This window comes from Flavobacterium amniphilum (assembly GCF_023634845.1).
Taxonomy (GTDB): Bacteria; Bacteroidota; Bacteroidia; order Flavobacteriales; family Flavobacteriaceae; genus Flavobacterium; species Flavobacterium amniphilum.
The window spans coordinates 115,344-230,686 of record NZ_JAMLJL010000005.1; the positions used below are offsets into that span (position 1 = coordinate 115,344).

Here is a 115,343-nt window from a genome sequence, read left to right on the forward strand (position 1 = left end):
GAAGCCAAGTCTTATTTAGTTGACAATGGTTACAATGCAACGTATGGAGCCCGTCCGCTTAAAGGAATCATACGGTCAGAATTAAGAAGACCATTGGCTAAAAAAATTGTTTCGAATGAAATAAAAGAAGGAAGCAAGGTAACGGTCGATTATAAAAATGACAGTCTCACTTGGGACATTCAATAAAAAAAGGAGCTTTTAAGAAGCTCCTTTTTTATATCTATACTTACTAACTGACCAATAAACGGTATGGGTAAATGTTTGATGAAACCTGATCCAGTTTGTGAAGCAGATTGTCACATAAATAGTTCCATTCGTTATCAGAAAAAGGAATATCGCTTTCTTCGTTTTTATCAACCTTGATATCAATGGTACGCACGAAACCTGCTTTAAGCGAAGGATCTGCTTTTGTTCCCTTATTCACTTCAATATGACTGATAGTATGACCGAAATGTTTCAGACAGAAGGTCTTGATATCAGCAAAAGTCACCACACGGCCATGCGACAAAAGCGCCTGTCTGTAAGATAAAATCTTCTCATTTGAAGTCAGCCTCGTTTTACCACCCACACTTGGCTGTACTAAATAAATAGTATTGGCAAAGAAATCGGTACCAAAAGGCAAATCCAGTTTTGTTCCCGGTTTGATATCATTAGCATCTTCTCCACACGTAGACCAGAAATTAATAAAGAACGAATCGTTTTCATTGCGTTCATCCACTAAATTAGACTTAATCACCACGTAAGGAAAATTCGATTTCAGGAATGAATTTTCTTTGGTTTGCTGTTCCAAAGTAGCAATTAACTGGTTCATTTCGGCGATGACATTGCGCACAAAATCCCCACCCAAAACTGAGAAAGAAGCACTTTCATCTTTTAATAATTCCAATAAATACTGGATAATCTCCGAAGCATTTCTTTCATCAAAACGCTCGACACCATTATTTCTCAAAGCTGCTTCCCCACCTTCAAGGTTCTGTGAAAACTGTTTCAGATGGTAGCTGAAACCTCTCGAATCAGTAATTGTATCCAAATCCAGGAAATGATCATCATTGACCAATGGAATATAATTGATATACGGATCGATACGTTGTGCAAGGTTGATCAGTCTTTTGTTGATTACCGGGAAACTGTTAAGGGAAAAACTTAAACTTTCAAAAATACTATTATTGATAACTTCAGGGAATTCGACACGAAGCCAAAGCACATCGTTCAATGAATTCAGTTTGTCATTTTCAAACACTGAGGCGATTTCGGCAGGAACTTTCAATAAAGAAGGATCCAGGACAATATCATCAGTCAGGTGGATGAATTTATCAAAATAGAATTTATTCACTTCGGAATAAATCTGGTTAATTCTGTTGTAATTCTTAGTGATGACAGCATCGATATCCAAATCTTTGGTAGCCACATTATAACCTTCTTTAAACCCAAGTTGTTTATCCCCGAGAAAGATTTTGGACTGTTTCAGATAATGGTAAAAAACTTCCCTTTGATGCGTGTTTTTAACATCAACATAAAACATCAGTTTCTTCAGGATTTCATTTGGCTCCAAACAACGAAGGCCAATCCAGATTGTGGAAGACTTTAATGATTTGGCCGACTTTAGATAAAACTCCTTGTGAACATTCCGGGTGAAATTATACATCGAATTCCCGAAAGCCATGAACTCGACATCTGCAGTTGACAGGTCGAAACTACCTGTAGGTCCGAAAAAAACCTCTTTAACCGTGGGTTTAACCGGATCATAGATGTTAGGGATATTCTTTTTGCAGTAAAACTGATGTTCGAGAGACACCCTGAAATTATTCTCCGAAGGTTTTGCATGAATGATTGATCTTGAAGGCATGGCACCGGCGTTAGATGCAGGCGACATCACTTCAATAAGACGTTCAACGATGCGGGCATGTGAATTGTTCAATTCAACTGATAACTTTTCAAGTTCTGCGGCACAGGCTTCGAGCAATAAAGCAACTATTGGATCGAATGATGTTTCCAATTCGCTGTCACTATACCCCCAAACCCTTGCGGCTCTTTTTAGAATCCTGTCTTTTACTCTTTCCTGTATTTCCATAGATTTTAGATATATGAAAGTGGTCCTACGAAGAAGTATCCGTAGAAATTAAATGCTCTGTTTGTTTTTTTTACATTTCCGTTCACCACGACATTGACTTTCTTTTTCATTCGCAGGCCGTTGTTGTAAGAAGCTGCTTTTGCTTCGGTTATACTGACTTCGATATCAGACAGTTCGAGGCGGTACTCATACTTTTTGATGGTCGCTTTAAGTGCATCACGGATACGGTCTTTGATGGTGTTCTGATCTGAAAGCAAATCAAAATCCATTTCCCAGATTTTACATCCGAAGCCTTCATCAAACTTACATTCTCCGAAAGAAGTCGTTGCGGCAAGATTAATAAACTGGGCGATTGAATGCTCGAGATTGGTCTTCTCAATTTCTTTCTTCTCCATCAGATCCTTGAAATCGATGGGTGTTTTATAATAAATTCCGTACATCTTACAGGTATACTATTTTGTTTACTTTTCCTTTTTTGTCAAACTCGATTTCCTTAACGGATTTATCCCTTTTAATTACCTGGATTTCAACATTGGGTGTCATTTTCAGGAATTTTTCCCTGTATTTGATATCACCGATGAAGCGTTGACCGTTGCTGTTATCGATCACACAAAAGAAATTTTCGGTTTTAGAAGCGTTGAAAAGGTTTTCGGGGATTTCACCGGCAACCAGATTAGCCACCACTTCCCCTTTTTTAAGGGTATAGGCCAGATAATTTTCACGTAAAGTCCGGTAGCGGGACACCTCAAAGTATTCGACCAAGGTCTTAAGCGGCTCATAAGAAATGGAAGTCAGTTTCAGCACTTCCCTTTTGAACCATTCAATGCCGAGAAAAGAAAATCGGCTGATACTTTTGGTTTTTAATTCCTTTAGCAATAAAGTGTCACGGGTTACTTCGTAAAAAGTGGTTTCATTGGTCATGTCATCGGTCATGCTCATTTTATAAGTAACCAATTCAACCTCAGTAGTTTTATTGTTCCTTGTGAAGTTAACATTCACCTTTCCGGCTTCTTCATCTGTAATGACAATGGTAATGGTATGTTTCTTCATTGCAGAATCAAAAGTGGTCATATGCTCTCTCTGGCCGACTCCGGCATACAAAGGCGAACCATCATTATCGGTAATGGACATGGAAAGTCCCAATTGGGGTATTGGCATGGAAAATTAATTTTTGCTAAATGTAAGAAAAATATGTCAGTAAAAAGTGTTAATTTTTAGTAATTAGTGATTAGTGAAGAGTAACTAGACCTTAGTACTTAGTTTATAGTGCTTAGTGAAGAGTAATTAGAGGCTCAACAATAAAACATATTGGCTACACAATAAAGCATATTGACTCCACAATAAAACATATTGACTCAACAATAAAACATATTGGCTCAACAATAAAATATATTGACTCCACAATAAAATATATTGACTCCACAATAAAATATATTGGCTCCACAATAAAATATATTGGCTCCACAATAAAACATATTGGCTCCACAATAAAACATATTGGCTATGCAAGAATTCATATTCACATTTCAAAATAAAGAATCATGTTTAGAATTATTGATACCAAATACTTAAAACTGATTAAAACTGTACCTATAAGAAGTCGGAATATTCATTAAAAACTGAATTAAATTTGATATTTTTGCGTTCAAAATCAATATCTGACAGCAATGTTCAAAAAATTACTTTACCTACTACTTTCTTTTAGTTTTTTTTATTCGTATTCTCAATGTCCTACCGGAACAATTTACATTCGGAGTCAGGCTGATGTGGATTATTTTCTGACCCGTTATCCTAACTGCACAGAAATTCCCGGTTCAATTGTAGTTGAAACCAATGCCAATAGTGGAGCAATTAATAATTTCAATGGATTTAGAAATATCAGACGTATAAATGGCGGAATATCTTTTAGTGAAAATTCCCCTTTACTGAGAACTTTAAATGGTTTCGAAAATCTTACTCACGTAGGCGGGAGCATAACCCTTCATGACAGTTGGATGACCGATATTTCAGGATTAAGAAACCTTGCATTTATAGGAGGAAATTTAGTGCTGACATCTAATCATATTAATGATTTTTCCGCTTTAAACAATCTTACATTTATTGGTGGAAACCTAACTTTATCGAATGACAGCGATTATTGCTATGAATCGAATATCCATTTAAGATTAACCAATGTCCCGGGAAATTTGTCAATTAGAACTTTAGGTTCACACAATTTTGATTTGACCGGTTTTGAAAGCATCAGAACTGTAGGTGGTGATTTATCCATTTCAAACTGGGAGTTAACCAGTTTACAGGGACTATCAGGGCTTCAATCTGTTGTTGGATCATTTTCTGTAAACAGTTGTTTATCATTGCAAAACTTAAATGGACTTACGTCATTAACCAGTTTAGGCAGTTTATCGTTATCCGGCAACAGATTGATGACAGACATTTCATCTTTAAGCCGAATAACATCTTTAAGAAACAACTTAAACATTATTTATTCATTAGTTATTGAGGGCTCCCAAAATTTAAACACACTTCACGGATTACATAATTTAACTTCGATAAAAGGAGGTTTATATATAAGTGGAAACAATGTACTAACATCGATAAATGAACTTTCAGGCGTTGATTTAAGCGAAGTCACCGAATTAACAATCCAGAATAATCAAGTACTATCGTTATGTCAGGAACTAAATGTTTGCAATTATATACTGGCAGCAAAACCAAATACCATAAGAGGAAATGCGACTGGATGCAATGATTTAACCCAATTGACCGAATCATGCAACAACAGATGGAAAAACAGAATAAAAGGAACGGTAAAAATAGATTATGAAAACAATGGCTGTAATATCGGAAACGACCGTGCCATGGATAAAATAATGGTAAAAGCCACTAGTGGTTCAACGCTTTATTCGACTTTTACCAATGAAAGAGGTGAATATTCTATGTATGTTCCCCAAGGAGATTATAACGTAACTACCACAGCCTCTTTAAACAATTTCAATGTATCGCCACCAACTGCCAATATCACTTTCACAGGTGTAGGGAACCAACAAACAGCAGATTTCTGTAATGTGCCCAGTCAGACTATCAATGACGTAAGAATAACTTTTTCACCTATAGCAGTTGCAAGACCGGGTTTTGACGCTTATTACATAATTTATTATGAAAACAGAGGGACAACAGTTAGAAGTGGTTCAATTGTTTTTAATTTTAATGACGGTAAAATGGATTTTATCAATGCCAATGTACCGGTTCAGTCCCAAACTGAAAATGTGTTAACCTGGAACTATGCTAATTTATATCCGTATGAAACAAAATCAATTATAGTAAGATTCAGGATCAGCCAGCCTCCAACAGTAAATCTTAATGATTTCTTAGCGTTTACAGCGACCATTAACCCAATAGCAACCGATAATACACCTGCTAACAATACCTTTTCAATAAATCAAAGAGTAGTTAACTCTTTTGATCCAAATGATAAAACTGTATTAGAAGGCGATACAATATTAGTTAACAATATTGGGAATTATTTAAATTATGTAGTACGTTTTCAAAACACAGGAACTGCATCAGCAGTAAATATTAAAATTACTGATGAACTGGATGCTAAATTAGACTACTCGACTTTTGAATTAGTAGGACTAAGTCACCCCGGCCGTGTACAACTTAAAAACAACATTGCCGAATTTGTCTTCGATAACATTAATTTACCTGATATGGTATCGAATGAACCCGGTAGTCATGGTTACATCACTTATAGAATAAAGCCAAAAAACACAACGGTAAAAGGCAATACTATCAGGAATTATGCATCAATTTATTTTGACTATAATGCACCTATCATTACCAATACCGTTTCAACTTATGTAGATGCCGACACAGACAATGATGGCGTGTATGATAGTAAAGACAATTGTATGAATGTTGCAAACACCAATCAATCTGACACTGATAATGATGGTATTGGTGATGTTTGTGATGACAATATAGAAGTAAGTCCACCTTATTATATGGGATTTGACACCGCAACACTCGATTCTTTCTGGAAAACTTACAAACAAAGCAGTTCAGTTACAAATACAAACGTAAGTGTAAGTAATTTATATGATGCTGACAACAACGGTAATACGATAAGACTATATTCATCTTACTCAGGTTATAAAAGCATGCTTATCAGTCCGCGATTAAATGGCTTAACAAATAACAGTAAAATATCATTTTGGATTTTACGAGAGTATTCAAGCTATAATCCTATTGAAATAGGATTTATGACAGACCCTTCCAATCCCAGTACTTTCACTCGATTAAGCTATGCAGGAGGAAGCTCTACAATGTCACTGTATACCTTAAACATGACAAACTATCAACCTTCATATGGAAAAAACTTAGCTATAATGGTTTATGGCAATACTGTTCATATCGATGATTTTAAATATGATCCTGAGAATTTATCAACAGATGAAAATGAATTCAAGAAATTCAGGTTATATCCGAATCCTACCACCGAGTTTTTAAATATTGCGAGCGAATCAGGTATTGATTCAGTTTCAATTTATGATTTAAACGGAAGAAAATTAAAATCTGAAAAAACATCAAATCAGAAGCATATCACTTTAAATATTAATAATTTATCCAAAGGTATTTATATGATTGAGATCCATTCAGACGGTGCCAGACAAATTGAAAGATTCATTAAAGAATAAATGTAAAGCAGGTTGGATTAATCCAACCTGCTTTTTTTAAAACCTATAATAACAAAAGCGTTATAATAAAACATATTGGTTCCACAACAGACAATTGAGGCTCCACAAGCGGTAACCGAGGCTCCACAAGCAGCAATATTGGCTCTACAAGCGGCAACAGAGGCTCCACAAGCAGCAATATTGACTCCACAAGCAGCAATATTGGCTCAACAAGCAGCAATATTGGCTCAACAATAGACAACAGAGGCTACACAAGCAGCAGTATTGACTCCACAAGCGGCAATATTCACATTTCACAATAAAAAAATCCGCTATGAAAGATCATAACGGATTACATTATACAGTGAGTTGATTTAAAAAACCACTTTTACTTTCATTTCTTTGCCACTGCGGATTAAAGTCACTTCCTTCTCGTCGCCAGTGTTCAGTTTTGCAAGGCATTCCATGTAGCTGTAAACTTCTTTCACCGGGCAATCACCAATTTTAGTAATGATATCCCCTTCCTTGATTCCGGCGATATTCGCGGGACGGCCTTCGGTAACACCGTCGACATGGAGTCCGTCACCATGATCTGTATAATCGGGCATGATGCCCAAAGTCACTTTGTACTTAGCCGCCTTTTTTTCGGAAGTAATTTTGGTTTTCGTAAATTCCAATTTTTCTACATCAGCAATGGCATTAGCTGTGCGGAAAACATAATTCACGATATTTTCGACACCATAATAATTGATTTTATCCTCGTCATCACTTGGTTTGTGGTAATCGGTATGCGTTCCTGTAAAGAAAAACAGCACCGGAATATCCTTCAGGTAAAAAGACGTATGGTCAGACGGTCCTACCCCACTCATTTCCTGCGTGATGCCAAAACCCGCCGGTTTATTTTTTTCGATAATTTCAGCAAAAGAAGGACTCGTTCCGATACCGCCCACTATCATTGTTTTTTTATCATCCAGACGGCCAATCATGTCCATATTGATCATCGCCGTTATATCAGGATAAAACATTTTAATGGTTGACGCCATTTCTTTGGAACCGATTAATCCGTCTTCTTCACCTGAGAATAAGGCAAAGATATAATTCGCTTTCTCTTTGGTTTTATTCTGCGACAGCATTCGGGCCAATTCCAAGACACCGGCCACGCCCGATGCATTGTCATCGGCACCGTTGTGGATTTCACCTTCCGAATTCATTTTAGTCGAATGCAAATGTTCGTTCAAGCCCAGATGGTCATAATGCGCACCGATCACAATCGTTTTTGCAGCGCCGTTATCCAGATAACCGATCACATTATTCCCCGAATTAGCCTTCCCTTTCGAAATCGTGTCATGCGGATTCAGGCGTACGGTATATTTAAAAGGATGCAGGAATTGCATTTTATACGGTTTCAGTTTCAGTTTTTTGAATTCAGAAATGATATAATCAGCCGCCAGTTTTTCCTCTTTCGATCCCGTCAATCTTCCCTTCATGGCATCAGAAGACAGGAAAGAGATGTGTTTTTTCAAGTTTGTAGGATTCGCGTATTCGGCTTCATCAATATCCGCCCAATCGGCAATAAACACATTCGTTTCACGCGGTTTACTTTGTTCGCGGTTGCTGGAGAAAACCAGTTTCTTTCCGTCAGGCGAAAACATCGGGAATGCATTGAATTCACTTTGGAACGTAATCTGTTTCAGTCCCGTGCCATCCGTATTGATCATATACAACTGGAAATCATAGCCTTTGGTAGCGTGATGGTTAGACGAAAAAATAATCTTCTTATCCGAAGGGTGGAAAAAAGGCGCCCAGTTTGCTTTTCCGAGATGTGTAATCTGCTTTAAATCGGATCCATCCACGTTACAGGTGTAAATCTCCATACTTGTGGGCATTACCAGATTTTCGGCCAATAAATCCTTATATTCCTTTATTTCACTTTCCGTTTTCGGGCGTGAAGAACGGAACACCAGTTTCTTACTGTCATGCGAAAAAAAACAACCACCATCGTAGCCCAATCCGCTCGTCACCTGCTTCACATTTGAACCATCAATATTCATGGTATAAATTTCAAGATCACCTGAGCGTATACTCGTGAATGCAATCTTTTTGCCATCCGGAGACACCACAGCTTCGGCATCATAACCCGGAGAATTTGTTAACTGCTTCACTATATTCCCTTTCAGGTCGGCCATATAAATCTCGAATTCGGGGTAAATCGCCCAGAGGTACTTACCATCCTTCGGTTTAGGCGGAGCCGGGCAAGCCTCGTTACTTTTGTGCGTTGAAGCGTATAAAACATGCTTCCCGTCAGGCATAAAATACGAGCAGGTCGTGCGGCCTTTCCCGGTAGAAACCAGTTTAAGACTTTTCGAATCGATGGCAGGATTTGACAAATCGAGTGTAAAAATCTGGTCACACTGTGCACCGATTTCAGGGTTTGTTACCTGGAGCGTCAGGCTTTTACCGTCGGGGCTGAAATAAGCCTCTGCGTTATCGCCTCCGAAAGTCAGTTTTTTGATGTTTTTGAGATGCTTTTCCTGAGCAGAAACCGTTGCCACGGAAAGCATAAATAAGGCAGTTACAATTTTAGTTACAGTCATTCTTGTAATGTTTATCTCTCAAATGTACTAAAAAGGAAACGATTGTCGGTTAACCTTTTAGCATAAAAAAACCGTCCTGTTTTGCAACAGGACGGTTTAATGGATTTAACCCGGGGACTATTTTCCCTTCGGAAGATTTTTAGGTGTTTCCTTGTTGGAATCCATCATTTCCATGAGTTTCATTCCCAGTAAACCACTGATACCTCCATCGGCACCATTGTTACCCGAAATCAGGACATCAGGAATCACTTTGATATTCCCTTTACCGATTTCCTCCGTGATTTTATATTTCGTAAAGTTATCTCCACCCATAGCCGAAACCTGTAATTGGTAAGCTTCAGCCGTAGATTTACCGATAGCCATGATTTTTTCAGCCTCAGCCAAACCGGTTTTAGAGATCTTTTCCGCTTCAGCACTTGCATTCAAACGGGTAGCTTCCGCCTGTGCACCTGCTCTTGCTTTAGTTGCTTCCGCTTCCGCCTGCGCTCTCATTTTAGTTGCTTCAGCTTCAGCATTTACGTTTAATTTCAAACTGGTAGCATCCCCTTCCGCTTTTTTAACCGTTGCATCGGCAGTACGTTGTGCGATTTCCACACTTTGAGAAGCCCGTACGATTTCCTTCTGCATGTCAGCGATAGCCGTTTCCTTCTCCATACCCTGACGTTGTTCCTGCGCCATCTTTTGCGTTTGATATGTCTTTTGTTCCTCTTCTGCGATCTTTCTGTCGGTTAACGTTTTCATCAACGAATCCGGTGGCACGATATCACCGATCAACGTATCTACAGCATTCACATTATATTCATCCAATACCACTTTGATGTGATTTTTAGCCGATTCCTGGCGTTCTTTACGCGTACTTAAGAACGAAATCACATCACTTTCCTGCGCCGAGTTACGGAAATAGTTACCAATGGTAGGCTCCAAAACCTGGGAAACCAAATTCGTCATGCTACCGAAACGTGCGATTACCTTTGGCGCTTCATTAGCCGGAACGTGGATAATTTGCGACACGTCAAGGTTAAAAGGGAAACCGTCTTTAGAACGAACCGTAATGGTAGATAAATTATGGTCTAAGTTATGCGATTCACTTCTTGCATCAGCCCAGTTTAATACCAAGTTAGTTGTAGGCACCAATTCCAGTTTAGTCGTATACTTATTCAACGCATATTTACCAGGTCCAAGCGGTTCCATCCAAACACCGCGCTGTCCTTTAGACACAATATTACCATGTTTGAAATGTTCGCCTGTTACATCCTGACCGTCTTCACCAATATACGAGATTACAACCCCAACATAACCGATAGGCACATCCGTCATGGGCGTTTGCTCGATTTGGACAGCCCACGAGTTGATGTAATACGAACCCGCCAACATTACCTGCGGCTGTAGACCACGGTTACCACCTTCTTCAAGGAATTTATCGAAATCCTGGAAATTATTATGTGATTCGGCATATTTACCCGCGATTTGGCCGATTGGAATAGGCTCACCATCAAGAGCGGTAACCACACCCACCATGTTTTCAAAGATCTTGATTTGGTCAGCCATAACGACATCGAACAAAAAGGTGTTGATACGGTACGATCCGGTGGTGATAAAAGCCGTTTGACGACCTTTTTGTCCGCCGTTATTCAGGAAAGCCGTGGCATCCTGGAAATTATCGCACATTACTTTGCGGGCAAGGATTCTACCCGTTGGGATTTCCTTACCGTCTTTACTTAACACCAAACCGATTTTTCCTTCCGGGATGATGGTAAAAGGCGTCATATCGACAGAATACTGCCAGATCCACATACCCCAGTATAAACCCGGAGCAAGGGTTTGCGCCTGGAAACCGGCTTCACCTTTAGTCGCGATGATACGTCCGTCAGGCAAAGCTTTATCGGCACCGAAGAGAACGAATTTTTTCGTCACCAGACCGATTTTATCTTCCGGGACAATCACCATTCCGAAGAACACCCTTAAGACAAATTTGTAAAAAATGAAGCTGGCAACGATCATTATCAGCCACCAAAAATTAGTAATTGTTTCCATTAAAATTGATTTTTAAATGATTTCATGTTTTGATTCCAGAAATGTTTAATATGAAAAATGAAAGTATAATCGTGAGTCAGATTAAAAGTCAACCATCAGGTTTGCGCAGATGCCTGAGTTGCTATTTTTGAAGATACAACACCTTTGTGTCATTTTAGGATATTAATTTCTTAGTAAAATCAGTTATTATACGTTTAGAGAAATCAATAGTTACATAAAAAAGCAAATTTATTTTAGCTATATTTCAAAACAACTGATTATCAACAAAATAAAAAAACCACTCCATCCTAAAGATGAAGTGGTTCTTACGTATTAACCGAACAATTATTTTCCCATAACGACATCAGAATTAAAACAATCGCGGTGAAGTTTCCATACTCCGTCCTCCATTTTATATACTTCGATTGCTTTTCCCTGATCAATTATTTTACCGCTTTTATCTTTAAACGTCCAGTTTTCTTCGGCTGCCAGCACTTCTTCATTTCCCCATACTTCAACCGTTTCGATTGAAAATCCGGCCGGCATTCCTGCTTTCATCCATTGGCCAACCAATTTTTGGATACTGGCTTTTCCTGAAACCGATTTTTCGTTAGGCGGCATAAACTTACCATCTTTTGTGTAACAATTTGCGACACCGACCGAATCCTTATTATTTACGGCATCTGCATAAATTTTACTACGCTCTTCAATTGCTTTTTTAGCTGCAGTCAAATCAAATGCAGATTTAGCAGATTCATTTTTACAACTTGTCATCCAGCAAGAACCGGTTATCAGGACGATTAGCACTACAATTACTTTTTTCATAGTTTTTATATGTTTATGTTACTAAAATTATGTTCATTTAGCGCAAATGGATATTAAATTTACAAAAAAAATCCGTTCAGTATTTACAAAACGGATTTGCTATTTCTTTAGCAGTCCGACAATCATAAAACTTTTTCATCAATTAGAAGAAAAAATATTGTCAGGCATTCTAAATTACTCATTTTTTCATTTTTTTCCCATGCTTGATTTCGGTTACAATGAGTTTAATAGTGGTTGTACCCACATTTTTAGCCATATGGGTAACTGCCGGAATAAACATTACATCCCCGGCTTTGATTTCCATGGTTCCGGGATCTTTACCTTTATCGGTAATTTCAATTTTACCGTCAGTCAGTGCATAGATAACATGATCCGGATGGTGGTGCCAAGGTACAACATCACCTGGAGCAATCTCAACTTCCATAACCCTTACCTTATCATTGTCAAGGGAAATTTTTTTGTAAATATGAGGAGCTACGGTTGGAGGATCCTGCGCATAGAGATTCATATACACAGATGGAGTTAATGCAAACAGCACTAACATGAAAATTAATTTAATACCTTTCATTTTTTGCTTTTTAAATTAGAAACGTGGTATTTTTTAAATTACATCTCTTGTCTGGAACAAGTTACCTTCAACAACTTAGAAATTAGTTGGTACTGATTGTAGCGGGAAGATTTTTACATTTTTAAAAATCTGACTACAAAGATACGAATGAAACGTAAGCAATTGGCTATTAATTGAATAAATAAAAAAACCGTCTCGAAGTCAACGAGACGGTTTCAATATAATTTAATAGATTTAAATCTGTAGATTATAAATGGATTACCTCACCATAAGCATCGGCAACAGCTTCCATCACAGCTTCACTCATTGTTGGGTGTGGGTGAACTGCTTTTAAGATTTCATGACCGGTTGTTTCCAGTTTACGGGCAACGACAGCTTCTGCAATCATATCGGTAACACCTGCACCAATCATATGACAACCTAACCATTCACCATATTTAGCATCGAAAATAACTTTTACAAAACCATCAGGAGTTCCGGCTGCTTTTGCTTTACCTGAAGCTGAGAACGGGAACTTACCGATTTTCAATTCGTATCCTTTTTCCTTAGCTGCTTTTTCTGTTAAACCAACAGAAGCGATTTCAGGAGTAGCATAGGTACAACCCGGGATATTTCCATAATCTAAAGGTTCAACATGTAAGCCTGCAATTTTTTCAACACATAAAATACCTTCAGCAGAAGCCACGTGAGCCAAAGCCTGTCCAGGAGTTACATCTCCGATAGCGTAATAACCCGGGACATTTGTCTGGTAGTATGCATTTACTAAGATTTTATCTTTATCCGTTGCGATACCGGTTTCTTCCAAACCGATGTTTTCGATGTTTGTTTTGATACCAACAGCAGAAAGTACAATATCAGCTTCAAGAATTTCTTCCCCTTTAGCCGTTTTAACAGTAGCTTTTACACCTGCTCCGCTTGTATCAACTTTTTCAACAGACGCATTCGTCATTACATTGATACCGGCTTTCTTTAAAGAACGCTCGAATTGTTTAGAGATATCTTCGTCTTCTACCGGAACCACATTGGGCATGAACTCAACAATAGTAACTTCAGTTCCCATTGAATTATAGAAATGTGCAAATTCAACACCGATAGCACCTGAACCTACAACAATCATTTTCTTTGGTTGCTCCGGCAACACCATAGCCTGACGGTATCCGATTACTTTTTTACCATCCTGTGGTAAGTTAGGCAATTCTCTTGAGCGTGCTCCGGTAGCGATGATAATGTGATCAGCAGAATATTCGGTTACTTTTCCGTCAGCAGCGGTAACATCAACTTTTTTACCCGGTTTCACTTTTCCGAAACCATCGATAACGTCTATTTTATTTTTCTTCATTAAGAACTGAACACCTTTGCTCATTCCTTCTGCAACACCTCTTGAACGTGCAATTACAGCTCCAAAATCTTTATCAACATTATCAACTTTTAAACCATAATCTGAAGCATGTTTTAGGTAATCAAAAACCTGTGCTGATTTCAATAATGCTTTAGTTGGGATACATCCCCAGTTCAAACAGATTCCACCCAAATTTTCTTTTTCGATAACGGCAACTTTAAAGCCTAATTGTGACGCTCTGATGGCAGTTACATAACCACCCGGCCCACTTCCTAAAACAATAATATCGTATTTCATAACGTAAAATTTTCTAAATTTCAGAGCACGAAAATACACAATAAATATAGAGTACTCAAATATTCTTCTAATTATTTGGACGTTACCAATATTGCAAGGCGATAAAGCTAAAGCCAGTTTTAATTGTGATACTTTCGTCTGTAGCAATACTTGCCAGTATTTAACTTTTTCTGAAGCGAGATCCCTAACACAGTAAAAGACTCAAAATCAAAAATATCAGAAAAACTTTTAACTTATACCTTCTAACTTAGAACTTTATACTATCTTTGCACGCTCAAAATTAACATCATGCGATTACATAGAAACCTGGTTTACACTACAATAGATTCATTAAATGCCATCTTTAACGAAGGAGAATATGCTGACAAAGTAGTAGCACGCGCTCTTAAAAAAGACAAACGTTGGGGAAGCGCCGACCGTAAATTTGTGGCAGAAACCATCTATGAAATTGTACGTTGGAAACGTTTATATGCAGAAATTGCAGAAGTAAGAGAACCTTTTGACCGTGATAATTTATGGAGAATGTTTGCTTCATGGGCTGTTTTGAGAGGCTACCCAATTCCGGATTGGACGCAGTTACAGGGAACACCTATACGAAAGATTAAAGGCCGTTTTGATGAATTATCAAAAAACAGAGCCATTAAAGAATCTATTCCTGACTGGATGGATGAATTGTGCGCAAAAGAATTAGGAGAAGCAGTTTGGAACAAAGAAATCAAAGCCCAAAACGAGCAGGCCAAAGTTATTTTACGCGTTAATACCTTAAAAATTTCCCCGGATAAGTTGCGTGCCCGCTTAATGGACGCAAATATCGAAACAGAATATATTAAAAATCAACCTCAGGCATTAGTATTAAAAGAACGTGCCAATGTATTCCTTACCCAGGAATTTAAAGACGGTTTGTTTGAAGTTCAGGATGCTTCTTCACAATTAGTTGCGCCTTTATTGGATGTTAAACCCGGAATGCGCGTTGTAGATACTTGTGCAGGTGCAGGAGGAAAAACACTGCATCTAGCTTCCATCATGGAAAACAAAGGGCAATTGATTGCTTTGGATTTATATGAAAGCAAGTTAAACCAATTAAAACTACGTGCACGCCGTAATGGAGTTCACAACATCGAAACCCGTGTGATTGAAAATTCAAAAACAATCAAAAAGCTACATGAAAAAGCTGACAGGGTTTTAATTGATGCACCATGTAGCGGATTAGGCGTTTTAAAACGTAATCCGGACAGTAAATGGAAATTACAACCTGAATTTATTGAAAACATCAAAAAAATACAAGCGGAAGTTTTAGAGAACTATTCTAAGATTGTAAAGCCGGGCGGAAAACTGGTTTATGCAACCTGCTCTGTGCTACCATCTGAAAATCAGGAACAAATAGAACGATTTTTAACAACAGAAAGCGGAAAAAACTTTACCTTTGTAGAAGACCACAAAATTCTGGCTCATGAGTCAGGTTACGACGGATTTTACATGGCTTTATTAGAAAGAAAGCAGTAAACCGGCTAAAAAATTCCGAAACCTATTTTTACCATAGTAATTTCTTACAATTTTAAACCATTGTAATCGGGCTTTTATGCCTAATTTTTAAAATTTTAAATCCCAAATTAATACAAATAATATGAGAAACACTTACTTTTTAATTTGCCTACTGTTTTCATTAATGGTATCCTCGCAAAATGGAGCTCCTGCGGCACCATACTATAATAGTTTCAACTGGTCATTAACCGGTCAAAACCTTAAAAATGCATTAGCTGCTAAAATCACTTCCACACATACTAACCTTCTCACTTATACTCCGGGTATTTGGGAAGCAAGTAAGATAACAGATTTAGATCCGGCTGACGCAACTAACACCAATGTATTATTAATATACGGTTTCAGCAACAATATGTGTCCTGCATCTACTTCAGATGATAATGACCACCGAAGAAGAAATAAAGATTCAAATGGTGGTAGTGCTACTTGCCAATGGAATAGAGAGCATGTATATGCAAAATCATTGGGAACACCTGCTTTAGATGATGATGCAACTACTTCTTCAGGCGTTTCTGATGCAGGAGAAGATGCACACCATTTAAGAGCTGCCGATGTACAAAGAAATGCAAACAGAGGAAACAGAAAATTTGCAGCCGGCACTGGTAATTCAGGTAATATGGGAGCAGATTGGTATCCGGGAGACGAGTGGAAAGGTGATGTTGCCCGTATGATGATGTATATGTATTTAAGATATCCAACGCAATGTTTACCAATAAACGTTGGTACAGGAGCTACCGTTGTTGGAGATACAAATATGATCCAATTATTTTTACAATGGAATGCAGAAGATCCTGTTTCTCAATATGAAGACAACAGAAATACATATCATGATTCTAACGGAACATATGCACAAGGTAACAGAAACCCATTCATTGATAACCCTTATTTAGCAACCATGATTTGGGGAGGAACACCGGCACAAAACCGTTGGCCATTTCTTTCCAATGATCAATTTGAAGCATTGGATAGAGCAACTGTATATCCAAATCCATCAAATAACAATACGATTACTGTATCATCAGAAGTCAACATGGATGAGATCCAAGTTATCAATTTAAACGGACAATTGATTCAATTAATCAAAAATCCTGAATCAAATCAGAAAAGTACTACAATTGCAAATTTACCTCAAGGCTTCTATTTACTGAAGTTGACGTCTGGTAATGCAGTAACAACTAAAAAAGTAATCATAAATTAATTGCCGTATTAACTTTTTTATATAGATTTGTCGCCCCAATCTAAAAAAATTAAAACCTAATTCTTTATGAGACAGAAAATTACTTTTCTATTATTGTTGATTTCGTGCGTTTCATTTGCACAGATTCCTGCAGGTTACTACAGTACAGCAACCGGAACAGGAGCAACTTTAAAAACTCAATTATACAACATTATCAAAGACCACACAGACAGAGGATATGATGGTTTATACACCACATACCAAACATCTGACGTAGACAGTTTCTATGAAAATGACGGAACGGTAATGGATATGTATTCTGAAAGACCAACGGCGGCAGATCCTTATAATTACACTACAGGTTCAGGACAAAGATGTGGTACTTATTCATCTGAAGGTGATTGTTATAACAGAGAGCACATTATCCCGCAGTCAACATTCAACTCGAATGCACCAATGGTATCAGATGCTCACTTTATTACCCCAACTGACGGAAAAGTAAACGGGCAACGTGGAAATCTTCCACACGGTACAGTTGGCACTCCTAACTGGACATCTTTAAACGGAAGCAAAAGAGGATCGAGTTCTGTTGCTGGTTATACTGGAACTGTATTTGAACCGATTGATGAATTTAAAGGAGATATTGCCAGAATGTATTTCTATTTTGTAACAAGATATGAAAACACTGTTTCAGGATATCCTTTTGCGATGTTCAGTGGTAACAGCTACCCGGCAATTGATACTGCCTTTTTGAATTTACTTATTACTTGGCATACTAACGACCCGGTAAGTGCATTTGAAACAACAAGAAACAATGCCATTTACGCAAGACAAGGAAACAGAAATCCTTATATTGATCATCCTGAATATGTTGGTCTTATTTGGGGAGCCGGAAGTTGTCCTGCAGATACACAGGCACCAACAGCACCAACAGCATTAACGGTTGGTACAATTACATCATCATCAATTGCATTGTCATGGACCGCTAGTACAGATAACACAGGTGTAACAAACTACGATATTTATGTTGATGGAGTAAAATATGCTTCAAGTGGTGGTGCAACTTCAATTGTTTTGAGCGGATTAAACCCATCAACAGCTTATTCAATTTATGTAGTAGCTAAAGATTGTCAAGGTAATACATCAACTGCAAGTAATGTTGTTAATCCTTCAACTGCTGCAGGACCGGCAGGAGGAACAACATGTGGTAACGAAACATTTGAAACAATTCCGGCAAGTTCATCATCTTATGCCGCTTACAATTGGACTAATGGTGGAGTAACTTGGTCTACAACTGATTCAAGAACGGATCAGACAATTAATGGTAGGGCAATTTTAATCCGAAACGGTTCTTTAACATCATCATCTGTTCCTAACGGAATTGGAGAATTAACAATAACTACCCAATTAAAGTTTTCAGGAACATCAGGTACATTCAATTTAAAAGTTAACGGTGTAACAAAAGCAACTGTTCCTTATAGTGCAACTGCCGCAACGGTTACAATCAGTGACATCAATGTTGCAGGAAATGTTATCATCAGTTTAGACGGAAACAGTGTAGCAGCTAGCCGTGTAGCCATTGACGATTTAACATGGACATGTTATTCCGGATTAGCTAATGATGATTTTAATGATACAGCATTTAAGATCTATCCGAATCCGTCGAATGGAACTTTCAGAATTCAGTATGATTCGACAATTGGAGATATAAATGTTGAACTTTATTCGATTGTTGGTCAGAAAGTTTTTGAAAAGCAAAATGTAAATGACAATACAATCACGACAAGCGGACTTCAATCTGGTGTTTATCTTGTTAAGATTACTAAAGATTCAAAATCGATTGTCAAGAAAATAGTTATCGACTAATAATATATAAGCGGCCCTTTCGGCCGCTTTTTTTATGCCTATAATTTTAAAGAAAGAAATATAAATGAATCAAAAACAAACAAAATTTTAAAAAACCAAGAATTATCAAATTGATTGAAAAATCTGTAAGAAAATAAAAATTTAACAAGTAATTCACTGTAAATCAACGAATTGTTAATAAAATCTTAAAGAAAACAGTTAATTTATTGTTTTATAATTTATATATTTCACAAAACAATTCATTTTCAAACAGTTAACAATCAATTAATAATTAAGTAATATCCGTTTTAAGTTAAACAAATACTTTCGCCTGTTTTTGCAAAGAGAGTCAGGAGTTACTTGAAATAAATAAAAGAGGTTGTACAATAGAAGACATTGCTTCTGCAATAGATAACAGAGGCTATGCAATAGATGATATTGACTCTGCAATAGACAACAGAGGCTATGCAATAGATGATATTGGCCCTGCAATAGACAACAGACGCTATGCAATAGATGATATTGGCCCTGCAATAGACAACAGAGGCAATGCAATAGATGATATTGGCCCTGCAATAGACAACAGAGGCTATGCAATAGATGATATTGACTCTGCAATAGACAACAGAGGCTATGCAATAGATGATATTGGCCCTGCAATAGACAACAGAGGCTATGCAACAGATGCTATTCACTCGGCAATAGATGACAGAGGCTTTACAATAGACAATAATAGAAGTTGAACATTAAATTAAGGAAGGAGCAGAAAAACAGAAAAGAAGTAAAAACAACAAATCCAAAAACAAAAAACAAAAACCCAAAGCAAATGAAACAACAATTACAATTACTGGTATTCTTAGTATCAGCAGGATGCTTCGCGCAGGCACCGGCAGGATATTACAACTCGGCAACCGGAACAGGTTACACACTTAAAACCCAATTGTACAACATCATTAAAGGACATACCGACAGAGGGTATGCCGGTCTCTGGACTACCTATCAGACTTCAGACAGGGATAACCAGAATGAAAATGACAACACCATTTTCGATTTATACTCCGAAAATCAATCAGGAGCTGATCCGTACAACTATGCTTATAGTACAGGACAATGTGGTACTTATTCAACAGAAGGCGATTGTTACAACCGTGAACACATGGTTCCGCAATCTGTTTTTAATGAAAATGCACCCATGGTATCTGATGCGCACTTCATCCCTCCTACTGACGGTAAAGTAAACGGAATGCGTTCTGATTATCCGCACGGTAATGTTGCTTCGGCATCTTGGACTTCGCAAAACGGAAGCAAACTGGGAACCAGTGCGGTTTCTGGTTATACAGGAACTGTTTTCGAACCAAATGCTGCTTTTAAAGGAGACATTGCCCGTATGTATTTCTATTTTGCAACCCGTTATGAAAATACGGTAGCCGGTTATTCATATGAAATGTTCAACGGAACCAGCAATCAGGTTTTTACTACTGCGTTCCGTGATATGCTTTTAGCGTGGCATGCTGCCGATCCGGTTAGTGCACGTGAAATTGCAAGAAACAACGCGATTTATGCAAGACAGGGAAACAGAAACCCATATATTGACAATCCAAGCTATGTGAACCAGATCTGGGGCGGTGGAACTCCTGACACAACAGCACCTTCTGTTCCTACTTCTTTATCTTCAGCAAGTATCACAAATACGACATTTACATTAAGTTGGACCGCTTCAACAGACAATGTTGGTGTAACAGGTTATGATGTATATCAGGACGGTGTTTTAAAAACTTCAGTGAGCGGAACTTCAGCTTCCATCACAGGTTTGACAGCTTCAACAACTTATGCATTTACAGTTAAAGCCAAAGATGCTGCCAATAATATTTCTTCTGCAAGCTCGGCACTGAATGTAACAACTTTAGCCCCTACTTACTGTACTTCAAAAGGAGGAAGTGTGGCCGATGAATACATCGGAAGAGTTCAATTAGGAACTATCAACAATTCTTCAACAGGAAATAACGGTTATACTGATTTCACTTCTATCTCAACTGATTTAACCAAAGGTTCATCGACAACCATCACTATTACACCAACCTGGACCAGTTCAGCGTATCCAGAAGGAATGGCCGTTTGGATTGATTACAATAATGATAAAGACTTTGATGATTCAGGTGAATTAGTTTACAGCAGAGCCGCTTCAACAGCAACACCTGCCAGCGGAAACTTTACACCGCCAACCTCTGCCATCACCGGAACAACAAGAATGAGAGTTTCAATGAAATATAATGGAACTCCAACTACATGTGAACAATTCCAATATGGAGAAGTGGAAGATTATACCGTGAACTTAACTACACAAGCTGCAGATACAACAGCTCCGACGGCTCCGACAAATTTAGCTGCTTCAGGAACAACTGCAACAACTACTAACTTATCATGGACAGCTTCAACCGATAACGTTGCAGTAACCGGATATGATGTATACCAAGGAACAACATTATTGAATACTGTAACCGGAACTTCTTATAATGTAACAGGATTAACTGCTTCAACTGCTTATTCATTTTCGGTTAAAGCCAAAGATGCAGCAAATAATGTTTCTTCCGCAAGTAACACCGTTAATGTAACGACTTCTTCTTCTGGAGGATCAATTACAGAATTATACTTCTCAGAATATTTAGAAGGTTCATCTAATAATAAAGCGTTGGAAATCACTAATGCAACCGGAGCTTCAGTAAGTCTTTCTGTTTACACTGTTAAAAAACAAACCAATGGTGCCGGAGCCTGGAGTACAGGATTGGCATTAAGCGGAACATTAGCCAACAACGGTAAATTTGTAATCGTAAACAGTGCTATTGCTTCAGGATGTTATTCAACTGCATCTGCCAATATTTCTACAGCAGCAGGAGAAATGACTTTCAACGGAAACGATGCCATAGGTTTATTCAAAAACGGAGTTTTGGTAGATGTTATCGGAACATTTGACGGAGGAAGTGCTAATTTCTCTGCCGATGAAACATTAAGAAGAAAAACTGCTGCAACTGTTCCGGCAACAACATTCAACAAAACAGCCGACTGGGATGTATTATCAATGGATACCTGCAACGGATTAGGAAACCGCACGGCAAATACAAACCTTACAGCAACTGAGTTTGAAGTATATCCTAACCCTTCAAACGGAGAATTCAATGTATACTTTAATAATATGGAGAAAGGATATTCATTAGAAATCTATTCTGTTGTAGGGAAGAAAGTATATGAAAAATCGAACATTACAACTTCAAACAATACCATTTCACAACTGCAGGCCGGAATTTATTTAGTTAAGATTACTAAAGATTCCGAATCAGTTACCAAGAAAGTTATTGTAAACTAAAAAATAAAGCGCCGATTGGCGCTTTATTTTTTTTCTATTCAAAATTGAAATGCTAAATTTGCATCACAAACAACAACACATACATTTACAATGATTCATTTTTTTGGTAACCCAACCAATACTGTTTTTGCCGTACAAACGCAAAACGGATTATCGACAGAAGATATCGCAAAATTAAACTGGCTTTTTGGCAACGCACATAAAATAGAAAAATCCGTCCTGACGGATTTTTTTGTTGGACCACGTGCCGCCATGATTACCCCATGGAGTACAAATGCCGTTGAAATAACCCAAAACATGGGAATTTCAGGGATTATCAGAATCGAAGAATTTGAAAAAGTTGGAGCTGACTTCAATGATTTCGATCCGATGTTATCGCAAAAATACACGGAATTAAATCAGGAAATTTACACCATAAACATTCAACCTGAACCTATCCTTGAAATTGAAGACATTGCAGCTTACAACAAACAGGAAGGTTTAGCCTTAAGTGATGAAGAAGTAGATTATTTGAATGGCCTGTCAACCAAATTAGGCAGAAAATTAACTGATTCGGAAGTTTTTGCTTTCTCTCAGGCTAATTCTGAACATTGCCGCCATAAAATCTTCAACGGAACTTTTGTGGTAGACGGTGAAGAAAAACCTACTTCCCTATTCAAATTAATCAAGAAAACATCTGAGACAAATCCTAATGATATTGTTTCAGCCTATAAAGATAACGTAGCTTTTATCAAAGGTCCGAAAGTAACCCAATTTGCACCGAAAAGTGCTGACAAACCGGACTTCTATACCGAAAAAGAGTTTGAATCGGTACTTTCCTTAAAAGCAGAAACCCATAACTTCCCAACAACCGTTGAGCCATTTAACGGAGCTGCAACCGGATCGGGAGGAGAAATCCGTGACCGTCTGGCAGGAGGACAAGGCTCTTTACCACTAGCCGGAACAGCAGTTTACATGACCTCTTACTCAAGATTAGAAGAAAACAGAGCTTGGGAAAAAGCCATGAATGAAAGACCTTGGTTATACCAAACGCCGATGGACATCTTAATCAAAGCATCAAACGGAGCTTCAGATTTCGGAAATAAATTTGGTCAGCCGCTAATTACAGGTTCGATTTTAACTTTCGAACATCAGCACTTCGACAAGCTCAGTGGCCGCAATAAAAAATTAGGTTATGATAAAGTAATCATGCAAGCCGGAGGAATCGGTTACGGAAAATTAGACCAAGCCATCAAAAAGAAACCACAGGAAGGTGATAAAATCGTTATCCTTGGTGGTGAAAATTACAGAATCGGAATGGGCGGTGCAGCTGTTTCTTCTGCAGATACAGGTGCTTTTGGTTCAGGAATCGAATTGAACGCAATACAACGTTCCAACCCTGAAATGCAAAAACGTGCTGCCAATGCCATCCGTGGTCTAGTAGAAAGCGACAACAACCCAATTGTTTCTATTCACGATCACGGTGCGGGAGGACATTTGAACTGTCTTTCTGAATTAGTGGAAGAAACCGGAGGATTAATCGATTTAGATAAACTTCCTGTAGGTGATCCTACCCTATCTGCTAAAGAAATCATTGGTAACGAGTCACAGGAAAGAATGGGATTGGTAATTGGTGAAGAAAACATTGACATTCTACAGAAGATTGCCGACAGGGAACGTTCCCCAATGTATCATGTGGGTGATGTAACTTCAGACCACCGATTTACATTTGAATCTAAAACAACCGGTGTAAAACCAATGGATTATGCTTTGGAAGATTTCTTCGGAAGTTCACCAAAAACCATCATGACAGACAAAACAGTTGTTGCTGATTATGCCATTATTGAATACACCACTGAAAACATACCAACATACTTAAACCAAGTTTTGCAATTAGAAGCTGTGGCTTGTAAAGACTGGTTAACCAACAAAGTTGACCGTTGTGTGGGCGGACGCGTTGCCAAGCAACAATGTGCCGGTCCATTACAATTACCGTTAAACAATGTAGGTGTTATGGCGTTGGATTTCAAAGGAAAAGAAGGAATTGCCACAACGATTGGCCACTCACCTATTTCTGCATTAGTTGATCCGGTTGCAGGTTCCAGAACTGCTATTGCAGAAGCGTTGTCAAACATTGTTTGGGCACCGTTAAAAGACGGATTGAAATCGGTTTCCCTTTCTGCCAACTGGATGTGGGCTTGTAAAAATGAAGGTGAAGATGCAAGATTATACGAAGCTGTGAAAGGCTGTTCTGATTTTGCCATCGAATTGGGAATCAACATCCCAACCGGAAAAGATTCACTTTCAATGAAACAAAAATACCCGAATGATGAAGTGATTGCACCGGGAACGGTAATCATTTCTGCAGCCGGAAACTGTTCAAACATTACTAAAGTTGTCGAACCTGTTTTAAAAAGAAACGCAGGAAATATTTATTACTTAAATTTATCACAGGATAACTTTAAATTAGGCGGAAGTTCATTTGCACAGATTTTAAATAAAATCGGTTCAGAAGTACCAACCATTACCAATGCCGATTATTTCAAAAGAGCATTCAATGTTTTGCAGGATTTGATCAAAGAGCGCAAAATTAAAGCCGGACACGATATTGGAAGTGGTGGTTTGATTACAACTTTATTGGAAATGTGTTTTGCCGATGTGAATTTAGGTGCTTCGTTTGATTTGACTTCTTTAGGTGAAAACGATACCGTTAAAACATTATTCAACGAAAATATTGCTGTTGTTTTCCAGGCAGACGCATCAGTTGAAGCTATATTTACACAAAACAATATCGAGATCTTCAATATCGGAACGGTTGTGGAAGGAAATTCGGTAACTGTTAAAAACAATTCTGATTCGTTTACTTTCAATGTTTCCGAATTAAGAGACACGTGGTACAAAACTTCATTCCTTTTAGATTCGAAACAATCGAAAAACGGAACGGCATTGGCCCGTTACAACAATTATAAAAACCAAGCTTTAACCTACACTTTCCCATCCCATTTTGACGGAAAAGCACCGGTTATCGACAATAGCAAACCAAGACCGAAAGCAGCTATCATCCGTGAAAAAGGAAGCAACTCTGAAAGAGAAATGGCCAATTCCATGTTCTTAGCCGGATTTGATGTAAAAGACGTTCACATGACCGATTTGATTTCAGGACGTGAATCATTGGAAGACATCCAATTCATCGGAGCTGTTGGTGGATTCTCGAATTCGGATGTATTAGGTTCTGCCAAAGGTTGGGCCGGAGCATTCTTATACAATGAAAAAGCCAATACAGCCTTGAAAAACTTCTTCAAGAGAGAAGATACTTTATCGGTTGGTATCTGTAACGGATGTCAGTTATTCATGGAATTGGAATTAATCAATCCGGAGCATGAAGTACACGGAAAAATGTTGCATAACGAAAGCCACAAACACGAGAGTATCTTTACATCTGTTACAGTTGAGAAGAATAATTCAGTGATGCTATCCTCATTGGAAGGTGCTACATTAGGCGTTTGGGTTTCACACGGAGAAGGAAAATTCAACCTTCCGTATACTGAAGATCAATACAACATTGTAGGTAAATACGGGTATGAAGGTTATCCGGCTAATCCGAACGGATCTGCATTCAACACCGCCATGATGTGCGACAAAACTGGACGTCACTTAGTAACCATGCCGCATATTGAGCGTTCAACATTCCCATGGAACTGGGCGCACTATCAGGATAACGGACACAAAGACGAAGTAACGCCATGGCACGAAGCCTTTGTGAACGCCAGAAAATGGATTGAAGAGAAAAATAAATAAAACTTAAAAAAGCCTCAAATGAGGCTTTTTTTATTCGTTTACCATAACCGTTATGGTTTCGTACAATTCTTCCACATCTACAGGTTTACTGAGTACTTTCCTGATTCTTGAAGATGAAAACAGCTCTCTGTTGACTTCTTCCGAAATGGCCGTTAAAGCGACAATCGGAATATATGGTTTAAGTTTTGAGATATGATCAGAAGCCTCGAAACCATCCATAATGGGCATCATAATATCCATCAAAACCAAATCATAATCCTTCGCTTCAACCATTTTACAGGCTTCCAGACCGTCATTGGCGACTTCACATACATAGCCTTTTTTAACGATAATCGTTTTGGTGATCAATTGGTTTGTTTTGTTGTCTTCCACTAATAAAATACGGACAGTTGACGGATCTTTGATTTCTTTGCTTATTTCTTCCGTTTCCGCTGTTCCGTTAAACACTTCAAAGTCTAATGAAAAGGAGATTGTGGTTCCTATTTCCGGTTGTGAATCAATGATAATGGTCTTACCAAATAACCCTAATGTTTTTTTAACCAATGTGAGTCCCAAACCGGAACCGCCATATTCGTAATTGATCTTATCGGAACCTTGAAAGAACAAATCGTAAATCTTTTCTTTGATTTCGGCATCAATCCCTATTCCGGTATCTTTTATGATAAACTGGACTTCAATCTTATCCTGAATCTCATTTGTCTTTTTAGCTTCAATTGAAACCTTTCCGTTTTTGGAGAATTTGAATGCATTATCAATTAAACTATACAAAACCTGATACAATTTGGCTTCATCAAACACCAATTTTGAAGGGATTGCACTGTCAATGAGCAACGATTCGGTGATGTTGTTATCCCTGTTCTTTCTGACGATTGCCAAAATCTTAGTCATTAATTCATCTAAAGAAACAACATCTTTCTTAGGAATATAATCCTTTTCCAAACTGTCGATTACATTGATTTCAATTATATTACCTGATAAACTATAGAGATTTTGTACCGAAGCCTGTAACTGTTCAATGTTTTGGTCATAATTACTCTTATCTCCTTCCATCAGGTGAAGTAACCCGTTAAGGGTATATATAGGTGTCCTTAGTTCATGGGAAATGGTATCTAACAGTTTCCTTTTAACATTTAATGCCGTTTCGAGTTCAGAATTTGCTTTGTGGAGTAACGCATTTTTCTCGTTCAGCAAATCATTGGTCGAACTTTTGAATTTAGCATTGCGGTATTGGAAATACAATAAGACAATTAAGATGATTATGGCAAACAAACAAAGCAGCAGCAGGTAGTTTTTGTACTTCTCATTTTCGCTGCGGAGTTTATTTTCCTTTATAATCGATTGAAATTCAATGTTCTTTACTTCAAGCTCTCTTTTCTGATTCAGAAAATGGTTCATTTTTACCACCCGGTAAACCAAACGTTTCTTAAAATAATCATTGGCTATTTTAAGGTTATCGGCTGCTTCGGTATACTTATGTTCTTTTTCATAAAGCCTGCCCAGCACCGAGTAATAACGCGACTTCAATAAAAAGTCTTCATCATACTTCTGAAATATCACAGATTTTTGGGCCATCTGAAGATACTCACGGGCTTTATCCAGCTGGTTAAGGTTGTAATAACTTTCGGCAGTGAGCAAACTTACTTCGGGTTGATCAGGATCGCCTCCGAGTTCTTTATTCAGTGAAAGGAATTTAAGCGAATTATCAAGGGTTTTAGGCCAGTCTTCTTTCTTCAAATACAAAAGCGTAAGGTTGTAATACATATCAACCTGCTTTTCCCTCGGAGCGTATTGCTTCAGGTATTTTTCTGAAAGAAGTGTATATTTTTCATCAAGACCTTCATTTCCCTGTGAATTATAAAAGACAGCCAAATGCTCATAATATTCACCGCGGATAACATTATTATTATGTTTATCCAACACTTTACCGGCTCTGTCGAGCACTTTCTTACTGCTGGTATAATCAAATTTGGTCACATGGTAATAGGAGATTTCCAGATATAAATAAAGTAACTGGTCGTAGTTCTCAGCATCAATCAGTTTTTTTTCCAGTTGGTTGACCATCTTTGAACCTTCCTTATAGTGGTCGTAGTCGTTTATTTCCAGTATTTTTTTAGCATCTTCAAACTCTTTAAGAACTTTCGGATCAATGGAAATTGGCTTTTGAAAGGCAAACGCAGAAGTATCGGTAAAGAAAACAAGTACAACAAAACAGCATGACAATACCCTTGCAATCATGGACAAATCAAATCCGGCATTTGCTTTTGTAGTAAATTTCACGCTATAACTGATTAATTTTTATGAATTTACAATAATATTCATTTCGCTCCAAATTTTATATTTCAACTGTGAAACTTTTAAGGCGTAAAGTGCATAACGGCCCTACTAATTTTAAATTGTCCATTCTACATTCATTCTTATATTTGGATAAAATTAAATTCAACTATGCACTTCATCCTGATCAGCATTATCTGCAGCGTGTTTGTAGGGGTTCTTTTAAAAATCGCCCGAAATAAAGATTTGAGTATTTACCAGATCATTTCCTGGAATTACCTGTTTGCCTTACTTGCCTTATTGGTCACATACAAACCGGTAATCAATACTAATTTCGGAATGGAAACCGGAATCGTAACCGGGAGTCTTATTTTTCTCCTACCCGTGATTTTTGTATTTCAGGCGAAAGCCATCAAACATTCAGGAATCGTAAAAACCGATATTGCCCAGCGTTTATCACTCTTCATTTCCATTTGTTTTTCATTATTTATAGCCAAAGAAATATTCAATTCCTATAAAGTCATCGGTTTGATCATTGCTTTCATTGCCATATTTTTTACTTTTTACAAAAAGCAGCAAACCGGAACAGATGATTCAAAAGCTTATTTTCTGGTATTGGTTTTAGGCGGATTTGGCATCATCGATATCTTATTCAAAAAGGTGGCCACTATTGGCGAACTGAAATTTACCGAATTACTTTTACTGGTTTTCATAGGCGCTTTAGCCGTAGCCTGGACAATATCCGGTTATTATATCACGATCAAAAAAGAATACTTTTCCATCCGGAATATGTATTGGGGAATTTTGGTGGGTTTACTGAATTTCAGTAATATTTCCTTTTATATCAAAGCACACCAGAATTTATCTTCCAATCCGTCGACGGTTTTCATCGGTATGAACATGGGGGTTATCCTATTGGGAAGTATGATTGGCGTATTTTATTTCAAAGAGAAACTGACAAAACTGAATTACTTCGGAGTAGTGCTTTCCTTACTGTCAATTGTTTTGATTGCCTATTCCCAAATGCAATAAAAAATCCCGGATAAACCGGGATCTCTTTATTTTTTCTCTTTTTCTTTCCTTGATTCGTAGTTGTGAAGGAAATCTCCTTTGGGTTTACCCAAATCAAACGAACTCCACTTAGTTAAGAAACGTGTGCTGGTTCTCGCTTCGTCACGGTCAATGTTTTCATATTCGATACGGTAAATAGCCGAATACATTTCAGCTCTTCCCACTCCGTGATAACAATGAATCAATACCGGATAATTATCCTTATTGTCCATAATCTCGAAGAATTTATCCAGATTATGCTGTTTCGGAACCTGATCTGAACCATTATTGAAGTAATTAACCCCCGAAATCTTTTCAACAGCATTCTTTTCTGCCGTTAATTCCTCCGGAATCTCAGGATTATTCACATCATCCCCGGTTCCAGGGAAACGCAAATCGACAATACTCTTGATGTTGTATTTCTTTACGTAATCTTCGATTTCATCCGGCGGAATAACACCGCTCTTGTACACTTTCCCTTCGGTAATGGTTTCAAAATTGTGATTGATGTGCATGTCGTACACATACTTACCCACTCCGATAAGTACCACAAAGACAACTAAAAGTCCTAATTTCTTTTTCATGTTATTTATAGTATAGTTTTTGATCGATGATGCGGTCAAAATAATCTTTCAGGAAGGCTTTACACGCCTCGCCTGTCTCCAGCATTTCGGCATTAGGCTTACCAATCAGGTTCTTTTCCAGACCTTTATCGTTGATATCATAATAACCGGTAATCTTCTTACCGTCAAAGATACAGATATAATTCCCTCTTTGGAACTGGTATTGGTTTCCGCTGAAATTTACCGCAAAAGGCTTGATTTTAGCATCACCTACCAAGCTTCTTCCCCAACTTCTGAACGGTTTGTTATACCCTACCATGTCTAAAACCGTAGGATAAATATCAATTTGCTGTGCCAGTTCCTTACGGTCGCCTTTTAAGCTTCCGTCGGGTTTATAAATTAAGATAGGTACCGCCTGACGGTTCACTACCTTCTCATATTCCGGATAGCCGGTTAAATTACCATGATCGGCCGTGATAATGAAAATGGTATTCTTGAACCAAGGTTGTTTCTTAGCCGCTTCAAAGAACTTCTTATACGCATAATCGGTATAGCCCACACACTGGTGCATCTTGTTTGTCCCTTTCGGGAACTTGCCTTCATACTGCTTCGGAACGATATACGGTTCGTGTGATGAAACGGTAAAAATCGTACTGAAGAAAGGCTTTTTCTTGGTATCCAACTGCTGTTTCATGAACTGCATGAACGGTTCGTCCCAAATACCCCACACACCGTCATGTTCGGCGTCGTTATTGAATTCGGTTTTCCCGTAATAATGATCAAAGCCCAAAATATTCCCAAAGCCCAAGAAGCCCATTGAACCGTTTGGCGCCCCATGAAAGAATGAAGTGTCATACCCCATTTCTTCGAGACAAGAAACCAATGACTGGATCTTCTGTTTTGGATACGGTGAAGAGGTGAAAGCATCCCTGAACGAAGGAATCCCAGATATCACCGAAGACATTCCGTGGATGGATTTACTACCGTTTGCAAAGGCATTCGAATAAATCATGCTTTCCTGTGCCAATGAATCCAAAAACGGTGTATAACTCACATAGTTCTTAATCTTCCGGTCTTTGTTAAAAGCACCCCAGTATTCACGTCCGTAACTTTCGGTGATAAACAAGACTATGTTAGGAGTCGATTTCGCATTGTTTGTGTACTGCTTAATCGGCTGGATGTCCCGTTCCAAAACACCTTCCTTCACCGGATAGCTTACTTTCTTGAAGCTGGTCTTACCTATAGTCCTGATTAAAGTAAACGGAGTATTCAACACGATATCCGCATGTTGTGGCTTATCCACATAACGATTCGCATCAATCATGTTCAACGGACGCGTACTCTTCTTGAAGTCGCCCCTGATTCCGCCCACACACATCGTCGCGATGAACAGAAACCCGATAACCGAAGAACCAAAGTACTTCAGGTTATGTGGTACTTCTTTTTCTTCTACCTTAACCAACTTATACAGACGGATCCACAAATAAGCCAGTACAAAGAAGATCACATACACATGCCAGTAACTTACAATAAAACGGAAGAACATATTCCCTTTATTCGACTCGTGCTTCACGATATCCATGATGGCAATGGTCGTTCTGGAATACGTATATTTATAGTAGATGAAATCGATAAAATTAGCCGTGTAAGCAATTAAATTAAAAATAAAATAAACAAAGAATAAAATCTTCTGGTACACGGGTTTGGTATTCACCCATAAAGGCAAAATGGAAAGCAAAATAAACAATCCGTTTACATACAAAATTGAAGTCGTATCAAACACCAATCCGTGGTAAGCCAGTCTCAGATATTCTGAAACCGAATCGACTTTCAGATAAGAGAAATTGTAAAAGAAAAACAGCAATCTTGCGATGGAGTAAAACAAGTACGCTAATAAAATGCGGTAAAAAAGAACCTTATATTCCTGTGTTCTAAAAAATTTTGTCATTGAAAATTATTTTTCCAACAACAAAAGTATGGGATTAATCCATATGTAACCATTTTTTTAAAAAATTATAACTTTTTTGTTACTAAATAGCCACTATCTTTGTAAACTAAATCGTTGTAGTTTATGGAAGAATGTATTTCGGTATTTGATATGTTAAAGATTGGTGTTGGTCCTTCAAGCTCCCATACACTTGGGCCTTGGCGTGCCGCCGAACGATTTTTAAAAGAACTCAAAGAAGAAAACATCCTGAATGCAACCACCCGGGTGAAAGTGGATTTATACGGTTCATTATCGTTGACCGGTGTGGGCCACGCTACCGATTTAGCCGTGATGCTCGGACTGAGCGGACAGGATCCTGAATACATTCCGGTACAGGATATCGACGGGATTATCAAGAGCATCCGGACAAATCACCAACTGAATCTGAACAGCGAACTGGTGATTGACTTTGAAATTGAAAAAGATATAGTTTTCAATAAGAACTTCCTTCCTTTCCATGCCAACGGATTAACGTTTACAGCCTTTCATGACAAGGGTTCATACGAATCGACTTTTTATTCGATTGGTGGCGGATTTGTAGTAAAGGAAGAAACTTCTTCTGTTAAATCAGAAATCAAATGTGATTTCCCTTACCCGATTAATTTAGCGGCTGAATTGTTGGAATACTGCCAGCAACAGAACCGCAAAATATCGGAAGTAGTGTATGACAACGAAAAATCAATGCGCACGGAAGAAGAAATCCACCATGAATTAATGAGAGTGTGGAATACCATGCTCGAATGTATGTATATAGGCTGTCACAGCGAAGGTATTTTACCGGGCGGATTGAATGTGCGCCGCCGTGCTTTTGACATGCACCAGAACTTAATCGGTCTGGCTAATTATAACTCCCCACAGGAGTGGTTGGAAACCATTCGCAAGACAGAAGTGAAATTCCGTCAGATTTTGAAATGGGTTTCCTGCTTCGCATTAGCCGTTAATGAAGTGAATGCTTCGTTAGGCCGCGTGGTAACAGCTCCTACAAACGGTAGTGCCGGAGTAATCCCTGCGGTTTTGATGTATTATATGGTGATTGAAAACCATGAGGCAGATGAAAACCAGATCAAACAGTTTTTAATGGTAGCAGGCGAAGTGGGCAGTATCTTCAAAAAAGGTGCCACCATTTCAGCGGCCATGGGAGGCTGTCAGGCAGAGATTGGCGTATCTTCGGCAATGGCTGCAGCGGCACTTTGTGAAGTAATGGGCGGAACTCCCGAGCAGGTTTTAATGGCTGCCGAAATTGCGATGGAACACCACTTGGGATTAACCTGTGACCCGATAGGCGGTTTAGTACAGATACCTTGTATCGAACGTAATACAATGGGTGCCATCAAGGCCATCAACGCTGCCGAATTGGCTTTGGAGACTGATCCTAAAAATGCAAAAGTTCCTTTAGATAAAGTGGTCAATACCATGTGGCAAACCGCCAAAGACATGAACAATAAATACAAAGAAACTTCGGAAGGCGGACTTGCAATTGCGGTTAACATGGCCGATTGTTAATGTCCAAAACCCGGATTACATATCTCATTGTCATCTTTTCTGTTATTCTGACCGGAATACTTTCACGAAAACTGGATTTCATTCCGTTGTTTGTGGGTGATGTATTGTATGCTGTCATGGTCTATTTTATGGTACGTTTTGTTTTTCTGAACGGTAAATCTTCTGTAATTTTCATAACCGCACTCCTACTCTGCTTTGTTGTTGAATTTCAGCAAACGCTTGAATTCAGTTGGTTGGTTGCCATCCGAAAAACCTCAATTGGCCATTATGCATTGGGTGAAGGTTTCCTTTGGAGCGACCTTTTGTATTATACTTTGGGTGCGGGTTTAGGGGGTTTAGTTGATGTTTTTCTCAGGAAGAGTTATAAATTATGAGTTATGAATTATGAGTTAAGAGTAAAGCTTGACAAGCAAATAACTCTTAAAAAACATGCGCCAATTCTTAGTCTAACTTAAATAAGGTTTAGTCTAATTCATTTCACTTAAAGGTTACATTACACAACAACAAACACTCATAACTTATAATTCATAATTCATAACTCATAAATTAGTTCACCAAACTTAATAACTAGTTCTCCTTACTTAATAACTAGTTCACGTTACTTAATAACTAGTTCACGTTACTTAGTAACTAGTTCACGTTACTTAATAACTAGTTCACGTTACTTAATAACTAGTTCACGTTACTTAGTAACTAGTTCACGTTACTTAATAACTAGTTCACGTTACTTAGTAACTAGTTCACGTTACTTAGTAACTAGTTCACCTAATTAAGTAACTAGTTCACCAAACTTAATTAGTAGTTCACCTAACTTAGTAACTAGTTCACATTTTGAAGTAATTAGTAAAGAGTGATTAGTGATTAGTAAAACTCAGACTATATATCATACTATAGCATTTGCTTTGAATAATCAGGTATGATCAATAGTATCAAATCTGCCGGTAAAGAATACCACAAGCTAATCACTAATTACTAATCACTCTTCACTAAATACAAAATCAAAGCCTGAAATTAACCGCTACCGTAAAACGGTTTTCATTCTTTCTTAAATCGGCTGCCCATGGAAGACCGGTGGGACCGTTCACATAACCACTTGGTGAAGTCGTTCCGCCAGAGCCTGCAAAATAAGGAACAGACGAATTACGGTAACCGTATTCAAAACGCAAAGTCATATAATCATTAGGCATCACATCAAAAGTAGTCGTGAACTGAAACAAACGCAGCTTCTCACCATTTGCGATGGCATTTTCATATCCGTTAGGCACATCACCGGGAGCAGCGGGTGTAAAAGCCAAATAAGGCGACACATTCACTCCGTTAACAACCGATTGATTAGTCAGATAATCGCCACGTAAGGTTAAAGCCAGTTTGTTATGGTTAAACCAAATGCGGTTCGCAAATGAAGTACCAATCATGAAATTTTCGGAGGCTTTCAGCTTATCACCTGCGTCATCATTCGTTTGAAAACCGTAATGCGAATTAACACTGAAAGCCGCCTGCGAAATCCCTTTTGAAGTTGGATTCTTAAAATAACGTGCCACAATACTGTTATCATGGTGAAAACGCTTCCGGTTGGACTGATTGCCCAAAGCATCCGGGTTTTGCGTATCACGGCCGTAGTAGAAATTAGCAACTAATTGAATGTTCTCATTCGGTCTGTAGTAATTCGAATTCCCCACACCTAATCCCCTGCTCGAACTGTTATACGACTGCCAACCGTTAAGCAGCCACAATTCGGTTTTAAACTTGGACGACGGAAACAATTGTGCCCTCGCACCCGAGAAGTAAAACGGCGTAAAGTCACAAACCATACTCCGCTGATAGCTCCAGTTTTCCTGTGTTACATAACTCTCCAGTCCGATGTAACTCATAAAAATCCCCATTTCAAGATTCAAGCCGTGCAATACATCAAAGTGATACCCTGCAGCCGCTTCCCGGATGTATTTTAAATTATTGATACTGGTATTTCTTCCGTGGTTGACCGAACCGTCCATATCCTGAATAATAGATCCCATCTGTCCGTACTGCAGCCATAAACGTCCGATGATATTCTTATAATTGGTTTCGATTCCGATGCTGGCCAGGTTCAACGTAAACTCATTATGCCTCCCGATGGTTGACGAAATCGTCTGGGTATTATCCAGCGGATTCGCCATGTTGTAATTGTAATAAGCATCCAGATAAGCCACACCCGTTAAAATAGTTTCATCACCCGATTTAAGTGTGAGCGGAAAGTTCTTCTGGCGGTTTTGCCCGTTAATCCAGGTGAGGTCCATCCCTTCAAAAGGCGTTTTAACGGATAAGGTATCGGTTTGTGCCAATGCATCGAAAGAAAAGGCAGACAAAGCCAGTAAAAGATATTGTTTCATTTTTGTATCTGAAAATTAATTAATTTGATTTTTGTTCTAATGTTACTTTTCCAACCGGAACATAAACCATTGGTATATTCTCAACCGTGACATCACTTTTATCAAGACCGAAAGCTTTTTCATCTGAAATGGCCAGACGTTTTAGCCAGAAGTACGAAGTGAGCAGCCAACTGTCTTTAAACTCAAAGTCATTTTCAACCGACAGGAACTTTTCGATGATGACAAATTTGTAATCCGGTTCAGCATTGTATTTAGTGGAGCCATCCGGGCGGATGTGCAGGTTCAGTTCTTTTTTGGCTACCAAATCCTGAACGATCTTCTTGAAGTACAGTTCGACTTTCGGTTGTACCCTGAAGCCAACGTTCAAAATAATTTTAATGACTTTATCATCCAGAATTTCAACCACTTCATAGTTCAGCGTGAAAGGTTCATTGGTACGGTTGATGTGCAGGAACCAATACACATCGGCTCGTTTCGGTTTTTTTGCGAAGATTGAATTCATGATTTTTTCTTCGATTTCATAGGTTTTGTCAGCCTTCGACAAATAAATAAGATGTGTGGAATATTTCGGGATCGAATCATCTTCACTCAACTCCTTCAGCATCGGGGTTTGCTCAATCAAATTTGTAAATTTTAAGAAACGGTTATTGATTTTGCGGGAGTAATACCAAACATACATCACCATGAAAATGAAGAGTTCAAAAAACAGGAACATCCATCGTTCTTTGATTTTCACCACATTGGCTACAAAAAAAGAAACCTCGATCATGGCAAAAACAAACAGCATGATAGCCACCCAACCCATTTTTACCTTCTTGATAAACACCAGATAGTAAGACAACAGCAACGTAGTCATCAGCATGGCGATGGTAATCGAAAAACCGTAGGCTGCTTCCATATGAGCCGAGTTTTTAAAGTACAGAATCATCAGTACACACCCTGCCCAAAGAATTGTATTCACCGAAGGAATGTAAATTTGTCCTTTTAAGTTGGTTGGATTCTTCAATGCCACCCTTGGCCAGAAGTTTAACGAGATAGCTTCATTGATAAGCGTGAATGAACCACTGATTAAAGCCTGCGAAGCGATAATGGCAGCCAGTGTTGCAATGACAATTCCGATAATCAGGAACCATTGCGGCATGATTTGGTAAAAAGGATTCTGACCGTTCAGAAAATCGTTTCCTTGATGCATTAACCAGGCACCCTGTCCCAAATAATTCGTCAGTAATGCTATTTTTACAAAAATCCAGGTAATGCGGATATTTTCCTTTCCACAGTGACCAAGATCAGAGTACAAAGCTTCGGCGCCGGTAGTACATAAAAAGACGGCACCCAGAAGCCAAAATCCATGCGGATATTCAACCAAAAGTTGGTAAGCATACATTGGATTCAATGCTTTCAGAATATCAGGATGGTGTATGATTTGTGATACTCCCAGTACCGTTAGCATACTGAACCAGACCACCATTGCCGGCCCGAAGAAGTAGCCTACTTTTTGTGTTCCGAAGCGTTGAAACAAAAACAGTCCCGACAGAATGGCAATTACGATGGGAACCGTGGGTAAATCCGGAACAATTGCCTCCAGTCCTTCGACAGCTGAAGCTACTGAAATGGGAGGTGTTATGATACCATCCGCCAATAAGGTTGTTGCTCCTAATATTGTGGGGATTATCAGTTTTCCTTTCCCGAAGCGTCTTACGAGCGCATAAAGGGAAAACACACCGCCTTCTCCGTTATTATCAGCAGAAAGCGTGAGCAAAACATATTTGAATGTAGTCTGGAAAGTCAGTGTCCAGAACACACAGGAGATCCCGCCATACACCAGTAATTCGGTTATCCGGCGGTCTGCTATGATTGATTTCATGACATATAGCGGACTTGTACCGATGTCTCCGTATATGATACCGAGAGCCACGAGAAGAGAAGCCGCTGAGACTTTTTGAATTGTTTTTGCATTCATTTTTTAAAAGATTAATTTATTTATTGTGCAATCTGTAAGGTGATTTTAAGGCATGACAAAGCCTGATCACGATGAAGTTTATTCGTAACAATAGTAATTTTACAGTAAGTAAAAGATTGGTTAGCCTGAGTTAAAACGGTAACCTACACCCGATTCGGTGATGATGTATTTAGGGCGGTTAGGATCCTTTTCAATCTTCTTCCTGAGTTGTGCCACAAAAACCCTGAGGTACTGTGTCTGGTCAGAATAACTCTGTCCCCAGATTTCTTTTAGGATGTATTGATGCGTTAAAACCCTACCGTCGTTTTTAATCAGAAGTGTGAGTAAATTGTATTCGGTAGCCGTAAACTTAACTGCAGAATCTTCAACCATAACCTGTCTTGAAACATAATCCACGGTCAAATCCCCCACTTTCACCACCGACTGGTTATTTGTGGTTTGTTTACCCCGCAAGGCAGTCCGTATTCTGGCCAGTAATTCCTGTGTACGGAAAGGCTTAGTGAGGTAATCATTTGCTCCGTTATCAAGCGCTTTTACAATTTCCTCCTCGGCACTTTTAACCGACAGAATGATAATTGGATTTTCAAACCAGCTTCTTAACTGCACCAGGACATTCTGCCCATCTTCATCCGGAAGTCCAAGATCCAGCAAAATCAAATCCGGTTGCTGACTTGCAGCGAGGACGATTCCTTCCTTACCGTTTTCAGCAAAATGAACTTTATAATCATTTGCTTCCAGGGAAATCTCCAATAGTTTCCTGATCTGGATTTCATCATCGATTACTAATATTGAAAAGCCGTTATTCATTTTCAAGAGTATTTAGTGCTAAAGCATCAACGTTAAATACCAATGTAAAAACAGCACCGCCGTCTTCGGTATTATGAAGGCTGATGGTTCCGTTTTGCGCTTCCGTAAATCCGCGCACAATGGAAAGTCCCAGTCCGGTACCGCCCGTTTTTGAATCGGTGAAACGGTAAAACTTATCAAAAGCCCGGTCAATTTCCGCAGCCGGAAAACCATGACCATCATCTGTAATCGTAATGACACACTTTTTGATCATTTCGATGTGCACATCATAATCAACATCAACATCATAACTCACTTTAAAGCTTATTGTGGCACCTTTGGGAGTATGCTGCGAAAAATTATACACTAAATTATGGAAAATCTGTTCCATTAACCCGTAATCCAATTTAAATAAAGGCAGATTATCATCAGAAGGATAAACCACTTTGTGGTATTTTAATTCATCGGAAAGGCGTTCACAAACATTATATATGATTTCGGTCACATCGCACCAGTCCATCTTCGGATGAATATACCCTGATTCCAGACGGGACATATTCAATAAATTCTCCACCTGGTAATTGAGTTTCGTAGAAGCCTTTTCAATTTCATTGTGTAGTTTCTCCTGTGTTTCTTCAGACAGATTTACATCCTTTTGTTGTAGCGTATCGATCGAACCTATGATCGCTGCGATGGGAGTGCGGAGTTCATGCGAGAGCGAATCCAGTAAGGTATTGTAGAGTTTCAGGGTACTCGCCCTGGTCTCTTTTATTTGGATAGCCCTTTGCATCCGTCTGAATTTATTGGTCAGCACCGCATTGATGAGCGCAATGATAAAAAACATAAGCAGCAGGAAAGCATCTTCCGCTTTGTCGATATGCAAATTATAATACGGTCTGATAAACAGAAAATCCAGAGCCAAGGCACTTAAAACGGCACCCAGTACAACAGGTTTGATTTCAAGGAAGATGGCCTGCAGTGAGACTAATACTAAAAGAAGATAGCCGATTATTTTATAGTCTACCATACTTCTGAAAGAAAGACATAGCAACGAAACCGTTACCACCGAAATAACACTTATGGTGTATTGGTTCAGTCCTGTCTTTTGAAATAACTTGTCCATTTCTGTTAATTTTTGACAAAGTTACATCGGAAGTTGTAAGTAAAATATAATATAACCGGCTTTAGGTATAAAGATTTTATAAAGATTTACAGATTACTCCGTTTTATGCTTTATTTTCTTTCTGTATCTTGTATTCAAATGAATGTTAGAACTCGAAACTCATGGTTGTGGTAACCGAGAAATTATCTTTTTTTGTACCCAAGTCAAAAATAGATTCGGTTGCACGGTACCATTTACCTTCAGTTCTGATTTTCACTTTGGAATTTGGTAAAAAGTCGAAGTTGATAGAGTTACCCATTGCTTTAAAAGGAGCTCCAATGGCAAAAACTACGTTATCCTTATCCTGGAAGTATTCGATACGGTGTGCCATTTGCCATTTTTCAGACAATGTAAACTGATTGATCAACGTCGGTGTCCACCATGTTTTAGCTTCACCGCCATAAGAACCCGTATCCTGAAGTCCGTAATCGAAACCGATAAATGTTCTCCAGTAATCATTCCAACCGTTATCCAAATATAAATTACTGAAATAACGCATGGTGAATTGGTCGCCGTACATTTCCTTTCCAACGAAAGTACTCCAGTTCAATGTTGAATTATCATTGAATTTATAAACCAATTGTGTCCCTACAGCCGGTGCCAGATCTTTTTTAGGTTTATTGATCCGTTGCCATCCATTGGTAACAAAAAATGAACCTGTGAATTTATCAGTAAACTGATGGCTTAACTTCACACCCGTCATAAAATAAGGAGAAGCTTCTGCCGAAATCGAACGTGTAGCCGTTAGATTATAATGTGACGTAGCCGATTCAAAACCGATGTAACTTGGTAATATACCGGCTTCCAATGCTGTTTTTTGTGATTTATCCAAATATACACCAATGTAAGCCTCGTTGAATATTTTCAAATCCTCGGCAGCATAATTTTCATCCACATAGGTTCCGGTATGCACCGAAAGTTTGGCATATACATTCTCATAGCTGATTGATGCTCTCAATAAAGCCATATTGATATTGAATTCATTCTGACGGTTGTAGCTGTACGAGAATGGTAGTTTCACATCTGTTTCCGGTTCACTGAAATCATACGAATAATAGGCATCAATATAACCTGAAATTTCAATTTTAGGTTTAGAAACTGAAGTTGTGTCCTGAGCAGAAACACTTTCGGTTAAAGACAAAAAAGCCAAACCGATTAAGGCGGGGATAAATTTAATTTTCATGCGGCAAAAGTACTTTTATTTATTCTTTGAAACAATATGGAATTATGATGCTTTTGTAAGTCGGTTAAAAAACAAAAACGAAGCATTAAACATGCTCCGTTTTTATATACTTTAATATTAAATCCACTTCTTATTTTCTTCTGGTATCAATAATATGAATGATTTTCCAGGTATTGTTATCCTTGAATAAGGTGAAAGCATTTACCCCTTTGTGGCTTAATTTCCCGTTGATGTAAAACTCATAAGGCGTCCAGGCATGCGCCATGGCACCGTCCACCTGAACCGAATAACTAAGTATTTTTTCTTCAAATTTCAGATCCTTCGGAAAAGTGGCAAACGATTTATAAAATTCGGACGCTTTTTCATCTACGAGTTTAATTCCGTTTTTACCTTCCATAATCGACTGTAAGGCCAGTTTCTCATGGCAGGTTGCTTTAATCTTAACCGTGTCTTTGGCGTGAAAACCAATAAAGAAATCTTTGATTGTATTTTCTACATCATTTTGCTGTGCTTGGGCCATTACTGAAAAGCCAAAAGCCATTAATAAAAGGAATTGTCTCATAGCAGTTGTTTTTTTCTGTATAAGTAGCAATTGTTACGAATTTGTTACGGAGTTCTATATTTTGTACTAATTTTACATTTCAAACAAAACACGAAAAATTATGTCTACAGCAAAAAAAGATTATAAAAGAATCACCACAAAATCACTGATTGATATGAAAGCCAATGGTGAGAAGATATCAATGTTAACCGCTTATGATTATACCATGGCCAAAATTGTTGATTCTGCGGGAGTAGATGTAATCTTAGTGGGCGATTCTGCCAGTAATGTAATGGCGGGACATGAAACAACACTTCCCATCACTTTGGACCAGATGATTTACCATGCTTCATCGGTTGTACGTGCAGCAGAAAGAGCTTTGATCGTAGTTGATTTACCATTCGGTTCATATCAATCGGATTCAAAAGAAGCTTTACGTTCGGCCATCCGTGTGATGAAAGAAAGCGGCGGACATGCAGTGAAACTGGAAGGCGGAAAAGAAATTAAAGATTCCATTAAAAAAATACTACAGGCCGGAATTCCGGTAATGGGACATTTAGGATTGACACCACAATCGATTTATAAATTCGGAACCTATACCGTTCGTGCCAAAGAAGAAGCTGAAGCAGAGAAACTGATTGAAGATGCACAGATGCTGGAGAAAATAGGTTGTTTTTCCCTTGTTTTGGAAAAAATACCGGCTTCATTGGCACAAAAAGTAGCCGAAAGCATTTCGATTCCGGTAATCGGTATTGGAGCCGGAGGCGGCGTTGACGGTCAGGTATTGGTATTACATGACATGATCGGGATGACCCATGAATTCAGTCCGCGTTTCTTAAGACGCTACATGAATTTATACGAAGACATGACCACATCGATTGGCCAGTTTGTTACGGATGTAAAGTCGAAGGATTTCCCGAATGCTAACGAGCAATATTAGTTTAGATTATTAGACTTCTTAGACTACTTAGATTTTTAGACCTTTTAGACCTTTTAGACCACTTAGTCCTATATACTTTTTAGATCTTTAGAATTCTAAACTATCATATTTTAAAAATTCCATATTTCAATTATCAGCCACAAAAAAAATTATACATGCATCAATTTAAAGAACTAGCTATTTGGAAAAAAAGCAGGTTATTTTGTTCAGAAATATATACCGTAACTTCAAATTTCCCAAGTGATGAAAAGTTTGGAATTACCAATCAACTAAGAAGAGCTTCTGTCTCAATTCCTTCTAATATAGCTGAAGGCTCGTCCAGAAATTCAAATAAAGATTTTTCAAGGTTCCTTGAAATTGCTATTGGTTCCTGTTACGAAATTGAAACACAATTATTAATTGCTTCAGATTTAAATTTCATTGAACAAAATAAACTACAATTATTAACTAACCATTTAGATGAGATAACCAAAATGATATCAAAATTCCGTTCAACAATAAAACTCTAATATTCTAAGAAATCCAAAAATCTAAAAGGTCTAAGAAGTCTAAAAATCTAAGTAGTCTAAATGAAAGAATTATCAACAAAAAACAACCTACAGGTATTGCACGAGGACAACCACATCATTGTGGTGAATAAGCGTGTGGGTGATATTGTCCAGGGTGATAAAACCGGGGACAAACCTTTGTCTGAAGTTGTTAAAGAATATATTAAAGAGAAGTATGACAAACCCGGAGAGGTTTTTCTGGGAGTAGTCCACCGTTTGGACCGGCCAACAACCGGTATTGTGGTTTTTGCCCGTACCAGTAAAGCATTGACACGGTTAAATGAACTTTTCAGTAACCGGGAAACCAAGAAAACCTATTGGGCCGTTGTTAAAAACCAGCCGCCTAAAAATGAAGACAATCTGGTGCATTACTTAAAAAGAAATCCGAAAAACAATACGTCAAAAGCCCATCTCAAAGAAGTTCCCGAGAGCAAAAAAGCAAGTCTGGATTATAAAATTATTGCAAAGCTGAATAATTACTTTGCGCTTGAAATTAATTTACATACGGGAAGACACCATCAGATCCGTTCCCAGTTATCGGCAATAGGCTGTCCGATAAAAGGAGATTTGAAGTATGGTTTTGACAGAAGCAATCCTGACGGCGGTATTCACTTACATGCCCGGAAGCTGACATTTATCCATCCTGTTTCCAAAGAAAACATAGAAATCATTGCGCCGGTTCCCGATGATGTGATCTGGAAATCGATTTAATTTTTATCTTTAGAAAAAATATTTTTTTATGAGACATATTCCTTCTGTTTCAGAACGAAAAGAAGTATTGAAAAAACTTCTTAAAAACATCATCATCCATGAAGAAGAAATACTGGATGCTTTGCATAAGGATTTCAGGAAACCAAGGTTTGAAAGTGTCATTTCGGAAACGGCTTATATCATTTCCGATTTAAAAAACACCATTAAGAATCTGGATTCATGGGCAAAACCAAAACGTGTTTTACCTTCCATATTGAATTTTCCTTCATCCGATTATATATACAGTGAACCTTACGGAAAAGTATTAATCATCGGTCCGTGGAACTATCCTTTCCAGTTAGCTATTGCACCATTGATTGCTGCAATTGCAGCCGGAAACAGTGTTACTTTGAAACCTTCCGAATTAACACCTTATACTTCTGCCCTTGTATCCAAAATTGTTCGCGAAACATTTGATGTAAGACAGGCACTGGTGGTTACCGGAGATTATACGATTTCACAGGATTTATTACAAAAACGTTGGGATTATATTTTCTTTACCGGAAGTGTACCGGTTGGAAAAATAGTAGCCAAAGCAGCCGCTGAACATTTGACACCGGTTACATTGGAACTTGGCGGAAAAAACCCTTGTATTATAGACGAAACCGCTAATTTACCTTTAGCAGCGAAACGGATTGTTTGGGGTAAATTCTTTAATGGAGGACAAACCTGTATTGCACCCGATTACCTTTTGGTACATTACAGAATCAAGCAACGTTTGATTCATCATATTATCAAAGAAATTGAAGCTGCTTTGGGAGAAAATCCGCAGGAATCAGAAGATTTGGCAAGAATCATCAATTTAAAGAACTGGAGAAGACAAATCAGTTTAATTGAAAACCAGAACATTATTTACGGTGGCCAGCATGATGAAGAAACCTTATATCTTGCTCCTACCCTTGTGGATGAACCATTTCTGGAAAGTGCGTTAATGCAGGAAGAAATTTTCGGACCCATATTACCGATACGTTCTTATGAGCGTAAAGAAGATATCGGTAAAACCGTTAATCAATATGAAAAACCGTTGTCACTATATGTTTTTTCAGAAGACAAATCCTTTATCAAAGAAGTCCTGGACAAGTATACCTTTGGGGGAGGCTGTGTGAACGATACATTGATTCATTTTGCCAATAAGCGATTGCCTTTCGGGGGAGTTGGCCATTCCGGAATAGGTGCTTACCATGGAAAATTGGGATTTGATACATTTTCGCATAAAAAATCGGTTATCAAAAAACCGAACTGGATAGACATACCATTGCGGTATGCGCCTTATCAGGGAAAATTAAAACTAATTAAACGAATTTTAAACTGGATATAATAGAATACAATGACAGATTTCGAAGAATTTGAACAAAAACAAAGAAAACCATTTGACATTGGCAACGCTTTCAACGATGCCTTTGAAATTTATAAAAAGATAGCATTACCCGCGGGTTCAGCTTTATTGATTATTTCGACAATACTTGTTATAATTGCAATGGTTGCAAGCCGGTTCCTCGTAAATAACCCGGAAAGTCTGCTGGATGAAATAAAAAACCTGAAACCTGAAAATTTACCGCTGCATGGTAAGTTGATTTACATGGGCGTTATTACTATAATTAATGTATTAACAGCACCATTTATAGCCGGACTATTAAAAATGGCCTTTGATGCAGATCATAACGAAGAGGTAAAATTTTCTACAATTGGTTATTACGTTAATTCATCAAGATTTATACACATCGTACTTAATGTTGCATTACTTACCCTATTTAACATAGGATTGGATATTTCTTTGAATTCACTCCTTCCAGGCATAGGGAAGTTTATTGGTATGCTTATCACTATTCCGCTTAGTATTTTAACTTTTATTTCATTACCATTAATTATTTTCAGGAATTTGAATGCTATAGAAGCGTTATCAAAAAGTATTCAATTAATTTCACAAAAATTCTTTTTGGTTCTGGTATTATTTATTTTGGTCAATATATTGGCACTGACCGGTTTTTTAGCACTCTGTATAGGAATCATATTTACTTTACCGATTATATATGCCATGCAGTATGTTATCTACAAAAGTTTAGCAGAATAAAAAATCCCTCTCATGTTCTGAGAGGGATTTTTTTCTAACCCATATAAAATTATGCTCAAATTCACTATCGTAAAGCAAATGTCATTTTAGATGCTAATTCATTTTTATCGAATACATTCACAAAATAAATTCCTTTTTCAGCTTTATCCAAAGGCAATTCGGTTGAAATTTCCAGTGTTTCGTTTTTAAACTTCACAGGATGTTCATAACTGTAATCTAAAATTTGTTCCCCAAATTTTTTGGTTTTTCTTTGTCCAACGATATTGTTTTTACTGTCAATGATCTGAACATAATACTCTTTATCACAAGGTTTAACCATTTTATTACCAACTACCATAAATCCAATTTGTAACATATTGACTTTACTCGCTTTGTCAGTAGGTTTCACGTCTCCATTAGTGGATTGCTTACAAGGGATTGTTTTTAAATTGATAACCAAAACTTTAGGGGCCTTTTTAGCTTTGTTCGCTAAATTCTCATTCATGTCAGTTAAAGTCTCTCTGTACTTTTTAGCATTCGTAAGTACTAAAATAGTACTGTCCCTCTGAATTTTAAGCAAGTCATAATTCATCTTAAGTTGTGCCTTATCCCTGGAAAGAGACGTCACAAGATCCTTTAAACGGCTCACTTCAGTCTTATATTTTATCAATGACGCCGCATCAATATTAGTCCGACCGATTTCTTCAAGCAAATTTGCAACTTTTTGTCTTTCGACGATTAGCTCCGTCTTTAATCCTGAATTGTTAGAAATTGCAACCTCAAGTGAATCTTTAGATTTTTTCAGTTCCTTGATAATTGAATTTTTTTCATCATTCAATGTTTTTTCCGTTTTGGAAAAGTCATTGTAAAGATCATAAGAAAAACCCACACAACAAAATAAAGCGATTCCCATTACCACAGAAATAGCTTTAAAAAACGATACCACATTAATTACTCTCATAGCTATTTGTTTTTGTGTTACTTATTTAGACTATCAAAGATATATAGTTAATAACTTTTTGATAAATAAAATCGTTTAACTGTATAACAAAACTGTTTATGTACCATTTCCTACAAAATTTTAACATTTTTTACGTGAAAACCATATTTAAAATTCATTAAAATTAATTATGGTAATTCGCAATAAAAAATCCCTCTCAAGATTTGAGAGGGATTTTTTTAACCCATATTGATATTTACATTACTATGTTTTAGTATTTGATTAATTATATTAATACTCTGCAAATACAACGCAAAAATAACAATTATTTTTGTATTTGTTAAATAATATCATTCTGTAATTCAGTGGGATTTATCTATAATATTATACACATTAACTTGAAACACATAATTTAATTACAAAAAAAAGAGTTTCCGGTTAACCGGAAACTCTTTACATATCATCAATTAATTATTACTTCAATATAAAACTTGACTTAGATACTAATTCCGTTTTATCAAATATATAAACGAAATAATTGCCTTCAGTTATATCACTTACCGGAATATCCTTTTCAACCTTAACCGTTTTATTCTCGTATTTAACAGTAGAAACAAAACTATAAGTTAATGCTTTATCTCCAAATGTTTCTGTTTTCTTATCTCCTAAAACATTGTTTTTTGAATCGATAATCTGAACATAATATGTTTTATCTCCAGATTTAGCAATTTGGTTTTCAGCAATCATAAAACTAACTTTCAAAACATCAGCCTTGCTTGCTTTATCTGTTGCGATTTGTTTGCCTGAACTTTTTTGTTTAACAGCTGTAGTCTGTAAATTCAGAACTGATAGCTTAGCTCCTTTTTCTACTGTTTTAGTCAAATAATCATTGCGTGAAACCAACGTGTCATTTGCTCTTCTTGAATCTGTCAACACAACATTTGTACTGTCAATTTTTGTCGTAAGCTTAGAATTTTCTTTCTTAAGCACATCAACATCTCTCATCAATGCAGCGATTCTGTTGTTTAATCTTGCAGCTTCCGCTTTATATTTTGCAAGAGCTCCGGCATCACCTTTTGATTTTTCAACTTCAGCCATTAACTGTTGTACTTTATCTCTTTCAACAATTAATTCTTCTGATAATGTAGTATTTGAAGCAATTGCTTCATCCAGTGATTGTTTTGAAGTTTGAAGATTTTTTAAAACTTCGGTTTTTTCGCTTTCTAAAAGGGCAACGGTATTGGTATTATCTGTACTTAATTTATACATGTAAGCCAAGCTTCCTAATAAGAGTAACGCTAAAATAGCTATAATAGCCTTTAATCCCGAGTTGCTTGCTGCCTTTGGGTTTGGGTTTTCCATGATTAAAGTTTTGGTTTTTGGTTCGTTAGAATGCGCTAATTTAATTTTTTTATTTAAGATTTCAAATAATAACGCAAGTTTGTATAAAAATAGTATTTTTGGGTCACAAGATTTTTACATCAATGGAGAATTTAATTCGGTTTAAGCAATCTGATTTAGCAAAAATTACCAATTTCAGAAACGGCGAGGTCAAGTTTGGAGAGAAAATGTTAATTGTCCCAAAAGATGAGAATGTGGCCGATTATATCAGCTCATGCGACGCTAAATATGTCTTAATAGGTATACCCGAAGATGTTGGCGTACGTGCCAATTTAGGCCGTGGTGGTGCCCACACTGCATGGAAAAGCGCCATTGCCAGCATTGCAAATATCCAACATAATAAATTCTGCAAAGGAAATTCAATACTTGTATTGGGACATGTTGATACTTCACAGGAAATGGAAGCTGCCGCTAATCTTGATGAAAATGTTCCGGAAGACCGGAAAAAATTATTCAAAATTGTCGAGCAAATCGACAAAGAAGTTTCCCATATCATCTTTAATATTGTTAAAGCAGGTAAAATTCCCATCATCATTGGTGGAGGGCACAATAATGCCTACGGAAATATAAAAGGTACCGCACTTGCCAAAGGAAAACCTATCAATGCCGTTAATTTTGATCCCCATTCTGATTTCAGGATTCTGGAAGGAAGACACAGCGGAAACGGTTTCTCTTATGCATACGACGAAGGATTCCTTAAAAATTATTTTATCTTCGGATTACACGAGAGCTATTCATCGAAAAGTGTTATTGAAAACCTGAAAACCCTTAAAGACCGAATCCGTTATAATACGTATGACGAAATCAAGATAAGAGGTCAGAAAACATTCACACAGGAATTGTACCAGGCATTGGATTTTATCAAACAGGAAACTTTTGGAATCGAGGTTGACTTGGATGCCTTACCCGGAATAGCATCAAGCGCCATGACTTTGAGCGGATTTTCCATTGAAGAATTACGTCAGTTCATCCATTACTTCGGCAGTCATAGAAATGCTTCTTACTTACATATTTGTGAAGGTGCACCAAGTTTGGGAGAAGATAAAAACAGTCACTTGATAGGAAAACTCATTGGTTATTTAGTTACCGATTTCATAAAGGCACACTCCACAAATTAATTTAAGCTATCTTTGCATAAATTATTTTTTATGCAGTTCAAAGATTTAAAGATTTCCAAAAGTGTATTATTAGCCGTAACAGAAGAAGGTTATGAAACCCCAACCCCTATTCAGGAAAAAGCCATTCCTGTCATTATGGAAGGTGTCGATCTTGTAGGTTGTGCACAAACTGGAACAGGAAAAACTGCAGCATTTGCCATACCAATTTTAAGTCAGCTACACCCAATTGTAAGCAAAGCAACAAAAGGAAAAAAAATTAAAACCCTAGTGGTAACTCCAACCCGTGAGCTTGCAATTCAAATAGGTGAAGCTTTCGATACATATGGTAAATTCATCAATACCAGACAATTGACTATTTTCGGGGGCGTTTCACAGGTTCCTCAGGTAGACCAATTAAAAAAAGGAGTTGATATATTAATTACAACTCCCGGACGCTTACTGGATTTACATAAACAAGGATTCATCGATTTGAATAATTTACTGCATTTGGTTTTGGATGAAGCTGACCAAATGTTTGATATGGGCTTTATCAATGATGTCAAAAAGATTATCAAATTAACCCCAAGCGACCGCCAGACGTTGTTATTTTCAGCAACAATGCCTTTGGCAATTAGAGAACTTGCCGATCAGTTTTTAAACAATCCGGCAACAGTTCAGGTAACCCCGATTTCCTCCACAACAGAAATGGTAAGACAGCAAATCTATTTTGTGGATAAACCTGAAAAGAAACAATTATTACTGCATTTACTGCAAACTGAAGGTTTAAAAAATGTTTTGGTATTTTCCCGTACCAAGCATGGCGCCGACAATATTGCAAAATCATTGCATAAAAATAATTTCAAAGCAGAAGCCATTCACGGCGACAAATCCCAAAGTGCAAGACAAAGAGTTTTAAATGCATTTAAAGACAAGGAAATAGATATTTTAGTTGCTACAGATGTTGCCGCACGCGGTATCGATATCGAATTGTTACCTTATGTAATTAATTTTGACTTACCGAATATTCCTGAAACCTATGTGCACCGTATTGGTAGAACCGGTCGTGCCGGCAATAGCGGGCTTTCGATTTCTTTTTGTTCTAAAGATGAAGAACCTTACTGGAAAGACATCTTAAAACTTACCAGAAGTAATGTAAAAACAATCGAGGATCATCCATTCCCATGGAAAGGAACTCCTAAGAAAACTGCAGATACTACTGAAGAAAAAAGCCAAACAAACAACAATAAGAGAAGCGGTAAATCAAAACCGAAGAGCAACCGTAAATCTGATAATGCCAAAAAGAATAAAAAGCGTTGGTACTAAAATAGAAAAAGTGCCATAGTTTGGGGAACCTTTGGCACTTTAACAATCAAATAAACAAACTAAAAAACTAACTATTTTAATCACAGAATAAATCTGTGAGTCGTTTTAAAAATACTCTCATTCGAGTATCTTTGGTATCAAACTTGTTTTTGGAACATTTTGATGAGACAATATTATAGCATTTTCGATTAAGTGCAAAATAAAATCGACGAAATACATCTTTTTTAACAAATTTTAACTTTTTTCCTACAATTTAAGAGGATAATCTTTCTATTTTCCATGAAAAATCATCCTGGAGTTTATATCTGATTCTGTCATGAAGACGGTTTGGACGTCCCTGCCAAAATTCAATTTCTTGCGGCTCAACCAGATAACCTCCCCAATATTTTGGTCTTGGAATCTCTTTTCCTGCGTATTCCAATTCAAGTTCTTTTAATTTTTCATCCAAAAAATCCCTGGAAGGAATCACTTCACTCTGATGGGAAACCACTGCTCCTAACTTACTTCCTTCAGGACGCGAATCAAAATAGCCGTCAGATATATTTTCAGAAACTTTTTTGGTCTTACCTTTTATAATAACCTGACGTTCCATTGAATGCCAAAAAAATGAAAGACACACATTCGGATTTGCTTCAATCGCTTTTCCTTTTTCGGAATCATAGTTGGTATAAAAAATAAAACCTTCGTATGTATATTGTTTCAACAGTACAACTCTTGATTTCGGGTAACCGTCTAATCCAATAGTTGCCACCGTCATGGCATTTACTTCTTCTACTCCACCAAAATCTTCAACCTCATGAAACCAGCGGTTGAATAAATTTATTGGATCTTCCGGAATTGCAGATTCCAGTAGTTCACTTTTCTCGTATGATTTTCTGTAATTGCTTAAATCTTCCATAGTTACCAATTTAATTCTACTTGATTATCGGCTGCCCAAAATGTACCTGAAGGCAATCTTTTTTGATAGAGTTCAAAAATTCCGTTGGCTGAAAATTCCGGAGTTACATCAGCATCTTCTCCTCCCATATCTGTCTTTACCCAACCCGGATGAATCGAAAGCACATTAATATTTCGATCGTGTAATCTTGCCGAAAGTGTTTTTGTGTACATATTCAAAGCTGATTTTGACATTCTGTATGCCGTGGCATTAGGAACAATTTTTTCTCTGTTTAACATTCCCATCACTGAAGAAACATTAAATATTGTTCCGCCATCATTAATCAAGTCCAAAAAAGATTCGGTAAAATTCAACAATCCGAAGACATTCGTTTCAAATGTAGCCCTTACCACATCTATTTCCGGATGGTATTCATCAAAATCCAAGCCTACTCCAGCATTATTTATCAAAAAATCAATACTGCCAAAATCCTTTTTAATTGTTGAAACAGCATTACTGATTGATGCAGATGAAGTGATTTCCAATTTCACCACAGTAAGATCCGGATGATTTACCTTTTCGATTTCTCCGTTCCTCGAAGTAGCTATGACTTGAAAACCTTCCGCTAAAAATTTACAAACCAAAGCCAGACCAACTCCTCTGTTTCCTCCGGTAATTAAGACTTTCTTTTGCATGGCAATCGTTTTAAAATTCGAAATATGCTCCGTCATCAGCTAAAACTGTTTCTTTAAAAACAGTCTGCGCTTCTTCTTTAAAAAGTTCTATCGAGTCGTAACGCGTAGAATAATGTCCCAATACCAATTGCCCAACATTAGCTTTCAAAGCAATACGTGCAGCTTCTTTTGCGGTCGAATGCATTGTTTTTTCGGCAAGATGTTCTTCAGAATCCAAAAAAGTCGATTCATGATACAATACATCTACACCTTGTATGACAGGAATAATGGATTCGTGGTACATTGTGTCTGAACAAAAGGCATAACTCTTAGGTAATGGCGGATCGAATGTTAACACCGAATTTGGAATAACACGGCCATCATCCAAGGTAATATCCCTTCCGTTTTTTATATTTTGATAGTAGCAGGTTTCAATTTCATATTCCTGCACTTTATCAATATTTAATTTTCTTTCTTTAACTTTCTCCCTAAACAGAAATCCGTTAGTATAAACCCTGTGTCTAAGTGGAATTGTACTTACAATCACTTTGTCATCTTCAAAAATTACTTCAGATTCGACAGAAGATAATTCCACAAAATTCAATTCGTATTGCGGCCAGGAATTAGAAAGCTTCAATTGCAATTTAATAATCTCCTTGACACCCACCGGGCCAAAAATAGTCAGTGGATTATTCCGGTTCAACAAATTAAATGTCGAAACCAAGCCAATCAGGCCATAGAGATGATCTCCATGCAGATGGGAAATAAAAATTTGGTTAATTGCAGAGAATTTAACCTTATTCTTGCGCAACTGTACTTGAGTACCTTCCCCACAGTCTATCAAAAATAAACGGTTATTTATTTCCAAAACCTGTGACGTTGGATTTGTCAACGTTCTTGGTGTTGCGGCATAACAACCTAAAATGGTTAAGTTCATTATTTTTTACCCTTTCTTCTGTCTCTTTCGTTTTTAATTAAAGTCAATTCACGGCTTGTTTGTCCTGCAACTGAAGTATTTTCTTCTGCACGGCGGATTAAGTAAGGCATAACATCTTTCACAGGCCCGAACGGTAAATATTTTGCCACATTATAACCTTCGGCCGCTAAGTTAAAACTGATATTATCACTCATTCCGTACAACTGGCCAAACCACACTCTGAAATCATTTTTTGCAATTCCTTTGTGTGCCATCATTTCCATTAATTTATAAGAACTGTCCTCATTGTGTGTTCCGGCAAAAACGGCCATAGTGTCAATATGTTCCATCATATAAGCAACAGCATCGTCAAAATTATAATCAGTAGCCTGTTTTGAAGGACAAATTGGTGACTTGTAATTTTTTTCTTCAGCACGTTTGTTTTCTTTTTCCATATAGGCACCACGTACCAGTTTCATTCCGATGTGGAAACTTTCTTCCTGTGCCTGGGCATGTAATTTTTTAAGATAATCCAAACGGTCCCAACGGTACATTTGAAGTGTATTGTAAACAATAGCTTTGTTTTTATTGTATTTACGCATCATATCAGCCACTAAATCATCGGCCGCATCCTGCATCCAACTTTCTTCTCCGTCAATCAATAAAGCTATATCGTTTTCATGAGCCGCTTTACACACTCTATCAAAGCGCTCTACAACTCTGTCCCACTCTTGTTGTTCTGCTTCATTCAACGCAATTCCCTCGCCTAATTTCTCATATAATTCGAAACGACCGAAACCGGTTGGTTTGAAAACCGCAAACGGAATTGCTTTCTTTTCCTTGGCAAAATTGATGATTTTCAATGTTTTATTCATGGCATCATCAAAAGCCGATTCATCTTCTTTTCCTTCAACAGAATAATCCAATACTGAAGAGACACCCCCTATAGTATACATTTTATCCACAACCGGAATACAGTCATCCTCTGAAACTCCTCCGCAAAAATGATCAAAAACCGTTGCACGGATTAGACCTTCAACCGGCAAATGCGCTTTCAAAGCAAAGTTCGTAACTGCAGTTCCAATTTTTACCAATGGTTCTGAATCTATTAATTTGAAAAGAAAATATGCTCTTTCTAATTCGGTATCACTTTTAAGCGAAAATGCGTTTTGTGTGTTGTCAAAAATTTTATCCATGATTTATTCCTAAATGTTATGCAAATATAAAACACCACGCTATTTTATTATAGTATTTTTACTTTATTTTGCACAACATTTTAATACGCATTTGTGAAATGGAATCAATAAAAGCCAACGGCTACGCAATTCACTTTAATCAAGAAAGTTACACACATTTAAACATCTATCTGAAGGAAAATAATTTTTCGAAAATTTTCTTCATTGTTGACGAAAACAGTAATGAATATTGCCTTCCAAAGCTGTTACCTTTAATTGAAACCGAATCTCCGTTTGAAATCATAGAACTGGAACCCGGGGAAGAAAACAAAACCATCGAAACCTGCACTCAGGTATGGAATGTACTAATCGAACTTGGTGCCGACCGCAAAAGCTTAGTAATCAATATCGGTGGCGGTGTGATTACCGACATGGGCGGATTCATTGCTTCTACTTATAAAAGAGGAATTCCTTTTATCAACATTCCAACTACTTTATTATCTATGGTAGATGCCTCTGTTGGTGGTAAAAACGGAGTTGATTTAGGCGGATTAAAAAATCAGATCGGCACCATTACAAATCCTGCTATGGTACTAATTGATTCTTCATTCCTGGATACTTTACCGCAAAGGGAAATGATTTCCGGACTGGCAGAAATGTTGAAACACGGACTGATAGCTAAAGCTTCCCATTGGGAAAAATTTAAAAACCACGGAGAAATCAATTTTGACGAATTCAATGATTTGATCAGGGAATCAGTTGAAATCAAAAATGATATCGTAACAAAGGATCCTACGGAAAACGGTATCCGTAAAGCATTAAACTTTGGACATACCTTAGGTCATGCCATTGAAACTTACTTTTTGGAACATCCTGAAAAAGAATCCCTACTTCATGGTGAAGCCATTGCTGCAGGTATGATTTTAGAAGGCTATATCTCACTTGAAAAAGGTCTGATTTCAGAAGAAGAATACTCGGAAATCAAAAACCGTATCAATAAAATTTACAATCAGATTATCATTGAAGAAAATGACGAAAATCACATCATTGATTTACTGATTCACGACAAAAAAAATGAATACGGAAAAGTTCAATTTGCACTTTTAAACGGAATCGGAAATATAAAAACAGACCAAATAACTGATAACGAAACAATTAAAAAAGCTTTTAACAACTACAAAATATAACGTTTTTTTACTTTTTTGTTTTCAAATACGAAATTTAATTTTTTAAATTTGCCGCATGTACAAACACAATAAATGGAGCTCAAATTTTTCTTTTCAGGAATCTATTCTGGAGAGAAAATCTATTGTTTTGAAAATTGTGACGGTTATTAAATGGGAAGCAAACAGACTTTTTGCTACAAATCAGAAAATTTACAGCGAGTTGGAAATCGAATTCGCAAATATTAGAGTTTGAAAAAAAATTGTATTGGATTTTTTATTATTTTTAATTACAATTTACTGATAGCTAAATGAATACAAAATATTTCGATTTAATTAATCAAACTTTCTATTTTCCTCAGGAAGAATTCACTTTAAATAAAGACCATTTACAGTTTCATGGCATAGATTTAATGAAATTGGTTGAAGAGTATGGTACTCCATTAAAATTCACCTACTTGCCAAAAATTTCCGAAAACATCAATAAAGCAAAGATGTGGTTTCGTAATGCCATGGAAAAACAAGGTTATGAAGCTAAATACTTTTATTGCTACTGTACCAAAAGCTCGCATTTTGAGTTTATCTTAAACGAAGCGCTTAAGAACAATATCCACATTGAAACCTCTTCTGCATTTGACATCAACATTGTTGAAAACCTAATGGAGGAAGGAAAGATAAACAAAAACACATTTATTGTTTGTAACGGGTTTAAAAGAGGCTTATACATAACAAACATTGCACGTTTAATCAACAACGGACACAAAAACACGATACCTGTTATTGATAATTTTGAAGAATTAGACTTACTTCAGGAGGAAATTAACGGGAAATTCAAAATCGGTATCCGTATTGCAGCGGAGGAAGATCCTAAATTTGAGTTTTATACTTCCCGTTTAGGAATTGGTTACAAGGATATCGTTCCGTTCTATAGAAAAAATATTCAGGACAATAAAAAGGTAGAACTTAAAATGCTTCACTTTTTTATTAATGCCGGAATCCGTGATACAGCTTATTACTGGAATGAGTTATTAAAATGTATGAAGGTATACATCAACCTTAAAAAGGAATGTCCTTCATTAGACAGTTTGAATATTGGTGGAGGTTTCCCTATCAAAAACTCATTGGCTTTTGATTATGATTACCAATATATGGTTGAGGAAATTTTGAATCAAATCAAAATTGCCTGTGACGAAGCTGAAGTTCCGGTACCGCATATTTTCACTGAATTCGGTTCTTTCACTGTTGGTGAAGCAGGAGGAGCAGTTTATCAGGTATTGTACCAAAAGAAACAAAACGACCGTGAAAATTGGAATATGATCGATTCTTCTTTCATTACAACACTTCCGGATACATGGGCAATCAATAAGCGTTTTGTAATGCTGGCGATAAATCGCTGGAATGACACATATGAGCGGGTACTTTTAGGAGGATTGACTTGTGACGGTGATGATTATTACAACTCGGAGCAGCACATGAATGCCATTTACCTTCCTAAATACAATAAAGAAAAACCTTTATATATAGGATTCTTTAATACGGGTGCTTATCAGGAAACAATTGGAGGTCACGGCGGACTACACCACTGTATTTTACCACAACCGAAACACATCCTGATTGATAAGGATAAAAACGGAATTTTTGCACATGAAGTTTTCTCTGAAGAACAAAGTGCAGATCAAATTTTAGAAATTTTAGGTTACAACAAAAAATAATAACTTGCTGCTTTTAGCAAAAAACAAACAAAATGAGCAAAGGACCAATTAGTCAATTTATTGAAAAACACTACCTTCATTTCAATGCTGCTGCTTTAGTAGATGCAGCTAAAGGTTATGAAGAACATTTATTGGATAACGGTAAGATGATGATTACATTAGCAGGTGCAATGAGTACTGCTGAATTAGGAAAATCATTAGCCGAAATGATCCGTCAGGATAAAGTACACATCATTTCTTGTACAGGAGCAAACCTTGAAGAGGATATCATGAATCTTGTTGCTCATAATTCATACAAAAGAGTACCAAATTACCGTGATTTGTCTCCACAGGAAGAATGGGATTTATTGGAAAACCATTACAACCGTGTAACAGATACCTGTATCCCTGAAGAAGAAGCTTTCCGTCGTTTACAACAACATTTATTCAATATCTGGAATAATGCGGATTCAAAAGGTGAGAGATATTTCCCGCACGAATTCATGTACCAGATGATTAACTCAGGTGTATTGGAGCAATATTATGAAATCGATCCTAAAGATTCATGGATGGTAGCAGCTGCTGAGAAAAACTTACCAATCGTAGTTCCGGGATGGGAAGACAGTACAATGGGTAATATTTTTGCTTCTTACTGCATTAAAGGTCAGTTCAAGGCAACTACAATGAAAAGTGGTGTAGAATACATGATGTGGTTAGCAGATTGGTACAAAGACAATTGTTCAGGTAAAGGAATCGGGTTTTTCCAAATTGGTGGAGGTATCGCAGGTGATTTCCCGATTTGTGTTGTTCCAATGTTGTATCAGGATATGGAAATGCATGATGTTCCTTTCTGGGCATACTTCTGTCAGATCTCTGATTCTACAACCAGTTACGGATCATATTCAGGTGCAGTTCCAAATGAAAAAATCACTTGGGGAAAATTAGACATCACAACCCCAAAATTTATTGTGGAATCTGATGCTACTATCGTTGCACCTCTTATATTTGCATACGTACTAGGTCAATAATTTAACCCCGAATTTATGTGGAATGAATCTGACCAAAGACATTTCATATGACAAATAAAAAACAATAATACCAAACTGATGAAAAGAGTTATCGTTGATTATTCAAAATTAACAAGTGAAATTTTAAACCTATTAGTAGAAAAGTTTCCTGACGGTTATGATGATTCAGACATCATTCGATTCAAAAATGCAAAGAACGAATCGATTGAAGCTGTTGAAGTGCGTACCGAGGACACCATCTATCTGGTAAAAGTAAGTACTAAACTTGCGGACAGAATTGAAAACTACGACGAAGATGAAGAATTAGAAGGATCTGATGATTCATTGGATGCATTGAAAGAATTAGAAATTGAAGATGGTGCCGATGACGACGATGATGACAAAGACGTTGCTGAAGGAGATGATGAAGATGACGAAGATTCTGAAGATTCTGAAACTGAAGACTCCGAAGATGAAGACGAAGAATAAACAGATATAAAAAAAGGAACTCAATTGAGTTCCTTTTTTATTTTATAGTATCTGAAATTTAGATTAAAAACCTAAATCACGTTCAATTTCTTCCATTTCGATTAAATCATGTGCTTCCAACAAAGTTGGCACGACATGCAATGTATGAGGTACATCATTAAAATCGATTCCTTCGGCTACGATTACAAATGATTTTTTTTGTTTTTTAAACTTCTTGGCCAAATCAACGAAATTTTTGATTGATTTAATATCCACCGATTTATCATGTGAGATATCCAAAACCACATTATTTTCTTTATAGGTATTGAACTGATCGGTAACTTTTTGCAGAAAAACTTCAGCGTTACCCTCGGTATCTTTAATAATGGTAGTATGTCCTTTGTGGTCGACTTTCATTTTATAATATTTGATTCATGTAGTTGCTAAATTAATCAGAATTTAAGTCTTAACAAACTGTTTGTTTATTTATCTAACATCCAACTCATCAAATTATTTTGATCGACAATAGACCAAGAATGAGGATGTTTTTCTCCATTTGCTCTATATCCCTTGTTCTTGGTTATAATTACATTTACATCCGAAAATTGCTTCTTCTTCATTTCTTCCGCCATTTTTTCAATGGAAAAAGCATTCAGATCTTCATAATCATTCCCATTTTGTTTTTTCCACCACAGTAAATCAGGTTCAGTATACAATCTTATTTTAGTATCTTTTAAATAGTCAAGATTACTGATGTTGGCCGTTTTAGAAGTAAAGGGAGAATTCAATTCATACTTCTTTATCCCTTTCTTCGGATTACCAAAATCTGCATTGAAATTTTCAACAATCCATTTGGCTTCTTCTACTGATTCAGCATCCACATTATTGCGGATATTTTTTTCTGAAACCTCATAAATTTTCAATAAATCAATAGGAGAATCAACAATAAAAACTCCCTTCGGTATAATATTACTTTTAGTTTTTATCAAATAATCACTCAATAACAAACTCACATTACCCCCGGCTGAAAAACCACCGATATAAATATTTTCATGCTTAAGCTTATATTGATTAAATATCGACTCCAAATCTTTTTTTAAAGATTCTTTTTCTTCTTCTTTTAAAAAAACATGATGATCAAAATCCATTAACAAGACCGAAATATTATTCTTGGCAGCTATTTCCAGAATTTTAAACTCGCTTTTGGTATTCTCTGCTCCGCCACCGCCAAATCCCGGGAAAAGAACAAGAGTACCTTTTTGCTCTTTTGCTTTGAATAATTCAAAAGACTCTTCTTTTATTCCTTGTTCTTCAACTCTTTCTGCTTTATTAGAATTACAAGAAGCCAGAAATAAAAAAACAACCGCTATTAAATACTTAATCATTGGAAACTTATTGTTTGATTTTCGAAGCTAATAAGTAAATAACTGCCATTCTTACGGCTACTCCGTTTTCAACCTGGTCTAAAATTACAGATTGTTTTGAATCGGCGACATCGCTGGTGATTTCAACTCCGCGGTTAATAGGTCCGGGATGCATGACCACAATTTCTTTATTCAGGGAGTCAAGCAATTGTTTGTCCAATCCGTATTGCATGGCATATTCACGCGTTGTCGGGAAATAACTGATGTCGAGACGTTCGTTTTGCACGCGTAACATATTTGCCACATCACACCATTCGAGTGCTTTTCTTAAATTCGGTTCGACCTGAACGCCGAGCTCTGTAATATATCTTGGAATTAAAGTTTTCGGGCCGCAGACTTTTACTTCTGCTCCCAACTTCTGTAAGGAATAAATATTCGAAAGCGCTACACGTGAGTGTAAAATATCACCAACGATTACCACTTTTTTCCCGGCCACATCCCCCAGCCTTTCTCTTATTGTATAAGCATCCAATAAAGCCTGCGTTGGGTGTTCGTGTGCTCCGTCACCGGCATTAACAATACTTGCATTTACATTTTTCGACAGGAAAACGGCAGCTCCGGGAGATGAATGACGCATGACCACCATATCAACTTTCATGGAAAGAATGTTATTTACGGTATCGATCAGTGTTTCCCCTTTTGTTACAGACGAACTAGAAGCGGCGAAGTTCACCACATCAGCGGAGAGTCGTTTTTGGGCTAATTCGAATGATAATTTAGTCCGGGTACTGTTTTCAAAAAATATATTGGCAATGGTTATGTCGCGGAGAGAAGGAACTTTTTTGATGGGGCGGTTGATGACTTCCTTAAAATGATCGGCGGTATTAAAAATCAATTGAATATCTTCTTCTGTGATGTATTTGATTCCTAATAAATGATTTACGCTTAATTCCTGCATCTTATTTTGTAATTAATTCTACTGAGTCTTCTCCGGAAGTTTCCTTCCACTTTACCACTACCTTTTCGTTGTTGATGGCGTCTACCTGGCGTCCGCGGTAATCGGGCTGGATAGGCAGATGACGGCTGAAGCGTCTGTCGACAAGGACAAGCAGTTCTACTTCGCTTGGTCTTCCGAAGGATTGTATCGCAGACAATGCCGCATTGATACTTCTTCCGGTGTACAATACATCGTCGATAAAAATTACTTTTCTGTTTTCAACCAGGAAATCGATTTGGGTTTTATTCGCTTCCAAAGTCTCCCCTCTTCTGAAATCGTCCCTAAAGAAAGTAATATCAAGGAAACCCAAGGCGATATTATTCACTTGGTATTCGGTTTCAAGAATGCTTTTTAAACGGGTTGCCAGTTGTGAACCTCTTGGCTGAATGCCTATTAAAACAGTGTTTTTAAAATCGAGATGATTTTCTAATAATTGACAGGCCAAACGGTGAAGTATGATATCAACTTCTGTAGCGGTGAGCAAAGTTTTTTGACTCATTGTAGTTAGTTGTGTTTGGAGTGTAAAATTAGGTAAAAAAGTCGAAAGTGGAAAGTCGAAAGCCGAAAGTCTTTGAGACAAAGTGAAAATTCCAAAATTAAAAGTGATTAGTACTTAGTAATTAGTGCTTGAGTCTTTGGGACAAGTGGGAAATTCCAAAGTCATTGAAGACTTTTTTTGCTCCACTGCGTTACGCTATGAGGTCGGAGTTGGATTGCGGGTAGTCGTTATGAGAAAAATGAAATTTCAAAAACGGAAAGAAAAACTCTAATAATGGATTTATTCTTCTTCTAATAATTATCCTTATTTTTTCCTGCATCCTCCTTCGTCGGATACGGCTAACTTCTTTTCTTTTGTCTTGATGTCTCGTCTAAGGCCGAGACAAGCAGAAATCTCGTTATGGCTAACGAGACACGGCAAAAGATCAAGACTTGGACTCTCGGCGTTCCAATTTCATTTCAAATCCTAAAAGAAAAGAACTCGCCCTTCGGGACTCAAACAGCTTTTCTTTTTACGGATTTTTCAATGATTGGAACCTCGCCTGCGAATCCTAAGTCGGAGTTGGATTTGCGGGTAATCGCCAATAAAAAGATAAAATTTCAAAAAATAAAGTTTGTTATCTTTCAGCTATAAGCAAATTTCTTTTTGCAGTTGACTTCTTTCTGTTTGGGGTACTAAAAAACCTTACTGAACTTGGAAAAAAATCCAAACACAGTAAGGTAAAATTTAAATGGACAGCTATTACATCTTCACTTTTTCAAATTCAATTCCTTTAACTTCGGAGAATTCAGGGCTTGATGAGCCGTAAACTGATTTTACGTAGTTTTTAACTTCGGCGGCGATGTCAACCAATCCGTGGTTATCGCTGTAGAGCATCTGGTTTCTTTCATTTCTGGCACTGTTGATGAAGGAATGTGCGACTAACACCGCATGATTTTTAGCAATGAGGTCGTTTTGCCTGGCGATGAGCGTGTCAATCTTAAGTTCGCCCTCATTAGGCTTATAGCCGGGCTCGGATTTCAATAATGCGATGAGTCCCATAAAGTGATGGATTTGCATATCGTATGACAACAGGCTTGTGTTGATGGTACTGGGTGCCGGTTGGTCAGTATTGGTCTCTTGGGCGATTGCACCGTCTATTTTTTCCTGGATTTTCCGGTTGAAATCTTTGGCCTCTCCGATTCTTTCTTCAGGAGTTTCGGATATTATTAGTTCGTTGATGATTCTGGTGGAGAGTTTCTTCAGGTTTTCAAAGGCGCTATGCCTGTTGGTCACCGCGTTGCTGTAATCGGTATGTTTATCGATGACATAAGACAGATTGGACTGTGCATTTGTCGCAATGGTATTGAGATGCGGGATTTTGAGGGTGTCTTTTGACGGGTTGTACGTGGTTCCGTATCGGTTAACAAATGTAATCAGGTTTTGAAAGTTGGCTACATTTTTAGCGTGGCCGGTTTCAGTAGTTGCATTCATGGTTTTTTAATTGTGTTAGTTAATACTTTGGACTATAACCATCTAGGGTTTTGCAAAGATGGTTATTTTGCCGGAAATAACTTACAATATTTATGCCAGTTTTTTTAGATTGTTCGATTATCCGATTATTAGATCATCAGATTATTGGATAAGAAGATTGAAGGATTGATATGCGTTGTGGAACTGTGGTTCTTCCGATTGGTAAAAAAAATACAAATCCCAAGCTCAAAATTCCAAAAATTAATGAGTTTACAAAATCGTGCTAAAAGCAGTAAGCAGTGTACAAAACGCAGTAACGATTGTATTAAAAGCAGTAAGCAGTGTACAAAATACAGTAACGATTGTACTAAAAGCAGTAAGCAGTGTACAAAATGCAGTAACGATTGTATTAAAAGCAGTAAGCAGTGTACAAAATGCAGTAACGATTGTATTAAAAGCAGTAAGCAGTGTACTAAAAGCAGTAAGAAATGTACTTAGAGAAGTACTGTGTGTTCATTATAAAATATAAAAAACCTTACTATAGTGAAGCTATTCCTCCCTATAGTAAGGCCATTAAAAACGTATACAGTGTTTATGCTTTGATATGTTTGAATTGTATCCCGCTTATTTGTTTGTATTGCGGGCTGTTTGCGCCATAGGCGGATTTTACGTAATTTTTAATTTCGAGGGCGGTATCTACCAGTCCGCTATTGTTGCTGTAGAATGTCTCGTTTCTTTCGATTCGGGCTTTACTGATAAAAGTGTGGGCAACCGACACCTCATTGTTTTTAACCAACAGCTCATTTTGCTTTGCGGTGAGCGTTTCGATTTTGAGTTCGCCCTCGTTGGGTTTGTAACTTTCTTCCGATTTCAGTACCGAAATAAGTCCGGCAAAATGTTGGATTTGCTGATCGTATGAGCGCTGGCTGGTACTGATAGTTACCGGAACCGGTTGGTTTTCGTCAACAGGCATTGCAATTGCTTTTGCCCTTTTACCCTGCATTTTGCGTTGGAATCCTTTGGCATCGTCTACTCTTTGCGGCGGAGCGTCGGTGGCTTTGAGTGCATTGACCAAGCGTGTGGATAAAGACAGCAGGTTTTCGAAGGCCCTACTCCTATTGATCACTGCGTTGTTGAAGTTGGTTTTTTTGTCAATGACATTGAAGAGGTCATTTTGTGCTTTTATTGCAATGGTATTGAGATGTGGGATTTTGAGGGTGTCTTTTGCGGGATTGTAGTTTGTCCCGTAGCTTGATAAGCAGTTGATCAGGTTTTGAAAGTTGGCTACATTTTTTGCGTGTCCGGTTTCTGAATTTGATTTCATAGTTTTTCATATTTGTTAGTTAGAAGCGTAGCGTCTTTCGTTACGCTTTTTTATTTGACAGAATTGGATTACAAATGTTGTGCCAGTTTTTTAGACTTCTTAGACTTGTTAGATTATTAGACTTCTTAGATTTGTATCTTAAAATGAAGGTTTTACGGGAATCCGTAAGGGATTGTGGCTTCGAGAGCCTCAGCCACCATGGGGGTGAAAATTCAGTAGAAATACGTAGTGTATTGTGCAATTATTTTAGGAAATTGTAATGGAGTTAAATTAACTTCAAAACATATGATCTTGCTTAATAAAGGTCTTTAATGCAAAACAATAAACAATTAAATTATGAAAAATCTATTTTTTACATTATTATCCTTAATTAGTTTTTTAACTTCTTACTGTCAAGAAACATATTTTGTTGGAAAAACAGAATATTACAAAAATCAATATTATTCAACAACAGGATAACCTGTGGTTAAAAGAAGTGAATCCAATAAAAAAGAATTTTTAAAATCACAAGGATATAAATCTATACCTTATGGTTATCAGATTGACCATATTACACCATTAAGTGAAGGCGGATCCGATGATCCAAGTAATATGCAGTTATTAACAATTAGTCAGCACAAAGAGAAAACAGCAAGAGAAAGAACTAAAAGAAGTACTTCAAATTATTTAGCTACCAAACCAAACTATCAATCTTCAATAACAACAAACCAATATGGTGAACAAATATCATATGCTACATATTCAAGAACAGATTTTGACGGCAAAATAATATACATAAGTAAAAATGGGAAAGAATTTTTTTTTAATGAAAATGAGAGAAAGGTTTATGTCAAAAGCAGTTCTAATATTTCAAAATCAGAATATAAAATACCAACAATAAAAAATACAGACTACAATTATAACACAACAGAAACAATACAGTCAACAAGATCATATGAATCATCATCAATACCTTCAAGTTCAACACAAACACTTCCAACATCAACTACTAGAGAAATACATACTGGTCCGCGAGGTGGTCAATATTATATAAACTCCAATGGTAATAAAACTTATGTACCAAGATAAAAGCAACTGACAACTAATCTTAGTCGCAATTTATTTTAGATATGCATCAAAATTTTATTTACAAATAAGTTGACATAATGATTATAACTTAACTTATACAAGATGGAAAAAACTAAATTTCAATATTGGAATATACTAATACCTGCAATATTTGCTTTAATAGGAACTTTTTTGGGCAGCTATTTAACATATGCAAATTCTTATAATTTATTTACAAAACAAAACACATTTGATAATCAAAGACTTACGTATTCAAAAATTATGTCTTTAAAATATTCATGGTGTCAATCAATTCAAAGTTACTGCTCCTCATACTTATTAGTTGAATTTTATGATACTAGACACCCCGCTGCGCAAAGTCTCCCGACTTTGCGATTAAAATCATAGAAATAGCAACTATGCTATTATCAATTGTCCAATCAAAATAATGTATCTTTCTTTAGTCTTATTACTGGCCTCAAAGTTGGCTCCCAATAGCTATCGGGATTGCGGAGCGGATTGTTCGATTATTAGATCGTTAGATTGTTAGACTTTGGGATTTAAAGATTGGGAGTAAGTAATAGCAGATTCATTATGTAATTACAAATTGGTACATTTGGGGCAAAACATTTATTTTAGAATTCCAGAAGCATCATTACACCTATTAACACTATAATCCAAAAATACCTATGTCATTTTTTAAAAAGTTATTCGGAAAAAGTAAAGAGAATAAGAGTACGGAAGAAATTGAATTGCCTTGGATCAATCCGGAAGAAAATCTGTGGGGAATCAAGTTAGTTGATTTAAGTCCGATTACCCATACCATGGTTTCAACTTCACAAAACCGTCAAATGGCAGAAAACTCAATGTCTTACGGAGGAGAAGACGGATCTACATTTTACGGTATAAAACCTGAAGGCAACAAAACTATTGCTGCAAACATTAAAATCACTACCGAGAAAAAATTATATCCGGGTGCATTATTTATGCCAAATCAAATGGAACATAAATGGGCAATTTATTTTGACGGTGACTATTTAATCTTTGTCCGCAGCTGGTTACGCGAAGTTTTTGTTACTGCCAAAGTATCCCAAAAAGACAATGAGCTTTCGGTTGATACCATATATGGTGAATTTACGGAAGAAGAAAGTCCGGAGTTTACACAAGCATTTTTGCGTTACCTGTTGATAAGCCATGTAATTGGTGAAGAAATACCGGCTCCCTTGCCGAAAGACTATGAAATCGATTTAGGGAAGGTTGGCTACTGGGCATTTTCGGCTTATGGTAATATGGCACATTATGGCACATTCGATCATGATTATGCACCTAAAGCAACCAAGCCATTACGTTCTCTATCCTTGCTTCATATAGCAGTTGCTAAATGTGATATTACAGACATTGAAAATCAGTTACAGCAAGGTGTTGACATAAATCATTTAGGTGCAGACGGTATGGCGCCATTACATTGGGCCATTACACCGGATACACTCGAGCCTATGGAAAAGCTACTGGCATTAGGTGCAAATCCGAATGTGGTGAACTTTGAAGGTGCAACACCACTTATGAATGCAGTACAATCAGACAGGATAGACCATTTTAATTTATTGATTAATTCCAAAGCACAGGTAAATTTTAAAGATCACAGAGGTTTTACGGCACTACACAGAGCCAGCGAGATGGGCCGTTTGGAAATGGTAGAAATCTTACTTCAGAACGGAGCCGACAAGACCATCGAAGCACAAGGACATACGGCGCTTTCATTAGCCAGAATGACAAATGAAGAAGAAGTAATAAGTTTGTTGGATTGTTAGATTTCGAAATGACAAAACTATAGCTAAGAAACTAATTGTTGAGAGTAAACATTGCAACATAAAAACAAAAACCTCACTATTTAGTGAGGTTTTTTAATTATTGTTTGATGAACTTTATATTAGAAGTTCCTTTATCGGAATTTATTTTAATGAAGTAATTTCCCCCGCTACGCATTCTATGATAAAAAACAAGTAAATAGCATTAAAATTATGATGCAAATTTATAGGTGTTAATATATGGTGTTTCTCCCGCTGCGCAAAGTCTCCCGACTTTGTGCTCAGAATCATAGAAATAGCAACTATGCTACTATCAATTGTCTGATCAAAAAATGTATCTTTCCTTAGTCTTATTACTGGCCTTAAAGTTGGGTCCCGATAGCTATCGGGATTGCGGAGCGAGGAACAATGATTGTATAAAAAGTCTAAATATAATGTGATTTCTCCTTCGTCGAAATGACAAACAATTGCTGAAAAAGCAGCAGATTTTCACAATTATGGCCTCTCGATACATTTTGCTCCACTGCGTTTCACAAAACACTCGAGGTGACGTTTTCAAGGATATTCAAAATTTCAACATGATAACATTAAAACAAAAAAGCCCCACAAAAAGTGAGGCTTTTTTTATTGTTTGATGAATTTCGTGTTAGAAGTTCCTTTATCGGAATTTATTTTGATGAAGTAATTACCGGAGGGTAAATTGGAGACATCAATTGTTTTTACATCTTTGGCATTTGGAATTACAACTACCAATTGGCCCAATGTGTTGTAGATATTCACAGAAGAAATCTCTATTGTTTCTTTTGCATCCATATTCAATACATTGTGCACCGGATTAGGGTATAATTTGAAATAATTAGCGAATTCGAAATCCTGGTTATTTAATGCCTGAATGGTTGTTGTTTCTGTGTTAGTGACAATCGGGAAATTGTAATCGAAGTAAATACTAGCCGAGTTACTGAACGTATCACCGTTCACCAATGTTGGTTTTGTCTTGATTTTGAACATTACATAACCATCATTGTTAGCATCATCAAATGGCAGGTTGATGTTTTCGAAGATGAATTCTACTTTGTTTCCTGAAGATACTTTAGTAACAAATGAGTGGCTTCCTTTCATTGGCACTAACGTATTGACATCAAACTTATTGGTATCGATCATATCTTTTACGACGATGTTTTCAGCCAGGAAAGTACCGGTGTTTTCAAAGCGGATCATGTAATGTACATACTTGCCTACTTCACTTGGTGGAATTGTTTTTCCTTCCAGACAGGTTTTATCATTCGGATCGAAAGAGTTAACAACCGTTTGATTTAAAACAAATGTATTATCGTTTGGTGTTTCATCAGCAATTGGTGATGAAATTGTTGCGGTATACGTTAAAATATCTCCTGCATTTACAGGAGGAGTTTCCATTGGAGAGTTTACATTTAAGATAAAGATTATTTCTCTTGTTTCAAATGGCAGTAAATCAATAAAATTCCATGATAAATTATTTATTGTCTGCGTTGCGACGGTCGGATTGGTAATAACAAAATCCAAAACAGCATCGTTGAAAGTCAGATTTATCGATCCGGAATTTGTTATATTACCTTTATTTCTGTAAATAAGTTTATATGCAGCATTAAAACCAGGTCTGGCTGTGTTAAGAGGCAAAACAGTCACTTCTAAATCCGGGTAAAGTCCATTTGGAGTTACACAGAAATTTTGTGTGAATGGGCTCGCTTGTGCCGGAAAAGTAATATCTACAGACGAAGGTGTAATAGTAAAATAAGCAGGATTTTCTAAAACAGGTGTTATAGTATGGGTTCCAGCCTGTACTGAAATAGCATAATTACCGGACGTATTGGCAATTATACTTCCTGAAGTTGACCCACTTGTGGTATTGAACTTTAAATTAGCCAGGCTTACATCAGACACATCACAACCATTACTATTCAAATCAAACTTACTATTTCCTTGAATAGTATATGAGCTTCCTCCCGGCGTAAATGAACAATATGTATTGACATGGCAATTGTTGTAACCGTACTCAACTATTTTATTTTGTATTGCCTCCACTTGAAATTCATCGGCACAGATATACTCAAGATTTGGCGAGTTGGAAAAATTGAATACGGGATAATAAATATTATTTTCGAAATCATCATACATTTCATTGCTGTTATTTTTCAAAAACAATGATTGCAATGGATTACTGCTGCAGTCGAGATATTCAAGATTTGTATTGTTTGAGAAATCCAATGTGGTGAATTGATTATTACTACAATGGATATCGTCTAAGCTAGTCAACCTTGAAAAATCAATCGCCTGAATTTGGTTATTAGAACACATCAAAGATCTTAAATTGACAGAATTACTTATGTCCAAATTAATTAATTGATTATCATAACAATGTAATTGTGAAAGACTTGTCAAATGAGTACCATTAATACTCACCAATTGGTTATAACCGCAATAAAGGGATACTAAATTAGACAATCCATTTACTTCTAATGTTCTTAATTGATTGTTATTACAACCAAGTTGGATAAGGTTTATTAATCCGTTTGCGTTCAAAGATGTAAGTAGATTATAATCACAATACAATTTTTGAAGACCCACACATCCGTCAACATTCAATGATAATAATTGATTTCGTGATGCCTGAAGTTCAATAAGATTACTTTTATTACTTAAATCTAATCCCGTAATATTATTATTGTTACACCTTATCATCTGAATAGCATTTACACCATTTAAATTCAATGTTGCAATCTGATTTCTAAAACATCTTAAATCCGTTAATGCAATATTGTTGCTTAAATCCAGACTTGTTAATTGATTAGTAGTGCAATATAATAGTAGTAATGCTGTATTATTGCTTAAGTCCAAGCTAGTTAATTGATTATTACTGCAGTCTAATTCACGTAATGCTACGTTACTACTTATATCCAAACTTGTAATATTATTATTATTACATATAAAAACAGTAAGATTCGTAAAGTATTCAATTCCTGAAAAATTAGAAATAGGCGAATTAGTATTACGGGTTGATCTTATCATCAAATAACTCACATTTAATGCTTCACTTACCTGAATTTCACCATCATTATTGGCATCAATATTAAAATAATTTCCAGCTAAATCTTTAGCTATTGCATTATTAGGAGCTGACGCTAACAATTTCGTTTTAAAATTAGCATCCGGAAAATTAATGATTTGGGCGTTAACAGTAGTAAATAGGCTTAAAGCCAAAAGTAGGAAGTAGATTTTTTTCATGTGGGGACTTATTTGTAGATATAAGATGCAGAAAATGCTATTGGTTGCGTTGTTTGCAAAAAAAAATCCCCACTGAATAGCGGGGATTTTACTATTTAGATACACTTCGACTACGCTCAGTGCAAGGAAAGATTATTTCTCTCCTTTTTCCATTTTAGCTTTTAATTCAGCTAATGCATCGATATCACCTAAAGTTGATGCCGGAGCATTGTTGCTTGAAGATGTAGTTTCAACAGATGATTTCACATTTTTCTCTTCTTCTTCACGGAAGATAGCAGTGTGAGAAGCAACTACTCTTTTGAATTCTTTGTTGAATTCAATTACTTTGAAATCTGCAGCTTCACCTTTTTTCAATTTTTTACCGTCTTCTTTTTCTAAGTGACGAGTTGGGATGAACGCAACTACATCGTCTCCGAAATCAACAGTAGCACCTTTGTCAACGATTTCAGCGATTGTTCCGTTGTGGATAGTTCCTACAGCGAAAGCATCTTCGTGCTTATCCCATGGGTTAGCAGTAGTTTGCTTGTGACCTAAAGATAATTTACGAGCTTCAACGTCTAATTCCAATACTACAACATCTAATTTCTCACCAACGTTGATGAATTCAGATGGGTGTTTGATTTTCTTAGTCCAAGATAAGTCAGAGATGTATACTAAACCATCGATTCCTTCTTCTAATTCTACGAAGATACCGAAGTTTGTGAAGTTTCTAACTGTACCTGAATGCTTAGAACCTACAGGGTATTTAGAAGTGATGTCAGTCCAAGGATCTTGAGACATTTGTTTGATACCTAAAGACATTTTACGCTCTTCTCTGTCAAGAGTCAAGATAACTGCTTCAACAGTATCTCCGATTTTCACGAAGTCCTGAGCAGAACGTAAGTGAGTAGACCATGACATTTCAGAAACGTGGATTAAACCTTCAACACCTTCTGCAACTTCGATGAAAGCACCGTAATCAGCTAAAACAACTACTTTACCTTTTACTTTGTCACCAACGTTTAAGTTAGCATCCAATGCATCCCAAGGGTGAGCGTTTAATTGTTTTAAACCTAATTGGATTCTTGTTTTCTCATCATCGAAATCAAGGATTACAACGTTTAATTTTTGGTCTAATTCAAGAACTTCAGATGGGTGGTTGATTCTTGACCAAGATAAATCAGTGATGTGGATTAATCCGTCTACACCTCCTAAGTCAATGAACACACCGTAAGAAGTGATGTTTTTAACAACACCTTCTAATACTTGTCCTTTTTCTAATTGACCGATGATTTCTTTTTTCTGTACTTCAATATCCGCTTCGATAAGCGCTTTGTGAGAAACAACAACGTTTTTGAATTCATGGTTGATTTTAACCACTTTGAATTCCATCATTTTGTTTACATATTGATCGTAATCACGGATAGGTTTAACGTCAATTTGAGAACCTGGCAAGAAAGCCTCGATTCCGAATACGTCAACGATCATACCACCTTTAGTACGACATTTAACGAAACCATTAACGATTTCACCTGTTTCATTAGCAGCAATAACTCTATCCCAAGCTTTGATAGTTCTAGCTTTTTTGTGAGATAAAACTAATTGACCAGTTCTGTCCTCACGGATATCGATTAATACTTCTACTTTGTCCCCTACTTTCAAGTTTGGATTGTAACGGAACTCGTTTAATGAGATAACACCTTCAGATTTTGCGTTGATATCAACAATAGCATCTCTTTCAGTAATTCTTACTACAACTCCTTCAACTACTTCTTCAGCATCTGTAGAGATGAAAGTTTTTGCTACTAGATCTTCAAATTCCTGTAAATTTTTAGCATCAACTGCATCAATACCTTCAGCATAGTTATGCCAGTTAAAGTCTGCTAAAAATTGTTCTTGTGTTTTGTTTAATTCAGACATGTCTGATAAATAATTTGTATTCTGATTCTCTTGGGTTTCTTACTGCGATAGAAAAACAGAAGCGTTTTACATATAAATGATTGAATACCTTAAGGATACCCTACTCGCCAAAAGGTGTGCAAAAGTAAGAATAATTATTTAAATACCAAAGGTTTGGTTTAGATTATTAGATTGTTGGATTAATGATTAGAAGATTATTATTTGAGTTATATTTGCTAAAATTCAAATGATGGGTAATACGTTTCGCATTTTCAAACCTAAAAACACTCCTTTCAAACTGACAAAAGGCATTGTTTTATTCATCCTACTTCTTATCAGCATACAGATTACCGTCTATTATAATCATCTAATTACCAAAATAATTACCTTCATCCTTTTTATCATTTGTATATTATTTCATCTTACCAAAAGTTTACGATACGCCACTCTTGATGGTTACTTTGAGGGTGAACTTATTTTCGGAACAGATCACATTAGTATCAATGACCGAAAAATAAACATTAATGACATTACTAAGCTTCATATTAGAGCCAATGATTATGACGGTCTTTTAACTTCCGCCGTACATGGTTATCAAAAAAACATGTCCAACGGTACTAACAACCTCTTGGCTTTGACTTTGAGAAATAATGAAAGAATTACTGTCTTTTTCCAGATGGATTCTATTTCGGATACAGAATTCATCGTTCCGTTTCTGAGAGAGTTGGTTGCATTGCATGCTATTCCTTTTAAACAAGACAAAGAAATCGAATCTGTTAATGCGTATTTTAAAACATACCAAATTGACAACAGGACTCTTTAAGCACTTTGTTTCAGATGCGCTTTTAGTTTTTTATGTGTCTTTTTATATGCCCAGTCCTGTTTGAAATCCACCCATTTCTTCTTGAGTAATTTGCGCATTACTTTATCGGTATATCTCATTATGAAAACATGGTACAACATATTGGCAAACTGTAATGGTTTGTTAGGCAACACTCTTAACGACATGGAAAAACCAGCATCGAGGTATCTGTTAAAATGCCAGAAAGCTCCCGGAATATAGAGTGCGTCACCGTGCTCCATAAAGATCTCATATCCTTGTGCGTATTTTAAGGCAGGGAATTTTTCATAATCCGGATTTTCATAATCCACCTCATAAACAGTGTGCACAGAAAACGGCACTTTATATAAAAAAGGTGATTGTTTTTGATCGAATAACAGAATACGCTTTCTTCCTTCAAAATGCATGTGCATAAAATCCCCAAGACCCACATCATAATGCATTAAAACCTTTGCTTCGCTCCCACCGAAAAACAAAGTAGGCAGGCGTTTAAAAAACTTCATTCCCAAATCGGGATAGGTAAAATTATTCAATAACTCAGGAAGTCTATCAGTAATGATGTAAAAGAAGATCCGCAAATCAGAAGGTGTGGATTGTATGCGGTTGATGTATTCGTTGAATTTCATTTTTACCACCGGAGCGCTGGTACTTTTGTTGGCATCTGCGGGTTTACTGTCGTACAGCGGAACGATTTGATCCCTGACTTTTTCTTTAATGTACTCGAAGTTCCATTTTTCGTAGGCTTCCCATTGCCTGGCAAATCCTTTTATAAGTAAAGGTTTTTGTGGCTTGTAATAGTTTTTTATAAATTCTTCTTTTGTAATCGAACTCACGATATCAGCAGGTTTCAATTCCATGTTTTAAAAAAATTAATTCTATAAACACAACTCAGACAGCCACTAAAATAGTATATCATGATAAAATAAAAAAGCCTTTTGAAAAACAAAAGGCTTATCTATATATTAGTGCGTTACACTTTCAACATCTTTAGGATTGTGCTTGTGTTTGAATAAAACCGCAAACGCAATAGCAATGATTAAGGCATACACTGCGAAAGAGAACCAGATAGGATTCCACTCTTTGATAAAGACAGGATTTTTTAAAACATTACCCGCCAATACTTCATTTCCTTTCAATAAATTCTTTATTGCTGAATTATTACTATCTGTTTTCAAATAAGTCAATAAAGCATCCAGATTGACAAATTTTAATGTGAAAAACTTATCAATTACGATACCACTCACGATACTTCCCATAACAGCACCAAACCCATTGGTCATCATCATAAATAAACCTTGCGCAGACGAACGTATTTTAGAATCCGTAGTTGTTTCAATAAAAAGCGACCCTGAAATATTAAAGAAATCGAATGCCATTCCGTAAACGATACAAGATAGAATAATCATCCATAATCCACCGGCAGGATCACCATACGAAAATAGTCCGAAACGCAATACCCATGCCAACAAACTGATTAACATTACCTGCTTGATACCGAAACGTTTCAAAAAGAAAGGAATAGCCAAAATAAACAAGGTCTCTGAAATTTGTGAAATTGACATAATGATTGTCGAATATTCCACTACAAACGAATTAGTGTATTGCGGAACATTCTTAAAGTCAGAAAGAAAAACATCTCCATACATATTAGTCAACTGCAAGGCTCCTCCCAGAAACATAGAAAAAATAAAAAACAATGCCATTTTATAAGTCCCAAACAACTTAAATGCATTAAGACCTAATTTTTCGGATAACGATGCTTTCTCTGAAATCAATCTCTGAGGCAAGCATTTAGGTAATGTAAAAGAATAAACCCCTAGGGCAACAGCAGCAAAAGCAGAAATATAAAACATATTTGCCGAAGCTTTATTTCCGGTCAAATTAGTAATCCACATTGCTACAATAAAACCAATTGTTCCCCATACACGAATGGGAGGAAAAACTTTGATAACATCAAAATCATTATTCTTGAGGATTGTGTAAGCAACTGAATTCGATAAAGAAATAGTAGGCATATAACACATCATTGCCCCAAAAATAACATAGAAAAAAGTAGTAGAATTTTCAACTTGGGGTAACGTCGCAATAATTATTCCGCCTAAAATATGCAAGATTCCATATAATTTTTCGGCATTAATCCATTTATCAGCTATAATACCAGTCAACGCCGGCATTAAAATAGATGAAAAACCTAAAGTGGAAAAAATGGCTCCGAATTCAGCCCCACTCCAATGTTTTGTATCAAACCAATAATTGGCAATAGTAATTAACCAGGCTCCCCACACAAAGAATTGAAGGAAACTCATTAAGGTTAGTCTAAATTTAATATTCATAATTTGGTTTTTGTTTGATTTTAAAAGGGCGGTAAAGCTAACATTAAAATTCAAATCCGCAAAAAATTACAACGATTTCGTTATTTCTTTTTCTGCCAGTTCCAGAACTTTATGGAATTGTTCTTCACGTGTAAGATTTGAATTATCAATTTCTATGGCATCATTGGCTTTTACCAAAGGAGAATCTTCCCTGCTGGTATCGATATGGTCACGTTTCAAAACATTTTCAAGGACTCGGTCGTATGACACCAACTGGCCTTTTTCGGTTAATTCATCAAAACGTCTTTGCGCACGCACATCAGGGCTTGCATTCATGAATATTTTCAGTTCGGCATCAGGAAAAACAACTGTTCCAATATCTCTTCCGTCCATCACAACTCCTTTATCCTTACCCATTTGCTGTTGTTGTTTTACCAACATGGAACGCACTTCCGAAATTTCAGCAATCTGACTTACAAAACCGGAAACTTCAAGTGTACGGATTTGTTTTTCAACATTAACACCATTCAGAAACATTTCTCCAAATCCCAATTCTGAATTAAACTGAAAGCTTAATTGAATAGCAGACAGACTTTCTATTAATCCTGTTTTATTGAGCTCAAATTCATCGATGAATCCGTTTTGCATCGCATAAAGCGTTACGGCACGGTACATTGCTCCGGTATCTACATATACATAACCCAGTTTCTTCGCAATTTGTTTAGCCAGCGTACTTTTTCCTGTCGACGAGAAACCGTCTATTGCAATGGTAATTTTTTTCAAAATATTATAAATTAATCATCAATCCGATTTGGCTTGTATTCGTTGCCAAAGTATATCTTGAGTATGAATAATCAAATCTGAATTTATTGAAACGTATTCCGAATCCGGCCGAAATACCTGCAAAAGTTCTTTGTTCCAATAATTTTAATTCGGCAGCGCGGCGGAAATTATAACTCAAGCGGAAATTAATTCCTTTGGTTGGTAAAATTTCGGCACCGATAATAACATGACGAAAAGCATTTCCGAAGAAAGTCACTTTTTCTTCAATAACGTCACCATCTATAGTTTCTTCTCCTCTTGCCGGATTTGCAAAAGCCACTTTCCACTTCTGTAAATTTTCAAGGGTCAAATGCCAGCGGATTGGCACATTCTCCAATTCCTGGGAAACTCCTGCAATAACTTCAAGCGGTAATTTTTCTCTTACTCCGTTATAAGTAGTAATCTGGGTTCCCAGATTTCTTACAACCAGTCCGTAATTTACGTTTTTCTTTTCATCTTTATAAATAGCACCCAAATCTGTAGCCACTCCAAAAGAGTTATACGATTCCAAAGTCGAGGAAATTAATTTAGCATTAGCACCAAGATATAAATCGGTGTACGGAACATTATAAGCATAACCCAATGATAATGCTATTTCGCTACCCGAGAAATCACCGGTTTGATTACCTTGTTCATCCCTTCCGTCAAATTTTCCGTAGTTAATATAAGAAATACCGGCGTGAAAAGTCTGCACATGACGGTCGTAAGTATATGCATAAGCCGCCGATCCGTACGATATGTCTGCCATGTAATTAACATAAGTCAGTCCGAGTCTGCCGCTCATTTCCTCATTGATGGTAGCCGGATTAAACAATGGCTGGTTAACATCATAATCATAATTCGTAATCACTTTCCCTCCCAAAGCTGCCTGTCTGGGCGAAGAAGAATTGCTAAGAAACTGATAAACACTCTGTCCTCCCACTTGCGCAAAAGCCGAATAACTGATAATAAAAAATAAAAGAATACTTAATTTCTTTTGCATGGAACTGTTAGCAGATGAATATATATAACGTTGTGGCGAAGATATTATTTTTTACAAAAAAAACGGCTAAAAATTTTAGCCGTTTCACTTTATAATTTTTTTGCGTTTTTCACCTTGTCCTTGGTGATCGCAATATCCAAGACTTCTGTCATATCATTCACATAGTGAAAAGTCAGTCCTTCAAGATAATCTGCTTTGATTTCATCGATGTCGCGTTTATTTTCCGCACAAAGAATGATCTCTTTAATTTTAGCTCTTTTGGCAGCCAGAATTTTTTCTTTGATTCCTCCTACAGGCAATACTTTTCCACGCAAAGTGATTTCACCTGTCATCGCCAGTTGCTTTTTAACTTTCTTCTGTGTCAATAAAGAAACTAGTGAAGTCAACATCGCAATACCGGCACTAGGTCCGTCTTTAGGTGTTGCACCTTCCGGGATATGTACGTGAATGTTATGTTTACTGAAAATTTCAGGATTAAGCCCCAGCAATTCAGCATTAGCTTTCACATATTCCATTGCAATGGTGATTGATTCTTTCATCACAGTCCCCATATTTCCGGTGAAAGTCAAATTTCCTTTACCCGAAGAAATAATCGATTCGATGAATAAAATATCACCACCAACACTCGTCCATGCCAAACCTGTCACAACTCCTGCCGTATCATTATTTTCGTATTTATCCCGTTCTAATTTTGGAGAACCTAAAACATCAATAATATCCTGATCAGTTACTTTTACATTGTATTCTTCTTCCAATGCAATTGATTTTGCAGCATTACGCACCATTTGGGCAATTTTTTTCTCCAAACCACGCACTCCGGATTCACGGGTATACCCTTCCACAATTTTTTCAACCTGCTTTTTGGCAATAGAAATTTGTTTTGTGGTCAATCCGTGTTCTTTAATTTGTTTCGGAACCAAATGTTGCTTTGCAATCTCAATTTTTTCTTCAATCGTATAACCCGTCATGGTAATAATTTCCATACGGTCTCTCAATGCAGGCTGAACATTTGCGATGTTATTTGAAGTTGCGATGAACAAAACTTTGGATAAATCATATCCCATTTCAAGGAAATTGTCGTAAAACTCTTTGTTTTGCTCAGGATCCAACACTTCCAGCAAAGCTGAAGATGGATCTCCGGTATTACTTACCGAAAGCTTATCAATTTCATCCAGGATAAAAACCGGATTTGAAGTTCCAGCTTTTTTAATATTCTGGATAATTCTTCCAGGCATCGCTCCGATATAAGTTTTGCGGTGTCCTCTGATTTCGGCTTCATCACGTAAACCACCTAATGACATACGGATGTATTCACGTCCCAATGCTTCTGCGACCGACTTACCAATCGATGTTTTACCAACACCCGGAGGTCCTGTCAAACAAAGAATTGGTGATTTCATATCGTTACGCAGTTTTAACACTGCCAAATGTTCGATGATTCTTTTCTTCACGTCATCCAATCCGAAATGATCACGGTCAAGGATTTCCTGAGCTCTTTTTAAGTCAAAATTATCCGTAGAAAACTTATTCCATGGCAATTCAAGAAACAATTCCAGGTAATTTCTTTGAATACCAAAATCGGGAGAATTAGGATTTGTACGCTGTAACTTTGAAATTTCTTTATCAAAATGTTTTCTGGTTTTAGCTTCCCAATCCATTTCGGCAGCTTTGTTTCGCATTTCCTCAATTTCAGCCTCATGTGAAACACCTCCCAGTTCTTCCTGAATGGTTTTCATTTGTTGCTGAAGGAAATATTCACGTTGCTGCTGATCCAAATCAAAACGTACTTTTGACTGGATATCATTTTTCAATTCGAGTTTCTGAAGCTCAACATTCATGAACTTCAATGTGTTCAGCGCTCTTTCTTTCAATTTATTTTCTTCCAGTAAACCTTGCTTTTCAGCGGCATTGAGGTTCATGTTGGATGAAACAAAATTGATTAAGAAAGGATTGCTTTCAATATTTTTGATGGCAAAAGTAGCTTCTGTTGGAATACTCGGACTTTCTTTGATGATCTGAATTGCCAATTCACGTACCGAATCAATTATTGCATGAAATTCCTTATCATTTTTTTCCGGACGGATTTCATCAACTTCTTTGATTGTAGCTCTGATATAGGGTTCCGTCGTTGTTACCTGATCAATCTCAAAACGCTTTTTACCCTGAAGGATAACCGTTACATTTCCGTCAGGCATTTTCAGCACACGGAGAATACGTGCAACCGTACCCACTTTATTAATCTGGCTTTCATTAGGATCTTCATCCTCCTCATTCTTTTGTGAAACCACACCAATAATTTTATCCGAGGCATTTGCATCGTTAATCAATTTAATCGATTTATCCCTTCCGGCCGTAATCGGGATTACCACACCCGGAAACAAAACGGTATTACGTAATGGTAGTATAGGTAAATCAGAAGGTAACTCCTCATTGTTCATTTCCTCCTCATCTTCGGGAGTTAATAGTGGAATTAAATCAGCTTCGTGATCCAATTCCTGAAGTGACAAACTGTCAAGTGTAAGAATTTTTTGTTGGGACATATAAGAATTAAGTCATTTTGTCATTAAACTTTGACATTTTCTATTACAAAGATACTGTAATAAAAAATGACATACTTCTGAAAATCAATAATTAATGAAAATTTTTAGCGTTTCAGTACATAAACCGAACAAGTTTTATGCCATAAAAAAATCCCGATTTACATTATCGGGATTTTTTATCATTTTATATTAACATACTTAATTAAAATACGGATCATTCAATTTATAATCGAAAGTACCATTGGTTACTTGATACGGCCCTTGATTTGGCCCTCCAGCCGTCATGAAATTTTCATATGTAAAGCTAAACGTTCCTTTAATCTTTTTAGTTGTCAGATTGAATTCAGTAATTGTAATCGTACCGCTAACAATATCTGTAGATGATACAGCAGGCAAATTTTGAATCAACCAGGCATTGGAACTGGGACTTCTATAATGATCATGGTCAAACAAAGTGTATGTTCCAACTCTCCATTGAGCTTCCGGAATCCATATGTTCATTTGAAGACCGTTCAAGCCATTACCTTGTAATTGTAAATACCTATCGTAATTGTAATCATAATTTATGTCAACTTCTTCCAGACCACCAAAAGCACCTCCGTACCAAGCCGGTCTCATATTACTCATTTGGGTACCGTTAAAGGTTCCGGCCATAAATAAAGAAGGGGCTACTGTAGTTACTGTTGCAGTAGTAAAAGAAATTTGCTGCCCATAAGAAGTTCCATTAGAATTTGTAGCATAAGCACGAACATAATAACGGGTATTTGCAGACAAACCTGTAATTGAAGAAGAAAAATTACCAATTCCGGTTCCGTCTTCAGTTTTTGAATTTGAAATGGTTGGATTTCCACTTGTATTCCAAACCACACCTCTCTTCGTAATCGCCGAACCTCCATCCGCTGTTATCACTCCTCCGGATGTAGACGAGGTGGTAAGAATATTAGACAAATTTGTTGTTGACAATGTTGGCAATGATGTAGGTGCAGGATTATCAGGAATTTCACCTTCGTAAGGTTCAATATCTGCAGTACATGATATAAATAAAGATACTAAGGCTATCAGCACTGTGTAGCCTATTTTTGGGACAAAGTTCATTTTTTAAAATTTTAGGGCGCGAAGATATGATTAATTCTGCTTTTTCTTAGGAACCCTTAGCAACAAAATTAATCCCAGAATAAAGAAAACTGCCAGAAACACAATTGAATTTCGCATCGATCCGGTCACTTGGTCAATAATACCATAAATTGACATTCCGATTACAATTCCTATTTTTTCGGTTACATCATAAAAACTGAAATAAGACGCGGTATCTTCTGTCTCAGGTAAAAACTTCGAATACGTTGATCGTGCCAATGACTGAATCCCTCCCATCACTAGGCCTACAAATCCGGCAATTGCGTAAAATTCATTAGGTGTTTCTACAAAAAAGGCAAAACCGCATAATACAGCCCAAAATGCATTCAGAAATATTAGAACATTGATGTTACCAAATTTACCGGACGCTCTTGATGTTAGAAAAGCACCCAAAATGGCTACAATCTGAATAACCAAAATACTAATAATCAAACCGGTAGTCTTTTGACTGGGCGTTTCCCAAGCAATTTCTTCCGCTCCAAAATAAGTCGCCACCAACATCACAGTCTGAACTGCCATAATGAAAACGAAGTAACTCACTAAGTATCGTTTCAGTACAATATTTTTCTTTACATCCTCCCAAACGATCCCTAATTCTTTAAAACCGTCAAAAACAACTGCTCTTGTAACTTTATGTCCGGTTGAAACTCCTTTTGGAAGGTAATAATACGTTATATGACTGAATCCAATCCACCAGATTCCAACTAAAATAAACGAATATCTCATCATTTCGAGATGATCTTTAATTGGAGCATTTTTTGGAACAGACATAACCATTCCCAGATTAACAATAAGCAACAATGTACTTCCTAAATACCCTAATGAAAATCCACGTGCACTTACCTTATCCTGCTGCTCCGGGTAAGCAATATCAGGCAGATACGAATTATAAAACACCAAACTGGCCCAAAATCCGATCAATCCAAACAAATAAATTGTATAACTTATGAAAAAATTATTAATGTCAAAAAAATACAATCCAATGCATGATAATCCTCCCATATAACAGAAGAAGCGTAAAAAAGCCAGTTTATTTCCAACGTAATCAGCTATACCTGATAAGATAGGTGAAATAAAAGCCACAATTAAAAAAGCCAGAGCAGTTACAAAAGTAATCATAGCCGTATCCTTGAAATGATATCCAAAAACATCAACATAATCTTTTTTTGCGTCTTTAAATATAAGCTCATAAAAAATAGGAAAAATAGCCGATGCAATCACCAAACTGTATACCGAATTAGCCCAGTCATAGAAAGCCCAGGCATTTAATAATTTTCTGTCCCCTTTTTGAAGTTGTTCCATAGTTTTTGTTTTGGCAATAAAAAAAGTCCCTCTCATTTAAGGGACTTCGAAAATACACTTTTTATTTTATTTTACGGAAGAATTAAATTTTGCTGCTTCTGCTTTCGTAGTAGGAATCCAGGATCTAATATTATCTATACGCGTCTGGTTACTCGGGTGCGTACTTAAAAATTCAGGTGGAGCCTGCCCTCCGGACTGTACCGACATTCTTTCCCAAACTGAAACTGCATTCTCAGGAGCATAACCGGCTATCGTCATCAATAACAAACCGATTTGGTCAGCTTGAGTTTCATGAGCACGGCTAAATGGCAACATCCCTCCTACCTGACTTGCTAATCCGTAATACTGCATGAATTGCTGTTGTTCCTGTTCAGACTTACTTCCAGTAGCCACTGCCACACCAACAGCTCCGGCCTGTTGCAACAATCCGGCACTCATACGTTGCTGTCCGTGATTAGCCAAAGCATGTGCAACCTCGTGGCCTAAAACCGCAGCTAAACCGGCATCATCTTTAGTTATTGGTAAAATCCCGGTGTACACAACAATTTTTCCTCCGGGCATACACCAGGCATTGACTTCTTTACTGTCAACCAACTTATATTCCCATTTATAGTCTTTTAAATAATCAGCCTTTCCGTTAGCCGTTAACCAACGTTCGGCTGCAACTTTAATCTTATTGGCAACCATCTCAACTCTTTGTGCATCTTTAGTACCGGTTAACACTTTATTTTCCGATAAAAACTGACTGTATTGCTGAAATGACATTGGAAAAATCTGGCTATCCGGAACCAAAGCCAATGTTTGTTTTCCTGTAAACGGATTTGTTGCACAAGCGTAAGCTAAAGCCAAAAGCCCTAATGATGCTATTACTTTTTTCATGTTAGTTCAATTATTTGTTGTTACTTATTGTAAAATTAATACTTTTCAAAGATTCCCACTTATAAAAACCCTCTGAATTTTATCATAATTTTAAGACTCAAAATTTATACCAAACGCTAAAAAACCATTAAATTGCATAAGAATTAAAGTAATAAATTTTGAAACCAAAAAAAGACCAAGGTATTGAAGTACCTAAACCGCTGATTTACACATTACAGTTCATTCAATTTTTTTCAACCGGATTAGTCACAAAAATCGGAGCCAGGATATTTACAACTCCTATCAAACACAAAACTCCGAAGCGCGAGTATCATATGGAAGCGAATGCCAGACAGGAAAAGCTTCATATTCCGAAAATAAATAAAGAAATTGTAACGTATCATTATGGCGAAGGTGAGAAAAAAATATTACTGGTTCACGGATGGTCAGGAAGAGGTACCCAATTAGTAAAATTTGCCGATGAAATTATAAAAAGTGGTTATTCAACAGTTAGCTTTGATGCTCCTGCACATGGAAAATCCGGTTCATCGACAACATTGATGCCAGAATTCATCGCTTCTATTTTGGAAATGGAAAAAATATATGGACCGTTTGAATATGCCATAGGTCATTCATTAGGCGGCATGTCACTCTTAAATTCGGTAAAACAAGGACTAAAAATTAAGAAATTGGTCATAATTGGCAGCGGGGATAAAATCATCGATATTTTAAATGATTTCGTTTCAAAAGTAAAGTTGAAACCAATCATAGCAGAAAAATTAAGAAATCATTTTGAAAAAAAATCAGGAGAATCAATGGAAAGTTATGCAGCACACTTTGCGGCAAAAGATGTACACGTCCCTACATTGGTAATTCATGATGAAAATGATTATGAAGTTCCGGTTTCATGTGGGATAAATATCCATAAAAATTTACCCGACGGAGAACTGTATCTGACAAAAAAATTAGGCCACCGGAAAATATTGGGTGACGCATCAGTTATTAACAAATCAATATCTTTCATTTATGATTAATGTTTTGAAATACACCGTCTTATTAATCGTCCTGTTTGTGAGTTCATGCCAAGGTCAGGAAAGAAAAGAAACTGTAAAAAAAGAAAAGAAAACCATGAAATACACAGTAGAAAAAACGGAAGCAGAATGGAAAGCGCAGCTTGGGCCTGAACGTTACCGCATTTTAAGAGAAAAAGGAACCGAATATTCACACACCGGCGAATACAACCTTCATTTTGAAAAAGGAACTTATGTTTGCGGCGGATGTCAGGAACCATTATTTTCAAGTGATTCCAAATTCGAATCCCACTGTGGATGGCCTTCATTTGACGAAGCTTTACCCGGAAAGGTGGAATACAAGAAAGATTTATCATTCGGAATGGCAAGGACAGAAATTTTGTGCGCCAAGTGCGGAGGCCATCTTGGACACATTTTTGACGACGGCCCAACCGAAACAGGAAAACGCTTTTGTGTTAATTCTGCATCACTTGATTTTAAAAAATGATAAAAAATTGCCAATCTTGTTAAATTTTTTTACTTTGCAATCCCAATTTTATAGTTAAAACCATAATGACCAAAATTACCCGATTATTTGATTTCCCATATCACCAGTTAAGTAGACAAAACAAACCGGATGCATTAGTAACAAAATACAATGGCGTTTGGGTGAAAACATCGACGCAGGAATACATTGACAAAGCCAATGCAGTTTCGAGAGCTTTATTAAGGCTTGGGATTCAAAAAAATGATAAAATCGCCATCATTTCTTCCAATAACAGGACAGAATGGAATATCATGGATATTGGTGCTCTACAGACCGGAGCACAAACCGTTCCTATCTATCCCACTATTGCACAGGAAGATTATGAATATATTTTAAATCATTCAGAGTCAAAATTTTGTTTCGTTTCCGATATTGAAGTATTGAATAAACTGAATGCCATAAAAGGGAATGTACCTACTTTGACCCATGTTTATACGTTCAATGAAATTCAGGGCGAGAAACACTGGACTGAATTATTAACACTTGGCGAAGACACTTCAAACCAAAATGAAGTGGAAGAACGAAAAAACAGTGTTAACACATTAGATTTAGCCACCATTATTTATACTTCTGGAACAACCGGAAAACCTAAAGGTGTAATGTTGTCACACAGTAATATTGTATCTAATGTTACTGACAGTTCAAACAGAATTCCTTTTGAAGAAGGAAAAAGCCGGGCGTTAAGCTTCTTACCGGTTTGCCATATCTTCGAACGTATGATATTGTATTTATATCAATACTACAGTATCTCAATCTATTTTGGCGAATCAATCGAAAAATTAAGCGACAACCTTAAGGAAGTTAAACCAAATGTAATGTCAGCTGTTCCAAGACTTTTAGAAAAAGTATATGATAAAATTTATCAAAAAGGAACCGAATTAACCGGATTAAAGAAAAAACTGTTTTTCTGGGCCATTGATTTAGGCTTAAGATATGAACCATATGGTGCAAACGGATTTTGGTATGAATTCCAATTAAAAATCGCCCGTAAATTGATTTTCAGCAAATGGCAGGAGGGTCTTGGCGGGGAATTAGATTTAATGGTTTCCGGAAGTGCTGCACTTCAACCGAGATTAACACGCGTATTTGCTGCTGCAGGAATTCCAATTATGGAAGGTTATGGATTAACCGAAACATCACCTGTTATTACAGTAAACGACCAAAGAAATAAAGGTTTTAAAATTGGTACAGTTGGAAAACCAATCGATAATCTTGACGTAAAAATTGCTGAAGACGGTGAAATTCTTTGTAAAGGACCAAACATTATGATGGGCTATTATAAAGATGAAAAACTGACTAATGAAGTCATTAGTAATGGTTATTTCCATACCGGTGATATTGGAGAATTTGACAGCGAAGGCTTCTTACGAATAACAGACCGCAAAAAGGAAATGTTCAAAACTTCGGGCGGAAAATACATTGCTCCGCAATTATTGGAAAACACCATGAAACAATCCCGCTTTATTGAGCAGATTATGGTTGTTGGAGATGGTCAGAAAATGCCGGGAGCTATCATTCAACCGAATTTTGACTTTATCAAAGAATGGGCTTCCATCCACAAAATCCAAATTGGTCAAACCAATGAAGAAATAATAGAAAATAAAGAAGTGATTGAAAGAATCCAGCAGGAAGTTGATACTTTTAATACTAAATTTGGAAATTGGGAAAAAATCAAACGATTTGAATTAACACCTGACATCTGGTCTATAGACGGCGGACAACTTACCCCTACTTTAAAAGTTAAACGTAAAGTAATCCTTGAAAAATACAAAGGCCTTTACGATAAGATATATAACTAAAATCTTTTGTCATGAAATTTAAACTTCTTCTTTGTTTTTCTCTAATTATGGTAACTTTCTTTAATTGCAAAAACAAAGAGGAAGTTTCTAATTTAGACTACCTGCATTACGCAAATCCTGAAGATCAATATGCAGGAGGAATCCGAATGATTCCCATCAAAACTCCGGCCGGAGAATTTAAGGTTTGGACCAAACGAATTGGTAACAATCCAAAAATAAAGGTTTTATTGCTTCACGGAGGTCCTGGCATTACACATGAATTATACGAGTGTTTCGATGGTTATTTCCCACAGGAAGGCATCGAGTATATTTATTATGACCAACTCGGTTCTTATTACAGTGACCAGCCAAATGACAACAAACTTTGGACAAACGAGCGCTTTGTCGAAGAAGTTGAACAAGTCCGAAAAGCATTAGGATTAAACAAAGATAATTTTTACCTGATGGGACAATCCTGGGGCGGAATACTCGCTATGGAATATGCTTTTAAATACCAAAATAATTTAAAAGGATTAGTCATTTCCAACATGATGTCCAGTGCGCCTGAATACAATAAATATGCAGAGGAAGTATTAGGTCCACAATTACCAAAAGAAGTATTCGAACAGATCAAAACATTTGAAAAAAATAAAGATTATCATAATCCAGAATACCAGAAATTACTTTTCAAATATTATTATACTGAACACATACTGAGAAAACCTCTAAACGAATGGCCGGAATCTGTTAACAGATGCTTCAAACACCTTAATCCGAATGTATATATCTATATGCAGGGACCAAGTGAATTCGGAATAACAGGAAATGCAACATTAAAAGATTGGGATGTCCGTGACCAACTAAAAACGATTTCAGTACCAACATTGGTTATTGGGTCAAAACATGACACTATGGATCCGAAACACATGGAATGGATGTCAAAAGAGGTCCAAAACGGTCAATTCCTATATTGCCCTAACGGCAGCCATCTTTCCCAGTATGATGACCAGAAAATTTATATACCGGGCGTTATAAAATTTTTGAAGGATGTTGACCAAAACACTTTCAATAACAAAAAATAAACACTTAAAAATCAGTTTATTAAGAATAAAATTATTAAATTCACATTCTAACCAAAAACAAAAAACAAGATGAATTTAAAAAATTTTATTATTGGAGGGATCATTGGAAGTATCGTTGATTTTCTTTTAGGCTGGTTATTTTACGGTACTCTTTTTAAAGACATTTTCCCAGCTTCTGAAAATCAAAATCTAACCTTTATCTATTTAGGTTGCCTGACATTTTCATTGTTTGTTTCCTATATTTTTAATAAATGGGCAATGATCTCAACATTTGCAACCGGAGCAGTTGCCGGTGCAATTATTGGTTTCTTTTATGGCCTATCCATGAATTTCTTTATGTTTTCCAACATGCCTTTCAACGCTACAAACATGTGTCTTGATGTCGCAATCAATATTGTTATGTCAGCAGTTGTTGGTGGTGCTATCGGATTAGTTTCCGGCAAATTAAAATAATATCAGAAAATAAAACTCCGAAACTCCCTCAAATAAAGGGAGTTTTTTTATTGGTATTATTTTCTGGTAAAAATTTTCATAATTTATTATGCGCGCATAATATTTTTTATTACTTTTGATTTATTAGAACAAATCTATGAAAGATAAAACTATAGACTATGTACTACGCGCAACCTGGCAGGCCGTGTCACGCATGTACAACGAAGAAGCAACCAAATACGGTGGTTCAATGGCTGTAGGATTTGCACTTTTAAGTATTGACAAGGAAGAAGGAACACCGTCGACCAATATCAGCAGCCGCATGGGAATGGAACCAACAAGTTTGACCCGCACTCTGAAATCGATGGAAGAAAAAGGATTGATATACAGAAAACCAAATCCGGCCGATGGCAGAGGTGTTTTAATTTACCTGACCAAAGAAGGCAAAGAAAAAAGAGAATTATCGAAACAAACCGTTCTTAAATTTAATGAAACCGTAAGAAAACATGTTTCTGATGAAAAAATCATGCACTTCATGGAAGTTGCCGAAATAATTAATGAATTAATTCAAGATAAAAACATATTCAATCAACCAGAAGAATTAGAAAATGAAAAGAGTTATTAAAAAAGTTGCGGTAGTTGGATCCGGAATTATGGGTTCAGGTATTGCCTGTCATTTTGCTAATATCGGTGTCGAAGTTTTACTTTTAGACATTGTTCCGAGAGAACTTAACGAAATTGAGCAGAAAAAAGGTCTAACCCTTGAGAGCAAAGTAGTACGCAACCGTATCGTTAATGATAGTTTGACAGCTGCTTTAAAGTCAAAACCCTCTCCTATCTACGACCAAAAATTCGCAAACCGCATCAGCACAGGAAACTTAACTGATGATATTGCAAAAATCAAAGATGTAGACTGGATTATCGAAGTTGTTGTTGAACGCCTTGACATCAAAAAACAAGTATTCGAACAAATCGACCAACACAGAAGACCAGGCACTTTAATTACTTCAAACACTTCTGGTATTCCAATTAAATTTATGAGCGAAGGTAGAAGCGAAGATTTCCAGAAACATTTCTGCGGAACACACTTCTTCAACCCAGCCCGCTATTTGAAATTATTTGAAATTATCCCTGGTCCTCAAACTTCTAGCGAAGTATTGGACTTCCTGAATAACTACGGTGAGCAATTTCTAGGTAAAACTTCAGTTGTTGCAAAAGATACTCCGGCATTTATCGGAAACAGAATCGGAATCTTCGGAATCCAGAGTCTATTCCACTTGGTAAAAGAGATGGGATTAACAATAGAAGAAGTAGATAAATTGACAGGACCGGTTATCGGCCGCCCGAAATCTGCTACTTTCAGAACTGTTGATGTTGTTGGATTGGATACTTTGGTACACGTTGCCAACGGATTATATGAAAACTGTCCGAATGACGAAGCACACGAATTGTTCAAACTTCCTGATTTCATCACAAAAATGATGGAAAACAAATGGTTAGGAAGTAAAACCGGACAAGGTTTCTACAAAAAAGAAGGAAAAGACATTCTTTCATTAGACTTAAATACATTAGAATACAGAGCGGCTAAAAAAGCATCTTTTGCAACTTTGGAATTAACAAAAACCATTGAAAAGCCAATCGACAGATTCAAAGTATTAGTTAAAGGAACTGATAAAGCGGGGGAATTTTACCGCAAAAACTTCTCAGCAATGTTTGCATATGTTTCAAACAGAGTTCCTGAAATCACTGATGAATTTTACAAAATTGACGATGCCATGAAAGCCGGTTTCGGATGGGAAAACGGTCCTTTCGAAATCTGGGATGCCATTGGTGTTCAAAAAGGTATCGAATTAATGAAAGCGGAAGGTTATGAACCATCAGCTTGGGTTAATGATATGATTGCAAGTGGGAATACATCTTTCTACACAGTAAAAGAAGGTTCTACCCATTTCTACAACATTGCCACTAAATCACAAACTAAGGTTCCGGGTCAAGATGCATTTATAATCCTTAATAATATCCGCGAAAGCAAAAAAGTTTGGGGTAATGCAGATTGTACGGTTCACAATATCGGAGACGGAATCCTAAACCTGGAATTCCATTCGAAAATGAATACAATTGGTGGCGGTGTAATCCAAGGAATCAACAAAGCAATTGACTTAGCTGAAAAAGAATACAACGGATTGGTAATTGGTAACCAAGGTACAAATTTCTCTGTTGGTGCTAATATCGGAATGATTTTCATGATGGCGGTTGAGCAAGAATATGACGAGTTAAACATGGCTATCAAAATGTTCCAGGATACGATGATGCGTGCACGCTACTCTTCAATTCCGGTTATTGCGGCACCACACGGAATGACTTTAGGTGGTGGTTGTGAGCTTTCAATGCATGCTGATAAAGTAGTTGCAGCTGCAGAAACATATATCGGATTAGTTGAATTCGGTGTGGGTGTAATTCCTGGTGGTGGTGGATCCAAAGAAATGGCTTTACGTGCCGCCGATACATTCCGTAAAAACGACGTTGAATTAAATGTTTTACAAGAATACTTCTTGACCATCGGTATGGCTAAAGTTGCTACTTCAGCATACGAAGCTTTCGATTTAGGAATTTTACAAAAAGGAAAAGACGTAGTTGTAGTAAACAAAGACCGTCAAATTGCCGAAGCTAAGAAACATGCTTTATTAATGGCAGAAGCCGGATATACACAACCTGCACGCCGTAAAGACATCAAAGTTTTAGGAAAACAGGCTTTAGGTATGTTCTTAGTGGGAACAGACCAAATGGTAGCCGGACAATACATCTCTGAACACGACCAGAAAATCGCTAACAAATTAGCTTACGTTATGGCTGGTGGAGATTTATCAGAACCGACTTTGGTAACTGAACAATACCTACTGGATATTGAAAGAGAAGCTTTCTTATCACTTTGTACAGAAAGAAAAACATTGGAGCGTATCCAATTTATGTTAACTAAAGGAAAACCTCTAAGAAACTAAAAAATGAAAACAGCATATATAGTAAAAGGATATAGAACGGCCGTTGGTAAAGCACCAAAAGGATTGTTCCGTTTCAAAAGACCTGACGAATTAGCCGCAGAAACTATCGAGTACATGATGGCTCAATTACCAGGTTTTGACAAAACAAGAATTGACGATGTAATGGTTGGAAACGCCATGCCCGAAGCTGAACAAGGATTAAACGTTGGCCGTTTAATTTCATTAATGGGATTAAAAGTTGACGATGTTCCTGGAGTAACCGTTAACCGGTATTGTGCGTCTGGTTTAGAAACCATTGGTATGGCAACAGCTAAAATCCAGTCAGGAATGGCACATTGCATTATTGCTGGTGGTGCAGAAAGCATGAGTTATATCCCAATGGGTGGTTACAAACCAACTCCGGATTATAAAGCTGCTGCAGCCGGTCATGAAGATTATTACTGGGGAATGGGCTTAACAGCTGAGGCTGTTGCAAAACAATTCAACGTTTCCCGAGCTGATCAGGATGAGTTTGCATACCAATCGCATATGAAAGCTTTAAAGGCCCAGGCAGAAGGTAAATTTGACGCTCAAATTGCTCCAATCACTGTTGAACAAACTTTCTTAAATGAAGCAGGTAAAAAAGAAACCAAATCATACACTGTAACTAAAGATGAAGGACCAAGAGCCGGAACGTCTGTTGAAGCTTTAGCAGGATTAAAACCAGTTTTCGCTGCTGATGGATCGGTTACTGCTGGTAACTCTTCTCAAATGAGTGATGGTGCTGCTTTCGTTTTGATCATGAGTGAAGAAATGGTGAAAGAACTAAACCTTGAGCCTATCGCACGTTTGGTAAACTTCGCTTCTGCAGGTGTAGAACCAAGAATCATGGGTATTGGTCCGGTTAAAGCTATTCCAAAAGCGGTTCAACAGGCAGGTTTAAAAATCTCTGATATTGAATTATTCGAGTTAAATGAAGCATTTGCAGCACAATCATTGGCTGTAATCCGTGAATTAGATTTAAATCCGGAAATTATTAATGTTAACGGAGGTGCGATTGCTTTAGGTCACCCTCTGGGATGTACAGGAGCTAAATTATCAGTTCAGTTATTTGACGAAATGAAGCGTCGCGGTAATAAATACGGAATGGTAACGATGTGTGTGGGAACCGGGCAGGGAACTGCTGGTATTTTTGAATTATTATAAGAACCAACAAAGAACAAAATACAAAAAGAGTTATGGCAGATATTACTAGAGGAGGTCAATTCCTTGTTAAAGAAACTAAATGTGAAAATATTTTCACTCCTGAAGATTTCTCGGAAGAGCAAATCATGATGCGTGACACCGTAAAAGAATTCGTTGATAAGGAACTTTGGGCACACAAAGAAAAATTTGAAAAGAAAGATTACGCTTATACGGAAGAAACCATGCGTAAAGCTGGTGAATTAGGATTATTAGGTGTTGCTGTTCCTGAAGCTTATGGCGGATTAGGAATGGGATTCGTTTCTACCATGTTGACTTGTGATTATATTTCAGGTGCAACCGGATCGTTCTCTACTGCTTTTGGTGCGCACACAGGAATTGGTACAATGCCAATTACTTTATATGGTACTGAAGAGCAAAAATTAAAATATGTTCCAAAATTAGCTTCTGGTGAATGGTTTGGTGCATATTGTTTAACTGAGCCGGGAGCTGGTTCTGATGCTAACTCTGGAAAAACAAAGGCGGAACTTTCGGCTGATGGAAAATCATATAAAATCAACGGTCAGAAAATGTGGATTTCAAACGCAGGTTTCTGTAGTTTGATGATTGTTTTCGCAAGAATCGAAAATGATAAAAACATTACCGGTTTCATAGTTGAATACGATGCAGCAAACCCTAACGGAATTACTTTAGGTGAAGAAGAACACAAATTAGGTATCCGAGCTAGTTCAACGCGCCAGGTATTCTTCAATGATACAGTTGTTCCTGCTGAAAATATGTTAGCTGGCCGTGGAGAAGGATTCAAAATTGCAATGAATGCTTTGAATGTTGGCCGTATTAAATTGGCAGCAGCTTGTTTGGATGCGCAAAGAAGAACAATTTCTTCTTCTGTAAAATATGCTAACGAGCGTTTACAGTTCAACACTCCAATTGCCAACTTTGGTGCTATCCGTTCTAAATTAGCTGAAATGGCTACGAATGCTTACATTGGCGAATCAGCTTCTTATCGTGCTGCTAAAAGCATTGAAGACAGAATTACTGCCCGTGAAGCGGAAGGTTCAACACATCAGGAAGCAGAATTAAAAGGTGTGGAAGAATTTGCTATCGAATGTTCTATCCTTAAAGTAGCAGTTTCTGAAGATATCCAAAGCTGTGCTGACGAAGGAATCCAAATCTTTGGTGGTATGGGATTCTCTGAAGACACTCCAATGGAATCTGCATGGAGAGATGCCCGTATTGCTCGTATTTACGAAGGAACAAACGAGATCAACCGTATGCTTTCTGTAGGTATGTTAGTGAAGAAAGCCATGAAAGGTCACGTTGATTTACTTGGACCTGCCATGAAAGTTGCTGAAGAATTAATGGGAATTCCTGATTTTGATACTCCGGATTACTCAGAATTATTTGCTGAAGAAAAAGAATTAATCGGTAAATTGAAAAAATCTTTCTTAATGGTTGCCGGAGCTGCTGTACAAAAATACGGCCCTGATTTAGAAGCACACCAACAGTTATTGATGGCAGCTTCTGATATGCTTATCGAGATCTATATGGCTGAAAGCGGAATCTTACGTACTGAAAAATTAGCAAAAGCTAAAGGTGCAGAAAATGTAAAAGAACAAATCGCCATGGCCCAATTATACTTATACAATGCGGTGGATATCATCACACAAAAAGGAAAAGAAGGTATCGCTTCTTTCGCCGAAGGTGACGAGCAACGCATGATGTTAATGGGATTACGCCGTTTCACAAAATATGTAAACATGCCTAATGTTGTTGCATTGAGAGAAACTATTGCCGCTAAACTGGTAGTAGAAAACGCGTATTGTTTTTAATAATAAATTTTAATTAGTTTGGTGGGAAAGGTCACAGTAGTTAATTCTGCTGTGGCTTTTTTCTTTATTCAAAATCAAGTTTATTCTTTGGGTAGAAATTATTAAATTTACCTTAGCTAATAAAAACCCAATGGCACTAAAAAAAATAATCTTCCTACTTCTATCGTTATCATTATTTACCGCTTGTAAAAACAGAGTTCAAAAGAGTTATGAATTCATAAATGAATACAATGATGCGGCTCCCCTCTTAAAAAGTAACCTTATTTACAGAACAACTGCAAAGATAATCGGTGAAAAAATATTAGAGGAAGTAATCATCGAAATTGATTATGATTTAAATCTGAAAAAAGCAGATTGCGAAACCAATGTTGGAGTGAAAATGCTTCCAAAGACAATTTCCTACGCACTAATACAGGATGAAGCCGGCGATCTAATCAATGAAGGAGCTGTCATCAATTTAACATTCAGATCACTTGATAATTACATTTTAAACAAAATAACACTGGATAAAAAGAAAATGAATCAACTTTTATCCGAAAATCAAACCCATGTCAGTGACGATTATGACTTTAGTTCAGGAAAAAATCCTGAATTGGTAAAAATACTGGCAAATTTAAACAGAAGCCTTCCAATAGAAAATGAAACTGATAAAACTAAATTACTGAAACTAAAATTGGATCGATATAATAACATTATCTGTATTACTGAAGCACCTGAAGATTTTGCACAGGCACTAAAAAATCCAGGAACCATATCCTATTTAAAGGAAACTGTTCAAAGAAGCAATAACGGTAAGATTTTTGAAAATTTAAAAGAATCATACGGAGTTTCAAAAATAATTTACCGTTATCAAAATTCTAAAGGAGAACTTCTGGGTGATATCAGTTTTGATTAACAACTATTAAACTATAAACTAATTTTCTGTCATTATGAAAAAAGTAATAATTCTAGGTTTATCAGTGTTTGCATTGGTAATGGCCTGTAAAACTGCTTCCAGTGGTAAAAACGAATTAATCCTGATGCTACAGCCAAAAAGCGATACACAGGTTTCCGGATCGGCAAGTTTTACTGAAAAAAACGGAGTGGTTACCTTTACGGCCAATATCAAAGGATTGACTCCTGGCGAACACGCTATTCACATACATGAAAAATCTGATTGTTCGGCACCTGATGCATCTTCAGCTGGAGGTCACTGGAATCCGACATTCAAAAAGCATGGTAAATGGGGCTCGGCCGAATATCATAAAGGTGATATCGGTAATTTCACTGCAGATGCACAAGGAGACGGAACCATAACTTTTTCTACTGATGAATGGTGTATTAGTTGTGAAGATGAAACTAAAAATATCATTGGAAAAAGCATCATCGTACACAAAGGAACTGATGACTTTACAACTCAACCAACAGGTAATGCAGGAGGAAGAGTGGCATGTACGGCAATAATCAAATAATTTTATGGTAAATCATTTTTTTAATGGCATAGAATCGTCATTAAATATTCTGACACTATCATTTTTTATAACAATTTTGTTTTTATATGGGAGAAGCACTTCAACCAATAAAAATAAAATTGTTCTTTTTATCATTCCAACTATTATAATTGTTTCAGCATTTCTGATAAAAAGCAATTTAGATAATCTGAATAGTGCTTTTTACAAACATTTCCTTTTCTTTTTACCCATCTTTTCCTCATTACTGATTATATTTTCTTCTTTATGGCTTTTTTTAAAAATGAAGCAAATTGAAAAGCATAACAAAACTTCAGTATTTGCTTTGTTTTCAATTTCAATTGGCCTTCTATATGTAATGCTTGAAAACTATAATTTTGATTCTATAAACTTTGGAGTGGCGTTTGAAAGTATAAAAATAAATGCAACAGACATACTTTTTTACTCAATTGGCTATATCACACCTCTGATAATCTTATTAATCTCTTCTAAAAAAATATTACTTTGGACAGACAAAAAAAAGATGACAGAAATTTGTTTAAAAATCATTCTTATTTTATTGCTCTATAATGCATTAATAAAACTATTGTATTTTTTAATGATCTCTCTAACAAATACAAATCATCATGAGTAAACCCCTTCTCTACTTTAAAAACGCTCTTGAATGGCGTGAATGGCTGCATGAAAACCATTTGGGTCATAATGGTGTCGAATTAATTTTCTACCGTGTCGATTCAGAATTTGAAAGTATGCGGTGGGAAGAAGCCGTACAGGTTGCTTTATGTTATGGTTGGATTGACTCTACTGTAAGGAGATTAGACGATGAACGCAGAAAACAAACTTTTGGACCACGGAAGGATAAAAGCGTTTGGAGTAAACTCAATAAGACCTACATTGAAAAATTATCCGCTGACGGATTAATGCATGAAAGCGGATTAAAAAAAATTGAGATTGCAAAACAAAATGGTTCATGGACTTCTTTGGACGGAGTTGAAAATCATGAAATACCGGAAGATCTGCAAACTGCTTTTGATAAGAATAAAACTGCTTACGAAAATTACCAGAAATTCAGCAATTCCTACAGAAAGAGCTATTTATATTGGCTTAATCAGGCTAAAAGAGAAGAAACACGAAACAACAGAATAACGGAAATTATCAGGCTTTGTGAAGAAAATATTAAATCAAGACAATAATTGTTAATAGCCTTTTGACAATTCAATAACAAAAAAAATATAGATTTGCATTACAATTTCCAGGTATGATTAATCCTTCTGCACATGGTTGGGTAGAGAAGTTTTTCTTCGAACAGAATTCTGATAACAGTGTTGTCATGGATAACAACAGATTATTCTATGAACTTACACGTGAAACGGGATTTTTATTTGGCTATACCACTCATTTTGTTACAGAATTCCCTATTGATACCAAAAGTTGGACAACTTCGGAGTTTTCAAAAATTGCCTTGCTCAACACGCTTTTTGGTATTTATCAACTATCCGAAAAAAACCGGAATACAGATGAATTTATCTCGAAGTGTGTCGCTTTTTACGAAGAATTACATCCTAAAAAAACAGGTTTACTGGAAGTTATATTACCAACAGATTCTCTTCCGAGTAAACTTGAAAAAATTATTGGCTCACGTATTCTGACCAATAACAATATCATCAGTAAAAATTTTTCGCACATCCTTACAAATGCACTTTTATTTATTGATGTATTGGCTTTTCAAAAATATTTGGAAACAGAAGATATTTCGACCAAATATTTTAAAAAAGCGGAAGAAATTATTGTAAACGTGGTCGCTTTGGCATTAAAAACCAAAGAAAGTAAATCAAAATACGATGATTTATTATTGAAATTATTTGAATCTTCTGTCCGTTATTCAAAATTTAACCAATCAGGAAATAAATCATCGTTAGATGAATTTAATTTTTCCTATTTAAAAAATGATTACGAGAAATTTTACCTGATCGATATTGCCGGAATGGCAATGTGGAATGACGGAAAAATGGAAAATATTGAAGAACATTTTTTAAATGAACTGGCAGAAAAACTAAATGTTTCAAAAGACTTCGCACACAAAAGTGTTGTTGATATGGATGTTTTTCTCAGCAAAAACAAAAAAAACATATCTTATTTTAACTATTCAAACCCAGTAAAGCATTTCTACGATCAGACGACCCAAAATGTCCAATCCTTAATAACGCGCAACAAAGGGAGATTACTGACCGAAATATCCCAAAGCAGGGAGTTAATGTTGCTCCTTACCCAATCCACCCACAGGGAATTAAATCAGGAAGAAAAAAGGAAAGTAAAAAACCAGTTATTGGATATTTGCAAAACCATTCCTTCACTGACTATATTTTTAGTACCGGGAGGAAGTTTACTACTTCCTATTCTGGTTAAATTCATTCCCCGTTTATTGCCTTCAGCTTTCAATGAAAATCTGGATAAAACTAAATAGTTTCTCCCAGCCAGGCTTTCATCATCCAAATTGTTTTTTCCTGCTCAACAATAAAATCACTCACCATAGCATTTGTTCCTTCATCATCAATTTCACCTGATTGTCTTAAAATTGTTCTTTCAATTTTCAACAACTCAACCAGTGAATTCACAACTAAAGTTATTGCCATTTCATCAACTGAAATATCTTTTCCGACATTTATTTTAGCATTTTTAATATAGTCTTCAAAAGTATGTAACGGAGTACCACCAAGCGTTAAAATCCGCTCTGCAATTAAATCGATTTTAAGTTGGGCATCTGTATATAATTCTTCAAACTTCAGATGAAGATCAAAAAAACGTTTTCCCCTGATATTCCAGTGTAACCCTCGCAAATTTTGGTAGTAAACCTGGAAATTCGCTAAAAGTATATTCAAATCTTTAATCAGTACCTGAATTTCTTCCTGAGGTAATCCTAGACTGTTTGTTTTCATAATCTGTTATTTTTAAGCCAAAATTAGTGGAATCTCAAACAGAAGTAGTATAAATTAAATTGATAGTTTTTATATTTGTATCAAAATTTATTATTAATGACCATTACGCAATTACAATATGTCCTGGCTGTAGCCGAGTATAAAAATTTTACATTGGCAGCCGAAAAATGCTTTGTGACACAACCAACGCTCAGTATGCAAATCCAAAAGGTTGAGGAAGAACTGGATATCATCATCTTCGACAGAAGCAAAAAACCAATACAATTGACTGAAGTTGGACAGAAGATTGTTGCCCAAGCTAAAAATATCGTTAATGAAGCCGACAGAATTCAGGATATTGTCGATCAGCAGAAAGGTTTCATAGGTGGAGAATTCAGATTAGGAATTATACCAACAGTGATGCCGACTTTATTACCAATGTTCCTGAATAATTTCATCAAAAAATATCCGAAAGTAAAACTGATCATTGAAGAATTAAATACTTCTGAAATTGTAACCAAATTAAAAAATGGGCATTTGGATGCTGCCATTGCTGCTACACCATTGGAAGAAGAAAAAATAAAAGAAGTCGTTTTGTATTATGAACCGTTTATGGTTTATGTACCACAGGAGCATCCGAAGTACAGCAAAAAAGAATTAGAAGTATCTGATTTGAATGTGGAAGAGATTTTGTTATTACAGGACGGACATTGTTTCAGGGACGGAATTTTGAATTTATGCAAAAACAATTCGGTTAATGCCGAAAGTAAATTCCAGATTGAAAGCGGAAGTTTTGAAACCTTGATTAAATTGGCCGATGAAGGTTTGGGAATTACACTTCTACCCTATTTACACACATTGGATTTAAAGGAAAATGACAAACAAAAACTGAAACATTTCACAGAACCGAAACCGGCAAGGGAAATCAGTTTAATTTTTCCTAAGAACGAATTGAAGATTCACATCATCGAAGCTTTACGGACAACCATTTCAGGCGTTTTGCGTGGCGCTATAGCTTTTCAAAACGTAGAAATCATCAGTCCATTACAAAAGAAATAAAAAAGGAGCTTAAAAGCTCCTAATCAAGTTCATGTTTTTGGGTTAGACATCAACAATATGTATATATTGTCTCAGCTCTGGTTTTTCACTTGTGAAATACAACAGCCAATTTTTTAGATGTTCTAGTTCATAAGGAAGTAAATTTCTAACAGCCTTTTTCAATTCCTTTGCAAAAAGTTTTAAATCAAAGCTAACTTTTTCAAGTACGTTTTTGGTGTAATCGTAAATCATTCGAGGCATAACTACAATTTTATTAATGAAACACTTGATGAAGAACTCTTAGTAAAAGTAGTTAAAAACATCGATAAAACGCAAATAAAATCGATAAAATGCAAATAATCGTAAATTATCTAGAAAATACCCTACAGATTTAACATGAAGTACCATAAAAAAAGGAGCTATAAAAGCTCCTTTTTAATTATACATTCAGGTAAATTTCACATTTTCTGAGTTCTGGTTTTTCTTTTGTAAAATCAAAAAACCAGATCCTTAATTCTTCAACTTCGTAAGGTAGTAATTGTTTAACGGCTTTTACAAGCTCTTTACCAAACAAAGCTGGATCAAAACTGACTCTCTCCAGAATCGATTTTGCATAGGCAACCATTTGTCTTGACATAATAATAATTTGCGGTATTGTACATTCAAATATAGTAAAAACTTACAACTAAAACGTTATAAATTTGTGAAAATTGCTCACACCGATTTAAATCCAACCATCATTTCACGCTTACCGGGCGGGCCAGGCATTTTTTTAACCTGAAAGCCAACTTCCAATAAAGAACGCTTAACAACGCCTCTGGCTGCATAAGTCACTAAAATTCCTTTTTCTTTTAAAGCCATATACATTTTTCCAAAAATTTCAGTGCTCCAGAGTTCAGGTTGGACCTGATAACCGAACGCGTCAAAGAAAACAATATCAAATTGATTTACGAAATCTATCTCTTGAAATAATTGTTGCTTTTTGGTTAAGAAAAAATCAGGGGAAATTTCATTTCGTTCTTCCCAGGAACATTGATGCATCAGTTTAAATACATTTTCATATTGGGATGCATCCAAAGTCTCCACATAATTCATTGCAAAAGCCTCATCTTCTTTAACAGGATAAGCTTCAACCCCAACATAATCAATTGAATAATTATTTTTTTGGGATTCCAGATACGTAACAAAAGCATTCAACCCTGTGCCGAAGCCAATTTCCAAAACAGAAACAGACTTTCCCTCAAGAAGGTAAAGTCCGTTAGATATAAATACATGTTGGGCTTCCTGAACCGCACCATTTTTAGAATGGTAACATTCATCCCAGTTAACTAACTGAATGGTTGTTGAACCATCCAGAGTGGTAATAATCTTTCTTTCCAATATTATTTAATATATAGCTTTTTAATGCGTACAATTGGACCGCCACATTTAACCTCGTGGCATTTTACGCATTCACCTATGCTTGCATTAAAATGTTCTTTCGCGTTTTGCGGATCTTCATAAATAAGTTCCTGTGACTTGATAAAAGATGCCGCATGTTCTTTAAAGAAAGTATCATTTTCCTGCTTATCAGTCATTACAGCTTCATGAATATTCAAAAAATGCTGGGGAAATTTACCAATAGTGTCACCGTCAACTATGCGTTGCTTTAACCGTTCATTATCCACATACATTTGCTCCATCAGCATTGCCATTTCAGACATTTCGTACATCTCAAACTTCTTTTCCTCTTTTTTTGGTAATTCACACTGTTTCTTTTTCTTTTCACATGAGAAAAGTAATAATGAACTGATTAAGAAAATAAAAAGACGCATTATGATTTTTTAATTAAAACACCTGTTGCCTGAAATGCATACGTCACTTTAGGTTTGGTGATTTTATTGATTTCATCCTGGGATTTTTTGGCATCTTTGGCATAGTGACGTAATTCATCCACAGAAACGACATCAATATAGGCCTTCCCGCTTACAATTGCTTCACTTCCGTCAGCATTTAAAGGAACAAAAAAGCCATAATCTTTAAATCGCACAAATGAATTCAAATTGTCTGATAGATCCATATTCATCCAGCAACCTTTCTTTTTACACACTTCTTTGATTACCGATTTAAACTTAACTGTGATGGTATCTCCTTTTTTAAGAGATTTATATTTTTTCAACATGGCTTTTTCAGTCAACACATTTGAAGCGGTGAATTTTTCCCCAAAAACAGCATAATCATTTGTATTGACCATACCTTTTGCAGCTTTCTCTTTTTTAGCAGTAGTTTGTGCGTTTGCAGCAACACCTGTAAATAGCACAGCCATTAAAGCAAATAGTTTTATTTTTTTCATTTTATTTAAGAAGTTTTTTGTTTACTAATGCAAATCTAGGAGAAATCAGCGAAAAGCTATACATACTTTAAAACTTTTCTAAAAAAAATAACATATTGTTAATCCATTTTTTAAAAATTTGATATTATCAAAAAAATAACCCAAACAAATTCGATTCTTGGTCTTTATTTAACAATATGAGCTGTTTTTTCATAAATTAGCAAAAAAATAATTACAACAATGGGCTTAGATATTCAAAGTGATATTGATTTTACAAAAGTTAACTCCTCTAAAATCAATCAGGTAGATTTTGAAAACTTAACATTTGGAAATGTTTTTACCGACTATATGTTGGTTTGTGATTTCAGGAATGGAGCTTGGGAAAAACCTTCTATAAAACCATATGAGCCATTCACTTTAGATCCATCAGCTAAAGTTTTTCACTATGGCCAGGCCATTTTTGAAGGAATGAAAGCTTACAAAGATGAAAACGACGGTATCTGGTTATTCAGACCTGAAGAAAACCATCAACGCTTTAATAAATCAGCCGTTCGTTTGTGTATGCCTGAAATCCCTGAAAACATATTTGTTGACGGATTAAAGGAACTAATCAAAATTGAAAAAGACTGGGTTAAAAAAGGAAAAGGTAACTCATTATATATAAGACCATTCATGATTGCAATCGGTAGTGGTGTAATTGCACAACCGTCAACGCAATACCGTTTCTGTATTATTTTATCGCCTGCAAGAGCCTATTACTCAGGCGAAGTAAAAGTTCTTATTGCCGATTATTACAGCCGTGCTGCTAATGGTGGAATTGGAGCGGCTAAAGCAGCCGGAAATTATTCAGGTCAGTTTTATCCGACGCAATTAGCTCATAATGCTGGTTTTCAGCAGGTAATATGGACTGATGACGCCACACATACTAAATTAGAAGAATGCGGTACCATGAACGTTTTCTTCAGAATTAATAATACTTTATACACAGCTCCAACGAGTGACAGAATCCTTGATGGTGTTACCCGTAAAAGCTTAATTGATTTGGCAAAAAGAGAAGGAATCAATGTTGAAGTACGCCCTGTATTGGTTTCTGAATTAGTGGAAGCCGCAAAAGACGGAAGCCTTAAAGAAATTTTCGGAGCGGGTACTGCAGCTGTCGTAAACCCGATTGTTGGATTCCAACATGCTGATACCTACTATGAACTACCAAAATTAGAAAATTCATTTGCCTTAACTTTAAAAGAAAAAATGACTAACATCCAATACAAAATTGATGAAGATACTTTTGGCTGGACAGTTTCAGTTTAAATCATATAAAATTTCAATAAAAAAGCGGTTTATCTAAACCGCTTTTTTTATTTTAATATTTCCTCAAAATTAGGTTTGAAGTAATTCGGACCTTTCAACACCTTCCCGTCTTCCCTGTAAATTGGTTTACCGTCTTCACCAAGTTTACTCATATTACTGCGTTGGATTTCGTCAAAAACTTCTTCGATTTTGTGTTGCAATCCGTGCTCGAGAATTGTTCCGCATAATATATAAAGCATATCACCTAAAGCATCTGCAATTTCAACAATGTCATTATTTTGTGCAGCTTCCAAGTATTCCTCATTTTCTTCTTTCATCAAATTGAAACGAAGCAAATTCTTATTCTCTCCTAAATCCCCCGAAGGAGCATTTTTTATCCCTAACCCGAAAGCGCTGTGAAATTCATGTACAGCCTGTATTTGTTTTTGCATTTTTTTAGTGATTTATTCGCCTGCAAAATAGTATATTGATTTTACAATTACTTATTTTTGTCAAAAAAAATATGTTCAGTAAAGGTCAACTATTGTTTGCATTAATTTTTGCCGTTAGTTTCATTGCCGTTATGGTTTTTTCATACAGAAAAGATTTAAAACTCCACAAACAATATTACAAAGGAAGCATTTGGATACTACTTGCATTTTTACTTTTTATCGGATTACTCTTTGTAATCAAAACGCTATTAAAAGATTGATGTAAAAAGAGAATGTTTTAACATTTTTTTTCTAAATTTACGCGACTCACTTTACCCGGATCTATGAAGATTGCTAAATACATTTTCTTATTAATCCTCCTTACAATAGGAACGGTTTCTGTTTTTGTTGCCACTAAGGACGGAAGCTATACAATTGAAAGAAAAAAGATTATTGATGTTCCCAAAAGCATCGTCTACAAATATGTAACCGACAAACAAAACTGGGATTCCATTAATCCCTGGAAAGATGAAATCTGGAAAATCAACAAAATTGAAAATCCGGATGAAGAAACTCTGATTCATAACATTACCATTAATGAAATTGTTAATGATTTGAAGCTTACTATAAAAGATACTTTAAACAAAAAAACTGTTTTAAGCTGGAAAACCGAGGGAAGTTTGTCTTTCAGGGACAAATTCCTAAGCATCATCGGAAGAGGTGTCAGCAATGATTTTGCCGATAAGTTTGATGAAGGACTGAATTCCATCAACCATACACTTACAAGGGAAATCAATACTTATACTATTAAGTTGGACGGATTTATAAAACGCGATACCATTTTCTATATCCAGAAAGTAATGTCTGCAAAAGCCGAAGAAATTCCGCAAAAAATAAAATTTTATCTACCTAAATTAAAAGAGCTTATTATAACAACTAACACTCCAACAAAGGGAGCTCCTTTTATTGTTTACCATCAAAAAGACACCGTAAACAATTTATATAAATTTTCATTGGCCATTCCAACAGCGAAAAAAGTGTATACATCCACCGACAGTGAATTTTACACAGGTCAAATCAACCCGTCCAGTACTGTAAAAGCTACTTTAACCGGAAATTACAATCATAAAAAAGAAGCATTATCCAAAATCCGTGAATTCATGGTAAAAAACAATTTGGAACAAAGCGACAATTTCAAGGAAATTGAAGTCATCTCCAAAAACATCACAACCGATAAATCAGCATCTAAATGGATAACTGAAATTTTTGTACCAGTGAGACCGATAAAAAAAGAAGCTCCGGTAGAAAAAGCCAAAAGTGTTAATCAGGATTCGATAACAGAAGCGATTGTGAAAGACATTCTTAATGCTGACAAAAACAGAAAAAACAAACCACAATAAATAAAAAAGCCGGTAAAAAATACCGGCTTTTTTATTTATATTCTTCACTATTGTTTTTTCAATAAATCCCTTACCACTTTCTCTGCTGCATGCAAGCCGAACAAAGCGGGCATCCAACTGTTGGTTCCGTAAAAAGATTTCTTGAAGTTTGAACCATCAGTCATTTTAACACTGTCGTAATCCGGTCTCTCGTGCGAGTAAACCACTTTAACACCACTTGAAATACCTTCAGTTTTTAATCGCTTACGTACTTGCTTAGCCAATGGGCAATAATCTGTTTTTGAAATATCCTTCACACATACTTTCCCGGCTTCAAACTTCCCTCCTGCTCCCATATTACTGATAATTTTTACCTTCTTACGTTTAGCTGCTATAATCAGGTTCAGTTTAGGCGTGATACTGTCAATGCAGTCCATCACATAATCGTATTCTTCAGTAACCAATTCAAAAGCTCTTTCCGGTGAAAGAAATTCCTGAACAATTGTTAATACCAATTCGGGATTGATATCCATCAAACGTGCTCCCATCAATTCTACTTTTGGCATTCCAACCGTTGAATGCAAAGCCGGTAACTGTCTGTTAATATTTGTGATATCCACCACATCTCCATCCACAATGGTAATTTTACCCACTCCGGCACGGGCAACAAATTCGGCAGCAAAAGAACCAACACCACCCATACCAACTATCAATACATTGGAATTTTTTAACTTTTCTAATCCTTCTTTTTTAAATAATAACTCTGCTCTTTCTTGCCACACTGCCATTTTTACGATCTTTATTTTATTATACCTAATTATTTCTTTTTAATCTATTCTCTAAATCTGAAACACTTTTTTGAAATTATTTTCAACCTGCTGTTCCACTTCTATATTTTTAATCAATGAAGCTTTATTATAAACTTCTTGAATTGTCTCTTCTATAGTGTCTGTTTCCATAAAAAAACGGTCATTCGGTACTTTCTCAAAAACCGAAGCCAATTCAAGATTACGGAGCAGGTATTTACCAAAAGACAAATAAAATCCGTTATCCAGCAATGATTTTGCCACTTGAAAATTTTTAGAAAAACCATGAATAATCATTGGCTCTTCTATTTTCAATTTCTTTTTTATTTCGATAACTTCCTGATATGCTGAAACGCAGTGCAAAATTACAGGTTTTTTATATTTCTGTGCAAATACTAATTGTTTTTCAAAAACTGAAACCTGAAAATCCAAAGGAGTATCGATCCGTTTATCCAAACCACACTCGCCAAGAGCCATACAATTTGGCAATTGTAACTTTTCTTCAACAATTTTCAAATGTCTGTCCAAATTTTCCGGATCAATATACCAGGGATGGATTCCAATCGAAAAAAAATGTGCTTTTGGGTCAAAATCATAAGGATACTGATTTACAATTTCAAAAACATTTTCAGTTTCGGAAGCCTTGTGTGTATGAAGATTATACAACATCAATCGTGGAATTTTTTAACTCCGGCATTTATTTCAATATCCAAATCATTTTCCATAGGAACAATCGGACAGGAATACTTATAGTTATAAGCACAGTAAGGATTATAAGCTTTATTGAAATCAATAATCACTTCATTACCAACAGGAATGCGCATATCGAGATATCGCCCGCCTATGTAACTTTCTTTTCCGTTTGTCAAATCACTGAAGGGTAAGAAAAGATAATCTTCATATCCGGGTTTTTTCATTAAGTCTAAATTTTGGTATACCAACAATTTTAAATTTTTCTTACCTATCTGAAACTTCAATTCTCCGTAAATCCGGTATTTAGGTTTTCTCTCCGTAGTGGTTTTCATTTCGAAAGTTTTACCTTCGATTCGGGTAAAAACAGCCTTTATTTTATAACTTTCATCAATCGAAAAAAAATCAAGCGACTTAAAATGTGCTAAATCTTCCTTCATTAACGGACTTGAAGTACTGTCTGCAAATTCCTTATTCAGATTTTGCTGGTAATCATATGCAGATTCCAATTTTTCCTGCCCGAAAACAACATTAAACGTAAAAAAAAGCAGTAAAAAATATATTCTTTTCATTGTCGTATTTTTCACAAAATTAGGTTAAACAATTTTCACTTCAAAGCAGTATTTCACTAACTTTGAGACTCATAATTTATACAATGCTTCTTATAAACGCCTTCCTTCGCTACATTAATAACTTCAAGGGATTTTCAAAAGAAATTTGGATACTGACATTAATGACATTCATCAACCGTGCCGGTACGATGGTTTTACCCTTTTTATCCAAATATTTAAATGAAGACCTGCACTTTGATTTAGATAAAGTGGGTTGGGTTTTGTTTTTCTTTGGTGTCGGATCAATGATAGGCTCCTGGCTGGGAGGCAAATTATCCGATAAGATTGGGTTTTACAAAATCATGATCTTCAGTTTACTTACAAGTGGTATTTCTTTTTTTATTTTACAGTATATAACCAGTTTCGTCGGATTATGTATAGGCATATTTTTGATTATGGTTGTCGCTGATATGTTCAGACCGGCCATGTTTGTTTCACTTGGCGCCTATGCAAAAAAAGAAAACAGAACAAGAGCGCTAACTTTAGTCCGCCTGGCAATCAACCTTGGTTTCGCGGCTGGTCCTGCCATGGGAGGTTTAATTATTATGAATATTGGTTATAAAGGGCTATTCTGGGTTGATGGTGCTACCTGTATTTTAGCCATATTGATTTTCTGGTGTTTTGTAAAAGAAAAGAAGCATTCAAAATTTACTGACAAAGAACATCCGGGAGAAGTTTTAACCCATTCCGTTTTCAAAGATAAAGCCTTTATGGTATTTCTGGCGAGTTGTTGTATCACGGGAATTTTATTCTTCCAGTTATTTACAACACTTCCACTCTATCATAAAGCACAGTTTAATCTAACCGAATTCCAGACAGGTTTATTAATGATGATGAACGGATTATTGATATTCTTTTTAGAAATGCCATTAGTGAGTTATGTTGAAAGAAAGCAGTTCAATAAAGTAAATGTGGTAACATTGGGGGCTATTTGCATGACGGCCAGTTTATTTTTATTACTTATCAATCAATGGGTCGGAATACTAATTATCATGATGCTTTTTATGACATTCGGTGAGATGTTTGCCTTCCCTTTTTCAAATTCATTTGCCATGAGCCGGGCTCCGAAAGGACATGAAGGCAGATACATGGCCATATTCACCATGAGCTACAGTTTGGCACATATTCTTAGCGGTAAAGTTGGTTTAGAGATTATTCATTACTTTAAAAACTACCAAGCCAATTGGATTTTTATGGGAACTTTAGGCGTGTTAGGCACATTCCTGGCATTATGGACCTTAAAAATCACCCGGTCAGAAAGTGATTTGGGCGAAATAAAAGCTAAAATATAAATTTGGGTATATTTATTTCTGTACTAAAATTTACTCTTAAAATTTTCATAATTAAATTCCTGTCTCGGCAGGAATTTTTAATTTTAGCATGAACTCTCTGTAAAACAGAATCATACTTCCAAAAACTTTTTATCAAACTTAAAATTTAGTTAAATAACTATAAAAATAGTTGCGTAACTAAATTTATAGTTATAAGTTTGTTTTAACAAAATCAGATTATGCAAAAGTTAACCAATAAAGAAGAAGAGATCATGCACATTTTATGGAAACTTAAAAAAGCTTTCGTAAAAGAAGTTATGGCAGAGATCACAGAAGAGACTCCTCATTACAATACTTTATCTACCATCATCAGAAATCTGGAAGATAAAGGATATGTGGCTCACAACGCCTTTGGAAACACCCATCAGTATTATCCGGTGGTTAGCATGGAAGAGTACCGCAAACGGTTTATGAAAACGGCAATTGAAAATTATTTCAACAGTTCGTACAAAAATTTAGTTTCATTCTTCGCTGAAGAACAAAAAATTTCGGCTGAGGAATTACGTGAGATTTTGGATATAATCGAACAGAAAAAATAATGGAAGCCTTTTTCATTTATCTAGTCAAAGCAAGTGCACTCATAGCAGTATACTTCTTAGCATATCATTTATTACTGCGGAAAGAAACATTCTTTACAACAAACCGTTGGTTTTTATTGGCCGGATTAACCACCTCTGCAGTATTACCATTGTATTTTATTACAAAGACCGTTATAGTAGAACGTCCAAAAGTAGCAATGGAAGATCTGATTGCGTATTCACAGATGAGCTCAATGACAGCTCCTCCGGAAGAAAGTCTGACAATGGATTGGATTCAGATTGGACTTCTGGCTTATGCACTGATTTCCTTGCTATATTTTGGAAAAATTTTAGCTAACCTTGCTTCACTTTTCAAATTGCTTTACAAAAAAGAAATTGTAAAGAAAGAACAATTCAGTTTAGTGGATTTAGATGATAATATTGCACCATTTTCATTCTTTAACTATATCGTTTTCAATTCCAATCATTATACAAAGGAAGAGTTACAAAGCATTTTACTGCATGAAAAAGTACACAGTCAGGAAAAGCATTCCATAGATGTTATGATTGCCAAGATTTTCTGTATCCTTTTTTGGTTCAACCCATTCATGTGGTTATACAAAAAAGCTATCATCCAAAATTTAGAATACATCGCTGATCAGAAAGCCAGTCAGCAAATCGAAGATAAAAAAGTGTACCAGAAAGCACTTTTAAAAGTAGTCACTCATCAAAACTGCTTGTCAATTACTAATCATTTTTACCAATCATTAATTAAAAAACGAATCGTTATGTTAAACAAAAATCAATCACGAAAAAGAAATTCCTGGAAGTATGCCTTGATTATTCCAGCCTTGGTAGCATTTATCATGCTGTTCCAAATCCGGGTTGTGGCTCAGGAAAAAGAAATCATTAAAAAGTCACAAGGCGGCATCTACATCACTACCAATAAAAATTCAAGTGATGAAGAAATGAAAAGCGATGCCAAAACTGCCAAAGAAAAATTTGGTGTTACTTTAAAGTATTCAAAAGTGAAACGTAATAAAAAAGGAGAAATTACCGGAATCAAAATTGAGTACAAAGATAAAGACGGCCAACAGGGAATGGCCCAATTTAACAGTGATGAACCTATCCAACCTATTTATTTCCATAAAACAGGTGAAAAAATCGGATTTGGAAGACCTAACGAAATTCAGGTTTTCAAAGACAAGAAAAAGAAACACATCAATACAATCATTGCCGGCAACGAAGACGAAGACTCAAATTTTGATTTCGATTTTGATTTTGATTTCCCTGACATGAAGGATATGATTGTTGATATTGATATTCCGGATGCTCCGGACGGACTTGATGTTCCTGAAGTACCAAACGGAAAAGATGTTCCGGGTGTACCAAAATCTTTCAAAAGAAAAATCGTCATCAAAAAAGACGGCGAAAATGCACAGCCTGAAGTATATATCAATGGAAAAAAAATGGATATTCCTTTAGCTGATCTTGAAAAAATGGACAAAGATTTCAATGGTAAATTTGAATTCAAAGACGGGGAAAACGGTCCTATGATTTTCAAATTCAATGAGGATGAAGTGTTCAAAATGAGCCGTGAAGACATCGAAAGAATCAAAGAAGATGCTATGGAAAATTCCAGAATCCATATGAAAAAAATGAAAGAGCATATGGAAAAAATGCGTCCGCAACTTGAGAGAATGAGAGAGATGAAAGAAGATTTCAAATGGGATTCAAAAAGCGAAGGTGACATGGACAAAGCACGTGAAGAAATGATGAAGGCACGTGAAGAAATGTTAAAAGCCAAAGAAGAGATGATAAAAGCCCGTGAAGAAATGATGAAAGCTAAAAGCGAACAACAAAAGGCCGAGCAAATTAAAACACGTAAAGCTTAATACATAAAAGACTGCCACAAGGCAGTCTTTCTTTTTTATATATATTTGCAAAAAAAAGTTATGTATAAAATTTTAGCAAAACTAAACAAGATAATCTTACCCAGCTTCACAAAACAACAACTGGATCCTGCAAAAGCAAAAAAATGGCAATTGGCAATATTGGGATGGCGCTATTACGTAACAACAAGAGCTTTATCTAGTAAGTAACCGCTGCAAAGATTTCATTTTCTTTGATTTTTTCCCTTCCGTTCAGGAAAGAAAGTTCAATAAGGAAATTACATTGCACAATCTCCCCTCCCAACCTTTCAACCAATTCGCAGACCGCCTTAGCCGTTCCTCCAGTTGCCAGTACGTCATCGTGAATTAGTACTTTATCTCCTTTTTTAATAGCATCCGTATGAATTTCCAGCGTATCCTGACCATATTCCAATTCGTATGTAGCCGAAATGGTCTCATAGGGTAATTTATTAGGTTTGCGTACCGGAATAAAACCGGCATCCAGTTTTTGGGCCAATAACGTCCCAAAGAAAAACCCTCTAGACTCGACTCCAACCACCTTGTCAATTTGCTTATCTTTTAAAGTTGACAACAGGGTTTCGGTCATTTTTTCCCGGGCTTCTGCATTTAAAAGCAAAGGAGTGATGTCTTTGAATAAAATTCCTTCTTTTGGAAAGTCCTGTATATCACGGAAATACTGTTCTAAATTCATTTTTATTTAATTTTTTAAAAAATATCCTTTGCAAGTTACACATTTGTTTCTATATTTGCACCCGCTAACAAGGTAATACAGCAATGTATTTCTGAAGCAAACGGCCTCGTGGCGCAACTGAATAGCGCATCTGATTACGGCTCAGAAGGTTACAGGTTTGAATCCTGTCGAGGTCACAAAAGCCCACCAAACGGTGGGCTTTTTAATTTCTCCTAAATTCCTTTCCATCAAATTTTATTTATCTGATTTTTAGCTATATTTGCCAGCTAAACAAATTTAAAGTGAGTCTCGAAAAGAAAATAACAACTCTTATCAGTTGGTTTTTGTCTCGTCCGAAAACTTCGGGATTCATTGTATTTATCTCGTTCCTGTCCATTTTAAGTCTCAGTATTTTTTTCCGTTATCAAATATCCGAAGAGAATCAAAAGCACGAAATGAGCAACATCCTGAATGTTGTCAAAAAAAACCTGGAACAAAGCTTAAAAAACAATTACGCAGCCGTAATTACACTCGCTTTATCAATTAATGATTCCGGGGAACCTAAAAATTTTGAAGAAATAGCCGAAAACTTAGTCAGCAGTTACGACAACATTAATGCCGTACAGTTAGTTCCCGGCGGTGTCATCAAATACACATACCCTTTAAAAGGCAATGAAGCGGCAACCAATTTTGACATACTGCACCACCCGCTTCACCGCAAAGCCGCATTAAAAGCCATTCAGACCAAATCGATGTATTTTTCAGGGCCGGTTGAACTCAAACAGGGCGGACTCGGAGTTGTGGGCCGTCTACCGATTTTCAAAAAAGGGAAATTCTGGGGATTTTCTGCCGTAATCGTAAAATTTGATACGTTTATCAAATCAACCGGTATCAGTTCCTTCAAAAGCGATAAATATTATTTCCAGCTATCCAAAATCAATCCGGTAACGGGTAAAAAAGAATTTTTCCTTGATGATAAATCTGATTTCAGTGATAAAACATTCAAAGTTGTTGATATTCCGGAAGGCGACTGGAAATTATACATTGTCTCCAGAAGCAAATCACATCAGACCGAATTCATCCCACTTTTTACTTTTGCTTTTTTATTAAGTCTTCTTTCAGGCTTATTCGCCAATACTTTATTAAAAAAACCGGCTGAATTACAGCAATTGGTAAACATTCAGACCGAAAAACTGACGCAAAGTGAATTCCTTTTCAAATCGATATTCGAGCATGCCGGCTTGGGAATCATCCATACCAATTCGGCTACCGGGGATTTTATCGACATGAATGATAAATTTTGTGAACTCATCGGCTACAGCCATGAGGAACTCAAAAAAATGAATTTCATGATGATTACCCATCCCGATGATCTGGAAGGTGATCTTGAAAACATGAACAAACTCCGCAACGGTGAAATTGATCAGTTCTCGATGGAGAAAAGATACTTCCACAAAAGCGGAAAAATAATCTGGGCACGCATTACCATTTCTCCTTTATGGGAACAAAATAAAAATTCAAACAGTCACATTGCCATTATTGAAGATATTTCGAAAAGGAAAGAAACCGAAAAGGAAATACTGGAATCCAAACAGAAAATCAACGATATTATCGACAGTATTGACGGTGTCGTTTGGGAAGGAAATTCAAATGATCCCGGCGTAAGCTTTGTAAGTAAAAAATCGATGGATATTTTAGGGTACACCCCTGAAGAATGGATTGCCGATGAAATGTTCTGGCGTAAAATCATCCATCCGGAAGACCGTGACTGGGTTATTGACTACAGCAATCAGTGCGCGCGTGACAAAACGCCTTTCGATTTTGAATACAGAATGATCCACAAAAACGGAAACACCGTTTGGGTACGTGACATTGTGAGTGTTTACCACGAAGAAAAAACCACCACAAGATTCCGTGGTATCTTAATTGACATTACCCGTTCAAAACAATTTGAAATCGACCTGAACAATTCGTTAAAGCTCGTTACCGAACAAAACAAACGACTCCTGAATTTTTCACACATCGTATCGCACAACCTGCGTTCACACACCAGCAACATTGAATCTTTGATTAATCTTATCGAAACCAGTGACGATGAAGACGAACGTAATGAAATGATGGGACTGTTGAAATCGGTTTCAGAGACTTTGAGCCAGACTATGGATAACCTGAATGACGTTGTATCCATCCAGACCAATATTGATCAGGTAGTCGAACATCTCAACCTGAATCATTATATCAATAAAACACTCGAGGTATTACACAACCAGATCAGTAAAACGGAGGCAATCATTATAAATTCTATCCCTGACAGTTCTATGGTGTATTTCAATCCGGCCTATCTGGAAAGTGTATTGCTTAATTTCATTTCAAATTCCATCCGTTATAAACATCCGAACAGAAAACCTGAAATTAAATTGCATTCGTATACTGAAAACAATTATCTTGTGCTGGAAATTTCTGACAATGGCATCGGTATCGATTTGAAGCGAAACGGAAAAAAATTATTCGGTTTGTACAAAACGTTTACCAGTAATATCGAATCACGCGGAATTGGGCTTTTCATTACCAAAAACCAAGTGGATGCCATGAAAGGTAAAATTGAAGTTGAGAGCAAACTAAACGAAGGAACAACATTCAAAATTTATTTTAATAATGCGGCAAAAGAGGATATACATCATTGATGATGACCCTATTTACAAATTGGTGACCAATAAACTCATTAAAAAGATCGAACTTTTTAGTGAAACTAAGGAATTTGCCAATGGAAGCGAAGCATTAAATTATTTTGAATCTACCACCGATTTCCCCGATATCCTCCTGCTCGATCTGGAAATGCCCGAAATGGACGGCTGGGAATTCCTGGATGAGTTTTGCCAACTCAAGAAAGACATGAACAAATGCAGTACCATTTACATTGCCAGTTCCTCCATTGCTTCAGAAGATAAGATCAAAGCAAAAAAATACAAATGCGTCAAAGACTTTTTGAGCAAACCCATTAATTTAGATAAATTAGAAAAGATAGCCGCACAGGATTAGTGTATATTTGCATTAAATTTTTTCTATGGCCTCTGAATTTATCTACGACAAAGAATACAACAACATAGCTTATTCCAAATACGAAATCAACCACAATGAATACGAGAACTGTATTTTCAACCATTGTGATTTCACCGAAGCTACTTTTACAGGTGCAACATTTGTTGACTGTACTTTCAACCATTGTAATTTTAAAGAATCCAAAATAGGACACGTAGGTTTACGCGGCATCCAGTTCAATGACTGCAATTTTACAGGCGTCAACTTTGCCATGACTGACCAGAAGATTTACGAATTCCATTTCACCAACTGTCTGCTGGATTATTCCATGTTTTACAAACTGAAATTGAAACGCATGCAGTTTACCAATTGCAGTATGGTTTCGGTAGATTTTATGGAAAGTGACCTGACCGAAGCCTTATTTGACAACTGCAATTTACGTCTGGCTGTTTTTTCGGATACAAATTTAACCAAGACCGATTTTTACACCAGCCAGAATTTTTCGATCCATCCGGTGAAAAACAAAATCAAAAAGGCCATTTTCTCGAATGAAAATGTAAAAGGGTTACTGGAGCATTTTGAAGTGATTATTAAATAGAGTTATGAGTTATAAGTTATGAGTTATGAGTTGAAGGAATAACAAAACTGTGGCAAAAAGGTTTTCAAAAACGAAATTGCCACAAAAGTTGTGGCAAAAAGAAAATTAAAAATGAAATTGCCACAACATTTTTCAATCAAAAGAATAAAAAAATCCGGAGTTGAAGCTCCGGATTTTTATTTCAATTAATTCTTCACGATCTTTCGTATAAATTCCTGATAATCAGCAGTTATACGCATCACATATACACCTTTGGCCAAGATACTGACATTAATCGTTTCCGGAGCCTGCCCGTTCGTCATTTTAAATGATTTTTCATATACCATTTTACCGTTCACATCCACAATCAGCACCTCCATTTTGTTTACTGACAGATTGTTTAATTCAATGGAAACCAGTCCGTCTGTTGGGTTAGGATAAACTTTCAGTTTAGCATCATTTGACACAACACTGTCACTTCCCTCCTCTTCTTTGGCACAACTTATTGCCGTAACCGAAAGTGTACCGTTCGAATTATTGATTGTCCCGGCGCTGTTCTTCGCTTTGATATAATAGGTGTAAGTACTACCGGCCGTGATCAGATACGTATTCAGGA

General features: G+C 36.4%; 101 protein-coding genes and 1 tRNA gene (2 of these 102 cut by a window edge). 51 read left to right on the forward strand and 51 right to left on the reverse strand.

Translation table 11 applies throughout. The features are described from left to right. On the forward strand, nt 1–186 hold the end of the coding sequence (locus NAT51_RS07375; RefSeq protein ID WP_250597223.1) for an AAA family ATPase. Its footprint begins 2,259 nt before the window's first position; 186 of the gene's 2,445 nt are visible here — the last part of the coding sequence; its start codon lies off the left edge, out of view; the stop codon is at nt 184–186. Between the two features lie 43 nt (nt 187–229). On the opposite strand, the gene NAT51_RS07380 is transcribed toward NAT51_RS07375, so the two are convergent. From NAT51_RS07380 to NAT51_RS07390, 3 genes are read right to left on the reverse strand one after another with little or no spacing between them, the layout of a single operon-like run. After that, nucleotides 230–2,071, reverse strand: a complete 1,842-nt coding sequence (locus NAT51_RS07380) for a type VI secretion system baseplate subunit TssF (RefSeq protein ID WP_250597231.1) — start codon at nt 2,069–2,071, stop codon at nt 230–232. A 5-nt stretch (nt 2,072–2,076) separates the two neighbouring features. Then, nucleotides 2,077–2,511: a GPW/gp25 family protein gene (locus NAT51_RS07385; protein ID WP_250597233.1), complete on the reverse strand. Its 435-nt coding sequence runs from the start codon at nt 2,509–2,511 to the stop codon at nt 2,077–2,079. Nucleotide 2,512: 1 nt separating this feature from the next. After that, the gene (locus NAT51_RS07390; protein WP_250597234.1) at nt 2,513–3,229 is read right to left on the reverse strand and encodes a hypothetical protein; all 717 of its coding nucleotides are present in this window, start codon (nt 3,227–3,229) and stop codon (nt 2,513–2,515) included. 509 nt (nt 3,230–3,738) lie between these two features. Between NAT51_RS07390 and NAT51_RS07395 the strand changes: the two genes are divergently transcribed. Further along, nucleotides 3,739–6,768, forward strand: a complete 3,030-nt coding sequence (locus NAT51_RS07395; protein WP_250597235.1) for a thrombospondin type 3 repeat-containing protein — start codon at nt 3,739–3,741, stop codon at nt 6,766–6,768. 353 nt (nt 6,769–7,121) lie between these two features. Here the strand turns inward: NAT51_RS07395 and NAT51_RS07400 are convergent, their stop codons facing one another. The 5 genes from NAT51_RS07400 to lpdA all read right to left on the reverse strand — a co-directional run bounded on the left by NAT51_RS07400 (nt 7,122) and on the right by lpdA (nt 14,383). After that, on the reverse strand, nt 7,122–9,341 hold the full coding sequence (locus NAT51_RS07400; RefSeq protein WP_250597236.1) for a M20/M25/M40 family metallo-hydrolase: 2,220 nt from the start codon (nt 9,339–9,341) through the stop codon (nt 7,122–7,124). Nucleotides 9,342–9,458: 117 nt separating this feature from the next. Further along, entirely contained in the window at nt 9,459–11,375 is a 1,917-nt protein-coding gene (locus NAT51_RS07405; protein ID WP_250597240.1) for an SPFH domain-containing protein, read from the reverse strand. Between the two features lie 324 nt (nt 11,376–11,699). After that, nucleotides 11,700–12,179, reverse strand: a complete 480-nt coding sequence (locus tag NAT51_RS07410; RefSeq protein WP_250597242.1) for a YybH family protein — start codon at nt 12,177–12,179, stop codon at nt 11,700–11,702. Between the two features lie 178 nt (nt 12,180–12,357). Next, nucleotides 12,358–12,747, reverse strand: coding sequence for a cupin domain-containing protein (locus tag NAT51_RS07415; protein WP_250597244.1), 390 nt, complete (start codon nt 12,745–12,747; stop codon nt 12,358–12,360). Between the two features lie 247 nt (nt 12,748–12,994). Further along, nucleotides 12,995–14,383 carry a dihydrolipoyl dehydrogenase gene (gene lpdA, locus NAT51_RS07420; RefSeq protein WP_250597252.1) on the reverse strand — a complete coding sequence of 463 codons (1,389 nt, stop codon included), beginning with the start codon at nt 14,381–14,383 and terminating at the stop codon, nt 12,995–12,997. Nucleotides 14,384–14,671: 288 nt separating this feature from the next. Between lpdA and NAT51_RS07425 the strand changes: the two genes are divergently transcribed. The 5 genes from NAT51_RS07425 (at nt 14,672) to purL (ending at nt 26,085) form a co-directional block, all read left to right on the forward strand. Continuing rightward, on the forward strand, nt 14,672–15,886 hold the full coding sequence (locus tag NAT51_RS07425) for an RsmB/NOP family class I SAM-dependent RNA methyltransferase (RefSeq protein WP_250597254.1): 1,215 nt from the start codon (nt 14,672–14,674) through the stop codon (nt 15,884–15,886). A gap of 121 nt (nt 15,887–16,007) precedes the next feature. Further along, nucleotides 16,008–17,123 carry an endonuclease gene (locus NAT51_RS07430; RefSeq protein WP_250597262.1) on the forward strand — a complete coding sequence of 372 codons (1,116 nt, stop codon included), beginning with the start codon at nt 16,008–16,010 and terminating at the stop codon, nt 17,121–17,123. A 66-nt stretch (nt 17,124–17,189) separates the two neighbouring features. Continuing rightward, a complete protein-coding gene (locus tag NAT51_RS07435) occupies nt 17,190–18,968 on the forward strand; it encodes an endonuclease (protein ID WP_250597271.1) in 1,779 nt (592 codons plus the stop codon). 805 nt (nt 18,969–19,773) lie between these two features. Next, the gene (locus tag NAT51_RS07440) at nt 19,774–22,308 is read left to right on the forward strand and encodes an endonuclease (protein ID WP_250597279.1); all 2,535 of its coding nucleotides are present in this window, start codon (nt 19,774–19,776) and stop codon (nt 22,306–22,308) included. Nucleotides 22,309–22,398: 90 nt separating this feature from the next. Continuing rightward, a complete protein-coding gene (gene purL / locus NAT51_RS07445; RefSeq protein ID WP_250597281.1) occupies nt 22,399–26,085 on the forward strand; it encodes a phosphoribosylformylglycinamidine synthase in 3,687 nt (1,228 codons plus the stop codon). Nucleotides 26,086–26,115: 30 nt separating this feature from the next. On the opposite strand, the gene NAT51_RS19745 is transcribed toward purL, so the two are convergent. Further along, on the reverse strand, nt 26,116–28,362 hold the full coding sequence (locus tag NAT51_RS19745) for a tetratricopeptide repeat-containing hybrid sensor histidine kinase/response regulator (protein WP_250597283.1): 2,247 nt from the start codon (nt 28,360–28,362) through the stop codon (nt 26,116–26,118). Nucleotides 28,363–28,527: 165 nt separating this feature from the next. On the opposite strand from NAT51_RS19745, the gene NAT51_RS07455 reads away from it, so the two are divergent. Next, nucleotides 28,528–29,388, forward strand: a complete 861-nt coding sequence (locus NAT51_RS07455; protein ID WP_250597290.1) for an EamA family transporter — start codon at nt 28,528–28,530, stop codon at nt 29,386–29,388. Between the two features lie 26 nt (nt 29,389–29,414). On the opposite strand, the gene NAT51_RS07460 is transcribed toward NAT51_RS07455, so the two are convergent. Together NAT51_RS07460 and NAT51_RS07465 are read right to left on the reverse strand one after the other, a co-directional pair. Beyond that, a complete protein-coding gene (locus NAT51_RS07460; RefSeq protein ID WP_250597292.1) occupies nt 29,415–29,990 on the reverse strand; it encodes a dual specificity protein phosphatase family protein in 576 nt (191 codons plus the stop codon). 1 nt (nt 29,991) lies between these two features. Next, entirely contained in the window at nt 29,992–31,917 is a 1,926-nt protein-coding gene (locus tag NAT51_RS07465) for an LTA synthase family protein (RefSeq protein ID WP_250597294.1), read from the reverse strand. A gap of 123 nt (nt 31,918–32,040) precedes the next feature. Here NAT51_RS07465 and NAT51_RS07470 point away from each other — a divergent pair, with 123 nt between their 5' ends. Both NAT51_RS07470 and NAT51_RS07475 read left to right on the forward strand, forming a co-directional pair. Beyond that, the gene (locus NAT51_RS07470) at nt 32,041–33,459 is read left to right on the forward strand and encodes an L-serine ammonia-lyase (protein WP_250597303.1); all 1,419 of its coding nucleotides are present in this window, start codon (nt 32,041–32,043) and stop codon (nt 33,457–33,459) included. Then, a complete protein-coding gene (locus tag NAT51_RS07475; RefSeq protein WP_250597305.1) occupies nt 33,459–33,833 on the forward strand; it encodes a ribosomal maturation YjgA family protein in 375 nt (124 codons plus the stop codon). Before NAT51_RS07470 ends, NAT51_RS07475 begins: the two co-directional genes overlap by 1 nt. Nucleotides 33,834–34,457: 624 nt before the next feature. On the opposite strand, the gene NAT51_RS07480 is transcribed toward NAT51_RS07475, so the two are convergent. From NAT51_RS07480 to NAT51_RS07505, 6 genes are all read right to left on the reverse strand, one after another. After that, nucleotides 34,458–35,828, reverse strand: coding sequence for an outer membrane beta-barrel protein (locus NAT51_RS07480; RefSeq protein ID WP_250597307.1), 1,371 nt, complete (start codon nt 35,826–35,828; stop codon nt 34,458–34,460). A gap of 19 nt (nt 35,829–35,847) precedes the next feature. Next, nucleotides 35,848–37,788, reverse strand: a complete 1,941-nt coding sequence (locus NAT51_RS07485) for a KUP/HAK/KT family potassium transporter (RefSeq protein WP_250597309.1) — start codon at nt 37,786–37,788, stop codon at nt 35,848–35,850. 120 nt (nt 37,789–37,908) lie between these two features. Further along, the gene (locus tag NAT51_RS07490; protein ID WP_250597311.1) at nt 37,909–38,595 is read right to left on the reverse strand and encodes a response regulator; all 687 of its coding nucleotides are present in this window, start codon (nt 38,593–38,595) and stop codon (nt 37,909–37,911) included. Next, nucleotides 38,588–39,697, reverse strand: coding sequence for a sensor histidine kinase (locus NAT51_RS07495; RefSeq protein ID WP_250597319.1), 1,110 nt, complete (start codon nt 39,695–39,697; stop codon nt 38,588–38,590). Before NAT51_RS07495 ends, NAT51_RS07490 begins: the two co-directional genes overlap by 8 nt. Before the next feature lie 145 nt (nt 39,698–39,842). Further along, on the reverse strand, nt 39,843–40,919 hold the full coding sequence (locus NAT51_RS07500) for an outer membrane beta-barrel protein (RefSeq protein ID WP_250597321.1): 1,077 nt from the start codon (nt 40,917–40,919) through the stop codon (nt 39,843–39,845). Between the two features lie 130 nt (nt 40,920–41,049). After that, a complete protein-coding gene (locus NAT51_RS07505; RefSeq protein WP_250597324.1) occupies nt 41,050–41,481 on the reverse strand; it encodes a nuclear transport factor 2 family protein in 432 nt (143 codons plus the stop codon). 100 nt (nt 41,482–41,581) lie between these two features. Between NAT51_RS07505 and panB the strand changes: the two genes are divergently transcribed. The 5 genes from panB (at nt 41,582) to NAT51_RS07530 (ending at nt 45,769) form a co-directional block, all read left to right on the forward strand. Further along, entirely contained in the window at nt 41,582–42,400 is an 819-nt protein-coding gene (gene panB, locus NAT51_RS07510; RefSeq protein ID WP_250597327.1) for a 3-methyl-2-oxobutanoate hydroxymethyltransferase, read from the forward strand. 155 nt (nt 42,401–42,555) lie between these two features. Then, the gene (locus tag NAT51_RS07515) at nt 42,556–42,909 is read left to right on the forward strand and encodes a four helix bundle protein (RefSeq protein ID WP_250597329.1); all 354 of its coding nucleotides are present in this window, start codon (nt 42,556–42,558) and stop codon (nt 42,907–42,909) included. A 60-nt stretch (nt 42,910–42,969) separates the two neighbouring features. Further along, the gene (locus tag NAT51_RS07520) at nt 42,970–43,659 is read left to right on the forward strand and encodes an RluA family pseudouridine synthase (protein ID WP_250597331.1); all 690 of its coding nucleotides are present in this window, start codon (nt 42,970–42,972) and stop codon (nt 43,657–43,659) included. 28 nt (nt 43,660–43,687) lie between these two features. Further along, a complete protein-coding gene (locus NAT51_RS07525) occupies nt 43,688–45,016 on the forward strand; it encodes an aldehyde dehydrogenase (protein WP_250597333.1) in 1,329 nt (442 codons plus the stop codon). Between the two features lie 9 nt (nt 45,017–45,025). Continuing rightward, entirely contained in the window at nt 45,026–45,769 is a 744-nt protein-coding gene (locus tag NAT51_RS07530) for a DUF2189 domain-containing protein (RefSeq protein ID WP_250597336.1), read from the forward strand. Nucleotides 45,770–45,833: 64 nt separating this feature from the next. On the opposite strand, the gene NAT51_RS07535 is transcribed toward NAT51_RS07530, so the two are convergent. Both NAT51_RS07535 and NAT51_RS07540 read right to left on the reverse strand, forming a co-directional pair. Further along, nucleotides 45,834–46,709 (reverse strand): hypothetical protein, encoded by an 876-nt coding sequence (locus NAT51_RS07535; RefSeq protein ID WP_250597339.1) that lies wholly within the window; start codon nt 46,707–46,709, stop codon nt 45,834–45,836. Nucleotides 46,710–47,162: 453 nt separating this feature from the next. Next, a complete protein-coding gene (locus tag NAT51_RS07540) occupies nt 47,163–48,050 on the reverse strand; it encodes a hypothetical protein (RefSeq protein ID WP_250597342.1) in 888 nt (295 codons plus the stop codon). A 122-nt stretch (nt 48,051–48,172) separates the two neighbouring features. Here NAT51_RS07540 and NAT51_RS07545 point away from each other — a divergent pair, with 122 nt between their 5' ends. Together NAT51_RS07545 and NAT51_RS07550 are read left to right on the forward strand one after the other, a co-directional pair. Further along, nucleotides 48,173–49,207, forward strand: a complete 1,035-nt coding sequence (locus tag NAT51_RS07545) for a formimidoylglutamase (protein WP_250597343.1) — start codon at nt 48,173–48,175, stop codon at nt 49,205–49,207. A gap of 30 nt (nt 49,208–49,237) precedes the next feature. Continuing rightward, nucleotides 49,238–50,509: a DEAD/DEAH box helicase gene (locus NAT51_RS07550; protein WP_250597344.1), complete on the forward strand. Its 1,272-nt coding sequence runs from the start codon at nt 49,238–49,240 to the stop codon at nt 50,507–50,509. Between the two features lie 253 nt (nt 50,510–50,762). On the opposite strand, the gene pdxH is transcribed toward NAT51_RS07550, so the two are convergent. From pdxH to NAT51_RS07570, 4 genes are read right to left on the reverse strand one after another with little or no spacing between them, the layout of a single operon-like run. After that, nucleotides 50,763–51,407, reverse strand: a complete 645-nt coding sequence (gene pdxH / locus NAT51_RS07555; protein ID WP_250597345.1) for a pyridoxamine 5'-phosphate oxidase — start codon at nt 51,405–51,407, stop codon at nt 50,763–50,765. 2 nt (nt 51,408–51,409) lie between these two features. Beyond that, entirely contained in the window at nt 51,410–52,081 is a 672-nt protein-coding gene (locus NAT51_RS07560; RefSeq protein ID WP_250597353.1) for an SDR family NAD(P)-dependent oxidoreductase, read from the reverse strand. A gap of 10 nt (nt 52,082–52,091) precedes the next feature. Continuing rightward, the gene (locus tag NAT51_RS07565) at nt 52,092–52,997 is read right to left on the reverse strand and encodes a ribonuclease Z (protein WP_250597355.1); all 906 of its coding nucleotides are present in this window, start codon (nt 52,995–52,997) and stop codon (nt 52,092–52,094) included. After that, nucleotides 52,997–54,172, reverse strand: a complete 1,176-nt coding sequence (locus NAT51_RS07570; RefSeq protein ID WP_250597357.1) for a proline dehydrogenase family protein — start codon at nt 54,170–54,172, stop codon at nt 52,997–52,999. Before NAT51_RS07570 ends, NAT51_RS07565 begins: the two co-directional genes overlap by 1 nt. A gap of 98 nt (nt 54,173–54,270) precedes the next feature. Between NAT51_RS07570 and aroB the strand changes: the two genes are divergently transcribed. The 5 genes from aroB (at nt 54,271) to NAT51_RS07595 (ending at nt 58,501) form a co-directional block, all read left to right on the forward strand. Next, nucleotides 54,271–55,338 (forward strand): 3-dehydroquinate synthase, encoded by a 1,068-nt coding sequence (aroB, locus tag NAT51_RS07575; RefSeq protein WP_250597358.1) that lies wholly within the window; start codon nt 54,271–54,273, stop codon nt 55,336–55,338. 55 nt (nt 55,339–55,393) lie between these two features. Continuing rightward, complete coding sequence (locus NAT51_RS07580) at nt 55,394–55,570, forward strand: hypothetical protein (protein ID WP_250597360.1); 177 nt, start codon at nt 55,394–55,396, stop codon at nt 55,568–55,570. 55 nt (nt 55,571–55,625) lie between these two features. Continuing rightward, complete coding sequence (locus NAT51_RS07585) at nt 55,626–57,026, forward strand: type III PLP-dependent enzyme domain-containing protein (RefSeq protein WP_250597362.1); 1,401 nt, start codon at nt 55,626–55,628, stop codon at nt 57,024–57,026. 32 nt (nt 57,027–57,058) lie between these two features. Continuing rightward, nucleotides 57,059–58,033, forward strand: coding sequence for a deoxyhypusine synthase family protein (locus tag NAT51_RS07590; protein ID WP_250597363.1), 975 nt, complete (start codon nt 57,059–57,061; stop codon nt 58,031–58,033). Between the two features lie 78 nt (nt 58,034–58,111). Then, nucleotides 58,112–58,501, forward strand: coding sequence for a DNA primase (locus NAT51_RS07595; RefSeq protein ID WP_250597364.1), 390 nt, complete (start codon nt 58,112–58,114; stop codon nt 58,499–58,501). 63 nt (nt 58,502–58,564) lie between these two features. On the opposite strand, the gene NAT51_RS07600 is transcribed toward NAT51_RS07595, so the two are convergent. The 5 genes from NAT51_RS07600 to NAT51_RS07620 form a co-directional block, all read right to left on the reverse strand. Then, nucleotides 58,565–58,897: a ribonuclease Z gene (locus NAT51_RS07600; protein ID WP_250597365.1), complete on the reverse strand. Its 333-nt coding sequence runs from the start codon at nt 58,895–58,897 to the stop codon at nt 58,565–58,567. 65 nt (nt 58,898–58,962) lie between these two features. Next, complete coding sequence (locus tag NAT51_RS07605) at nt 58,963–59,865, reverse strand: steryl acetyl hydrolase (protein WP_250597366.1); 903 nt, start codon at nt 59,863–59,865, stop codon at nt 58,963–58,965. A gap of 7 nt (nt 59,866–59,872) precedes the next feature. Continuing rightward, entirely contained in the window at nt 59,873–60,802 is a 930-nt protein-coding gene (locus NAT51_RS07610; protein WP_250597374.1) for an aspartate carbamoyltransferase catalytic subunit, read from the reverse strand. A gap of 1 nt (nt 60,803) precedes the next feature. Next, nucleotides 60,804–61,340 carry a bifunctional pyr operon transcriptional regulator/uracil phosphoribosyltransferase PyrR gene (gene pyrR, locus NAT51_RS07615; RefSeq protein WP_250597376.1) on the reverse strand — a complete coding sequence of 179 codons (537 nt, stop codon included), beginning with the start codon at nt 61,338–61,340 and terminating at the stop codon, nt 60,804–60,806. A gap of 741 nt (nt 61,341–62,081) precedes the next feature. Continuing rightward, nucleotides 62,082–62,813, reverse strand: a complete 732-nt coding sequence (locus NAT51_RS07620) for a hypothetical protein (protein ID WP_250597378.1) — start codon at nt 62,811–62,813, stop codon at nt 62,082–62,084. A gap of 259 nt (nt 62,814–63,072) precedes the next feature. On the opposite strand from NAT51_RS07620, the gene NAT51_RS07625 reads away from it, so the two are divergent. After that, nucleotides 63,073–63,321: a hypothetical protein gene (locus NAT51_RS07625; protein ID WP_250597379.1), complete on the forward strand. Its 249-nt coding sequence runs from the start codon at nt 63,073–63,075 to the stop codon at nt 63,319–63,321. Nucleotides 63,322–63,384: 63 nt separating this feature from the next. On the opposite strand, the gene NAT51_RS07630 is transcribed toward NAT51_RS07625, so the two are convergent. Beyond that, nucleotides 63,385–64,116, reverse strand: coding sequence for a hypothetical protein (locus NAT51_RS07630; RefSeq protein WP_250597380.1), 732 nt, complete (start codon nt 64,114–64,116; stop codon nt 63,385–63,387). 462 nt (nt 64,117–64,578) lie between these two features. On the opposite strand from NAT51_RS07630, the gene NAT51_RS07635 reads away from it, so the two are divergent. Continuing rightward, nucleotides 64,579–65,184 (forward strand): HNH endonuclease signature motif containing protein, encoded by a 606-nt coding sequence (locus NAT51_RS07635; RefSeq protein WP_250597381.1) that lies wholly within the window; start codon nt 64,579–64,581, stop codon nt 65,182–65,184. 668 nt (nt 65,185–65,852) lie between these two features. After that, complete coding sequence (locus NAT51_RS07640; protein ID WP_250597382.1) at nt 65,853–66,974, forward strand: ankyrin repeat domain-containing protein; 1,122 nt, start codon at nt 65,853–65,855, stop codon at nt 66,972–66,974. A gap of 621 nt (nt 66,975–67,595) precedes the next feature. Here NAT51_RS07640 and NAT51_RS07645 read toward each other — a convergent pair. Then, a complete protein-coding gene (locus tag NAT51_RS07645; RefSeq protein ID WP_250597391.1) occupies nt 67,596–70,232 on the reverse strand; it encodes a DUF7619 domain-containing protein in 2,637 nt (878 codons plus the stop codon). Nucleotides 70,233–70,364: 132 nt separating this feature from the next. Continuing rightward, nucleotides 70,365–72,131 carry a 30S ribosomal protein S1 gene (rpsA, locus tag NAT51_RS07650; RefSeq protein ID WP_250597393.1) on the reverse strand — a complete coding sequence of 589 codons (1,767 nt, stop codon included), beginning with the start codon at nt 72,129–72,131 and terminating at the stop codon, nt 70,365–70,367. 229 nt (nt 72,132–72,360) lie between these two features. Here rpsA and NAT51_RS07655 point away from each other — a divergent pair, with 229 nt between their 5' ends. Continuing rightward, complete coding sequence (locus NAT51_RS07655; protein ID WP_250597395.1) at nt 72,361–72,933, forward strand: hypothetical protein; 573 nt, start codon at nt 72,361–72,363, stop codon at nt 72,931–72,933. On the opposite strand, the gene NAT51_RS07660 is transcribed toward NAT51_RS07655, so the two are convergent. The 8 genes from NAT51_RS07660 to NAT51_RS07695 form a co-directional block, all read right to left on the reverse strand. After that, nucleotides 72,930–73,808 (reverse strand): cupin-like domain-containing protein, encoded by an 879-nt coding sequence (locus tag NAT51_RS07660; protein ID WP_250597397.1) that lies wholly within the window; start codon nt 73,806–73,808, stop codon nt 72,930–72,932. The two genes, NAT51_RS07655 and NAT51_RS07660, sit on opposite strands and share 4 nt — an antisense overlap. 105 nt (nt 73,809–73,913) lie before the next feature. Next, nucleotides 73,914–75,284, reverse strand: a complete 1,371-nt coding sequence (locus NAT51_RS07665) for a nucleoside permease (protein ID WP_250597399.1) — start codon at nt 75,282–75,284, stop codon at nt 73,914–73,916. 66 nt (nt 75,285–75,350) lie between these two features. After that, nucleotides 75,351–76,046, reverse strand: a complete 696-nt coding sequence (gene cmk, locus NAT51_RS07670) for a (d)CMP kinase (protein WP_250597407.1) — start codon at nt 76,044–76,046, stop codon at nt 75,351–75,353. A 4-nt stretch (nt 76,047–76,050) separates the two neighbouring features. Continuing rightward, on the reverse strand, nt 76,051–77,067 hold the full coding sequence (gene porQ / locus NAT51_RS07675) for a type IX secretion system protein PorQ (protein ID WP_250597409.1): 1,017 nt from the start codon (nt 77,065–77,067) through the stop codon (nt 76,051–76,053). 89 nt (nt 77,068–77,156) lie between these two features. Then, on the reverse strand, nt 77,157–79,607 hold the full coding sequence (lon, locus tag NAT51_RS07680; RefSeq protein ID WP_250597411.1) for an endopeptidase La: 2,451 nt from the start codon (nt 79,605–79,607) through the stop codon (nt 77,157–77,159). Between the two features lie 198 nt (nt 79,608–79,805). Beyond that, complete coding sequence (locus tag NAT51_RS07685; RefSeq protein ID WP_250597413.1) at nt 79,806–80,702, reverse strand: hypothetical protein; 897 nt, start codon at nt 80,700–80,702, stop codon at nt 79,806–79,808. 30 nt (nt 80,703–80,732) lie between these two features. Continuing rightward, nucleotides 80,733–82,043 carry an MFS transporter gene (locus NAT51_RS07690; RefSeq protein ID WP_250597415.1) on the reverse strand — a complete coding sequence of 437 codons (1,311 nt, stop codon included), beginning with the start codon at nt 82,041–82,043 and terminating at the stop codon, nt 80,733–80,735. 66 nt (nt 82,044–82,109) lie between these two features. After that, on the reverse strand, nt 82,110–82,922 hold the full coding sequence (locus NAT51_RS07695) for a M48 family metallopeptidase (RefSeq protein ID WP_250597417.1): 813 nt from the start codon (nt 82,920–82,922) through the stop codon (nt 82,110–82,112). A 158-nt stretch (nt 82,923–83,080) separates the two neighbouring features. Here NAT51_RS07695 and NAT51_RS07700 point away from each other — a divergent pair, with 158 nt between their 5' ends. The 14 genes from NAT51_RS07700 (at nt 83,081) to NAT51_RS07765 (ending at nt 97,675) form a co-directional block, all read left to right on the forward strand. Then, entirely contained in the window at nt 83,081–83,935 is an 855-nt protein-coding gene (locus NAT51_RS07700) for an alpha/beta fold hydrolase (RefSeq protein WP_250597419.1), read from the forward strand. 94 nt (nt 83,936–84,029) lie between these two features. Beyond that, nucleotides 84,030–84,419: a peptide-methionine (R)-S-oxide reductase MsrB gene (msrB, locus tag NAT51_RS07705; protein ID WP_250597623.1), complete on the forward strand. Its 390-nt coding sequence runs from the start codon at nt 84,030–84,032 to the stop codon at nt 84,417–84,419. Nucleotides 84,420–84,484: 65 nt separating this feature from the next. Beyond that, nucleotides 84,485–86,257, forward strand: coding sequence for an AMP-dependent synthetase/ligase (locus NAT51_RS07710; protein ID WP_250597421.1), 1,773 nt, complete (start codon nt 84,485–84,487; stop codon nt 86,255–86,257). Between the two features lie 11 nt (nt 86,258–86,268). Next, the gene (locus NAT51_RS07715; protein WP_250597443.1) at nt 86,269–87,318 is read left to right on the forward strand and encodes a proline iminopeptidase-family hydrolase; all 1,050 of its coding nucleotides are present in this window, start codon (nt 86,269–86,271) and stop codon (nt 87,316–87,318) included. A 69-nt stretch (nt 87,319–87,387) separates the two neighbouring features. Then, entirely contained in the window at nt 87,388–87,771 is a 384-nt protein-coding gene (locus tag NAT51_RS07720) for a hypothetical protein (RefSeq protein ID WP_250597445.1), read from the forward strand. A 136-nt stretch (nt 87,772–87,907) separates the two neighbouring features. Then, nucleotides 87,908–88,375, forward strand: a complete 468-nt coding sequence (locus NAT51_RS07725) for a MarR family winged helix-turn-helix transcriptional regulator (protein WP_250597454.1) — start codon at nt 87,908–87,910, stop codon at nt 88,373–88,375. Beyond that, entirely contained in the window at nt 88,359–90,749 is a 2,391-nt protein-coding gene (locus NAT51_RS07730; protein ID WP_250597457.1) for a 3-hydroxyacyl-CoA dehydrogenase/enoyl-CoA hydratase family protein, read from the forward strand. Before NAT51_RS07725 ends, NAT51_RS07730 begins: the two co-directional genes overlap by 17 nt. Nucleotides 90,750–90,752: 3 nt before the next feature. Then, nucleotides 90,753–91,934: an acetyl-CoA C-acyltransferase gene (locus NAT51_RS07735; RefSeq protein WP_250597459.1), complete on the forward strand. Its 1,182-nt coding sequence runs from the start codon at nt 90,753–90,755 to the stop codon at nt 91,932–91,934. 32 nt (nt 91,935–91,966) lie between these two features. Next, nucleotides 91,967–93,763 carry an acyl-CoA dehydrogenase family protein gene (locus NAT51_RS07740; RefSeq protein WP_250597467.1) on the forward strand — a complete coding sequence of 599 codons (1,797 nt, stop codon included), beginning with the start codon at nt 91,967–91,969 and terminating at the stop codon, nt 93,761–93,763. A gap of 130 nt (nt 93,764–93,893) precedes the next feature. Then, nucleotides 93,894–94,658, forward strand: coding sequence for a hypothetical protein (locus NAT51_RS07745; RefSeq protein WP_250597475.1), 765 nt, complete (start codon nt 93,894–93,896; stop codon nt 94,656–94,658). 34 nt (nt 94,659–94,692) lie between these two features. After that, the gene (locus NAT51_RS07750; protein ID WP_250597477.1) at nt 94,693–95,214 is read left to right on the forward strand and encodes a superoxide dismutase family protein; all 522 of its coding nucleotides are present in this window, start codon (nt 94,693–94,695) and stop codon (nt 95,212–95,214) included. A 280-nt stretch (nt 95,215–95,494) separates the two neighbouring features. Continuing rightward, the gene (locus tag NAT51_RS07755) at nt 95,495–95,845 is read left to right on the forward strand and encodes a hypothetical protein (protein ID WP_250597479.1); all 351 of its coding nucleotides are present in this window, start codon (nt 95,495–95,497) and stop codon (nt 95,843–95,845) included. Then, nucleotides 95,838–96,404 (forward strand): YdeI/OmpD-associated family protein, encoded by a 567-nt coding sequence (locus NAT51_RS07760; protein WP_250597481.1) that lies wholly within the window; start codon nt 95,838–95,840, stop codon nt 96,402–96,404. Before NAT51_RS07755 ends, NAT51_RS07760 begins: the two co-directional genes overlap by 8 nt. 65 nt (nt 96,405–96,469) lie before the next feature. Further along, nucleotides 96,470–97,675 (forward strand): LETM1-related biofilm-associated protein, encoded by a 1,206-nt coding sequence (locus NAT51_RS07765; RefSeq protein ID WP_250597483.1) that lies wholly within the window; start codon nt 96,470–96,472, stop codon nt 97,673–97,675. Here the strand turns inward: NAT51_RS07765 and NAT51_RS07770 are convergent. After that, nucleotides 97,668–98,147 (reverse strand): Dps family protein, encoded by a 480-nt coding sequence (locus tag NAT51_RS07770; RefSeq protein WP_250597485.1) that lies wholly within the window; start codon nt 98,145–98,147, stop codon nt 97,668–97,670. The genes NAT51_RS07765 and NAT51_RS07770 overlap by 8 nt on opposite strands. Nucleotides 98,148–98,243: 96 nt before the next feature. Here NAT51_RS07770 and NAT51_RS07775 point away from each other — a divergent pair, with 96 nt between their 5' ends. After that, complete coding sequence (locus NAT51_RS07775) at nt 98,244–99,185, forward strand: LysR substrate-binding domain-containing protein (RefSeq protein ID WP_250597487.1); 942 nt, start codon at nt 98,244–98,246, stop codon at nt 99,183–99,185. A gap of 42 nt (nt 99,186–99,227) precedes the next feature. Here the strand turns inward: NAT51_RS07775 and NAT51_RS07780 are convergent, their stop codons facing one another. From NAT51_RS07780 to NAT51_RS07800, 5 genes are all read right to left on the reverse strand, one after another. Then, the gene (locus NAT51_RS07780) at nt 99,228–99,425 is read right to left on the reverse strand and encodes a hypothetical protein (protein ID WP_250597489.1); all 198 of its coding nucleotides are present in this window, start codon (nt 99,423–99,425) and stop codon (nt 99,228–99,230) included. Nucleotides 99,426–99,603: 178 nt separating this feature from the next. After that, nucleotides 99,604–99,801, reverse strand: coding sequence for a hypothetical protein (locus NAT51_RS07785; protein ID WP_250597491.1), 198 nt, complete (start codon nt 99,799–99,801; stop codon nt 99,604–99,606). 77 nt (nt 99,802–99,878) lie between these two features. Beyond that, the gene (gene mnmD, locus NAT51_RS07790) at nt 99,879–100,544 is read right to left on the reverse strand and encodes a tRNA (5-methylaminomethyl-2-thiouridine)(34)-methyltransferase MnmD (RefSeq protein WP_250597498.1); all 666 of its coding nucleotides are present in this window, start codon (nt 100,542–100,544) and stop codon (nt 99,879–99,881) included. A gap of 2 nt (nt 100,545–100,546) precedes the next feature. Further along, nucleotides 100,547–100,978, reverse strand: a complete 432-nt coding sequence (locus tag NAT51_RS07795) for a hypothetical protein (protein WP_250597500.1) — start codon at nt 100,976–100,978, stop codon at nt 100,547–100,549. Next, nucleotides 100,978–101,496 (reverse strand): DUF4920 domain-containing protein, encoded by a 519-nt coding sequence (locus tag NAT51_RS07800; RefSeq protein ID WP_250597502.1) that lies wholly within the window; start codon nt 101,494–101,496, stop codon nt 100,978–100,980. Before NAT51_RS07800 ends, NAT51_RS07795 begins: the two co-directional genes overlap by 1 nt. Before the next feature lie 219 nt (nt 101,497–101,715). Here NAT51_RS07800 and NAT51_RS07805 point away from each other — a divergent pair, with 219 nt between their 5' ends. Beyond that, complete coding sequence (locus NAT51_RS07805; protein ID WP_250597504.1) at nt 101,716–102,783, forward strand: branched-chain amino acid aminotransferase; 1,068 nt, start codon at nt 101,716–101,718, stop codon at nt 102,781–102,783. A gap of 47 nt (nt 102,784–102,830) precedes the next feature. Here NAT51_RS07805 and NAT51_RS07810 read toward each other — a convergent pair whose 3' ends face one another. Further along, entirely contained in the window at nt 102,831–103,214 is a 384-nt protein-coding gene (locus tag NAT51_RS07810) for a nucleoside triphosphate pyrophosphohydrolase family protein (RefSeq protein ID WP_250597506.1), read from the reverse strand. 323 nt (nt 103,215–103,537) lie between these two features. Between NAT51_RS07810 and NAT51_RS07820 the strand changes: the two genes are divergently transcribed. Then, complete coding sequence (locus NAT51_RS07820; protein ID WP_250597516.1) at nt 103,538–104,593, forward strand: AraC family transcriptional regulator; 1,056 nt, start codon at nt 103,538–103,540, stop codon at nt 104,591–104,593. A gap of 47 nt (nt 104,594–104,640) precedes the next feature. Here the strand turns inward: NAT51_RS07820 and NAT51_RS07825 are convergent, their stop codons facing one another. From NAT51_RS07825 to NAT51_RS07835, 3 genes are read right to left on the reverse strand one after another with little or no spacing between them, the layout of a single operon-like run. After that, nucleotides 104,641–105,360, reverse strand: a complete 720-nt coding sequence (locus NAT51_RS07825; protein WP_250597518.1) for a tRNA threonylcarbamoyladenosine dehydratase — start codon at nt 105,358–105,360, stop codon at nt 104,641–104,643. A gap of 51 nt (nt 105,361–105,411) precedes the next feature. Next, nucleotides 105,412–106,047 (reverse strand): TatD family hydrolase, encoded by a 636-nt coding sequence (locus NAT51_RS07830; protein ID WP_394799691.1) that lies wholly within the window; start codon nt 106,045–106,047, stop codon nt 105,412–105,414. Continuing rightward, nucleotides 106,047–106,640, reverse strand: coding sequence for a DUF1684 domain-containing protein (locus tag NAT51_RS07835; RefSeq protein ID WP_250597527.1), 594 nt, complete (start codon nt 106,638–106,640; stop codon nt 106,047–106,049). Before NAT51_RS07835 ends, NAT51_RS07830 begins: the two co-directional genes overlap by 1 nt. Before the next feature lie 83 nt (nt 106,641–106,723). Here NAT51_RS07835 and NAT51_RS07840 point away from each other — a divergent pair, with 83 nt between their 5' ends. The 4 genes from NAT51_RS07840 to NAT51_RS07855 all read left to right on the forward strand — a co-directional run bounded on the left by NAT51_RS07840 (nt 106,724) and on the right by NAT51_RS07855 (nt 110,630). Next, on the forward strand, nt 106,724–107,971 hold the full coding sequence (locus NAT51_RS07840; RefSeq protein WP_250597529.1) for an MDR family MFS transporter: 1,248 nt from the start codon (nt 106,724–106,726) through the stop codon (nt 107,969–107,971). Nucleotides 107,972–108,189: 218 nt separating this feature from the next. Further along, nucleotides 108,190–108,549: a BlaI/MecI/CopY family transcriptional regulator gene (locus NAT51_RS07845; RefSeq protein WP_250597531.1), complete on the forward strand. Its 360-nt coding sequence runs from the start codon at nt 108,190–108,192 to the stop codon at nt 108,547–108,549. Next, on the forward strand, nt 108,549–110,423 hold the full coding sequence (locus tag NAT51_RS07850; protein WP_250597533.1) for a M56 family metallopeptidase: 1,875 nt from the start codon (nt 108,549–108,551) through the stop codon (nt 110,421–110,423). The genes NAT51_RS07845 and NAT51_RS07850 overlap by 1 nt, the downstream gene beginning before the upstream one ends. Before the next feature lie 60 nt (nt 110,424–110,483). Next, nucleotides 110,484–110,630, forward strand: a complete 147-nt coding sequence (locus NAT51_RS07855) for an SsrA-binding protein (protein WP_250597534.1) — start codon at nt 110,484–110,486, stop codon at nt 110,628–110,630. Here the strand turns inward: NAT51_RS07855 and NAT51_RS07860 are convergent. After that, on the reverse strand, nt 110,620–111,132 hold the full coding sequence (locus tag NAT51_RS07860) for an adenine phosphoribosyltransferase (RefSeq protein WP_250597536.1): 513 nt from the start codon (nt 111,130–111,132) through the stop codon (nt 110,620–110,622). The genes NAT51_RS07855 and NAT51_RS07860 overlap by 11 nt on opposite strands. Nucleotides 111,133–111,234: 102 nt before the next feature. On the opposite strand from NAT51_RS07860, the gene NAT51_RS07865 reads away from it, so the two are divergent. From NAT51_RS07865 to NAT51_RS07880, 4 genes are all read left to right on the forward strand, one after another. Beyond that, nucleotides 111,235–111,308 (forward strand) — tRNA-Arg (locus tag NAT51_RS07865). A gap of 258 nt (nt 111,309–111,566) precedes the next feature. Then, nucleotides 111,567–113,795: a sensor histidine kinase gene (locus tag NAT51_RS07870; protein ID WP_250597538.1), complete on the forward strand. Its 2,229-nt coding sequence runs from the start codon at nt 111,567–111,569 to the stop codon at nt 113,793–113,795. Beyond that, entirely contained in the window at nt 113,767–114,150 is a 384-nt protein-coding gene (locus NAT51_RS07875; RefSeq protein WP_250597540.1) for a response regulator, read from the forward strand. Before NAT51_RS07870 ends, NAT51_RS07875 begins: the two co-directional genes overlap by 29 nt. Before the next feature lie 25 nt (nt 114,151–114,175). Next, complete coding sequence (locus NAT51_RS07880) at nt 114,176–114,748, forward strand: pentapeptide repeat-containing protein (RefSeq protein ID WP_250597542.1); 573 nt, start codon at nt 114,176–114,178, stop codon at nt 114,746–114,748. Nucleotides 114,749–114,933: 185 nt separating this feature from the next. Here the strand turns inward: NAT51_RS07880 and NAT51_RS07885 are convergent, their stop codons facing one another. After that, a protein-coding gene (locus NAT51_RS07885) for an N-acetylmuramoyl-L-alanine amidase (protein ID WP_250597544.1) crosses the window boundary here: on the reverse strand, nt 114,934–115,343 show its end. 1,063 nt of this gene lie beyond the right edge of the window; 410 of the gene's 1,473 nt are visible here — the last part of the coding sequence; the start codon falls outside the window, past its right edge; it ends in the stop codon at nt 114,934–114,936.

Coding starts and splice junctions, on each gene's coding strand:
- porQ (WP_250597409.1), bottom strand. CDS start 77,067: ATGCAAAAGAAATTAAGTATTCTTTTATTTTTTATTATCAGTTATTCG.
- NAT51_RS07800 (WP_250597502.1), bottom strand. CDS start 101,496: ATGAAAAAAATAAAACTATTTGCTTTAATGGCTGTGCTATTTACAGGT.
- NAT51_RS07505 (WP_250597324.1), bottom strand. CDS start 41,481: ATGAGACAATTCCTTTTATTAATGGCTTTTGGCTTTTCAGTAATGGCC.
- NAT51_RS07470 (WP_250597303.1), top strand. CDS start 32,041: ATGGAAGAATGTATTTCGGTATTTGATATGTTAAAGATTGGTGTTGGT.
- NAT51_RS07550 (WP_250597344.1), top strand. CDS start 49,238: ATGCAGTTCAAAGATTTAAAGATTTCCAAAAGTGTATTATTAGCCGTA.
- NAT51_RS07520 (WP_250597331.1), top strand. CDS start 42,970: ATGAAAGAATTATCAACAAAAAACAACCTACAGGTATTGCACGAGGAC.
- NAT51_RS07530 (WP_250597336.1), top strand. CDS start 45,026: ATGACAGATTTCGAAGAATTTGAACAAAAACAAAGAAAACCATTTGAC.
- NAT51_RS07465 (WP_250597294.1), bottom strand. CDS start 31,917: ATGACAAAATTTTTTAGAACACAGGAATATAAGGTTCTTTTTTACCGC.
- NAT51_RS07710 (WP_250597421.1), top strand. CDS start 84,485: ATGACCAAAATTACCCGATTATTTGATTTCCCATATCACCAGTTAAGT.
- NAT51_RS07535 (WP_250597339.1), bottom strand. CDS start 46,709: ATGAGAGTAATTAATGTGGTATCGTTTTTTAAAGCTATTTCTGTGGTA.
- NAT51_RS07565 (WP_250597355.1), bottom strand. CDS start 52,997: ATGAACTTAACCATTTTAGGTTGTTATGCCGCAACACCAAGAACGTTG.
- NAT51_RS07825 (WP_250597518.1), bottom strand. CDS start 105,360: ATGGCAGTGTGGCAAGAAAGAGCAGAGTTATTATTTAAAAAAGAAGGA.
- NAT51_RS07395 (WP_250597235.1), top strand. CDS start 3,739: ATGTTCAAAAAATTACTTTACCTACTACTTTCTTTTAGTTTTTTTTAT.
- NAT51_RS07580 (WP_250597360.1), top strand. CDS start 55,394: ATGTACAAACACAATAAATGGAGCTCAAATTTTTCTTTTCAGGAATCT.
- NAT51_RS07775 (WP_250597487.1), top strand. CDS start 98,244: ATGACCATTACGCAATTACAATATGTCCTGGCTGTAGCCGAGTATAAA.
- NAT51_RS07495 (WP_250597319.1), bottom strand. CDS start 39,697: ATGGACAAGTTATTTCAAAAGACAGGACTGAACCAATACACCATAAGT.
- NAT51_RS07455 (WP_250597290.1), top strand. CDS start 28,528: ATGCACTTCATCCTGATCAGCATTATCTGCAGCGTGTTTGTAGGGGTT.
- NAT51_RS07755 (WP_250597479.1), top strand. CDS start 95,495: ATGAAGCAAATTGAAAAGCATAACAAAACTTCAGTATTTGCTTTGTTT.
- NAT51_RS07715 (WP_250597443.1), top strand. CDS start 86,269: ATGAAATTTAAACTTCTTCTTTGTTTTTCTCTAATTATGGTAACTTTC.
- NAT51_RS07630 (WP_250597380.1), bottom strand. CDS start 64,116: ATGAAATCAAATTCAGAAACCGGACACGCAAAAAATGTAGCCAACTTT.
- NAT51_RS07835 (WP_250597527.1), bottom strand. CDS start 106,640: ATGAAAAGAATATATTTTTTACTGCTTTTTTTTACGTTTAATGTTGTT.
- NAT51_RS07610 (WP_250597374.1), bottom strand. CDS start 60,802: ATGCAGGAATTAAGCGTAAATCATTTATTAGGAATCAAATACATCACA.
- NAT51_RS07600 (WP_250597365.1), bottom strand. CDS start 58,897: ATGAAAGTCGACCACAAAGGACATACTACCATTATTAAAGATACCGAG.
- NAT51_RS07405 (WP_250597240.1), bottom strand. CDS start 11,375: ATGGAAACAATTACTAATTTTTGGTGGCTGATAATGATCGTTGCCAGC.
- NAT51_RS07850 (WP_250597533.1), top strand. CDS start 108,549: ATGGAAGCCTTTTTCATTTATCTAGTCAAAGCAAGTGCACTCATAGCA.
- NAT51_RS07500 (WP_250597321.1), bottom strand. CDS start 40,919: ATGAAAATTAAATTTATCCCCGCCTTAATCGGTTTGGCTTTTTTGTCT.
- NAT51_RS07785 (WP_250597491.1), bottom strand. CDS start 99,801: ATGTCAAGACAAATGGTTGCCTATGCAAAATCGATTCTGGAGAGAGTC.
- NAT51_RS07665 (WP_250597399.1), bottom strand. CDS start 75,284: ATGAATATTAAATTTAGACTAACCTTAATGAGTTTCCTTCAATTCTTT.
- NAT51_RS07440 (WP_250597279.1), top strand. CDS start 19,774: ATGAAACAACAATTACAATTACTGGTATTCTTAGTATCAGCAGGATGC.
- NAT51_RS07780 (WP_250597489.1), bottom strand. CDS start 99,425: ATGCCTCGAATGATTTACGATTACACCAAAAACGTACTTGAAAAAGTT.
- NAT51_RS07525 (WP_250597333.1), top strand. CDS start 43,688: ATGAGACATATTCCTTCTGTTTCAGAACGAAAAGAAGTATTGAAAAAA.
- msrB (WP_250597623.1), top strand. CDS start 84,030: ATGAAATACACAGTAGAAAAAACGGAAGCAGAATGGAAAGCGCAGCTT.
- NAT51_RS07645 (WP_250597391.1), bottom strand. CDS start 70,232: ATGAAAAAAATCTACTTCCTACTTTTGGCTTTAAGCCTATTTACTACT.
- NAT51_RS07655 (WP_250597395.1), top strand. CDS start 72,361: ATGGGTAATACGTTTCGCATTTTCAAACCTAAAAACACTCCTTTCAAA.
- NAT51_RS07595 (WP_250597364.1), top strand. CDS start 58,112: ATGAAAAGAGTTATCGTTGATTATTCAAAATTAACAAGTGAAATTTTA.
- NAT51_RS07380 (WP_250597231.1), bottom strand. CDS start 2,071: ATGGAAATACAGGAAAGAGTAAAAGACAGGATTCTAAAAAGAGCCGCA.
- NAT51_RS07485 (WP_250597309.1), bottom strand. CDS start 37,788: ATGAATGCAAAAACAATTCAAAAAGTCTCAGCGGCTTCTCTTCTCGTG.
- NAT51_RS07730 (WP_250597457.1), top strand. CDS start 88,359: ATGAAAAGAGTTATTAAAAAAGTTGCGGTAGTTGGATCCGGAATTATG.
- NAT51_RS07545 (WP_250597343.1), top strand. CDS start 48,173: ATGGAGAATTTAATTCGGTTTAAGCAATCTGATTTAGCAAAAATTACC.
- lpdA (WP_250597252.1), bottom strand. CDS start 14,383: ATGAAATACGATATTATTGTTTTAGGAAGTGGGCCGGGTGGTTATGTA.
- NAT51_RS07880 (WP_250597542.1), top strand. CDS start 114,176: ATGGCCTCTGAATTTATCTACGACAAAGAATACAACAACATAGCTTAT.
- NAT51_RS07415 (WP_250597244.1), bottom strand. CDS start 12,747: ATGAAAGGTATTAAATTAATTTTCATGTTAGTGCTGTTTGCATTAACT.
- NAT51_RS07690 (WP_250597415.1), bottom strand. CDS start 82,043: ATGGAACAACTTCAAAAAGGGGACAGAAAATTATTAAATGCCTGGGCT.
- NAT51_RS07390 (WP_250597234.1), bottom strand. CDS start 3,229: ATGCCAATACCCCAATTGGGACTTTCCATGTCCATTACCGATAATGAT.
- pyrR (WP_250597376.1), bottom strand. CDS start 61,340: ATGAGTCAAAAAACTTTGCTCACCGCTACAGAAGTTGATATCATACTT.
- NAT51_RS07480 (WP_250597307.1), bottom strand. CDS start 35,828: ATGAAACAATATCTTTTACTGGCTTTGTCTGCCTTTTCTTTCGATGCA.
- NAT51_RS07400 (WP_250597236.1), bottom strand. CDS start 9,341: ATGACTGTAACTAAAATTGTAACTGCCTTATTTATGCTTTCCGTGGCA.
- NAT51_RS07425 (WP_250597254.1), top strand. CDS start 14,672: ATGCGATTACATAGAAACCTGGTTTACACTACAATAGATTCATTAAAT.
- NAT51_RS07605 (WP_250597366.1), bottom strand. CDS start 59,865: ATGATTAAGTATTTAATAGCGGTTGTTTTTTTATTTCTGGCTTCTTGT.
- aroB (WP_250597358.1), top strand. CDS start 54,271: ATGGAATCAATAAAAGCCAACGGCTACGCAATTCACTTTAATCAAGAA.
- panB (WP_250597327.1), top strand. CDS start 41,582: ATGTCTACAGCAAAAAAAGATTATAAAAGAATCACCACAAAATCACTG.
- NAT51_RS07770 (WP_250597485.1), bottom strand. CDS start 98,147: ATGAAAACAAACAGTCTAGGATTACCTCAGGAAGAAATTCAGGTACTG.
- NAT51_RS07870 (WP_250597538.1), top strand. CDS start 111,567: ATGAGCAACATCCTGAATGTTGTCAAAAAAAACCTGGAACAAAGCTTA.
- NAT51_RS07385 (WP_250597233.1), bottom strand. CDS start 2,511: ATGTACGGAATTTATTATAAAACACCCATCGATTTCAAGGATCTGATG.
- NAT51_RS07720 (WP_250597445.1), top strand. CDS start 87,388: ATGAATTTAAAAAATTTTATTATTGGAGGGATCATTGGAAGTATCGTT.
- NAT51_RS07435 (WP_250597271.1), top strand. CDS start 17,190: ATGAGACAGAAAATTACTTTTCTATTATTGTTGATTTCGTGCGTTTCA.
- NAT51_RS07640 (WP_250597382.1), top strand. CDS start 65,853: ATGTCATTTTTTAAAAAGTTATTCGGAAAAAGTAAAGAGAATAAGAGT.
- NAT51_RS07820 (WP_250597516.1), top strand. CDS start 103,538: ATGAAGATTGCTAAATACATTTTCTTATTAATCCTCCTTACAATAGGA.
- pdxH (WP_250597345.1), bottom strand. CDS start 51,407: ATGGAAGATTTAAGCAATTACAGAAAATCATACGAGAAAAGTGAACTA.
- NAT51_RS07695 (WP_250597417.1), bottom strand. CDS start 82,922: ATGAAAAAAGTAATAGCATCATTAGGGCTTTTGGCTTTAGCTTACGCT.
- NAT51_RS07560 (WP_250597353.1), bottom strand. CDS start 52,081: ATGCAAAAGAAAGTCTTAATTACCGGAGGAAACAGAGGAGTTGGTCTG.
- NAT51_RS07760 (WP_250597481.1), top strand. CDS start 95,838: ATGAGTAAACCCCTTCTCTACTTTAAAAACGCTCTTGAATGGCGTGAA.
- NAT51_RS07765 (WP_250597483.1), top strand. CDS start 96,470: ATGATTAATCCTTCTGCACATGGTTGGGTAGAGAAGTTTTTCTTCGAA.
- NAT51_RS07430 (WP_250597262.1), top strand. CDS start 16,008: ATGAGAAACACTTACTTTTTAATTTGCCTACTGTTTTCATTAATGGTA.
- NAT51_RS07660 (WP_250597397.1), bottom strand. CDS start 73,808: ATGGAATTGAAACCTGCTGATATCGTGAGTTCGATTACAAAAGAAGAA.
- NAT51_RS07875 (WP_250597540.1), top strand. CDS start 113,767: ATGCGGCAAAAGAGGATATACATCATTGATGATGACCCTATTTACAAA.
- NAT51_RS07845 (WP_250597531.1), top strand. CDS start 108,190: ATGCAAAAGTTAACCAATAAAGAAGAAGAGATCATGCACATTTTATGG.
- NAT51_RS07830 (WP_394799691.1), bottom strand. CDS start 106,047: ATGTTGTATAATCTTCATACACACAAGGCTTCCGAAACTGAAAATGTT.
- NAT51_RS07745 (WP_250597475.1), top strand. CDS start 93,894: ATGGCACTAAAAAAAATAATCTTCCTACTTCTATCGTTATCATTATTT.
- NAT51_RS07585 (WP_250597362.1), top strand. CDS start 55,626: ATGAATACAAAATATTTCGATTTAATTAATCAAACTTTCTATTTTCCT.
- NAT51_RS07855 (WP_250597534.1), top strand. CDS start 110,484: ATGTATAAAATTTTAGCAAAACTAAACAAGATAATCTTACCCAGCTTC.
- lon (WP_250597411.1), bottom strand. CDS start 79,607: ATGTCCCAACAAAAAATTCTTACACTTGACAGTTTGTCACTTCAGGAA.
- NAT51_RS07540 (WP_250597342.1), bottom strand. CDS start 48,050: ATGGAAAACCCAAACCCAAAGGCAGCAAGCAACTCGGGATTAAAGGCT.
- NAT51_RS07475 (WP_250597305.1), top strand. CDS start 33,459: ATGTCCAAAACCCGGATTACATATCTCATTGTCATCTTTTCTGTTATT.
- NAT51_RS07620 (WP_250597378.1), bottom strand. CDS start 62,813: ATGAATGCAACTACTGAAACCGGCCACGCTAAAAATGTAGCCAACTTT.
- NAT51_RS07725 (WP_250597454.1), top strand. CDS start 87,908: ATGAAAGATAAAACTATAGACTATGTACTACGCGCAACCTGGCAGGCC.
- NAT51_RS07740 (WP_250597467.1), top strand. CDS start 91,967: ATGGCAGATATTACTAGAGGAGGTCAATTCCTTGTTAAAGAAACTAAA.
- NAT51_RS07460 (WP_250597292.1), bottom strand. CDS start 29,990: ATGAAAAAGAAATTAGGACTTTTAGTTGTCTTTGTGGTACTTATCGGA.
- NAT51_RS07840 (WP_250597529.1), top strand. CDS start 106,724: ATGCTTCTTATAAACGCCTTCCTTCGCTACATTAATAACTTCAAGGGA.
- NAT51_RS07750 (WP_250597477.1), top strand. CDS start 94,693: ATGAAAAAAGTAATAATTCTAGGTTTATCAGTGTTTGCATTGGTAATG.
- NAT51_RS07410 (WP_250597242.1), bottom strand. CDS start 12,179: ATGAAAAAAGTAATTGTAGTGCTAATCGTCCTGATAACCGGTTCTTGC.
- purL (WP_250597281.1), top strand. CDS start 22,399: ATGATTCATTTTTTTGGTAACCCAACCAATACTGTTTTTGCCGTACAA.
- NAT51_RS07805 (WP_250597504.1), top strand. CDS start 101,716: ATGGGCTTAGATATTCAAAGTGATATTGATTTTACAAAAGTTAACTCC.
- rpsA (WP_250597393.1), bottom strand. CDS start 72,131: ATGTCTGAATTAAACAAAACACAAGAACAATTTTTAGCAGACTTTAAC.
- NAT51_RS07490 (WP_250597311.1), bottom strand. CDS start 38,595: ATGAATAACGGCTTTTCAATATTAGTAATCGATGATGAAATCCAGATC.
- NAT51_RS07795 (WP_250597500.1), bottom strand. CDS start 100,978: ATGCGTCTTTTTATTTTCTTAATCAGTTCATTATTACTTTTCTCATGT.
- NAT51_RS07570 (WP_250597357.1), bottom strand. CDS start 54,172: ATGGATAAAATTTTTGACAACACACAAAACGCATTTTCGCTTAAAAGT.
- NAT51_RS07515 (WP_250597329.1), top strand. CDS start 42,556: ATGCATCAATTTAAAGAACTAGCTATTTGGAAAAAAAGCAGGTTATTT.
- NAT51_RS07735 (WP_250597459.1), top strand. CDS start 90,753: ATGAAAACAGCATATATAGTAAAAGGATATAGAACGGCCGTTGGTAAA.
- NAT51_RS07860 (WP_250597536.1), bottom strand. CDS start 111,132: ATGAATTTAGAACAGTATTTCCGTGATATACAGGACTTTCCAAAAGAA.
- NAT51_RS07810 (WP_250597506.1), bottom strand. CDS start 103,214: ATGCAAAAACAAATACAGGCTGTACATGAATTTCACAGCGCTTTCGGG.
- NAT51_RS07685 (WP_250597413.1), bottom strand. CDS start 80,702: ATGAACTTTGTCCCAAAAATAGGCTACACAGTGCTGATAGCCTTAGTA.
- NAT51_RS07590 (WP_250597363.1), top strand. CDS start 57,059: ATGAGCAAAGGACCAATTAGTCAATTTATTGAAAAACACTACCTTCAT.